This window comes from Sphingobacterium tabacisoli (assembly GCF_017908035.1).
GTDB classification, from domain to species: domain Bacteria; phylum Bacteroidota; class Bacteroidia; order Sphingobacteriales; family Sphingobacteriaceae; genus Sphingobacterium; species Sphingobacterium tabacisoli.
In genome coordinates this window covers 2,364,535-2,479,877 of sequence record NZ_JAEQMU010000001.1, presented here as the reverse complement: position 1 = coordinate 2,479,877, position 115,343 = coordinate 2,364,535, and the positions used below count along the sequence as shown (strand labels likewise).

Here is a 115,343-nt window from a genome sequence, read left to right as displayed (position 1 = left end):
TTTAGTGTTGCCTACGGATGCACAGATTGCGGATGCGTTCTCCAATGATGCCACGACTTATGATGGTCCCAATGATCAGATCCCAGCGGACCTACAGGGATTAGACATCGGTAGCGAGTCGTCACGTCATTTTGCTGAAGTGATATCTGCATCGAATACATTGTTGTGGAATGGGCCTATGGGGGTGTTTGAATTTGATACGTTTGCTACAGGTACAAAAGCTGTTGCTGATGCAATTGTAGCAGCAACCGAACGAGGAGCCTTCTCGCTAATCGGTGGTGGAGACTCTGCGGCTGCGGTGGCTAAGTTTGGAATGACCGAACATGTTAGCTATGTCAGTACTGGTGGAGGAGCGCTATTGGAATATATGGAAGGAAAAGAATTGCCAGGAGTAGCGGCAATTAATTCTTAAGAATAAGCGAAATAGAATGAAAAAGGCTACAGTTATCTGTGGCCTTTTTTATTAAGATCAATTTTTTGGACATAAAAAAAGGACTTGTTTTGCAAGTCCTCTTTTTATATGATGAGATATGAGCTTATTTAGCTTCAGCAACCAATTGGTTTAAGATCTCGTCGTTTTTAGTAATTTGGCTATGCTTAGGCATTTTTGAACGTGAACCTGGTTCAATGTTACGTCCCAAGCTTAGAAACTGAACTTCCATACGTGAAGTAGTTTTGTTTCTTCTATCTTTTCTTTTTAAACGTGTAACTCCCATTTTAATATAATATTTTTTTGTACGTTAGAAAACGAGGTCGGAAGCGGATTCGAACCGCTGTAGGAGGTTTTGCAGACCTCAGCCTAGCCACTCGGCCATCCGACCCTTTACCCTTACCGGGCATGCAAAAGTAAACTTAAAAATTGAAAAAGCAAAATTAATTTCACAAAATGAATTTAGGGAGGAGCTTTCTGCCGAAAAGTCCAGGTGATGGTATTTTACATCAGAGAATTTGACAGTATAAAGCGGTAGGTATGATGCTTCTTTGTAGAAAGATGTTTACATTTTAAATTGATATAACGCCCTTAGGGTCATTGTAAAGTCTTATTATCCAGACTGAGGTTATATTCTGTGATGTCCCATTTGATTTTGGTATCAAATTTGAATAGATAGTAATCGATAGGGTTGTCTGTTCAATCCCGCATATTAAAAAAGAGTATTAAAATAAACGTTATGAAAAAAGTTTTACTAACATTAGGTGTTGCATTATTAACAGCAGTAGGAGCACAGGCTCAGATTGGTTATGGAGTAAAGGCGGGTGTTAACTTTCCTAAATTGAATTATTCAGGTGGAAATTCAAGTTATAGTACTAGTACATCTACTAATTTCTATCTTTCTGGTTATGCAAGCATTCCTGCGGCTTCTAATTTTGCTATACAACCAGGTGTGTCTTTACAAGGTAAAGGAGGTAAAGTTGAGTTGTTAAATACAACGAGTACAACTAATTTGATGTCAATTGAAATTCCGGTTAACGCTGTTTATTATATCCCTACTGGGGCTTCTGGTTCCGTTTTTATTGGAGCGGGACCGTATGTCGGTTTTAATGTATCTGGAAAAACTAAAACAGGTGATGTGAAAACTGATATTAAGTTCGGTTCGGATGCAGATAAGATGAAAGTCGTAGACTACGGTGCTAATTTTCAATTGGGTTACAAAATGGCCAATGGTTTGTTGATTAATGGTGGATATGGTTTAGGTTTGGGTAATCTGTCAAATGTCAGCGATTTGAAAGTTAAAAACAATGTGTTCTCAGTTGGTATTGGATTTGAAATTTAATCTATACACTTAATTGAGTTAAATATAGCCCCTTGGAGTTTTCCAAGGGGTTTTTTATTTAAAACGAATATGATACAAGACAAACAAATCTTGTCTGTTAGATTCGACGAATAATATTTATCTTTGTGCTATGATAGAATTACCTGTTATACCCGTGAATCAGACGCAACGTAAACCAGATTGGTTACGTGTAAAGCTTCCCGTAGGGAAAGAATATAGGCATGTGCGCAGCTTAGTGGATGAGCATAAGCTTCATACGATTTGTGAAAGTGGGAATTGTCCAAATATGGGCGAGTGTTGGGGGGCAGGTACAGCTACCTTTATGATTCTAGGTAATATTTGTACGCGCTCTTGTTCGTTCTGTGCGGTAGCTACAGGAAGACCTCTTCCTGTGGATGTTGATGAGCCGAACCGTGTTGCTACTTCTGTCAAACTGATGGGGGTAAAACACTGTGTGATTACTTCGGTAGACCGGGATGATTTGAAGGACGGTGGTTCTATAATCTGGGCTGAGACTATTGAAGCTATACGTAGAGAAAGTCCAGAAACGACATTGGAGACCTTATTGCCTGATTTCAAAGGACAGTGGGATAATTTGGACCGTGTGATTGCGGTTAGACCAGAAGTGGTGTCACATAACTTGGAGACTGTTCGTCGTCTGACGAGAGAAGTACGTATACAGGCTAAATATGACCGCTCGTTGGAGTGTTTGCGCCGTATTTCGGAAGCAGGATTGCGCACAAAATCCGGCATCATGTTGGGGCTAGGTGAGACTGAAGAAGATGTTATAGAGGCAATGCAGGACTTGTATGATGTAGGTGTACATATTTTGACGCTAGGTCAGTATCTACAGCCTACAAAAGCACATCATCCAGTCGTTGATTGGATTACTCCAGCTCAGTTTGACAAGTATAAGGAGATTGGTCTGAAGATGGGCTTTAAGTATGTGGAGTCGGGACCATTGGTGCGCTCTTCTTACCACGCTGAAAAACATCTATTTGATATGCAATAGAGTATAATTTGAAAGAATATAAAAAGGGGGATAACTACTAGTTATCCCCCTTTTTACTGCTAAAGAAAGCCATTCTAGGTTTATTGAAGTCTAACGTGTTTTCGTGTTGAATACGGTCTCTCCTCCAATCACGGTACGTAATGTTTTCACTTTACGGATATCTTCCATAGGGATCTCCATAATATCCTTTTCTAATAATACAAAGTCTGCATCTTTACCTTTTTCAATCGAACCTCTTTTCTTTTCCTCAAAGCAAGAAAAAGCTGCCCATATGGTCATTCCTCTTAAGGCTTCCTCTCTACTGAGGGCATTTTCAATCTGAAAGCCACCGGAAGGATAACCGGAGTTGTCGACGCGTGCAATCGCTGCATGAAATCCGTATAAAGGATTGAAATGTTCTATAGGGAAGTCAGAACCGATAGCGACTTTGCCGTACTGTTTCAATAATTCTTTATAAGCATAAGCCCCTTTGATACGCTCGTCGCCTAATCGCTCTGGTGCCCAGTACATGTCTGAGGTAGCATGAGTAGGTTGTATGGAGGGGATGATATGGAACTGATTAAATTTAGCAAAGTCGTTGGGTGCAATAATCTGGGCATGCTCGATACGCCATCTTCTGGCTTTATTGTCCGTGAGGTATTTGCCATATACGTCTAATATCAAACGATTAGCTGAATCGCCTATCGCGTGAGTATTCACCTGAAACTTGCTGTTAGCGAGTTTTTTGATCGTTTCATCAAATTGTTCTGGTGTGTGTAATAAGAATCCCTTTGTCGGCGAATCATGGTAGTGCTCTAGGAGGCAAGCTCCGCGAGATCCTAAGGCACCATCTGCTAGCAATTTGATGGACTTTATCGTTAATCTGTCACTTTCAAACAGATCTTCTTTGATATAGCGGTCGATTTGTGAAGGCTCAGCGAGGATCATTGCATAGTCCCTGATTTTGAGCTGTCCCTTCGCATAAAATGTTTTAAGGTAGTCTATCTCTTCGTCATTAAGACCGGCATCAACGATACTGGTCAAACCTACCGCTACAAGGGAGTCCTGTGCCTGTTGCAGAAAGCGTAACGTATTCTGTTCGTCGTGTTTGGGAAGGTACTTGCTGACCAATGGCATGGCATTGTCTATGAGCAGTCCATCCAGTTTACCATTGGCATCCTGAGAAATAATGCCGCCCTGCACATGAAATACGGAATCAAGATGAGCTGTTCGTAGAGCAGCGGAGTTGACCAAAGCCGCATGATAATCGATACGGGAAAGATAAATTGGAATATCTGGGAAGTATTTATCTAAACTATCTTTTGTTGGGAAAGCCTTGCCGGGCCACAGGTTTTGGTCCCAGCCTCCTCCTATGATCCATTTTTTATCTGGATTTTTGTGCCTATACTGTTGTAACCGGTCAATGAGTTCCTCCATGGATTTAGTACCATTGAGGTCTACCTCTTGAAATAGGTTTGCCAGTTCAAAATAGTGTGCATGGGCATCGTAGAATCCTGGGTAAACAGGCGCTTGATGGGCATCGATAGTTTCTTTAGCTTTATAGCGTTTTAAGATGTCTTTTGAGCTGCCGATGTCAATGAATATGCCATTCTTTACGGCAAAAGCTTCGTGCATGCTGAACGAAGAATCGACGCTATATACTTTGGCATTGTGTACAATGAGATCTACTTCTGTATTGCTGGTACAGCGTATAAATAGAAGCGTTGTCAATAAAAATAAAATTGTACTCTTCATAATAGGAGGTTGTTAAACACTTTTTCTTAAAAATACTCATTTTCAGGAAGAAATAAAACTGTAAGATTTTGTCGAACGATATAAAACGTTCCTGATTCCTCTGGATCACCAACAGACATGAACCGAACCCGATTATAACGGGTGAGCTCTTGAATACCTACAATAGAGAACAATTTTATGAAAAAAGTTCTTGATGGCCTCTGAACCGAACGAAGAGAGCTTATTGATCCCTTGGAATATAGAATCGAATCAATAATATATACACTCTAAGAAAAAAGAGCGCTCCATGTCAATTCATGGAGCGCTCTTTTAATATATTGAATCGGTGTTTGCTTACATTGCTTCTGCCACAACCTCTTCCACTTCAGGAACCATACGTTTTAAAAGTCCTTCAATACCCGCTTTAAGCGTGATCGTAGAAGAAGGACAGCCACTACATGAACCTCTTAGCTCTACAGTAACGATACCTTCCTGAAAGGATTTATAGGCTATGGCTCCACCATCTTGTTCTACCGCAGGGCGAACGTAGTCATGAAGAACCTGTTGGATTTTTATCTCGGTCTCAGTTCCTTCAAAAGAAGTATCTTCATCGCTTACTACTTCCTGTACTTTCAGCTCAGATTCTACTGCCCCTTTTACAAAATCTTTCAATATCGCTTCGATATCGTTCCATTCGGCGTCTTCGGATTTTGTAACGGTAACGAAATTACTGGCAAAGAAAACGCCAGTAACAAAGTTAAATTTGAATAGTTCTTTTGCGAAAGGAGACTCTTGTGCTCTTTCTCTATCAGGATAGTCTACACTGCCATTGATAAGTAGCTTGTTGACCAAGAACTTCATCGTAGCTGGATTCGGTGTACTTTCTGTATATACGTTTATTGTTGCCATTGCTTCTAATTTATTGCTTCAAAGATAATCTATATGTGGATGATGCACGTCATTGTTTCGTAAAACCTTACTGTTCAAAAAGCGAATAGGTGTTAGATCTATAGTGAAACACCTGTATAATTAGATGGGCTGATATTTTTTATCTCCTCTTTGACAGTTTCAGATACATTGAGTCCATCAACAAATGATGCAATGGTCTCTTGTGTCACCTGTGTATTTGTACGTGTCAGGTCCTTTAATGCCTCGTAAGGTTTAGGATATCCTTCCCGACGTAAAATCGTCTGTATTGCTTCGGCAACAACAGCCCAATTGTTGGCTAGGTCTTTCTCAAGAGCGGATTCGTTAAGTATTAATTTACCTATACCTCTTAATGAAGATTTGATAGCAATCATGGTATGGGCTATAGGTACGCCAATATTCCGCAATACGGTCGAATCTGTAAGGTCACGCTGTAGCCTAGATATCGGCAACTTGGCGGACAGGTGTTCGAATAGCGCATTGGCAAGACCTAAATTACCTTCTGCATTCTCAAAATCAATCGGGTTTACTTTGTGCGGCATAGCGGAAGAACCGATTTGACCAGCCGTAATCTTTTGTTTGAAATAGTCCATCGAAATGTACGTCCAGATATCTCTGCACAAGTCGATAAGAATATTGTTGATTCGTTTTAAGGCATCACAGCTCGCCGCAAAATTGTCGTAGTGTTCGATTTGTGTCGTTGTCTGCGAGCGATCCAGTCCTAACTGCTCATTGACAAAAGCATTTCCAAAGGCAACCCAGTCCTGTGTAGGGTAGGCCACAAAATGTGCATTGAAATTACCTGTAGCACCACCGAATTTTGCGGAATGAGGTACGGCCTGGAGTAGGTTGACTTGTTTTTCCAGACGCTCTACAAAAACTTTAATCTCCTTGCCCAGTCGGGTAGGGGAAGCTGGCTGACCGTGCGTACGGGCTAACATAGCTACACCGCTCCATTCTTCAGACAGTTTTTTAAGTTCGTTGATTAGGGATTGTATTCCGGGAAGATACACCTGGTTTAACGCCTCTTTCCAAGCGAATGGAATTGCCGTATTATTGATGTCCTGCGAGGTCAATCCAAAATGTATAAACTCTAACGAATCGTGTAAGCCTAGTTTTTCGAATTCATTTTTTAAAAAGTATTCTACAGCTTTAACATCATGGTTCGTCACTTTCTCTGTGTCTTTAATCCATTGTGCATCTTCTAGAGTAAACTCTTCATATATCTTACGCAGTTTTTCATTTAAAGAGCCATCAAAATGCGCTAATTGTGGAATTCCGGATTGTGCCAAAGCAATGAAGTACTCTACTTCGACCAAAACACGGTGTTTGATTAAAGAGAACTCCGAAAAATAAGGGGATAATTCTTGAGTGGCATTGTGGTATCGTCCGTCGATAGGAGTAACAGCCGTTAACGCTGATAATGTCATTTTCTGTGGAATTAATAAGTCAAAAGTAAAAAAGTTGGGCTGTTCTTCTAGTTATAAAGTAGAACAGGTAATCACCATGCCCATCTTAAGTACTGCAAAAGTACAAAAAACAGTTACTTTTTTAGCAATTAAAGGATAATAAAAAAGCCTGTGTCATTAAGAACACAGGCTTTTGTAGGAGTATTTTAACTCTTTTTCGGATTACTGAGCGTTTTTAGTAGAATCGATAACTTGTGCAGTTGAATCGATAGTTTTGTTTGCTGAATCAGCAACTTTGTTGATTGAGTCAGTAAGAGCACCAGCTGTTGAATCAACGATTCCTTTTAAAGAATCAGCAGTTTCTTCAGTTTTTGAAGTGTTGTTACCACATGATGCTACTGTTAAAGCTAATGCTAAAAATCCGAATGCGAATAAATTTTTCATCTTTTAATTTTCTATTTAATTGAAACAAATGTTGTTTTATACTCTTTAATACCGGTAACCTGAAAAGGTAACCCAAGAAATAAAAATTTTTATTTATATATATTAACATTCTGATTTACAGCTGTTAAATAAAATAGATTTTTATTTCGGATGCAAATATAGTATTGTTTTGTTGAAATGCAACAATAAAAAACTATTTTAAGCTAAAAATGTTGTTAGACTATAAAGAACGCATATGTTAGGAAAGATTAAGAGCATAATAAAGCTGGTGAAATCGGTTGATTTTGAGCAGATTGATAAGATTTCTAAAAAAGTAGATCTCGCCCAGGTAATGCAGGCTGTTTCTAAAATGGACGAGAGGCAACTGCAGATGGCGATGAAAATGTTGACGGGTAATAAGAAAAAGAAAGATCCGCCGCCTATCAACGCCGATTTCTATGCTGTTGAAGACAGGCTTTCGGTCGAAGACCGAGCCTTACAACTACGGGTACGTGCATTTTTAGAGGCGGAGGTGAAGCCTATAGTAAATAATTACTGGTTGCATGATGATTTTCCGTTTGAGATTATTCCCAAGCTGGCGGAATTGAACGTCTGCGGTTATGTTTATAAAGGGTATGGCTGTGCTGGAGGGACCTCGCTGATGGATGGGATCATCGCTAGCGAATTTGGGCGTATTGATCCTTCTATAGCTACTTTTCTGGGAGTGCAAAGTGGATTGGCGATGGGGTCTATATATATGTGTGGATCGGATGTACAGAAAGAAGAGTGGCTGCCTAAGATGCAGCAATTAAAAGTTATTGGGGCATTCGGACTGACGGAGCCTGAGGTGGGATCTGCTACGGCAGGAGGATTGACTACAACATGCAAGCGTACGGATAGGGGCTGGATCTTGAATGGACAGAAAAAGTGGATCGGGAATTCGACGTTCTCGGATATTACGATTATCTGGGCGAGGGATGTGGACGACAATCAGGTGAAGGGTTTTATTGTGCGGAAAGAGAATCCGGGATTTTCGGTAGAAAAGATCAAAGGAAAGATGGCTCTACGGATTGTTCAGAATGGTCTCATTACGATGACCGACTGTGTGGTGCCCGAATCCGATAGATTGCCGAATGCGCAGTCCTTCAAAGATACAGCAAAGGTACTACAGATGACCCGTGCAGGAGTCGCTTGGATGGCGGTGGGCTGTGCACGGGGAGCGTATGAGAATGCGTTAGCTTATACCTTGGAGAGAGAACAGTTTGGTAAGCCTATTGCATCTTTTCAATTGATTCAAAATCATCTTGTGGAAATGTTGTCTAATCTGACCGCAATGCAAACGTTGGTGTTCCGTCTGTCGGAGCTGCAGGATGAAGGCAAGCTCAAAGACGAGCATGCTTCTCTGGCAAAGGTGTTCTGTACACTCCGTACGCGTGATATTGTGTCCCGTGCGCGTGAGGTGATGGGAGGTAACGGTATTTTATTGGAATATAATGTAGCCCGTTTTTTAGCTGATGCGGAGGCTATTTATTCTTATGAAGGCACTAAAGAGATTAATTCACTGATTGTTGGACGTAGTATTACAGGACATAGTGCTTTTGTGTAAAATCAGCTGTAGAGCGTCTGTGCCAAACTTTTTCGGATATCCAGTTCCTTTGGTATGTTTATTGTAACGGGAATGTTAAATTCGAAATTTAATATGAAAGTAACTAAAACATTGTTGACCGTAGCACTTATGGGATTGGGGGCTTACGGTGCACAGGCACAAATCAAAATTAACACCAAGTCGATTGGTTCTGCAGCAAAAGCTGTGAAAGCCGCGACGCTATCAAATGATGATGTAATAGCTTACACCAAAGAATATATCAACTGGATGGATGCCAACAATCCAGTGGCACCTGCTGATCATGAGCTAGCGCAGCGATTGGTGAAATTGACTACAGGGTTAAGTAATTACGATGGACAGCAGTTGAACTTTAAGGTTTATCTTGTTCGTGATGTTAATGCTTTTGCCTGTGCAGATGGTAGTGTACGGGTATGTGCGGGATTGATGGAAGCGATGACAGACAACGAAGTGTTAGGCGTTATCGGGCATGAAATCGGTCACGTTAAAAATCAGGATTCAAAAGATGCATTTCGTACCGCATTGTTAACATCAGCATTGAAAGATGGGGTATCTTCTCAAGGAGGTGCAGCGGGTGCGCTTTCTGACTCTCAGTTGGGTGAAGTGGGAGAGCAGGTGGCTAACATGAGTTTTTCCCGCAAGCAAGAGAGTATGGCCGACGAATATGGCTATCAGTTCTTGAAAGCTAATAATGTGAATCCATGGTACATGGCAATGGCTTTTGAGCGTTTGGTAGAGTTATCCGGTGGAGGCAAAGAGAGCTTTACGCAGAAACTATTCTCGTCACACCCAGATACTGAAAAAAGGGTAGCAGAGATGGGGAAGCGCGCTGAGAAAGATGGATTTAAAAAGCCGGAAAAATAGGCGTAAAGTTTAATACATAAAAAGAGAGGCATCTAATTTAGATGCCTCTCTTTTTATGTTATTTTTTCTTGTTGTGCTGAGCAGCTTGTTGCTGTCTCATCATTTCTTCCATTTTCGTCTGGAATGAAGACTTTTTGGCTGCCTTCGGATTTTTTTGGTTCTCTTCAAGCTTAGCTAGAATCTTTTCGTCATCAATTGATTTACGAATTAAGAACTGTGTTAAGAATGTGAATAAGGCCCCTAGGAAATAGTAGTAATTTAATCCAGAAGGGAAACTATTCAACATGAAGAAGAATAACAAAGGCATAATGTAGCCAATATACTTCATTTGGTTACCCATTCCTGAGGTAGCTCCCGAAGTCGCATTGTTATACCAAGTTGTCAATAAAGTAACTGCCGTCATCAACACACACATTAGTGAAATGTGGTTGATACCAAAGATAGGGCTAAACGTAATGAATGTATCGTATGTCGATAGATCTTTCATCCATAGGAAGCTTTGGCCTCTTAATTCAAACAAGTTAGGGAAGAAAAAGAAGAAGGCAAGTGTGAATGGCATTTGCAACAACATCGGTAGACATCCTCCCAATGGGTTGACACCTGCCTGCTTGTAGAGCTTCATTTGCTCTTGTTGCAATAGCATAGGGTTGTCTTCTCCGACTTTCTCTTTAATCTGATCTAACTGTGGTTTGAGCACGCGCATCTTAGCCATAGAAAGGTAAGACTTGCGGGTTAATGGGAACATCGCTCCTTTCAATAATAACGTTAATATCAGAATAACGATACCATAGCTCATATGGTAACCATCTAAAAAGTCAAACAATGGTACTGTGATGAATCTGTTGATCCAGCCCATAGGACCCCAGCCCATATTGATGATCTTTTCGTAGTTATGACCTTCTGCTTTTAATGTCTTATATTGGTTTGGACCAAAGAAGAAGCTAAATTCAAAATGATTGTTGGCTTGTGTGTTAAAAGCTAGTTCTGCTGTAGTCTTGTAGTTTTTAACGACATTCTCGTTGTTTGAGAACGTTACTTTGAGATTCGTGTTCTCAAAAGCTTGTTTAGATGATAAGATTGAAGAGAAGAAGTGTTGTTTGAAAGCAATCCATTCCACTTTTGTTTTCTCAATTTTTTCTTCTGCATCACTTGTTTCTGATAAGTGGTCTATTGTACCTTCTGTATCTTTAAAGAATATAGAAGATTTCTCACGCTCAGATTTTATGTTCTGTTCTTTTCGAAGAAGATTCGCTTCCCAATCTAATACGATTGTTTTTTGCTTTACATCAATTAGGTTCTGGATTCCGACAGCATTGACGTTTAATGCTAAATTGTATCCTTTCTCTAATGCATAGTTGTATTCTAAGTACTGATCATCCGTATATTTCAAACGAAACGAAGCACTATTCGGTGATGATGTATTAACTGCAAAGTGTAGATCATTGGTATTGATATTCTGACCATTTGCATTAAAGATAAAACCGAAATTGTTGTTGTCTCCCTCTAACAGGTAAAGAGGAGCTCCGTCAAAATTCTTTTCACCTTTGAGCTGTACCGATTTTACTTTACCACCTTTAGAAGATAGTTGAATAATAAGCTGTTCGTTTTCTAAAGTGATTAATTGCTCCTGTCCGACTTTGGCCGTACCAAAAGGTTTGCTCAACGCAACTGAATCAAGGACTTCATTCTTTTTCGAAGAAGCTAATGAGTCGCTTAGCATTTGTCCGCTCTTGGCATTGTCTCTATTATCCTGGCGTTGTTGTTCTTCTTTTAATTCTTGCTCAGTAGGTTTTAAAAAATAAAAAGAACCTGCAAAAATTGCAAAAATCAATACTAGCCCTATAATGTTATTTCTATCCATCTATTATAATTTATTCCATTTTATTATTTACATCCACTATTTGTCAATAGAATAAAGAGGTTTACTTAGCAACCACTTTCTTATTTGCCAAAGAAGCGGCTACAAAGCTAACAAAAAGTGGGTGAGGATTCGCAACAGTTGACTTTAATTCTGGATGAAACTGTCCTGCTACGAAGAATGGGTGGTCTTTTAACTCCACAATCTCTACTAGACCAGTTTCTGGATTGAATCCCGAAGCTATCATACCTGCTTTTTCGTAATCTTTCAAATAAGCATTGTTGAATTCGTAGCGGTGACGGTGACGTTCTGAAATTTTTGTTTTTCCGTAAATAGCAAAAGCTTTTGTTCCTTTTTTGATATCACAATCATAAGCTCCTAGACGCATTGTTCCGCCCATGTTAGTGATGTTTTTCTGTTCTTCCATAAGGTTGATAACAGGGTGAGGGGTGTTTTCATCCATCTCAAAACTGTTTGCACCATTCAAGCCCAGTACATTTCGTCCAAATTCAATAACAGCACATTGCATACCCAAACATATACCGAAGAAAGGGATTTTGTTTTCACGGACATATTTAATGGTATTCAATTTGCCTTCTAGACCACGTTCACCAAAACCCGGTGCAACTAAAACGCCATCTAGACCTTTTAGTTTATCAGCAACATTCTCAGGAGAAATACTTTCCGCAGCGATGAAGCTAACTTTTACTTTTGTTTCATTTGCTGATCCAGCGTGGATAAAGCCTTCTACAATCGACTTGTAAGCATCTGGTAGCTCTACATATTTTCCAACCAAACCAATGTTAACTTCTGTCGTAGGGTTCTTGAGACGACCTAGGAAGGTTTTCCAGTTATCTAGATTTGGTTCGTTTTTGGTTGAAAGCTTAAGTTTAGTTAAGACTGTTTTGTCCAACTGCTCTTTCAACATTAATAATGGAACATCGTAAATGGTAGGAGCGTCGATAGACTCCACGACTGCATTGATGTTTACATTACAGAATAAAGCGAGCTTTTTACGGATCTCCTGAGTCAGTTTATGCTCTGTACGACATACTAAAATATCAGGTTGTACCCCATATTCCAATAAGGTCTTAACAGAATGCTGTGTTGGTTTTGTTTTTAGTTCGCCTGCAGCTGCAAGGTAAGGTACCAGTGTCAGGTGTATAACTAGGGAATCATTGTTGCCTAATTCCCAACGTAGTTGACGTACTGCCTCGATAAAAGGAAGGGATTCTATGTCGCCTACTGTTCCTCCAAGCTCGGTGATGATGATATCGTATTCACCCCCTTGTCCCAAAAGTTGCATGCGACGTTTTATCTCGTCAGTAATATGTGGGATGACCTGAACAGTCTTGCCAAGGTAAGCGCCTTCTCTTTCTTTTTCAATGACATGTTTGTAGATACGACCAGTCGTCACATTGTTGGCCTGAGAGGTAGGCACATTTAAAAAACGCTCATAATGACCTAAGTCCAAGTCTGTCTCAGCTCCATCCTCTGTCACATAGCATTCGCCATGTTCGTAGGGATTGAGTGTTCCTGGATCGATGTTGATGTAGGGGTCAAACTTTTGAATAGTAACTTTAAAGCCACGTGCTTGTAAAAGTTTAGCAAGGGAAGCTGCAATAATACCTTTCCCTAACGACGAGGTTACGCCGCCCGTAACAAAGATGTATTTAGTCATAGCAATTAATGGAATTTTCTACTAAAGATGATTGGATTTTATATCCAAATATCTGCCTTATGTACGGGGTACAAAGATACTATATTTTTCGGGATTGATGCGATTAAAAAAATAATGTTGAAATTTATTTCCTGTAGAATGCATCCGAAAGTAGTAGTGCGCCAGCCTTGAGCCGGCGCATAGAAATAGAAAAACAATCTAACGGATAGATTGTAACAATGCAATAGTCTGTTGGTCAAATTCGGTCTCCCCAAAAAGAGAAACGCCCGCAGCCCCATTTGATTTAGCAAGTGAGATTGCTTCTTTTAGTTCATTTAGGTTTTTGAAGTCGGGCAGGTACAGACCTGCGTACAACGGAAATTTGCCATGCAGCCCCTGTACACCTTCTGCAACAGCAGTACCGATCCAATGTATGGGTTCTTTGTAGAAGCCATGATAGATCATTGGAAAGACACCGGAGAGATTCCAGTTGGTCCAGTCTTGACGCACAATACGACGGGCGAGATCTGGGGTCGGAAATACAGCGGCGGTAACAGGTTTTTGATAGTCTTTGGCGGCCTCACAGATTCTGTTGACTATTTTGTTGATTTGACGGTATCGGAAGGAGCGCCAAGACGGGCTTTGGTCGGGACGGTCGACCTGATCTATATGGATACCTGTCTCTTTCAAATAAGCCTCTTTACTGAATTTACTATAGCAAAAATCATAGTCAGCCAATTCTGTTGACTGGTCTAGACTGTAGTTTTGCCAGAGGTTAACAGGAAGTGTTACGTCTGGATAGCGAATATAGTCGAGATGTAAGCCGTCGACATCTTCTTTCTCCAGTTGTTCTCTGGCCTTTTCTTCGAGGTATTTCGGTACATCAGGATGTGAGGGGCAAAGAAATCTGTAATAGTTTACGTAAGGAGGGTTTGTGGCGCAGGATTTGCCCGATCTACTGACGGCATAATATTCAGGATGCTTTTCTAAAAGCTCCTTCTCTCCGCGATTCATGGTCCACATCCATCGGTGTGTCTCGAGACCATATTGTTTTGCCAATTGAAAATGTTTGACACTATAGTTTTCGAAAAATATCCCGCGCACGCCAGCATCTTTATAGCTTTGGTAACGTTTCTTTAGTACCGCTTCCGACTCCGAGTCATTGGGACGGGCCCATAGCCAAAAATCAAATAATAAAGGGGGGGGGAGCGGTTGAGCCTGCAAAATAGTTGGGCTAAGCTGTAGTGCGGCTAAACCTACGCTAGCAGCTTTAATGAAGTTTCTTCTACTGTTCATAAGATATCGTATAATTGCCAAAATTGTCAATAGTGACTTTAAGGTGGTTGGCGGGGTCTAATAATTCAGATTTATAGAATGTTTTGTCTTTATTTGTCGTGATTCTGTGGCGGAGTCCGGATATGTTATGTTTTAGGACTTTTTCAAACCCTGGAAGTGCTTCCAATCTATTGCTGTATCTGTGGCTGTTTTCTGTAAAGTACAACTGTTGAAGATAGAATATGTTCCAGGCAGCTTGCTTAATTGTTTGCGACTTCGGGTAGCTTTCTTTATCTATTTGCTCTACAAATTGGATATATCCCCATCGCTCAGGATAGTGCATGTTAATGACGCCGATTGGTGACCATACCCAGTTGTCTTCTGCGAGTAACTTTCCGTTTTCTTTTTTTCGTTTGTATTCTCCGTTCTCTATAACATGTTGCCATTGCACCCGTGAAAAATTGATTTGCCAAAAATCATTTACCCGTGGAGTAGGGGCTTTTCCAAAGGTGCCCAAGGACGCAAAAGGAATAGCCATCTCTATGCTCCAATAACTGTCTACATCGGTCGGGTTATTGAGAGTGCCCTCTATATGTACTGCTGATTTTAGATTTTTAACATCCCAATGCATAATAGCTTCGCCACCTATTCTGTAGGCTTTTGCCATCATCAGATCCATGATGGTGTTTAGTGCGTTGATTTCGATTTCGTAATATAGTGACTGGCGATCGGAGGGCTTTAGGAAGACTTCAAAATCGTTGTCGTGATATATTATAGCATCATGTTGTGTTAAGGTCCCCCAGATATGAGGCTCGTCCAGTCGGGCGTATAAGTATAGGTAGTTCTCGTCCCATAGCATTTTGACCTTTGTGTCAAAACGGGGAGCGGGTTTTAAGTCACCTTCAATATCTACAAATTTGTCTGACCAAGGTGCTAGATCCCATGAAGCTTCATTTGCTAAGCCGTCGATGACTATGGCTTCCTTTGTTTTAATGACGGCATATGTTTTAGGTAAGGACTGCATGAGTAGTGCTTCAGAAAGGTTCTGTTGTGCATAGGTGTGAAGACTTCCTGTCGTAAATAGGAAGAGGAAAGTGTAAAAAGGTTTTAGCATAATCAATAATCTGTATGAATATACATAATTATGCTGTTTGGGAAGATGGAATTTAGATTTTATTTTCCAGAGCGAGGTTTATGCTACTGAAAGATGGGGTATAGAAAAAGGGTGTAACATTGCTGTTTACACCCTTTTGATTTCTTGTTTGGTATCTTCGTCCGTCTAAACTATTTGATACGTTTAGATCTGATACGAGCAGCTTTACCTGTAAGTCCACGTAAGTAGAATAACTTAGCGCGACGTACTTTACCGTAGCTGTTTACTTCAATTTTGTCAATGTTAGGAGAGTTTACAGGGAAAATACGTTCTACCCCAATACCGTTAGAGATTTTACGAACGGTAAAAGTAGCGTTAGTACCTTCGCTGTTTAATTGAATAACTGCACCTTGGTATACCTGAACACGCTCTTTGTTTCCTTCGCGAATTTTATAGTGTACACTGATGGTGTCTCCTGCTTTGAAAGCGGGAATCTCATTCTTTACTACCGCTTGTTCTTCTACAAATTTTACTAAATCCATGATTTTGAGTAATTATAAACGATTTATATCCTGTAAAAATCGGAATGCAATATTACAGCTTTTATTTCGATTAAAAAAGTTTTTTTATAAAAATATTTAACTCCGATTCCCGAAGCGAGTGCAAAGGTATGAAAAAAAGAATTATATTATATAGGTGTGTTGATAATTTTCTGATATATCTTATTGCTACGGCTGAAATCGTATTTGTTTTAAAAATATCTCGCATTAAATCAGGTCGTTAGTTGTTTGATGTAAAAAAGTACTTGCTTTGATCATAAAACGATGTATCTTTGCATCACTTTAAAGGTGATACCTTTTCGGGGTGTAGCGTAGCCCGGTATCGCGCCACATTTGGGATGTGGAGGTCGTAGGTTCGAATCCTGCCACCCCGACAAAAAAGCTCTAACAAAAGTTAGGGCTTTTTTCGTTTACGGGGGTAAAGGATGAGAACTTGGGTTCGATCCGTTTTTTGTTTTTTAATTTCCTAAGTTTATCTTGTTGTTTAAAGTAACAGAAATTAGAAACTTATGATTTTTAGAAAAGCAAAATTAGAGGATGTGGCAATGATTGTTGCAATGATAGCGGATGATGTATTGGGGGCAGCAAGAGAGCGTTTTGAAAATCCTTTGCCAACAGCTTATACAACTGCTTTTCAGAATATTGACAAAGACCCGAATCAGGAATTGATCGTTGTTGAAAATGAAAATGGGCAAATTATTGGGACATTGCAACTGAGTTTTTTGCAGTATTTGACGTACCAAGGTGGCATTCGTGCGCAGATTGAAGCCGTGCGTATTCATAAAGATTTTCGGGGCAAAGGTTTGGGGGAGCAATTTTTCCAATGGGCAATTGCGCGTGTCAAAGCAAAAGGTGCCCATGTATTGCAATTGACTTCGGACAAAAAGCGTCCTAATGCCATTCGATTTTATGAAAAATTAGGTTTTGTGGCTTCGCATGAAGGCATGAAGTTACATTTGCAAAAAGATTAGTAAATAAGGAAATAAAAAAACTGATTTTAACTAAATAACTCGCTTTACCAATGAAGTTTAGACCTTTTTCCGATACAAAATATTTATGGCTAGTAATAATTCTGCTCTCCATCATAGCCATTCTATTTAAATCTATTTATAGGGAGTATATTTATTCCAATGAAATTAATGATTTTGGGGTTGCGGACTCTTCCCCCAATTTTTTTGCAGGGCTTATTATCGTGCTTTTTTATTATGTTTCGTATCAGAAAGTATCCTTAAAGGTGCATGCTTTATTTGTAGCAATTGGTCTTATTGGGTATGAGCTGATTCAAGGAAGTGTATTTAAAAGCAATGTCTTCGACTATAAAGATATCTTGGCTTCGATAATAGGAGTTACGATAGGATATCTCATTTGTTCCAGACTTAAAATAGGAGTGCTATTTAATAGTCCTATTCGGTAGGCTATGGCTGACAACCAAAAATAGGTACCGCACATCAGAGATGATGGCGATACCTTAACATATATATATAGGGAAATGTTGAACTATATCTTAATCCTACCACTTAAGGTCTGGATTGATTTGTGTTTCCTTGAAAGGAATAGGTAGCCTATAGTTCGGATCTGTAGGCAGGAGCTGTTTTTTGTCTGTCGTTAAGGCTAGGTCCTCTGGGTCACGTTCCAAAGTTCTTCCCAGTCTTTTTAAGTCAAAATAGCGATGTCCTTCGAAGCAGAGTTCTGCAAAGCGCTCCCCTAGTATGTTATCGATACTTGCTACTGTTGTAGGACTATCTATACCACGCGCTTGTTGTAATGCGGCAAGCATATCACTAGATTCTGTAGGCCTGTTTTCAAAGAAATAGGCTTCGGCTAGTATTAGATACAGCTCGGATACTCGGAACGCTTTGACGTCATTCAGATTATCGGCATACGTATTGCCAGGGTATTTGCCTATAGGGGCTTCTTCCTCGTCCTCTTCAAACAATGCATAGCGTTCTCCTTCTTCCTGTTCGAGATAGTTTAGGATTTTATGCGAAGGATGGAATAATGTTTTGCCAGAACCATAATTGCGCCATAAGGTATTGGGACGGATTTCATTATTGTTGTTCCTTTTGAAAGCGAGGATGACTTCTGTATTCCGGATGTCTTGCCAGAGCGTAGCATAATGCGCTCCTTCTGCTAATTTATATTTTGTAATTAATGGCGTCGCATGCTTAATAGCCTCCTTATACTTTTTCTGATAGAGATAAAAGCGAGCGGCATAGGCATGTATGGCGTCATCCGAAAAACGACCTAGATCAGATTGTCCTGTTCCGGAGGCTAGTGCTTCTACGATATCCTGTTCGGCTTGTGTGTAAAATTCCGCAGTCGGTAACTTCGGTGGCTTTTGATGTATATCTACTGTCGTAACGTAAGGAACGGTATAGTTTCCGACCCCCGGATTAAAGTCTCCATAGATCTGGTGCAGTCCAAAGTGAATAAAGCTACGGAGTGCTTTTAGTTCCGCTACGAGATGATTTAATTTAGCTTCTTCTGCGCTACCGGATCTTTGAACCCGTTCGCTGTTGTTCAATAGAAGGTTGATCTTATAGATACTGGCATATGCATTCTTCCAGGCCATTAAAAGAACGTCATCGTCCGATGCGTAATTCCATCGGTGCAGATTGCTCGCGTAGCCATTGACTCCCATGTTGTCGTTGGCGAGTTTGGCCTCATCGGCGAATATACTGCCGATTAGAATGTTATATTCCGTTTGTAGTTCGGCGTATACACCCAGTACAGCCTGTTCGTAGTTTCGTATAGAGGTATAGATCTCTTCGTCCTGTAGTTTGTCCTGAGGGTGCATATCAAGTATCTTATTGCACGAACTACTGGCAAACAAAAGAAGGGTGGCGGTTAAAAAAACTAGTATTTTAGATAAGTTCATTGCTGTTTAAAATTTAACGTGTAAGCCTAAGGTGTAAGTGCGTGGTAATGGATATTCGTATTGGTACCAGTTGTTGTCATCTTCCGGATCCTGTCCTTTCCATTTTGTCCAGGTCACTAGGTTTTGTCCTTGTCCAAATACACTGATCTCACGACAGTATTTCGATAGCTTGTTGCCCATTGGTATACTGTAGTTGACCTGTAGGTTGCGTAGCTTGATGTAGTCGGCGCTATGTAGTTCGCGGTCTGTCATAAAACGCTCGTATTGCGGGGAGGGATTGTTGGATTGATCTCCGGGTTGTTGCCAGAAATCCAACATATCACGGGATTGGTTGTAGATCCTGTAGTTGGCATCAGCGGATGTGCGGTACAGCTCACCTGTATTAAGCCGGTACATTCCCTTGATATAAGTGAATAGCGCACTTACCTGTAATCCTTTATAGCCTACGCGTGCCGTGAATCCTCCTTTTAGAGGCGGATCGAAGGAACCTTTCACCAGTACCGCATTCTCTGGGTCAAAAGTAGAAGTGATCTCACCATCGGCATCGAGGTATTGTGGAGCACCGGTTTGCGGATCTACACCTGCCCATCTCACCATGTAGAAGTGTCCCAATGGTTGTCCGACCCGATGGATGGAGTAGTCTTCCGTAACGATCTCCTCTTCGTCTCCTAGGCTTAAGATACGGTTTCTGTTGTAAGAACCATTTACCCCTAGACGGATGAAAAAATCGTCTTTGCGGATAAGGTCTCCTGATAGACCAAATTCTGCACCTCGATTACGGATTTTTCCCATATTATCAGGGACGGATTCGAAGCCTGATGTCATAGAGAGCGTACGGTCAACAAATAGATTGCTTGTTACGCGGTTGTAGAAGTCAAACTCTGCCGTAATACGATTATTCAGAAAGCCTATTTCTGTACCGATATCGGTGACACGATTCATTTCCCAGTTGTAGTTCGGGTTTCCGGCTGATACAGGAACAAATGCATTTTGACCAGCATAGTGTGATACCGCATATAGTCGACGGTAGCCAAAGTCACTGGCAAAGCCAGCGGCATTTCCTGTCAGACCGTAACTAGCGCGTAAGCGCCATGTACTGATTGCGGGGATTGCTTTTACAAATTCCTCTTCTCCTAGGTTCCAGCTGGCCCCCCCTGCATAAAAATATTTATATCGGTTGGATTCAGGCACGCGGGATGATCCGTCACGACGCAAGCTTCCGGTTATGGTAAAACGGTTGCCATTAGAATAACGGAGCAATCCGATTTGAGAGACCAATGCATTCTCGGATAGGCCGCCGGATAGCTGTGGTATAAGATTGTTTTCTGCCGTGCCGGGAGTGATGCCTCCGGGAGTTTGGGATAATCCAGGGACAAGGCCATAGCCTGTAAAACCTTGGCTACTGATTTTTTGTTTGTTGATTTCTCCTAAACCTATTGCTTCTATAAAATGATTGTCCCAGCGACGCGAATAATTAAAGCCGATATTGCTTACTAGACTAAAATAGTTGTTTGTGTTGGATGTGTATGACCCTTGTCCCCCTTGTTCGACAAGATCTCCAAAATAAGTGTCAGGTTTGATGATATGCTTGCCATTGATCTGCTGAAAGTCTACTCCAGAGGTACTGGTCAGCTTCAGATGTTCGGTCATTGTATATGAGAAGTTACCTGTCACGACACTCTTGTACTGACGTTCGCGACGGTCTACGTCTCGGTACATCGATAGTGCGTTTGTTCCGAAGCGGTTCGGGCCTGGGGTCAGGTTGCCATCTTTGTCATACGGATTCTCGTAAGGCAGGGCAAAATAAAGGGATGCCACAGGATTGGTCTCGCTGACATCAAAGTCCGATTCACTGATTTTACTTTTGGTAGTTGCAAGATTAACGTTTAATGTCAGTGACAGTCGGCCAGATTGATGTGCGATGTTGTTGGTCAGGTTGATCCGTTCCAATCCGGAATTGTATAACACACCTTCTTGATTAAAGTAGGAGAGTGAGGAGAATATCTGTGTGTTCTCCCGCCCGAGTGAATAGCTGACATCATGCGCATTTGTTGTTCCATTGCGCAATAAAAGTTTTCTCCAATCATTATCTATACCTCGTAGGCTGGCAAGTTTTTCATCGCCCTCCTGAAAGTCTTTTTCGGTTTTGGGTATCAGCGTGCCGTTTACCAATTTGTTGGGATTGTTTCTGGAATGAGCCCAGCCGGGAAAGTTATGGTCCTGCAGACGCTCTTCGAATAAAAGGCGCTCCTGTGTATTCATCATGTTCCATTTGCTGTTATTGACTGAGGCATAACCAAATTGTCCTGTATAGGAAATACGTGGTGTTCCATTCTCCCAGGAATTACCTTTCTTGGACGTGATGACGATGACTCCATTGGCACCCCGGGAGCCGTACTGCGCGGTAGCAGCGGCATCCTTGAGTACCGTAATATTTTCAAAACTCTGGGGATTTAAGGTGGAGAATGAGCCTGCCGAGATAGGCACACCATCCAGTATATAAAGAGGAGCCGAGTTTTCATCCTGTATCGATCCGATTCCACGTAATGTAATGCGGCCAGGTGCTCCCGGTTGTCCAGACGGGGAAGCAACATAAAGTCCGGGGATCTGCCCCTGTAAAGATTGATCAAACGAGGCAACGGGGATGCGTGCTATTCCTTCGGCCGGCAAAGAGCTTACAGCGCCCGTGGTATGTATGCGGGACTGTTTGGTGTATCCCGTTACAACGACTTCTGATAGGTCGTTTTCTTGAGATAGTAGTGATATTGTCCACTCCGATTTCCCTTCTTTAAGAATGAGTTGTTCTGTTTGATACCCCAACATGCTGACTACTATCCGAGACAGTGATGAGCTGGCTGGTAGATAGATCCGTCCGGATTGATCGGAGATGTAAGATTGCGAATGCGTGGCATCAGTGACGGTAGCCCCACGGATTAATTCATTCGTCTTTTCATCTTTCACAGTTACTGTGATGTTTTTTTCTTGCCCTATGGTTCTTAGCGGGATTCCCGAAGCAAAGAGAAGGGAGATAGTCAATAAACTTCTAAAATTCATGAAAACGTTAACTTTTGAGTTTCTTCGGATTCCATTTCCGAATTGGTTCAAAGGTATGTTTGCGGTATTAGAAGCTTATTTAATAGTTATTAAAGAGGCATTAGTTTGGCATTAGAATTTTTTAATCTCCTTTTTTGTGTAGGGTAGTTTGATGACCATTCCTGTCCCTTCGCCAATCTGTGAAGTAATGAATAGTGTCCCCTTGTGTAGATGAATGATTTTTTGAGAAAGAGAAAGGCCTAAACCAGAACCGAGATGTCCTATCGCATTTTTGCCACGATAGAAAGGGGTTAAGATCTTTGGTAGGTCTTCCTGACTAATACCTATGCCTTTGTCATCGATTGTTATGAATAGGTTGCCGTCCTTGACATGGATAGCGATGGATATCTCCTGGAAGTCGGAGAACTTAGCCGCATTATGGATGAGATTGGTAATAGCGATTTCTAGGAGTTTGGGATTACCATGTAGTTGGATGTTGTCTAGGTTTTCCTCCACCTGAAGGTGAATAGCGACTTTGATAGTGGGGTTTCGCTGTAAAAGATCGTCCATCATATCCCAGAAGAAATCCTCAAATGCAAATTGTTTTATGTTTGCCATTTGGTAGTCTACCTGTGCCAGTGAAAGGAGGTTGTGGATGAGATTGTCCATTTTCTGGCAGTCTCTTACAATGTTTGTCAATGCTTCCTTATATTCTTCGGTATTGCGTTCTTGGCGTAGTGTTATTTCGGCATTGCCAAGAAGTACAGCTATGGGCGTCTTTAGCTCATGTGAGGCGTTGGAAACAAAAGATTGTTGCATTTCAAAAGCCTGTTGTAGTCTAGAGAAAACTTGATTGATGGTTTCTTTGAGCTGTTCGATTTCGTCATTCCGTATGCCGCGCAGTGGGAGGCGTTCGTGTAGGTTGTTGGCCTCTATTCGCTTCATGTGTACAATGACATCGCGTATAGCAGAAAGTATCCAGTTTGCAAACACACGGCCTAATAGTACGGTTAGCACTATTGCTAACACAAAGCTGATGATCATGGCATAGCGCAGCTCCTGAAGTGATTGCTCGCCGTATAAGTTTTGGGCAGAGGCAATGATCACAAAGTCACCGGAATTGTCTTTGTAGAGTATGCCGATTGAGGGGATGTTGTCGCGTTCAAAAAAAACTGTTTTTTGTGCAATGATACGATCTATGGTTTCTTTGTCCCAACTTATGCCTTTTTCCTCTATAAACATAGAGTTGTAATTGGTGTCGTAAATCCGGATTTGTTCCGTGGGAAGTGTTCTTGGGAATTTATGAAGCACCTCCTGGTACTCTTCTTTTGAAAAGTTGTCTCTTGCCAGGTAGTTGTGTCCTACTATGTAAGCTCTATCCTCGAGTCGCTTGTGAAAGCTACGGTCAATCTCTTTGGATACCAAGAAATATATGGTTACCATTACAGCAAGAAGGAGCGAAGCGAAAAGCAGGCTGAATTGTAAAATCAATCGAGTTTTTGTCTTCATATTTTATCTTTAAGAATATAGCCCATACCTACCACTGTATGTATTAGGGGAGCATCAAACCCTTTGTCCACTTTAGCGCGCAAATAGTTTACGTAGACATCTATCAGATTGGTCCCTCTATTGAAACCGATACCCCAAACAGCTTCGGCGATCTGCGCGCGCGACATGACACGGTTTTTGTTGACCAATAGATATTCTAGGAGGGCGTATTCTTTTACAGTTAATGTGATTTCTTTCCCGCCACGCTGGACAGTTTTTGAAAAGCAATCCATGATTAGATCATCAGCCTGGTATTGTATACTGTTTGTATGGTATGTACCCCGACGGGATAATGCTTTGATCCGAACCAGGAGTTCATCAAAATGAAAAGGCTTGGTTAGATAATCGTCAGCTCCGCAATTGAAACCCTCAATCTTATCTTGGATGGTGCTAAGAGCGGTTAGCATCAAAATAGGAACATCTGTCTTGAGCCTGCGTACATGTTTACAGATTTCAGTTCCGTTCAAATGGGGGAGTATGCCATCCAGAATAAGTAAGTCAAACTCTTGTTCTAAGGCTAATTTTAGGCCGGTAGCTCCGTCATAAGCCACCTGTACATGATGGCCCGCTTCGTGTAGCCCTTTTTTTATAAATTCGGCAACCCGAATTTCGTCTTCAACCAAAAGTATATTCATAGCGATGCGTGTGCTGTTTCCGATTGCGAAATTGCTTTTTATTTGTTAGAAAGCGCTCAACATTAGAAAAATCTAATGCGTATCGATAACCTTTGTTCGTTTTTTTAAGCTTCTTAAGCTATTTTTAATGCTTTAAATTTCATTTTTATGATACAGGATTATTTACATCTTTTTCCCAATTATATTGCAAAAACTGTTCCGACAGTTGGTCTATCGGAGCAATTTTTAAACCGATATCCAAGGGTCCCTGCCGAGTATCTTGATTTTTTAGAGTCCTTTTCGTTGCTGTCTAATAAATCAGATACGACATGGTTTAATAGTATAGAAGATTTTAACGAAGAAGGAAAGGGAGCATTTAGATGGGACGAATTCGAACGGCAATCCATGGAAGCTGTTGAGGGAGATGATTATCTTCAACAGCAAGTGCGTTATTTTTGGGATAGTCATGTTCCCTTTATATTGTCTGTCGAAGATGGGTATAGCCATTTTTCTATTGGTGTTAGTGAAAAGAATTGGGGGAAGATATACTTTGGTGAAGAGCCCGAATATGAAGAGGTAGAGTGGGTTGCGGATAGTTTTTTGATGTTCATGCAAGCACTGGCGGGAGGTGGATTGGCTGAGAAATATAGACGACTCTTCGTTTAAAGCAGTACGATTTGGATAAAACCACTGGTTTCGGGGATTCTTTTCCTTGCGTTGTCTCCTTAGTTTTGCTTTTGTAATCCAACGATGGAAATAATAAAAGTTTAAAACTAAAAATATAGAGAAATGAAAAAACAACTATTGACAATCGCAGTTCTTTCCGCTATGCTTTTTGCCGCTTGTGGGGAAAATAACAAAAAAACAGAGAACAACACACAAACTACAGAAGAGACAGGAAAGAGCGGAGCAGCATCAGGTGATGCGGAGCAAGCAGGAAATTTCTTGACAAATCGCGATGCGTTAAAAAAAGCAGAGGCTGAATTGAAAGATATGCCTAAGTTTAAAGGAAAAGATGTTAAGGTGTTCCAAAATATCCACTTCTATGAGGATGGTCGTATACAATTGGCTGTTCAAGATCCAGAAAAGCCAGAAAATATCGACGATTATTTATTCCAGGGAGGAAAATGGCAGGAGCCCCAGGCTGTTCAGATTTCGGGGGATGGAGATATGTCTGCAAATGTGTTTGCATTAAGTACGCTTAAGTTTGAGACTGTTGCGGATATTTATAAGCAACTAGAGGCGCAGTCGAAGGAAGTTGAAGGCGCTAAAATCGACGGTCACATTTACTACAATTTAAATGTAATGCATCAGAAAGGGCAGTGGATGACAGGTGTGCAAGGTACGCGTGGACAATACTCGGGCTACTTTAATGCCGATGGAAGTTTGATTGAATTCAAGAAAAACTAAGGTTTATTGATTTATACTGTTCTAGTTGTGGGGGAGCTCTTGTGAGCTCCCTCTTTTTTTGTTTAGTCGTTGTGGTCGATAATTTCAAAAATCCGTTCTATAGGACGGCCGATTACGGCTTTGTCTCCCTTGATTATTATGGGACGTTCTAGCAGTATGGGGTGTTTCAGTAGTATATCAAGCCATTCCTCATCGGATAAGGTGAGGTGGGAGTAATTCGCCTGAAATAAAGGCTCTTTTGTACGGATGAGGTCTAGTGGTTTCAACTGGAGCAATTGTAATACCCGATGGAGCTCTTCTTTATTCGGTATTTCTTCCAGATAGTGGATTACTTTTGGAGTGTTCCCGTTTTTTAGGAGGAGTTCTAGTGCGGCGCAACTCTTGCTGCAGTTTGTGTTGTGGTATATTTTAACGGTGCAGTCTGTCTTCATTTGAACTGTCTTATAGGGCTATCTAAAAAGAATAGGCTGTTTCACTTTTGGTTTCCGATAGTACAAAATACGTTTGAACTGTACTGACATGAGGGAGAACGGCCAGTTTATGTCTTAAAAATAAATGGTAGGCATCCATGTCTTTTGTCGCTATGCGGAGCATAAAGTCGTAAGACCCGGCCATTTGATAGCATTCCATAACTTCGGGGAATTTGGCAACTTCGCGTTCAAATTCATTGAGGACCTCATAAGTGTGTGCTTTGAGGAATACTTGAGAGAAGGAAATTAATCCAATTCCTATTTTATGACGATCTAGTATTGCTACTGTTTTGCGAATATAGCCTGCAGCTTTTAGCTTTTTGACGCGTTCGTGAACCGCGGCTATGGATTTGTGCAGTTTTAATGAGAGCTCTTTGTTACTGAGGGTAGCATCCTCTTGTAATAGTTTTAATAGCTTCCTGTCTGTTTGATCCAGTTCCATAACGTATTTTTTTTGGTGACGCCGCTAAATTACTATTTTAATCTGTATTTTTTATTGGTTTTGTTTGGTGGTTCGATAAAAATTATTGAATTATTACCGTTGTGTTGAATATTATTTTGTTTTGTTAGAATTTTGTGCAGTTTAGTATGAAGACCATATTATATTCGAAAAATTTCTAAAAATATAATTTATTAAATAAATAATGATAGAGGAAACTACTTTTAGCAAATGTTTATCTCCAGAGTTGGATAGTCGCTTTCAGCATTTGTGGTGTTTGGTTGGAAATACACCTATGCTAGAATTGCAGTACGTGTACAAAGGTAAACCGGGAAAGATTTATGTAAAATGCGAAAACTACAATCTTACAGGTAGTATCAAAGATCGTATGGCATTGTATATTCTTTATAAAGCATATTCGAATTGTCAGATCAAACCTGAAGATATGATTGTCGAAGCGACTAGTGGAAACACGGGGATTGCTTTCTCAGCTATCGGTAAAGCGTTGGGTCATGAAGTGAAAATCATTATGCCAAATTGGTTGAGTAAAGAGCGTATCGATATTATTAAAAGTATGGGTGCGGAAATTCAATTGATTAGTAAAGAGGAAGGTGGTTTCTTGGGAAGTATCCGTCTTAGTGAAGAGCTTGCTGCACAAGGTGGTGTATTCTTGCCGAGACAATTTGAAAATGAATATAATGCCGAAGCACATGAGCTGACTACAGGTAAGGAAATTGCATTACAATTGGCTAGTAAAGGACTGATTGCTGATGCATTTGTTGCTGGTGTGGGTACTGGTGGTACCGTAATGGGCGTGGGTAAACAATTGAGAAATTATAATCCTGCAGTTCGCATTCATCCGTTAGAGCCTCAGGAAAGTCCTACGCTTACTACGGGTTATAAAGTAGGGGCACACCGTATTCAAGGTATCTCTGATGAGTTCATTCCTGCAATCGTTAAGTTGGAAGAATTGGATTCTGTTGTTTGTGCTTCCGATGGTGATTCTATTATCATGGCTCAGAAATTGGCAGGTCAATTAGGTTTGGCTGTGGGTATCTCTTCTGGTGCTAACGTAATTGGAGCTATTAAATTGAAGGAAGAGTTAGGCGACGATGCTGTTGTAGTAACGCTTCTATGTGACGATAATAAAAAATACTTAAGTACGGATCTTGTTAAAGAGCAACCGGTGAAAGAAGGATATATCTCTACAGATTTAGATTTCACAGGTTTCCAGCCTATAGCGCGCCTGGAAAAATCTTTGTTCGGATCAAGCGTACGATAAAGACTTGTTTCAGCCTAAATTTATTTAGGTGTTGTTTGTGTTTGTGTGGTAAGCCGGGATTTTCGGATCCTGGCGGACCTCACTTAAATTGGTTTAACAAAAACTAATCTCTTTAAACTAAAATTATGAAAGCATTATTATATGTTTTTTCAATCCTGTTACTGATGTTCTCAGGTGTAGCTATTGGCCAAGAGGCTGATAGCCTATCTGATGTATCTGGTCTTACATTTACAGATGGTAGCGTCACAGACAGCACCCAGGGAGGGGAAGTACCTGATGACCTGGTTTTCTCTGATGGACAGGATACCGGTAGTGCACAGGTCGACAGCACTTCGACCGTAGATGCTACGGCAGCTGTAACTACTGATGGTGCCACTGCAGATGATAAGTCGATGTGGGGTATCTTTATCGCCGGTCTTCTGGGTGGTTTTGCGGCATTCTTTATGCCCTGTATCTTTCCAATGGTACCGCTCACGGTGAGTTTCTTTACCAAGAAATCAGGAACGCGCTCCAAAGCGATATCACAGGCCTTTCTATATGGTGTCTTTATCATTGTGATCTATGTCGCATTGGGTATGTTGATTACCATTGCCTTTGGACCTGAAGCGCTGAACGAACTGTCTACAAACGGTATCTTCAACTTCTTCTTCTTCCTACTTTTGGTGGTTTTCGCGGCATCATTCCTTGGTGCATTCGAGATAACCCTTCCGAGTTCATTTGTCAACAAGATCGATGCACAATCGGACAAGGGCGGATTGATCGGTCTGTTCTTTATGTCGGCCAGTCTGGCGGTGGTTTCATTCTCCTGTACAGGACCGATCATCGGTACGTTATTGGTAGAAGCGGCTACAAGAGGTGAGCGTCTTGGACCTGCAATAGGTATGCTGGGCTTTTCCATTGCCCTGGCTGTCCCTTTTGTCCTGTTCGCGATGTTCCCATCGATGTTGAAATCTATGCCTAAATCGGGTGGTTGGTTGAATAGCGTGAAGGTCGTATTGGGATTCCTGGAGCTGGCGCTAGCGCTTAAGTTTCTTTCCAATGTGGATCTGGCTTACAACTGGAACTTCCTGGACCGCGAGGTATACCTGGCCCTATGGATCGTGATATTCGGACTTTTGGGACTGTACCTGATCGGCAAGATCCAGTTCTCCCACGATAGCCCGTTACAGTTCCTTTCTATACCGCGTACGATGATTGCCATTCTGGTATTCTCCTTTGTGGTGTATATGGTACCCGGACTGTGGGGAGCGCCGTTGAAAGCGATATCGGCATTCCTTCCTCCTATAGGAACACAGGACTTTGACCTGAACAACCTGGCTCTGAGCGGAGGTGGTCCGGCGGCACATACTGGAGGCGCAGATGCCAACAGCCGTAAGCACTACACCTATTTCCATAGCAAGTCGACGATCAAAGGATTGGACCCTTACTACGATTACGATGAAGCGTTGGCAGCAGCTAAAGCGCAGAAGAAACCATTATTGGTCGATTTTACGGGCTGGAACTGTGTCAACTGTCGTAAGATGGAAGCGGAGGTATGGAGCAGTCCAAAAATCCGGGCGATGCTGAACAACGAGTTTATCCTTGTAGAGCTTTACGTGGATGATAAGGTCTTGGATCTTCCGGAAAGTGAGCACTATGTTTCGAAACAGACAGGTAAGAAGATCAATACGGTAAGTAAGCGCAATGCGGACTTCCAGATCAGCAAGTTCCAGAGTAACTCGCAGCCGTTATATGCGATCTTGGACAATGAAGGTGAAATGCTGGTTCCGACCAGTGGTGCAATCTATGACATCGAGAAGTATGGCGCATTCCTACAATCTGGAATAGATGCATTCAAGGCAAAATAGTACTTTACTAATTGTTTAATATATGGTCCCTTTTTCATGAAAATGTTAAAGGGACTTTTTTTATGGATCCATCTAGAGCCTTATTCGTTGCGGTCGGGGCATAATGAAAGGAAGAGTAAGATGTCTCAAGGTGAATCTATTATGCTTGTGGAAGCTTGAATGAGTATTGTAATTCAAAGCAAATTTCCCTAAGTTTGTTTATTATAATCCTTAAACCTTATAAATAACTCACTATGATTAAGAAATACGTTGTCTACTCCCTACTTTCTGGGCTTGTCATTACAGGATTTAGCGCTTGTGATGGAGCTGGAAAAAAAGCGGATAAAGAAGAAATTCACAATGCTGCTACACAAACTATCCCTAAAGAAGCAGAAGGGTTGATTGGACGATGGGATATTGCAGTAGAAAAAGAAGGAAAACAAGTGCCTTCGTGGCTTGAGGTCAAGCTTTCCGGTTTTAATGTATTGGTTGGTGCTTTTGTAGCTGATGCGGGAAGTAGCCGCCCGGTATCTCACATTAAATTAAATCAAGGTAAGTTTTCGTTTGAGATACCTCCACAATGGGAGGGAGGTGAAGGCGTCTTCACTATTCAGGGAGAACTTGTAGGTGAAGAAATAAAAGGTACTATCACAACAAATAAAGGGAATGTGTTTAAGTTCTCCGGCGTAAAAGCTCCTTATCTGGCCCGTCAGGGAGAGGCACAATGGGGAGAGCCTATTGATCTGTTCAACGGAAAAGATCTGACTGGATGGAAGACTTCGAGTGAAGATAACCAATGGGTGGTGAAAGATGGTATCTTGATCAATCAAAAAGCCGGTGCTAATTTAATATCAGATCAGAAGTTTGAAGACTTCAAACTAACAGCAGAGTTTAGATATACTGAAGGAGGTAACTCGGGAATTTATCTTCGTGGACGTTATGAAGTGCAGATTGAAGACTCACCAAAAGATAGACATCCGGGAGCGCTATACTATGGCGGTGTCTACGGATTCTTAGCGCCTAGTGAAATGACTACAAAAGGAGCAAATGAGTGGAATACCTACGAGATTACGCTTCGTGGAAGAATGGTGACTATCGTTTCTAATGGTAAGACTATTATAAATAACCAAGAGATTCCAGGTATAACAGGAGGTGCTTTAGATAGTAAAGAAGGTGAACCTGGGCCAATTTATTTGCAAGGAGACCATACTGGTATTGAATTTAGAAAGATCAGTATTACGCCAGCAAAATAAACTGTTTAATCATTTACAATGGTCTGTTAGGAGTATTCTTTATTGCTGGCAGACCATTTTTATTGTATTGCCATGCTACATATAAAACTTGGATTGGGAGTTGTGTTTCTATTCTTATTCGGAAGTTTTTCTGCTTTTGCGACGCAGGATTCTTTGATGATAGCCAAGATCTATGAGCATTCGTTCTATAAAGGCGAAGCTTATGAAAACCTTCGGTATCTGACCAAACATATTGGGCATCGGATTGCGGGATCAGCACAGGTAGCACAGGCTGTTGATTGGTCAAAGGGATTAATGGGGCAATTGCCATTTGATAAAGTGTATTTGCAGGAGGTAAAGGTGCCTTATTGGGATAGAGGAGCTAAAGAGGAAGCTTATATTTTAGGAAGTAATCAAAAATTGAACGTATTGGCTTTAGGAGGTTCGGTCGCTACACCAGGGGAAGGTATAACTGCTGAAGTTATCGAAGTGGAGTTGCTGTCAGATTTACGTAAATACGGTGACAAGGTGCGGGGAAAGATTGTCTTTGTGAACAAACCTTGGGATGAATCTCTCGTGGAGACTGGGGTGGCTTATGGGTTAAATAGTGCACAGCGTAGCCGTGGACCGGCTGAGGCTGCTAAATTAGGAGCTGTAGCTTATTTGTTTCGTTCGCTAGGCTCTGGAATAGATGATTACCCTCATACAGGCGCCACGCGATACGTAAAGGGAATTGATAGTATTCCAGCGATGGCCATATCAGCAGTCGGAGCAAATACGTTACATGCCGCATTAGAGGAAGCTCCTCATCTTAAAGTCTTTTTACGGCAGCATAGTGCTTGGAAAGGGGAGGTGCTTTCGCATAATGTTATTGGCGAATGGAAAGGAACCGATCATCCCGAGCAGATTATCACTATCGGAGGTCACTTAGACTCTTGGGATGTCGGAGAGGGAGCGCATGATAATGGTACTGGAACTATGGGGACACTAGATGCCTTACGTACGTTAATGGCTTTAGGCTACAAGCCCAAGCATACTATACGTTTAGTTTTCTATATGAATGAGGAAAATGGGGTACATGGAGCTTCACAATACGGTTTACAATCTAAACAGAACGGGGAACAGTTGATTGCTGCGATTGAAAGTGATGCTGGAGGATTTGCTCCTCGAGGTTTTGATATCAAAGGCGGGGCTGAAGCTGTAGCTTGGATTCAGCGCAGTTGGAAGCCGTTGTTTGAGGAATCCTATTGGGTTTCCAGATTTTTACCAGGGAGTCCAGGGGTGGACTCTGGAGTGTGGGGTAAGCATTATCCGGGAGCGTTGATGTTTAACTTTAGGCCGGATCCTCATCGTTATTTTGACTTACATCATACCGCCAAGGATGTTTTTGAGGCGGTGGATAAGCGCGAACTACAATCCGGGGTTGCCGCATTGGCATCATTATTATATCTGATAGATACCCATTACGAGGCTTTACCGAATTAAGCAGCTTCGACTATAGTCCGATATGTACTACTACGATGTCTGAGTTACGATAGGAGGGGTGGTAGGATGAAATACTGCCACTTTCCTTATAGTAGCGGAGCTCTTCGTATACCGTCTCTCTAAGTATGCCTTTTCCCCTACCATGAATAAACTCTATCTGCGTATACTCCCAATATATGGCTGCATCTAGATTGTCCCGTAGTTTTTCGAGAGAAAGGCCAAGGAGTTCGTCGATATCATAGTCTTCAAAATTTGCAATAGAATCGGCATGCAGATCTACGACTTTGGGTGGGCGGGGCAACGTACGGGACATGTTGGGTAAGAGATTAGAAAATAATCGATTTGTCTGGATTATTCTGTATATAATCCAGTTTGCTTTGAAACATTACAGCCATTTTCTGAGCTCTCCACTTAGCTTCATTGGCCTTTTCTCCAATGAATAAGCTATCCACTGTGCTGCCGAATAATACCAGCCATTGTGCAAAGTGTTGTTTGCCGATTGGCAGGTGAGCGTGAGGAGGAAATGGGCGTCCATCATAGGTGTATTCACCCAGTAGTAATGTCTGCCAAAATTTATACATCTTGGCAAGATGTTCAGGCCATCTGTCCTGTATGTTTTGGTTGAAAATAATACCGAGCATTTCATCCTCACGGATATGACCGTAAAACGTGTCTACAAGTAGTTTGACGTCGTCCAGGGTTGTGATATCTTTTTTTTCCATTGCACATCTATTTTAGCACAGGATAAAGTTCTTCATTTTTTCTGATATTGTCGTCAGAATAACGTCTGTATTTGCTTCATCCATAACTGCTGTAAAATTATTCATCAAAAAATCAGCGTATTGGCTATTATTTTGACTTTTTGACTTTGAATATTCGAAACCACTCCTTATATTTGCATCACTTTAAAGGTGATACCTTTTCGGGGTGTAGCGTAGCCCGGTATCGCGCCACATTTGGGATGTGGAGGTCGTAGGTTCGAATCCTGCCACCCCGACAAAAAAAGCTCTAACGAAAGTTAGGGCTTTTTTCGTTTACAGGGTTGGCAGATGAGAACCGTGGTTCGATCCGGAGGAAATTCATGGATGTGTTTGGAGCTGTGGGTCTGAAGCAATCCTGCCACCCCGACAAAAAAAGCTCTAACGAAAGTTAGGGCTTTTTTCGTTTACAGGGTTGACAGATGAGAACCGTGGTTCGATCCGGAGGAGATTCTGGTGCCCCCGGAATCTCCTCTGTTTGAAGTTTAATCTTTATTGGTATCCCAGTATTTCAAGCATGTTCTTACTGCTTTGTCGTTCCGAAAAAGTGGAAACAACAATCTCCTTTAAGGCATTTTCGTCTATAATAATATGTTTTGCTGCCGGGATAAGGCAATGATTGATGCCTCCAAAGCCACTCAAAGCCTCTTGGTAAGCCCCTGTGTGGAAAAAGGCTACAAATTGTTCGTCATGTGTGTCTGGAAGCATAATGGCTTTCGTGTCGGCATTGTTTGGGAAAAAGTCCGCGCTATCACAGGTTATTCCGCCCAAAGTATAAGGAATTAAATCATTTTCTAGATTGTTGATAGGAAGAACGGGGTAATTCTGTTTGATAGCCCAGGTGTCAGGAAGATGTGTGATGAAGGAACCGTCTATAATAGCCCAGTCCTGCTCATTTCCTTTTTTTCGCTCCAGTATTTTAAATAGGGTTCCTGTTGATTCGGCAACGGTGTATTTGCCAAATTCAGTTATGATATCCGGTTCGTCCACTTCTTCTAGTGTGCATATATCCTTGATGATAGCTACCATGCGGAATATCAGTTCTGATATATGGAGATTATGGTCCAGATTATCCTTAAAGGGCATGCCTCCTCCAATATCCAATGTCGTTAAATCGGGATTTATCCTTTTTAGATAACAATAAAAACGTACCACCTCAGCTAGCGTAGTCCAGTAGGAATCCGTATTCTCAATACCTTTGTCGTTAAAGAAATGGAGAGTAGTTAGTTTTAAATTGTCATTCCCAACAATACCTGTATTGTAGTGATATAGAATGTCTTCTGGTAAGAGGCCAAACCTTGATTCTCTGGCATAGCTAGAGATGTAACTCATGTTGAGGCGGATTCCTACGCTCATATTGGTCAAGGTCTTGCTGTATTCGATATAACGTTCCAGTTCGCTCTTGCTGTCCACAATAGGAAGGATGGTGCATTGTTTGTCGCGTATTAGTTTGAATATGCCCGTCAGGTACTCTTCTGTCTTGTATCCATTGCAAATAATCTGCGTATCAGGCGGTAAATCACCTGTTTTGACGAGTGAACTGATGAGGTCGGTATCACAGGCTGAAGAAATTTCGATACCTACGTCAGCTGATAGAACTGTTCTTAGTACATGATTGAAATGGGAGCTTTTTGTACAGTAGTAATATTGATACTTACCTTTATAGTTGTTCACGTCAAATGCAAGCTTAAAATAATCTTTCATTATTTTAATTTTATGGGTGATTGAAGGAAGAAAGGTGAATTTTAAAGGCGTTCCGTGTTTCTTTACCAACTCCAGGAGATTTATATTTCTATAGGTAAGGCAAGCATTATCGATAGAAAACTCGTTGGGGAGCCTAATCTCATGGGCACTTATAAGATGTTCTTTCATTTACAAATTGCGTAAAGTTAAAATAACGCAAAGGTAAGGTTGAGAAACTGCTTCGTTAAGGTGTAAAATAGGTAATAAATGGTGCTTTTTATGTTTTTTTGCTTGGATCAAATTAATTCCCTATGTTTGCTGGCAATTCTTGATTTATTAATCTTTTAAAACATCAAGGAACCATGACAGAACAGATCTACATATCGCCCCTTTCGCTTATTGCCTAAAAAGGCAGTCAAACTATTTTTCTTATAATTTAATAGAAGTGCAAGTCGTTTGTACTGTGTTTGCCTGCCTCCAAACTTTTATGGGCTTTTTCTGAGCGCTTTTTTAAAGGGTATATCCTTACTTAGGACGAATAGAAATCAACAATCAAATTCAATACAAATAAATTGAAAGTGTGATGTACACACAAGAATGGTTGTGCCCTATAAAAACGGCACGTCAGAAAAAGCGACTCGTTAGGGCGAATCGCGATAAAAAGCTGATGCGATTGGAAAAGCGACGCTTAGACCTTTGGAAGCAGCGGCGATTGTTGCCGCTAGAGCCTTTAAAGCACCCCTATCAGCGGGGATGGAAGCGCTTTTTTGTGCTCCACGAAGATCTGAGGTATGATGCAAAGGCGTTGTTTTATGAGACTTTGCTTAGCAAGATCAATACGGTTGAGTATCATTACGATAAAACTTTTAAACAAAGAAAGCGGCGTAAAAGACGATACCAGTATACTTCTAAGTCGCAAATACTGCAGGAGATTTCAGCTTACAGTTGGGATATCAATCGCTTGGAGCTTACAGATGAGGAAAAGGCATGTTTTAGTTGTGTCGACACCTATCATGTAGAAACAAAATGTCGGGTTATCAAGTATGTGTTTTCAGAGCCTTGGCGTTATAGATTGAAAATCGCGCCCCATATGATTACCCATGTGCAGGTGCTCGATATAGCTATCGAAAGAGAGTTAGCTTATATAGAGGATCATGTTACTAATCACAATCTGGGGCCACGTATCAATACATTGACGCATGGAGCCGGATACAGTTGGAAGCGGTGGTCAGGCGAGCGCATTAGATATATTAATAAAATTAAAAATATACCTAGATATAGTCCCAAAGAGACCTATCTAGCGTTAGATGCATAAAACCCATATGGGAAATTTAAGAACAAAAGATTTAAGTAAAATAGGATACCTTAATGATCAGCTACGGAGCTTGGTGATTAATACCGTGTCCAAAAATTTCAAACATTACAACAAGCAGCAATTGTTGGAACTGTTGGTAGCTATTAAAAATAATCCTGAGGCTTATCTTGCAAATGAGCAAACAAATAAGATAGCCGAAAGAATAATAGGACGTGTCCAAGGAGCGACCTATACGGTACACAGTTTGGTGGATGATCCTGTAGCTGTTAAGATATATGGAGGTAGGGAAATAGAACAGTCTGCCAAGAGGCAGATGGAACTAGCGAGCCTGCTCCCTATTAGTGTTCAGGGGGCATTGATGCCCGATGCACACATGGGGTACGGTTTACCTATAGGTGGGGTTTTGGCTACGGATAATGCGGTGATCCCTTATGCGGTGGGGATGGATATCGGCTGTCGGATGGCGCTGTCTATTATTGATGAAAGTGAGGGTTTTCTGAAACGGTATGCGTATCAGATTAAGCAGGCATTGAAAAATCATACCCATTTTGGAATGGAAGGGGGACTGGATATTCGGCAGGAGCATGCAGTTTTGGACAGCAGGCTGTTCGATGAGATAGCTTTTCTGAAACCTTTGAAAGGGAAGGCTGTGCGGCAGCTGGGAACATCCGGCAAAGGAAACCATTTTGTGGAGTTTGGAGAGATCGAGTTGTTTAGTGATAACAGCTTAGGTCTGCCAGCCAAGAAGTATGTTGCATTATTGACACATTCAGGGAGCCGCGGGTTAGGAGCGGCTATTGCAATGCATTATACTAAGATTGCAACCGATCGCTGTAAGTTGCCACGGCATGCACAGCAACTCGCTTGGCTTGATATGGATACCGAAGCTGGACAGGAGTATTGGATCAGCATGACCTTGGCAGGCGATTATGCTAAAGCCTGTCATGATCGTATACATTCAAACCTGTTAAAAGCATTGGGATTAAAATCAATCTGTATGGTAGATAATCATCACAACTTTGCGTGGAAAGAGACCTTAGAGGATGGTAAAGAAGTTGTCCTGCATCGTAAGGGGGCGACTCCCGCACACGCTGGAGAGCTTGGTGTTATCCCGGGTAGCATGACCACGCCGGCTTATCTTGTGTCAGGAAAGGGATGTGCAAATGCCTTATTCTCCGCATCGCACGGTGCAGGTCGGGCTATGAGTAGAAAAAAAGCGAAAGACAGTATGACTTCATCGGCGATGAAAAAACTGTTAGGGCAAGCTGGAGTGACCTTGATTGGAGGCACCGTTGAAGAAAGTCCATTGGCGTATAAAGACATTGACCTGGTAATGTCAGGACAAAGGGAACTGGTCGATATACAAGGGAAGTTCTATCCGCGTATTGTAAGGATGAATAAAGATTAGTGATGGAGAGGATGATTATACAGATTACCGCAGGACGAGGCCCATTGGAATGTTGTCGGGTAGTGGCTAAGGTGCAGAGCTTGATGGTTAAGCAGGCCAAGAAGCAGGGTTTGCGGCTAGAGGTGCTTGAAAATAAGCTTGGACAGTTGACCGGGACTTTACTGTCGACTGCAATGATGCTTACAGGGAGTCGTTTGGAGGGTTTCCTGGAAGAATGGGTGGGAACAGTGCAGTGGGTGGCACCAAGTCCTTACCGCAAGTATCACAAACGTAAGAATTGGTTTGTAGGAGTTGCCACTTTTGATGTAAAGGAACTTTTATGTTGGGATGTAAAAGAGGTGAAAATCGATACCTGTCGCTCAGCTGGTCCCGGGGGACAGCATGTCAATAAAGTAGAGACTGCAGTCCGTGCAAAACATCTGCCTTCCGGAATACAGGTGGTCGCGATGGATTCACGGTCGCAGTTGGAAAACAAGAAAGCCTGTCTGGCCAGGTTGGAAGCAAAGGTGTTGGTCTGGCAGACGGAACAACTATTGGAGCAGCAACAGGATCAATGGCAGGCACATAATGAATTGGAACGCGGGAATGCCGTGAAGACCATCAAGCAGGAGTTGTTTTAAAATACGGAGATATGTGTTGGTCTGATATTTGCCATGCTGTGTCGTAGAAAATGTAAACGTATGATGAAGATAAAAATAAGTGTAGTATTAGCCGTACTGATCGCATTTGGCGTTAGTTCTTGTTATGTTAATAAGCACCCTCATGGGCATGTTCCTCCTGGGCAAGCAAAGAAGGTGCATGGTGATAAGTCTGCTAAAGAATATGCGCCTGGGCAACAAAAACACAAGCGCGGAAAAGGTAATAACCGCTAGTGAAGATGCAAAAAAAAGGTTCCGCTATTTCAGCGGAACCTTTTAGTCTTTAAAATTCAAAATAATGTGCTTTATTAGCAATATTCATCAAATGCAGCTACAAGGTTGTCTGCTATCATTTGAGCAGGTCTGCCTTCGATCATATGTCTCTCGATCATGTGGACTAATTTTCCATCTTTAAAAAGTGCCATTGCAGGAGATGACGGTGGAAATGGCAACATATAGTCACGTGCTTTATCTACAGCTTCTTTTTCCATACCAGCGAATACAGTAACTAATTTGGTTGGATGCTTTGCGTTTTTCACTGCAGCTTTAGCCGCAGGACGAGCATTAGCCGCCGCACATCCACAAACAGAATTTACTACAACAAAAACAGTACCTTCTGAAGGTATTGCAGCATCAACCTCTTCTACAGTCTTCAACTCTTGGAATCCCGCATCTACCAATTCCTGGCGCATTGGAGCAACTAAATATTCTGGATACATGTGTATAAAAATTAAATTTAAAATATAAAATAAAGCAAGATAGACACATGCGATAAAAGCATTGTTACCTTAGATACAAAGATAAGTTATTATCTGAGACCTAGCAAGATGTTATCCTCAGTATAATGTCAGATTGTAAAGTTATTTATCCATACACTTTTAATTCGTATCTAATGTTGGGATCATTCCGATTTGTCAATACGAATGTGCGTTTTGCAGTGGTGGTGGATTCTTGCCCGAGTATAAAGTGTTTTTTAAAACTTCGCTTTTGTTTAAAGCTACCTTGCTTTAAGGTTTCTAACATTATTTTTAGTTGGATTGGACAAATGTTATTCGCTGTTTCCAACTGACGCAATATGGCCACTCTCATAAAGTTTGTTGTTTAATTTGCTGCTAATTATTTGACTTACAAACAAAAGTATGCCCTGGTTTTGCATAATCCTATACCCAATTGTGAGTATTTTTCATTTTATTGAAGATCGAAAAGTGCATCAAATCCGCTGTCTTTGTACCATTTTAAGCTTTTATAAAAAGTATGTGTATCTCTACTGTTGTCTTTGTGTGGGATATAACAGGTTAATCCTGAGTTTTTGTGGATCTCAAAACCATTAAATAATGGGGTATTTGCTTTGTAGTGGATCGTTTTTTCTAGAGCGCTCTTTGTGTTTTGGTAGTTATTGCTGTTGTTGTAGTTTTGGTTGATAAAGTCTAAGAAATCAAATGCTATGAGTGGATTGCCGATGCGATCAAAATCCATGCGTTGGATATAGTTGCGGTTAAAATCTGTATGTAGAGGGGACTGTGAATGAAGAGTGGTCTTTGTTTGTGCCGCTAACTTATGTAGTTGACCGGCTTCGATAATAGAGATCGTGGCTGATCGATTTAGTCCTGATAGGCTGTTGTAGTGGTTATAGTATTTTTCAGCAATGATTTTGTAGTCCTGTGGTTCAGGTGAGAATAATTCGTTCGTGATCTTATGATAGGGCATTCCGTTGGAGATCACTTCGCCGGGCGATGCGATGAAATATTTTGACTTATCTTTTATTTCGTAGAGCACTTCTACACTAGCCATGGAGCATGCGTCAAACATAATGAAGTCAAAATTGTTGCTGAGCGCATTGTTGAGGTCCGTGATATCCATGACGTGTCCACCGTCATCACCAAAAGACTTGAGTTTGATTCCCCCTTGGCTTGCAGGTATCCATCCTGTGGCGTGAGACCATAATATCAGTCCATAGCTCTCTGCGGGGTATAGTTCTTGTGTTTCCTTGATTACTGATTTCATGACTAAGGGGTCTGATGAGCTATAGGGAGGATAGTCTTTGATTTTGATTAATCCCCCTTTGTTTCCTGTTTTTTTGCTTACTTCGTAAAGGGCAGGCCGTTGATTTGGAAGTTTTGCATACACAATCAGGTGGCCATCAATATCACCTATAGATTGCTCCATTTGCTGCATGTTTTTGTAAGCTTCTTCTTCCAGGCTGTTATTGGCAGCGAGATATACTAGTACGGTTCTGAATTTTTGTTTAGCTTCCGGTTCAATCTTTGATTTTTCTGAGTTGTCTTTGCAGGAACCGAATAGAACTAATACACAAAACAAGAAATACGATAATGCTTTTGGCATGGCATGATAATTAGATGTGTAATTAGGGTTAATCTCTTTATTACATCAGTTTTTTCTTTTTGAGTTTAGTGTAAAGCCGAGTTGAAAAGTATAGTCCTATACTGCTCGTTAAGAGTAGTATGAGGGTTTCTGTTAGTTCTCTATTCATTGTTTTAGGTTTTATTGTGGATAGCGAGGCATAGGTGAGATATAATTCTTATTTAAAAAAGGGCGGCTATTGCCGCCCTCTAAAAGATATGAACTGTTTACTAAGTTAGTGTGAGATTAGATATTTGGATTAACCCTGATCTTAATTTCTTTAACAACTTCAGCTTCAGTCGCAGGAAGTCCGGCAACGTTGAATTTGTTAGTTACCGTAACTTTGTATACCAAGTAAATTGACTGTTGTAAGTTTGCTCCGGAGTTAGTCCAGACAAGGTTTTGGCCATTTACGCTTGCACTTGCGCCAGAAGGTGCTGAAATTGCAGTACCATTGGCATTTTCGTAACGTACGAATGATACATTGGTTAAATTGTAACTTCCAAACGTAGGGGAGATACCATTGATGCCGTAATCGCTAATTAAGCCAGTGTTCTTCGTGCCTGAGAAGCCTCCATTGAAATTGTAAAGTACGGTGTTGTTGAAGTCTTTGATTGTAATCAATCTTCTTACGTCGATTTCAGAGACATTCGTTCCGGAAACTTCTTTGTCAGTAAACTCTTTGTACGGAGTTTTAGCTTCAATAGCTTTTACTGGATTGATGAACTTAACGTCGAACGAAGTCTGAAGTCCATTGTTGTAAGTAACACCATTTACAGTTCTATTGATGCTTAGTGAAACCATACCGTTGTTGACTTTAGCACGAGCAGTAGCTTGACTTGAGTTTAGTTGTACTTCGTTTCCACTTATGTTGATGCCATTTACAGCAGGAGAAACACCGAAAGCGTAACCCATAACTGGTAGATTGGATCCGGAAACTGTAGTTTCAGTCCAGTAATCCCATAGGTTAGCGTGAAGCTCCCAATTGCCACTAACTAGTTTTCCGTTGATGATTCCAAACGATTGGTTTGCATCCCAGAATGGTAAGTCTTTAGTTAATGTGGTAATGTTATTTCCAGTTACAGTTACAGTGATCGTTACATTTACTGCTGGGTCTGTTGATACAGATGAGGTATATGTTCCATGTAATGTATATGTGCCAGGCATTACTGTGTTTTCGATAGCAACAATACGTGGGGAACCTTGTGGCGCGTTCATACTAGGTACATCAAATGTAAATCCAGCTGGATTTCCTGCCGAAGGTGCAAATGTGTATACATTATGGAAGTCCACTGCTGGTTTTCCTGTAGTAGCATAAGCTGCATCTAGTGTGGTAGGTGTGCTCCAAGTGATGTTTTTGTTAACGGAAGCTGTGTTTACTACATCATGGGAGAATGTACCATTTACAGCAACTGGTGCTACCGCGCTTTGTACAAAGTTAACTTTGATAAAACGGTGAGCAATAACGTTTGTGCTTCCTGTTCCAGGGTAAATGCTTACCCTTACTACAGCATAGTTATTTGTTGCTCCAAAGTTGTATGTGTTTGGAGTAGTCGTAGATATCTTAACTGAAATTTTACCAGTTACTGGATCCAAATCTAGCCATTCTCTTTTTTCTGGATCGGTACTTGAATAGTGATCAATATCATAACGTAAGTTGTAATCGGACAAGCCATGGTCATCCATAGAGACGATGTTATTATTTACTTGTGCACGACCAAAGAAGCCGTTCAATTTATCATCTAATACGATACCGCCTCTATATGATGTGTTGTTATCTAGGTTTGTTGTAGCGTCGTTCTTGAAGTGTAACTCAAAGTTTGCATCTGTTCTAGCGTCAGCCTGTGCTTTCGTATGTGCTAAGGACTGGCTTCCACTACCCCCATCAACGAATGCTGCTGTGTTACCTGATCCCGTGAATACTGGATTAACTCCATTAAGCAGTGTTACTTTATCGCCTGTTGATTGTGCATTTCTAGAAGATTTTTCAATCGTGATTTCATCTTTCTCAACAATTTCTTCTTTAGCAATGTTGAATGGTGAGGCAGCAAATTTTTGACCAGTAGCGGCTTTCGCGTTGTTTACTTGTAGCGCAATGAATAGATCTGTAGTAGCAGATGCTGTAGGGAATGTGGAGTTTGCATTTGATGGACGGTATTTTACCGTAATGTCACCAAATGTTTTTACAGCTGGGCCTACTGCAGTGAAGTTGCTATTGATTGTTCCTCCAGATGAACGGAACTCAACTTTTTCTGAACTTTGAGTTAATAGTCCAGTTGCATCGTAGTTTTCAGTTTTTACACCGAATGGGTTTAAATTGTATTTAATCTCTGCGTATCCCTGTAATAAGGTTGTTCTGTTTGTGTTGCTTTCTACAATACGAGGGAAGAATACGACTGGACTATTGTTGTTTGTAAATGTAGGAACAATAGAGAGACTATTGACTGCAACAGCTTCTGTAGCTAAGAAAACAGAGTCTGATGTAGCACCTTTTGCATCAGTGAATATAACATTGTAACCGCCGTCAACCTCCACTACAGCGATATCTCCAGCGTATGCCTGTACGTTGGTTTGAGTGCCGTCTAGTGCCCAGTACTGTTTGCCGTCATTTCCAGTTACGATAGATACCACTGTTCCGTTTTGGCCTGCAGGCCCTTGAGAACCTGTTTGTCCTGTCTGTCCGGTTTGTCCAGTTTCTCCAGTTTCTCCCTTGTCACCTTTGTCTCCCTTAGGTCCTTGTGCTTTCACGCCTGTGTCTGCAGCAGCACCACCATTGTTGGCAATCCAGAAGTTACCATTTTGACCAATGGTTACGATTGGTGAGCTTCCTGCTGCACCAGCTGCGCCAGTGTCACCTTTAGATCCGGTTGCGCCAGTATCGCCTTTGTCTCCTTTGGCTCCGTCTGCGCCGTTTCTAATTTGGTAAGGTACTTTAGTTCCATCAGGTTTTTTAAAAACAATATCAAAACCACCAGGTACAGAGGTGACAGATTCAACTACCATGTTGGTCGCTAGTGACGCTAATGAAGTTTTTAGGGAAGCGATATCAGAGGTGTTCTGACTGATGTTTTGTTCTAGACGCGATATATCGTCGTCATACTTTTTACAGCCTTCGAGTACTACTGCACTACTTATGGCAATAGCTAAGGCGACTTTGGATAGATTTCTAATTTTCATATTCTACTTTTGAAATTTGAATTCAGTTACGTTAATATTGTTTTGATATCTAATAATGTAATATTTTGTAAAAGTACAACATAATATTGTATAACAAAATTAAATTTGAAAATTTATTTATTTGTACCTTTTTAGTTCGAGATGGAACATGTGGATTTGACCGTCGATGTCGGTTACTTTTACTTCAAAAGAGGTTTTCTCGCTTTTTTGCTCAAATGTTAAGTGCTCTTCTGCGTATTTTTTATCTTTTATTCTTATGTTTTTTAGAGCTAATATGCTCATTATGTCTTTTTTGCTTATTTCTTTTTGCGTTGATTTATCTTTTCCGTCTTTGTATGCTTTAGAATCCATAATCTTAACTGGTTAATGAGTCTGTTTTGGTTTGTTGACTATGTCTCGCTTAGTTTATTATTATTTCTTTGTCTAGTTTTGTAGTTTTTGAACTACACAAACGTACAATATTAAATTGTGTTATGCAATAATCAATTGTTTTTTTGTTATTAAATTTGCTTTCCTTAAATTGGCCTAATATTTGTTTAGTTCACGTGCGTGTTATCTCAATGTGTGCAAGATGATGACGTATAGTGTAGCGTAAGCTAAAGAGCTTTCGTTTTTAATGAGGTTAGTCTTGTGTAAAGACTTGTTATTTTGGTACTTTTTATATAAAATTATAATATGTCTAACTGGGGTCGCTTGGATCAAGTAATACAATATTTGGGTTTGAATGTTAACTCTTTTTCGAGAGAAATAGGGTTGAGTAGAGCAGAGCGTTTGTACCAGATAAAGAAAGGTAATTACGATATCAGTAAAAATCTAGCGGGAATTATCGTAGAGAGATTTTCTGATATTAATGAAGCTTGGTTATTGACGGGAGAAGGTGCTATGCTGAAGGTCGATGAGCCAGCCCCTAAAATTCCGCTTTATAACATGAGCTCGGAAGAATTTAATACTGATTTGTCTCAAATGCCTATTGTGGATGAATTAGAAATATCAATCTTGGCTGGTAGTGACTTTGCTTTTATTAATCAAGGAGACTCTATGAGTCCGGAGATAGAGCATGGAAGTATGGTGTTTGTGAAGAAGGTAGATAAAGATGCAGTTGTGTTTGGTGATATTTATCTCATCGTTTCAGAAAAAATAAATGTTGTTCGTTTTATCCGTGGCTTAAATGAAAAAAGCTGGAGGTTAGTAGCTAAAAATACGGATGACTTTGATGATCTTATACTTGATATCTCGCTTGTAAAAGCTGTTTACAAGGTTAAAGGTGTTCTTTCAATGATGTCGATGTAGAATTGTTTAGAAAAAAATGACAGACATCAAGACCATTCTTTAACCTTTGATCACCTAATCCGGATATTACGTTGTAGTTTGCATTGTTGTTATCCAGTTCCTTTTTCCAGATTTCCATAAAATGTTCCCTTTCTTGGGGAAAATCTCTTAGTGGGTCGTTTTCCCAGGGTAGGTCAATATCCATCAATAAGTATAAATCATACTTACGCTGTTCTATTTCCTCTAGGACAATAGTTGGAGTATGGTTGAATAAATGGTCACACCATATTTTTACGGTCATAATAGTGGTGTCACAGATTAATACATTGCTTTTGACTTGGGAGGAGATAGCTTCTTCTAGGGCTATTTGTCCATAGAACATATTGGTCTCATCTTGCAGACTGTATTGGTTCTGTAGATTCTTGCAGTAGTATCGGGCATACTCTGGTACATAAGAGCTGTCCAGTGCCTTAGCAAGGTATTGAGCCATTGTCGATTTTCCTGTTGATTCAGGGCCAACGACTGCGATTTTCCGTAAATAGTCCTCTATATTGTTCATGGAGGAACAATATTAAGCATTTTTTTGGAGTTACGTAAAGGCTCTAATCCGTTAATCTTTTTTTATTGCACAATTTTATTAGCGCAATTTGTACTGGCAAAAGATTCAGGTTTGGCCTTGAATACAAAGCCCATCCCTAGAATATAGCCCATTGCTTCTTTCAGTGCGACGTTGGATTCGAAAGTAGGATTGGTATTGATGTCGGCATGTACTTCCAGATCGACTTCATACTGATCGAGAATAGGGCAGAGGTGATAAGCGGTTTCGATGGATTTTTGAACCTCTAATAGCATACGTTCCTTGATGCTCATGTTGTGGGCTTTACGGTCTTTGTGGATGAACATAAATCCCCCTTTGTGCTCGCGTAGAAATACGACTACGGTTGCGAATTCGGCTGTTCCGCGTTTTACTTGGGAATCGGTGCCGATGAAAACTTTGAGTTTGTTTCCAAGTAGATTCTCTCTAAGGATTGCAGCTTCAACAGCATCCATAATTGGTAGGCGAAGGTATTCGCCATTGTATTTTTGCCATTCCATAAGTTATAATTTTGTTAATTAAATATAGGGTTATCGTGTTCATTATCTATTAATTGTGTGTTATTTTTAAGTTATGAAGTTGTCTTGTTATCAAGTTATATAGTCATCGTTTCTTAATGCTCCTTTGTGCCATAGGCCAGGTCTCCTGCGTCGCCCAGACCTGGGACGATATAAGATTTGCTGGTCAGCTCATTGTCGACGTCGCCAAGCCAAATCTGAGCTTCGGGAATGAATGCACGGACGTGATCAACGCCTTCCTGGCTGGCGATAATAGATGCTATATGAAGCTCTTTGATATTGTATTCGCTGAGTAGTTCCTTGCAGCAAAGAACAAGGCTTTTGCCGGTTGCTAGCATAGGGTCTGATACGATTACGATACGCTCGTCCAAATTCGGAGTGTTCTGATATTTGCGGTGAATTTCAAATTCCCCGCTTTTCTTGGTGTGTCTATGTGCAGCTATAAAGCCTGATTCAGCGCGGTCGAAGATATTGAGAAAACCCTGGTGAAAAGGAAGGCCTGCCCGGATTAAGGTAATAAGCACTGGCTGTTCCTGTAGAGTGTGCATCTCGGCGACACCTAAGGGAGTTTCTATTTCTTCCGGTGAATAGGTAAATGTCTTACTGATTTCATAAGCCATCACCTCGCCAAGTCTCTCGATATTCCTTCGGAAGCGCATACTATCCTTTTGGATTTCCTTATCCCGGAGCTCCGAAATGAAATGGTTTGCAATGCTGTTTTCTTTTGTCAGTATATGAATCATGGTAATGGTATTTATTGACCAAATTACGAAAAAAAGCCTATTTAGTTTCTTTTCCGTCATAATAATAGGAATGTACTGTGAAAACGGTCCTAAATTTGGTATTTTTACAATAGAAGGAGCACTATGAAATTTCAACTTACGTCAGAATATTATCCTACCGGAGATCAGCCACAAGCGATAAAAGAATTAGTACAGGGAGTAAACCAAGGAGATACGTATCAGACACTTCTGGGGGTGACCGGTTCTGGAAAGACCTTTACGGTAGCTAATGTCATTCAGCAGACCCAAAAGCCAACTTTAATACTAAGTCATAATAAGACGCTGGCTGCGCAGTTATATGGAGAGTTCAAACAGTTCTTTCCTGAGAATTCGGTCAACTATTTTGTGTCCTATTATGATTATTACCAACCGGAAGCGTTTATCGCATCAACCAATACCTATATTGAAAAGGATCTGGCGATCAACGAGGAAATCGAAAAATTGCGGTTGGCGAGTACCTCGGCATTAATGTCTGGGCGAAGGGATGTCATTGTGGTCTCTTCGGTATCCTGTATCTACGGTATGGGGAATCCCGATGATTTCTCGAAGTCAATCTTTCGATTCGGTGTAGGAATGACGGTGTCTAGGAACGCATTTTTACATAAGTTGGTGGAAATATTATATGCACGGACGACTACGGAGTTCAAGCGGGGGACATTTCGGGTCAAGGGCGATACGGTAGATATCTATCCGGCCTATTTGGACAACGCTTATCGTGTTTCTTTCTTTGGGGATGAAATCGACGAACTTAGTGAAATAGATCCTATCAGTGGTAAGACTTTGTTAAAGCATGAAACGTTATCTCTTTTTCCTGCTACACTGTTTGTAACACCTAAGGAGAAGTTTACCCAGTCTATCTGGGCTATACAGGAGGAGCTGGTACAGCGCAAAGCCCAGCTCGAAGAAGAAGGCCGGATGCTGGAAGCTAAGCGCCTAGAGGAGCGTGTTAATTACGATTTGGAAATGATGCGTGAATTGGGATACTGTTCTGGTATAGAAAACTATTCCCGATTTTTTGATGGTCGGGAACCTGGTACACGACCCTTCTGCCTTTTGGATTATTTTCCTGAAGATTACCTATTGGTCATCGATGAAAGCCATGTAACCTTGCCTCAACTGCGTGCGATGTATGGAGGGGACCGCTCGAGAAAGATATCATTGGTCGAGCATGGTTTCCGCCTCCCGGCAGCGTTGGACAATAGGCCATTGAATTTCCCAGAATTTGAGTCGCTAACGAATCAAACAATATATGTATCCGCTACTCCGGGAGACTATGAGTTACAACAGACTGAAGGTCTTATCGTTGAGCAGGTCATTCGTCCTACTGGCCTATTGGATCCTATTATTGAGGTGCGTCCGGCAATGAATCAGGTGGACGACTTTCTGGAACAGGTCGATAAAACGATAAAAGAAGGTGGGCGTGTGTTGGCTACAACATTGACAAAGAGAATGGCCGAGGAGCTGACTAAATACATGAGCCGTCTAAATATAAAGGTACGCTATATCCATTCTGAGGTGAAAACATTGGAACGGGTGGAGATACTACGGGGATTGCGATTGGGAGAGTTTGATGTATTAGTAGGGGTCAATTTATTACGTGAAGGGTTAGATTTACCGGAAGTGACTCTGGTCGCTATTCTCGATGCGGATAAAGAAGGTTTCTTACGCTCCGAGCGTTCACTGATACAGACTATCGGACGTGCAGCTCGTAATGAGAAGGGAAGGGTAATTATGTATGCCGATAAGATGACCGACAGTATGCGGGTTACCATCGACGAAACCAACCGACGCCGGGAAAAGCAGATTGCATATAATGTAGAGCACGGAATTACGCCACGTACAGTCGGTAAAACGCGCGAAGAGATATTGGAACAGACATCTGTTGCGGACTTTAAGGGAGAACAAAAGCCATATGTCGAACCTGAACCAGGCGTCAGTGTAGCTGCAGATCCTTTGATTGCTTATATGAGTGAAAAAGACCTTAAGAAGGCGGTTGATACGGTACGTAAGCGGATGGAAAAGGCAGCGAAAGAAATGGACTTTTTGGAAGCTGCAAAGCTTCGTGATGAAATGTTTGCCTTGGAGAAATCCTATGAAGAGCGATTTGGATAATAAGTTATCCAAATCGTCCCGATTTTTATTTCTTCTCCTGATAAAGGGCTGTTTTGTTTAAGTTTAGCGTCCAGCAGTTTGCTTCCTGAACAAGGGTAAATCTGCCGTTGGTGTAAGTCGTTGCGTTGCGCTGATTTAAGAGGATACTGTTCTGTTCTTCAGGAATGAAAACCTCAGCTTCATTTTTAGCGCTATCCACTAATATATACGCCGATGTCTGATAGGCGGTTGATGTGTTTAGCGCATGTAATGCGATGCCTTCTTCAAATGGGCGAACACATTCACTCCGCAGTTGAGACCAGGTATAACCAGCCGCAACGAGACAGCCATGCCTATCCTTATCCCCTCCCACAGAGGTTAAGGTATCGGTACTTGGTGTAGACGAAGATACTTTTGAAGACTGACAGCTACTCGAGAAGAGGGCAAATAGCAATAATAATAGCATAGGTGTTTTCATAGTAGATTGTTTTTAAGTGTCAATGATTTGGTGCTTAATGGTAAGCGGTGTACTATTTTCTAACTTCTAATCTATCTTGTAGAGCAATTAATGTTCCTAATTTGATTAAAGTATATTCGGAAGCTTATTTTTTCTTAAGGAATAGGTCTGCTGCGGACTAGTCTTCGGTGGATTTTAGGGGGATAGCCCGCCTTTTCATAATTGCTGTGGTTTGTTGTATTTTAAATTAAAAATCTCTAAGTTTATTCTTTTTCAAATGAAATCGATTGTTTTTTGCTAAATTGACAAGGAGTTGTGGCGAGATACTAACCGAACTCCATTGGGTATAGTTAATTCAAGCCAGGGAATTCTCGTAAATAAGGTAACAAAAAGTTAATCTAAAAAAATACGTTAAATAGTCGTTACGATGAAAAAGCCTGTATTGGTTATTAAATTTGGGTCAGCATCCATCACAACAGAAGGAGAGATAGATGAGCGGATTGTATTGGAAATAGCACGGCAGTGTGCTGTGTTACAGGCAACATATAATATTGTATTGGTGTCTTCTGGTGCAGTTGCTGCGGGTAGGCAATTTATTCCGCGGTATACAGGTACATTGGAACAGCGTAAAGCCGCGGCTGCGATAGGCAACCCTTTACTCATGCGGACGTATTCTACCTATTTCAAACCGTTTCGGATAGCATTGGCGCAGAGTCTCTGTGAACGCCATCATTTTTCAAATAGAAGCCAGTTTTTGCAGCTTAAAAGCACCTACGAAACATTATGGAAGAATAATATAATTCCTGTTGCCAATGAGAATGATGTGGTGAGTAACATGGAGCTGAAGTTTTCGGATAATGACGAACTGGCGACCTTGATTGCCGTTGGGTTTGGAGCGGAACAGCTTTTGTTTAGCACATCTGTGCCTGGTGTGCTAGACGATAAAGGAAATGTGATTCCGCTGATCGAGGTAGTGGATAAGGATGCTTTGGCTTTGGCGCGAAAGGAGAAATCAGCAGTAGGGCTTGGAGGGATGACTTCAAAGCTTAATTTTGCTCGATTGGCAACTCAGATGGGAATCAAGGCGGTGATCTTTAGTATGCAGACTCCGGACGGTATCTTGAAAGCAATAGTTGGGGAGACTGGTACTGTTTGCTTGGCCCAAAAGAAAAAAGTGTCCTCTAGGCATAAATGGCTGGCTAGCGGTAGTCTGATAGCGGGGATGGTGAAGCTAGATCAAGGTGCACTGAAAGCGATTCAACAGCGGAAAAGCCTATTGGCGGTAGGGGTAACAGAAGTGGTGGGGGAATTTGAAGTCGGTGAGGTTTTTCAGATTGCAGACAAAGACGGTGTTGTGCAGGCTGTGGCTAAGGCAAAAGTTGACTCCATGGCCTTAATGAAATCGGATACAAAGAAGAATATAGCACTGGCACATGCCGATGATATTGTCCTCTTATAATTAGGGAAGAAGAGTAAGAAAGAAAATAGATGCTGGCTAAGGCTTAATAAATAGAAAGAAAATGAATAGTATACAACAACAGTTGCTGAATAGCCGTGCCGCGAAGCAGGCCGTAAGTGGTTTGCAACTGAAAGATAAGCAACAAATATTGAAGCGTATTGCCACGCTATTACGAACGAATAGTCATGATATTCTGACGCAGAATCAGTTGGATTTAGAACGGATGGACGTTGCTGATCCAAAGTACGATCGCCTAAAACTGACCGTAGATCGGATTGAGAATTTAGCGCAAAGTGTGGAAGATGTTAGTCAATTGGAAGACCCTACGGACAAATTATTGAGTGCAAAACAGCTTGATAATGGGCTTTTGATCGAAAAGAGAACAGTAGCATTGGGGGTTGTTGGTGTAATCTATGAATCAAGACCTAATGTGACTATTGATGTTGCTGCGCTGTGTATACAATCCGGAAACGTATGTCTTTTGCGGGGTGGTAGTGATGCTTGGTATACAAATAGTTATCTGGTTGGAATCCTTCAAAGCGCGTTGGTCGAATATGGAACAGATCCTCATATCGTACAGCTGTTGCCTACAGACCGAAATTTGATTGGTGCACTTTTGGAAGCTGTGGGATATGTTGATATCATTATTCCTCGCGGGTCGCAGGGCTTGATCGATTTTGTCCGTCAACATGCCAAGGTTCCTGTGATAGAGACCGGGGCAGGAGTCTGCCATACCTATATCGAGGCCAGTGCAGATTTGGAGAAAGCAGCTCGTATCGTTGCCAATGCAAAGATTTCACGACCTTCTGTGTGTAATGCGTTAGATACGATTCTAGTGGATGAAAATGTTGATAGGTCGTTTATACAACAACTTATTCCTCATTTTGTAGCGGCGGAGGTCGAAGTTTTCGCGACGGATAAACTGTATGGTATTTTTCAAGAAGCGGGATACCCTTATGTGCAGCGTGCTGAGGAAGATGATTTTGGCCGTGAGTTTTTAGATTTAAAGTGTTCGATAAAAGAGGTGAGTGGTTTAGACGAGGCACTTTCCCATATTGCATATTATTCTTCCAAACATTCGGAGTGTATTGTGTCGCAGGATTCAGCTAAAATTACGAAATTTATGCGCTCGGTAGATGCAGCGGCAGTTTATTCTAATGCTTCAACCCGTTTTACGGATGGGGGAGAGTTCGGATTAGGGGCAGAAATCGGTATTTCTACGCAGAAGCTGCACGCGCGTGGGCCTTTCGCGCTGGAAAAATTAGTAACAGAGAAGTGGTTTGTCACAGGAGACGGACAGGTAAGATAAATAATTATGGGAATTCGATACGAAAAAGACACGATACTAAATTGGATAAATGAGATGGGCAAGTTTCTCCGCCTTTTGGTCGGGAAGTGGGAAGGCCTTCAGGAAACGGCGGAAGCTGTCAATATTGATACCGGTTATCTGGATTTTTTCAACGAAGAGCGTGCTTTTTTCCTAAATCTTAGTGATGCAGAGGTTATTGATTATAGCAAAAGCCTAGAACAGGAGCAGATTCGGCCCCTGGCACAGCTTCTGATGTATGATGGATTGATCAATCAGGATAATGGTTTGCTTCTGAAAGCAAAAGCCCTGTTTGAACATCATATGCAACAAACAGGAAGCTTTTCTTTTGAAGATTACGGCTTTCTCCAGCAGATTGATAAAAACGTACGATAGACTGATTTGCTTATCGCAGTACCTCGCGCGCGATAACCAACCGCTGTATCTCTGAGGTGCCCTCGTAGATTTGCGTGATTTTTGCATCCCGCATCAATCGTTCGACATGATATTCTTTTACGTAACCGTAGCCTCCGTGTATTTGGATGGCTTCTACAGTATGCTTCATTGCGACTTCTGAAGCATGTAGCTTGGCCATAGCGGCTTCTTTACCATAAGGAAGACCCTGGTCTTTGGTCCAAGCTGCTTTATAGGTTAATAACCGTGCTGCTTCGATTTCCACTTCCATATCCGCGAGTTTGAACTGTATAGCCTGATGAGCTGAAATCGGTTGGCCAAAAGTTTTACGCTCCTTGGCATACGCTAGGGCTAGATCGTAGGCTCCTGCAGCTATCCCTAATGCCTGTGCCGCTATACCAATACGGCCACCATCAAGTGTTTTCATGGCGAACTTAAACCCAAATCCATCGTCACCGATGCGATTGGACTTTGGTACGACGACATCTGTAAATAATAAGGAGTGTGTGTCCGAACTGCGTATTCCCAGTTTATTTTCTTTTGGTCCGATCGTGAACCCCGCCATTCCTTTTTCGACTATTAGCACATTGATTCCTTTATGTCCTAATTCGGGATGCGTTTGCGCAACAACTAAATAGATGTCGGCATTCCCTCCGTTGGTAATCCAGTTTTTTGTGCCGTTCAGTAGATAGTGATCTCCTTGGTCAGTTGCGGTAGTGTGCTGAGAAGAAGCATCAGACCCAGCTTCAGGTTCGGATAGGGCAAAAGCTCCAAGTTTTTCGCCCTTGGCAAGCGGAACCAGGTACTGTTGCTTTTGTTCTTCCGTCCCATAGGTTTCTAGTCCCCATAACACGAGCGAATTATGGGCAGACATGATTACAGCCGTAGAAGCATCGATTTTTGCAATTTCTTCTAGCGCAAGGACGTAAGCTTGGGCATCCATACCCGCGCCGCCATATTTCTCTGCGGTCATGATTCCCATAAAACCGAGATCTCCCATTTTCTTTATGAACTCGGTAGGGAATTCTGCTTTCTCATCACGTTGTATAACTTCTTTTTTCAGCTCCTGGGCAAACTCTTTTGCCGCATCACGGATCATTTTATGTTCTTCTGATAGCTCGAAATTCATGGTGTATCGTCTATTTGGTTCTATCAAATATACTTATTTTTATTATGCATGCATAATAAAAACATAAAATTTATAGCTAATTATTTGGTGATTATGTAAAAGACTACTATATTAGTAGAATATATAGATTATTAAAATTTACAAATATGGGTTTAAGACTAGGAGATGACGCGCCAAATTTCAAAGCGCAGACAACGATAGGTGATATCGATTTCTATGATTACATAAAAGATAGTTGGGCTGTGTTGTATTCACATCCATCCGACTTTACACCGGTATGTACAACCGAACTCGGGCGTACTGCTCAGTTAAAGTCAGAGTTTGAAAAACGTAATGTTAAGGTACTGGCATTGAGTGTGGATGGTGTTGAGGATCATCTGAAGTGGGTGCAAGATATTAACGAGACACAGAATACAACGGTGGATTTTCCAATTATTGCGGACGAAGACCGTCATGTCGCTGAACTGTACGATATGATTCACCCTAATGCTTCAGCAACGTTTACCGTTCGCTCGGTATTTGTTATTGGGCCAGACAAGAAGGTTAAATTAACGCTTACTTACCCAGCTTCTACAGGACGTAATTTCTATGAGATCTTACGTGTTATAGACTCTCTTCAGCTTACAGCTGAATATTCTGTCGCAACGCCTGCAGACTGGAAAGACGGTGAAGATGTAATTGTAGTTCCTGCAATCAAAACGGAGGATATCCCTGCTAAGTTTCCAAAAGGGTTTACGGAAATCAAACCTTATTTACGCGTTACACCTCAACCGAATAAATAAGCAAGAGATTTTCTCTTATAAATAAGGAGCGCCTTTTCTAGTTGTAGAAAAGGCGCTCCTTATTTTATGGGGACACTATGATAGGTTCGGGTTGATTGGAAATGACTAATATCCCGGATTTTGTGTTAGGCTATTTCCTAATCCAATCTCGGCAGCAGGGATAGGGTAGAGGAAGTGTTTTTCGTCTTTAAGACTACTGTATTTTGTCAGAGCAAGTTTTGTCCGGCAGTAGTCAAACCAAGTTTCCCCTTCAAATAGCAATTCTCGTTCCTTTTCTTCCTGTACAGCTTTAATAAAGACTTCAAGACTACTGTAGTCATTTATTGGCGTAGTGTAGCCAGCTCTTTCCTGAACCTTTTTGAGCGCCTCATAGGCGGTCTGACTGACTCCATTCTCTACTCTTGCTTTTGCCTCGGCGTGTATAAGATAAACTTCTGCAAGACGTATCGCTGTTACATTTTGACTGGCAGGTGAGAAGTTGGGAAATTTACCCATGAAATAGTTGTTCTTACTTCCCTTTTTGACTGTAAAGGCCTTGCGTTTATCTCCTTCTCGGTATAGATTCAATAATGTAGAATCCTTTGCCAGGAAAAGAACCGTGGCATTGTCATTAGATACAGCTGCCAAAGGGTTGGTTGCCTGATCATCAAATTGTATTTCGAAAATAGCTTCACTACTATTTTGGGTAGTCCAAATGCTGGAATACTCTGTTACCAGATTGTATTTCCCAGAAGATAGAACTTCTTCCGACAGGCTGGCCGCATTTTTATAATCATTGGTGAATGCCGCTTGGTAGAGATATACTTTGGCTAGCAAGGCTTTTGCTGCCCAATGTGAAGCGCGTCCACGGCTAGCGTCTCCAGTGTAAGTGTTTTCGGTAGGAAGTAGACTGATTGCTTCATTCAAATCATTGATGATTTGCGTATATACTTCTTCTTTCTCGGCCTGCTTCGTATTCAACTCACTATTCTCTCGGGTATAGGTTACTTTTAGTGGGATGCGTCCAAAAGCCCGTATCAGAAAGAAATAATTAAATGCACGGATGAATTTTGCCTCTCCGATAAAGATGTTCTTCTTTTGGTCCGTAATCATTGCAGGAGTCATCTTTGGCACTTCTTCTATGATTTGATTAGCGGCATTTATGGTGGTGTACAATGCTTTCCACATATTGGCAGTCCAGGGATTGATGGTCTGTACTTGATGGTTAGCAAAATTCTCATACTCTGGATATTCTGCAGCATGTCTAACGTGACGGGCCGAAAACTCAGGTACGATAATGGTAGACTGTCCGTAAGAAAAAGAGTTCATCATGCTGCGGTACATTCCCATCAGCGCTGAATTGGCATTGGTCTCCGAATTGAAGTATTCATCCTGACCGATCTGCCCAAGTGGATCGCGATCCAAGAACTTGTTGCAGGATGTCACGGTAAAAGCAAATGAAGCGAGGAGTAGCAAGTATATAATATTCTGTCTCATAATAATATCTAAAATGTTAAGTTGAAGCCTGTGGTGAAGATGCGTGGTTGCGGATAGCTACCATAGTCGTAACCATAGATTAAGCCTGTATTTGCCCCTCCATGACTAGAGCTCACCTCGGGGTCATATCCTCTATACTTGGTAAATACATAGGCATTTTGCACGGTAGCATACCAACGTAGTTTTTTCACTTTCAACTTGTCCGATAATGCGGTCGGCACAGTGTAACCCAAGGTTATGTTGCGTATACGGAAGAAAGAGCCATCTTCTACAAAGCGAGAAGATACGGCACCGTTATTTAGGTCTCCTGGAGCAGGACGTGGCACATCTGTTATATCTCCTGGTTGTTTCCATCGGTCTACCATGTCCACAAACTGATTGGAGCTCGGGTTGAACCCTTCAAGCCCCGAAGCCAGATTATAATTGAAAATATCATTGCCATAGGTGAATTGTCCCAAGATGCTTAGATCGAAGTTTTTATAAGCGAAATTGTTGGATATACCTCCAAAGAAGTCCGGATTAGGATCTCCAATCATAACATGGTCTGCATAGTCTTTAGGGAGTACCATAGAGCCATCAGCACCTAGGTAGTCAATCATACCTGTCTGTGAATTAACGCCCATTGCCTTCCAGCCATAGAATACGCCCAGAGGCTGGCCAGGTCTTGCTCGGTTGAGGTCGCCCACACCGCCACGCATCTCATTTAACCCGTTGGGCAATGCCAGTACCTTGTTTCGGTTGAAGGTCATATTGAGTGAGGTAGACCATTTAAAGTCACCAATGAGGTTTTTGGTCGTTAGCTCAAATTCAAAACCTTTATTCTCGATATCTCCAGAGTTGGTGAATCGAGTGCTATAGCCGGAACTGCTCAAAATAGGTAGACCAATCAATAGATCTGAAGTCTTTTTGTGATAGTAGTCAGCCAATAAGGAGATCCGGTCATTTAGGAAACCGGCATCTATACCAATATTCCACTGTTGTGTGGTCTCCCATTTTAGCCCGCGGTCTCCCAAGACATTGGGTAAGAAACCCGGGGTACCCATATAGTTGTTGCCTCCGGTATACATCGAGCGGCTAGCGTAGTTGCCGATGTTTTGGTTGCCTGTTATCCCCCAGCTTGCGCGTAGTTTTAAATCGCTGATAAAGTTGACATCCTGCATAAAATTCTCCTGTTTAATGCGCCATGCACCAGCGAGAGAAGGAAATACTGCCCAACGATTGTCTCTTCCGAAACGGGAAGAGCCATCGGACCGTACATTTGCGTTTAAGATATATTTATCATTGTAAATGTAAGTTGCGCGCGCAAACCCCGAAGCTATGGCCCACTCCTCAGGATAGGAGTTTGCACCATTAATGACACCTCCAGCGGTGATGTAAGGAATGTCGTTGGTCGGGAAATTAGATCGTTGTGCATGTACGAAATCGATACGGGACTCCTGGAAAGAAAAACCTCCGAGAACATTTAGGCTATGGGCCCCGAAAGTCTTATCGTATGTCAGTGTTGTTTCATTGATCCAGAGCTGGTTCCTGGTGTTACGACGTGCACCTATTCCTCCTTGGCTTACGTACGAACGTAGCCCATTAGGAGGCATAAAGAAGGTCTCATCAATAAAACTGATATCGGTACCAAAGCTTGTTTTTAGCAATAACTCGGGCATGATATTATATTCGGCACTGGCGTTGGCCAGAATCCGGAATGTTTGGGCTTCATTGGTCGGTAATTCAAGCATAGCAACAGGGTTTTCCCGTGTCACGCGCACTTGGTCATAGACATAATTGCCACGCTCGTCAAATACAGTTAGATTTGGGGGAGAGAATATCCCGCTTTTGGTAGCTCCCTCTTTGGAGTTTTCTTCCTGTACCCGTTGGTTGACGGCTCGGGTCAGGTTGATTGCGGTAGAAAATCTTAGTTTGTCGCTATGGGCATGATCTAGATTGATACGGCCACTTAATCTATTGAAATCGGAACCTAATAATACACCACCTTGTCTCATATAGCCCAGTGAAGTATAGTATCTTGTTTTGTCATTACCTCCATTGGCAGAAAGTTCGTAATTCCGCATGGGGGCAGTTCTGAATACGGCATCCTGCCAATTGGTATTTACTCCAGGGTTTGCAAATATCTGATCGGGAGCTTTGTTGGTATCGATACCTAGTTCTAATCTGATTTTGTAATAATCACGCATGTAGTCCTGGTACTGCTCCGTATTCATCATATCGTAATAGCGCTCGCGGGGTACTTGGGAGAAGCCTTCATACATGTTGAAGTTGAATTGACTATGTCCTGCTGTACCTTTTTTGGTGGTAATTAGGACGACACCATTGGCCGCTCGGGAACCATAGATAGAAGATGAGGCTGCATCTTTTAAGATTTCGATGGACTGTACGTCGGAGGGATTGATCGATGCGAGTACATTGATCCCCTGCGTGCCTCCTCCAAAATCGAACGTGGATCCACCAGTGAAATTGGTCGTACTGTTGACTGGGATTCCGTCTACAACATACAGCGGGTCAGAACTCGCATTGATTGAGGTGGTACCCCGCACACGTATACTTATCCCACCGCCTGGTGAACCTGACTTTTGAGTGACTTGTACACCGCCCGCTTTTCCTTGTATGGCCTGTGTAATGCTAGGGAGAACTTCGTCTTCAATGTCTTTAGCTCCTATGCTGGACACAGCAGTAGGTAGCGTTGCACGTTTCATTGTGCCATAGCCGACGGAAACGACTTTTACGGATTCAATGGTATTGGTCTCTGTAGCCAGTAGCACTTGTACGTCGTTTCTTTTGCCTATGGCTTGACTGAACGGTTTGTATCCTACCGAACTAAACCGAAGGGTGTTTTTTGCATTGGCCGCTATTTTGAACCGCCCATTTTCATCGGTTAGTACCGTCGTGTTCGTACCCTCTACCGAAACAGAAGCACCCGCTATGGGACCTTCAGGGCCGCTTACAAGGCCAGTTACGGTATTTTTAGGGGGAGCAGTCGTATTATCCATTTTAGCGGTGTCTGTCGTCGCTACGGGCGTAGGGATGCTCTTAGTCGAGTCCACTGATGTTTTGATACTATCGGTAGTGGTATCCTGCTCTTCGACGGTCAGTACGGCATCGATATGGCGTTGATTGTTGATGTGCAGTTCGGAGCGGACAAAGCCTGATTTTAATAGGACCAGGATACCGTTTGGACTCGCCGCTATTTTGAATGCGCCTTCAGTATTAGAAACAACGGTATTTGTTGTGCCTTTTTCTGAGATAACAACTCCTTCCAGAGCGTTTCCTTTAGAATCTTTTACCTGACCGGATACAGAAAGAGAATCTGTGTTTAGGGGCGAAGGAGGTTTAGGTTGCTTAGCAACTGCTGTATTGACGTGTGGTGTTGCTTGTGTTGTCGTGTAAAGAATAATTAATGTACATGTAAAAAATAATACGCGATAAATATGGAGCATCATAAATAAAAAAATTATATAAGGATTCTGATAGAAATATAAAACTTCGAGCAACTAATGAGGAACGATGTGGATTGTAGTACCTTTTGATAATCATGTGATTAATTATATCATTCTTGTTACATGATTGTGTCATGTACAACAATAAACGTTGATAAACTGTATTTGTTGTTTAGCAATGCGTCTTTTTTTCAAAAAGGGAAGTTCAGGGAGGTACGCTGTAGACTGTGCCTGGGGGCAATCTGCCTGCGTAGGGGAAGAAAAAAAGCAGATATCCTGTTGTGGATATCTGCTTTATCGATTATTTGATTTATTGAAACAAAATTGACTAAAAGACCTTCACGATATAGATGTAGTCTTGCAGTTTCTTTATCTGCTCCGTTCTTGGGAGCGTAGACAGTGTGTTTTTATTGTTAAGGAAAATATTTCCTTTCAGAGAGTCAGCTGGTATTTTATTTAGTGTCTCGACTAGCTCTTTAGTCTTAATAGCAAATGCTGCACCATCGATTCCCTTTTGCTTGCCAGAGATGATTCCAATGATATTACCTTGATTGTCCAATACTGGGCCACCACTATTACCTGGGTTTACCGGGATCGAAATCTGATAAGCTATCGTATCACCAGCATAACCTGTATTAGAACTCAAATAACCTTGACCATAGACGGCCTCATCCCTCGGGAATCCTAAGGTGAAAATATCTTCCCCAAGTTCTGAACTTTGTTTTTTGAACGTATAGGGGATATTTTTTAAATTTTTAAAACTCGTATCGTCAATGTGTAAGATAGCTATGTCTTTTTGAGCATCGGTATACACAATTTGGGCCCTGTATGCTTGTCCTTTCACGTTTTGAAGGTGTATAGAGTCAGCACCATTAATAACATGATAATTGGTGACTACATATCCATCACGAGTCAACATAAAGCCCGTCGCACCAAAATGAATGGCCGCATTGTTTTTGTTCTTATCGTTGTTGATGTTTTGTATCGCTTTATTTTGCTCGGTTACATTCTTCTTCACCGAATTCATTTCCCTGCGTAATGCGCTATAGTCTGTATTGGCTTTTTTAATGTTCGTGAAATACCCTGTGATCCATAGCGTAGAAAAAACAGATACGAGAGCTACAGCAGCAGCGACGCCCGCATTGATCTGTAGTTTGCTCCATAGTGAAGCCACCTTAGTTGTTGCAGTATTCTTACGCTCAGACTGAAATGCATTACCTTCAGCAATCAGCGATTGTTGGAATGCATTACGGAGTTCCGTCTTTTGCAGGTTTTGTACAAAAGAACGGTGCTGTTCGAATAATTCAGCATAGGTAGGCTCTGTTTTACAGAAGTTCTCGAAGGCCACAGCATCTTCTGTTGAAAGTTCGCCTCGTAAATACTGATCGGCCCAATTTATAAAATCATGTCTCTGCATACCACTCATTTTTCAAGAGATGAATTAAAAAATATCTTTTTGAGTCGCTGTAGGCATTTGTACTTTTGTGTCTTTGCATTGTCCGTATTGGTATAGCCAAATTTGTCACGTATATCCTGCATAGACATGTTGGCGATATAAAAATCTTTTAACAGTGTCTGGCAAGGTTCTCCTAATTGTGACAGGGCAATATTCATATGGTCAAATCTTTGCTCTATTTCGTCGTGTCGCTCCAAGTCATCTTCTACTCGTAAGAGATCCTCAAAGTCCGAAATATCAGCAGTGCTAGCCACGCTCCCTTTTCGCGTCAGTTGTTTTAGCCACAGTCTTCTTGATACTGCGTACAAAAACGTCCCGAGTTTACTACTTAACTCAAATTTTTGTTGAGTAATCTTGTCATACAAAACCATCACCGCTTCTTGAAAGATATCTTTCGCTTCGTCTTCAGAACCATTATTGTTGACAATCATACGTGATATCGAAGGAAAGTAGGATTTGTAGATCCTATTGATAGCTTTACTATCGCCTTTTGATACCCCATCGACAATCTCCTGGTCCGAAATCTCTGTGGGAAGTATTTGTTTTATCTTACTCACTTATTAATACCTTAAAATCCAAATAGTAACCCTTGTAATCATGAAATTAATGAAGAAAAGCAGTTTCATAGCTTCTTTACCGTGTTTAACCTCAGGTAGGGGTGTTTTCTGACCTTGAATATACGCACTTTTATAAAAATACTTAATCAAACGTAATAGTATTTTTGATGAAATACTAATGTTGCTTCTAAAAAAATGCTATAAACTTGCTAACGAATAACTTGTTTTTTATGGGGCACTGATGTATTAAAATAGTGAGGTTGACCTAAGTGGGAAAGTGAAAAAGTAGGATGTGCAAAAAAGCCGTAAACAATAAAGGCATCCTTTGTGGATACCTTTATTGTTTCTTAGCGGTCTGGACGGGACTCGAACCCGCGACCCCATGCGTGACAGGCATGTATTCTAACCAGCTGAACTACCAGACCTAAGAATTTGATTGTTGTAAAAGATATTTAGCGGTCTGGACGGGACTCGAACCCGCGACCCCATGCGTGACAGGCATGTATTCTAACCAGCTGAACTACCAGACCTAAAATCTTTACTTTTACTATTTTTAAAGAACGATGAAAAGACTCTTCTTTTCTTTGTTTTTTTTGCGGTCTGGACGGGACTCGAACCCGCGACCCCATGCGTGACAGGCATGTATTCTAACCAGCTGAACTACCAGACCTCAACCCTTCTTGTGAGAAGGTGTGCAAATATAGCGCTTATTTATATAAATCCTAATTTTTTTTGAAAAAAACTTAGTCTGTAGCGCCCTCCTTCATCTTTTCAGCGTTTTCAGCAAACTGTAACGCGTCTATAATAGGCTGTATATCACCGTCTAGAATTGTCGATAAATTATATGTTGTCAAGTTAATTCTATGTTCCGTAAATCTTCCTTGAGGGTAGTTATAAGTACGGATTTTTGCAGAACGGTCACCCGAAGAAACTAAAGTTTTTCTTTTTGCAGCGATATCACCGTTCTTTTTGTTCAATTCTATCTCGTAAAGTTTGGTACGAAGCATCTCCATTGCCAATTCACGGTTGGCTAATTGAGAGCGCTCCACCTGACAGACGACAACAATTCCTGTAGGTTTATGTGTTAATTGTACTTTTGTCTCTACTTTATTTACGTTCTGTCCTCCAGCACCACCGGATCTTGATGTGTGCATTTCAATATCACCTGGGTTCAATTCTACGTCGACCTCTTCAGCTTCCGGGAGTACAGCGACAGAGGCTGCCGAAGTGTGCACACGACCTTGAGTTTCGGTATCAGGGACACGTTGTACCCGATGTACACCAGATTCGTATTTCAACTGACCATATACATCATCGCCAATTACTTTTAGAATTACCTCTTTATAACCACCAGAAGTACCCTCGGTAACATCCATTACCTCATTGCGCCAGCCTTTGGTCTCGAAATAACGGGTATACATACGGTAGAGGTCACCTGCAAATAATGCAGCCTCGTCTCCTCCAGTACCACCACGTATCTCGATAATCGCGTTTTTAGAGTCTTCAGGGTCCTTAGGGATAAGCATCAGACGAATCTCTTCCTCTTTCTCCTCTCTCTGTACCAACAAGATGTCTTGCTCTTCTTTGGCCATTTCCCTTAATTCCTGATCCTTCTCATTGACCAATATATCTTTATTGGTATCTATATTGCTGATTATATTTTTGTAAATATGATATTGCTCTACAATTTTTGATAGGTCTTTGTATTCCTTGTTCAATTTTGCAAAACGTTTCATGTCATTGATGGTTTCGGGCTTGCTTAGTTCAGCTTCCACTTCTTGCCACCGTTCTTTAATCGCTTGTAGTTTTTCTAACATAGTTCCGTTTGATAAGTATTAATCCCCAAAGTCAAAATAAGGGCAGCTAATAGCCCTTATGTATCCATTTTATAGGATACACCTTCGCGGATTTTGCTCTAAAAAGGTATTATTCCCTTTTAGAGAGTGCAAAAATACTGAAAAATATGGTTTAAAAAGAAGGAATTGTTAATGACTTGATACAACCTTTAGACCTATTATTGAAGCAATTAAGGTGAATATGAAGAATATCCTCCAAAATTCTGCGGGCTCCTTAAAGAAAATTATACCCATCAGTACTGTTCCTACGGCTCCTATGCCTGTCCAAACAGCGTAGGCGGTGCCTAGAGGTAATGTCTGGGTGGCTTTGATCAGTAATCCCATGCTAAGAAATAGACAGACTACAAAACCTCCATACCACAAAAGAGAAGAGGTGCCGGCGGCTTCTTTTGCTTTACCTAGACAAGTGGTGAATCCGACCTCGAACAACCCACCTAATATTAAAAATATCCAGTTCATTTTTTTGTGCAAAGGTGCGTGTTTATCGACTTATTTTTTTTAACATTTGTTAAAAAAGGAATGTTTTTTATCATTTTATCTCAGCACGGATGCGGGAAAGTGTTACCTGTGTGACGCCTAGATAGGAAGCAATATAGCCCAGTTTGATGCGTTGTAGGACATTGGCCTCTTTCGTCAATAGATCACCGTAACGTTCTGTAGCTGTTTTGAATAGTGTTTGCATCAGACGCTGTTCTATTTTTAGGGTTTCCAGTTCCGCGAGTTTACGGCCCCAATTTGAGATAGGCAAAGAGCTGTTGTAAAGATCCTGTAGTTTTGAAACGGGAATACGGTATAGAACACAGTTTTCTAGCGTGTCTACGATTTCATAACCAGGAGTATTGTGAACATAGCTTTTAAGTGATAGGATGGAGTCGCCAGGGAAACAAAAGTCAAGGACAGCTTCCTTTTGCTCTTTCGGGTAGTAAATGCGGCAGATGCCCTCGGTTAAGAAATAGATATATTTAGAAGTTCTGTCCTTATCTATTAGTATACTGTTCTTTTCTACTTCAATCCGCTCTGTTATGAACAGCAACTTCTCTAACTCCGCATTAGGGAGTATCGCTATTTGTTGAATAGCATCTATGAGTTCCATCGTTGTAGATTAAGCGTTTGTCCATCCCATACCGCATAGGTGTAATAGTTTATCCATTCTCCAAGGTTAATAATCTTGGAATCCTTTCTAAGCTCGATTTCATAAGGAAAATGACGGTGGCCAAATATAAAATAGTCGTAGTGCTGGGTATGGAGTATATCATTGGCATATTGGATAAGCCACTCCTTATCTTCTCCCAAAAATTTTTCGTCGCTATTGTTGGAGATACGGCTATGTTTAGACCATCGTTGCGCTATTCCGATACCTAGATTGGGGTGCAAACGGGCGAAAAGCCATTGGCAGAACGAACTTCGGAATACTTTTTTTAATACTTTATACTTTTTGTCACCAGGGCCTAATCCATCACCATGGTGGATGTAACATGATTTTCCGTTGAGGTTTAGAATTAGCTCATTGTCGATAATAGTTGCTCCAATTTCTTTTTTTAAATAACCAAACATCCACATATCATGGTTACCTTTGAATAAGGTTATTTTTATACCCAAGTCGGCCAGTTCGGCGAGTTTCCCTAAAAATCGGATATAACCTTTAGGAACTACCGTACTGTATTCAAACCAAAAGTCGAAAATATCACCCACCAGATAGAGCTCAGAAGCATCCTGTTTGATATGGTCCAGCCACTTCACGATTTCTCGTTCCCGGATTTCGGATTGCTCCTTAGGATAAGACCCTAAATGGAAGTCGGAAGCAAAATATATCTTTTTAGCAATTTGCATGTTGGTGTAAAACTACCAAAATGTGCTGATTTTACAAATAGAGGATTCTTTGTCGCTATCCTATTATTTATAGGTTATCCTATTCATAGGTCAGATGCGTAGAAGTTATTGATTGGCTCATGAAAGTTTTAAAGGAAGAATTATTTCCTTAGTTTTGTTAGAAAGAATAATCAATTATGAAGAAAAATATTGGTTTTATAATGCTGTCAATGGCATTGGTAGCATGTCAACAAAATAAACAAATTGACTCGGTGAAAGATATTACATTACAGCCTTATCCTAAGACAGAGAAAGTAGATCAAAAGGATGATTTTTTTGGAGTTTCTGTAGAGGACCCTTATAGATGGTTGGAGGATGATATGTCCGATAAGACTAAAGCCTGGGTTGCGGCAGAAAATGAAGTGACACAGAGCTATCTGAAGCAGATTCCCTTTCGAAATGCAATTGCTCAGCGACTAGAGAAGTTATGGAATTATGAGAAATATTCCGCTCCGTTTGTTGAGGGAGATTATACTTATTTTTATAAAAATGACGGTTTACAGAATCAGGCTGTGCTCTATCGCAAAAAAGGGGATCAGGGAGCTGAAGAGGTATTTTTGGATCCTAATAAGTTTTCAGCAGATGGTACTACGTCATTAGCTGGAATTAATTTCAGCAAGGATGGTTCATTGGTTGCGTACCAGATTTCGGAGGGAGGCTCCGATTGGCGTAAAGTAATTGTGCTGCGTACAGCAGACAAGACCGTATTAGGCGATACGTTGATTGATATCAAATTCAGTGAGCTGGCCTGGCGTGGGAATGAAGGGTTTTATTACAGCTCCTACGATAAACCAAAATCAGGATCGGCACTGTCGGCGATGACAGATCAGCATAAGTTATATTTCCATACCTTAAATACCGCACAGTCTACAGATGAGCTAATCTTTGGTGGAGAAAAGCTGCCTCGAAGATATATCGGCGCAGGACTAACCGAAGATCAGCGTTTCTTGGTGGTTACAGCGGCGAATACCACATCCGGAAATGAGTTGTATGTGCGGGATTTGACAAATCCCACAGCAGGCTTCATAACAATTGTCGATAACTTTGATAAAAACCACGCTATTTTAGATAATGATGGCGATCGGTTCCTTATCTATACCGAGCTGGGCGCACCTAATGGTAAGATTGTAGAGACTGTACTCGCCAATCCGAAACCTTCGGAGTGGAAGGATCTGATTGCAGAAACTGAAAATGTGTTAAGTCCTTCCATAGGAGGAGGGAAGATATTTGCATCTTATCTAAAAGATGCAACTTCTTTGGTGCAGCAGTACGACCGTGAGGGAAAACTAGAACGAGAAATTACGTTGCCTGGTGTGGGGACAGCAAGTGGATTTGGGGCAAAGAAAGAAGATAAGTCTCTCTATTATACTTTTACTTCTTATGTTAATCCTGGGACAATCTATAGCTACGATATTGCTTCAGGTAAGTCCGATGTGTATAAGAAAGCTGCTATTCAATTCGACCCGACGCAGTACGAATCTAAACAGGTCTTCTACACGTCAAAAGACGGCACAAAAGTGCCTATGATTATTACTCATAAAAAAGGGGTAAAGCTGGATGGCACGAACCCTACCATGTTGTATGGATATGGCGGTTTCAACATCAGTTTAACGCCTTCGTTTAGTACTGCTAATATTATTCTTTTGGAGCAAGGTGGTGTATATGCTGTTGCAAACCTGAGAGGCGGCGGCGAATATGGTGAGAACTGGCACGTCGCAGGGACTAAGATGAATAAGCAGAATGTTTTCGATGATTTCATCGCCGCGGGAGAATATCTGATTAAAGAGAAGTACACTTCGTCCGAGCGATTGGCGATTGCTGGAGGTTCCAATGGAGGCTTGCTGGTAGGTGCCTGTATGACGCAAAGACCAGAATTGTTTAAAGTTGCTTTCCCTGCGGTTGGGGTATTGGATATGTTGCGCTACCATAAGTTTACTGCAGGTGCAGGTTGGGCATTTGATTATGGAACTGCAGATGATAGTAAGGAAATGTTTGAGTATTTGTATAAATATTCTCCTTACCATGCTTTGAAACCTAATACATCCTACCCCGCAACGATGGTTATGACTGCAGATCACGATGATCGTGTGGTGCCAGCGCACTCTTTTAAGTTTGCCGCGCGCTTGCAGGAATATAACGTAGGGAACAATCCCATGTTAATTCGTATAGATACCAATGCTGGACATGGTGCAGGAAAGTCTACAGCTATGCAGATTGCAGAGCATGCTGATAAATGGGCTTTTATGTTCCAGAATATGGGAATGAGTTATAACGAAATCAAGTAAAACAAATGGTTCAAAACCTTATAGAGCACATCAATAGTATTACCCCATTGACAGAAGAAGAAGAGGGAATTGTTGCCGAGCTGGTTCGGGAGAAGACGTTGGCCCGTAAGCAATTTTTGCATAGGGCAAGAGAAGTAGCTCAGTATTCTGCTTTTGTGGTTGAAGGTTGTCTACGGTCTTACGCGGTAGATCGGAACGGCTTCGAGCATATTTTGCAGTTTGCCCCAGCCAACTGGTGGATTTCGGATATGTACTCTTTCGTTAAAAACAAACCCAGTGAGTTGAATATTGACGCACTGTTAGAAACGAAAGTGCTATTGTTGAGCCGGTCCTGTCAGGTAAGTATTTTTGACCGTATTCCAAAGCTGGAACGTTACTTTAGAATATTGACAGAAAATGCACTGGCGGCAAGTAATCACCGTACTATAAACTATCTCAGCCTTCCTGCAAAAGTAAGGTATGAAAAGTTCTGTACGATGTATCCTACGCTGATAAATACGATTCCACAAAAATCAGTGGCATCCTATATTGGTATTACACCAGAGTTTCTAAGTAAACTTCGGGCCGAGTTCTAAGTTAAAAATGGGCTATCATACGATATGATAGCCCATTTTTTTTTAATCTAGATTAAGAATTGAACACACCATTAGGGTGTATCTTTGTTTTATACAATAAAAGGAGGAAAAAATGGCACACACAATTTTGTACAGATCCGATAGTAGGGGACATGCAGATCATGGTTGGTTAAAAAGCGCACATACATTTAGTTTTGCAGGCTACCATGACCCTGAACGGATGCACTTTGGAGCGCTACGTGTCTTTAATGATGATTACGTGACCGGTGGTAATGGGTTTGGTAGGCATCCGCATGATAATATGGAGATTATCTCTATCCCATTAAAAGGAACCTTGGCACATCAGGATAGTATGGGTAATAGTGGTACGATTGAACCTGGAGAAATCCAAGTGATGAGCGCAGGGACTGGGATACAGCATAGTGAGTTTAATGCTAATGAGACAGAAGCCGTCCAATTTTTGCAGATATGGTTGTTCCCCAATAAGCAGAATGTTGAGCCCCGTTATGATCAGATTCGTTTAGATCCTGCAGATTGGAGAAATAAACTTCAGCAGATTGTCTCGCCCAACAAGGACGATGAAGGAACCTGGATCCATCAGGATGCTTGGTTTCATAGAACAGACCTCGATGAAGGTAAGACTATAGAGTATGTGTTGAAAGGAGAAGGCAATGGTGTATTCGTGTTTGTTCTGGAAGGTGAGGTGCAGGTAGATGAAACAACATTGTACCGCAGAGACGCAGCCGGGATTACCGATACGGACCGTATTAGTCTAAAGGCTGCAAAAGAGAGCTCTTTATTGCTAATAGAAGTTCCTATGTTCTAGAAAACGGAAATCGTTTAATATATCTGAAAGGAGGCTGTGTGATAGTAGCCTCTTTTTTTATACCGTTTTTATAGCGGGGGCTACAAACTATTTTTATAATTTTATCGATCTTCACAAACAATGTTTTTGTGGGCGCGTTTTGTGTTATAGTGAGACTTAAAGTCTCGGTCCTGTGGAAATTTATAAATAGAAACAATTGTATTGTCAGAATGGTGAAGAGTTAAGGATAAATAGGGTATGCTAATAAAAACGAATGTATTGTCGGTATTATTAATATTGCTGTATGTCAGCTTTACACAGTTGGCTATGGGACAATCTGCCACAGATTCATTGGTACAGCAACCAGCCGATTCGGTCCTGTTTTCCAGGCCGATGTGGAAACCTATACGACTCGACAAGTCAGATTCAGAACAACAGGTTCTGAATCCTCAACGACCTAAACATTTTTGGCGGGCTGGTACCGAATGGTTTCTTGCTCAGGCTTTTCCGGCGACTTTCAATCGGTTTATAACCAAGGATCCGTATTCCTATATCACTTTCAAAAACTTTATTAATCACCAGCGTTTGAGCGCTTGGGATTGGGATGACAATCAGTTTACCACGAACCAGATCGATCATCCATATCATGGACAGATTTATTTCAACGCCTTCAGAAGTAACGGCTATAATTTCTATCAGTCCAGTTTAGCTACATTTGTGGGCTCGTATATTTGGGAAACAGCAGGTGAAACACAACATCCTGCAATCAATGATCTTGTTAATACTACTTTTGGCGGTATAATTCTTGGTGAGATGACACACCGGGTGTCCCGTAATATCTTGGCTAGAAGTAGGAATGGGCATAATGTAGTCGGCAATGAGATTGTTGCCCTGATTGTAAATCCGGTCAATAGCTTGAATCGATTGCTGGATGGAAAGTGGGGGAAACGTGTAGATAACTATTACTTAGCAGATTCTTCCGTTATCAGTGCCGAAATAGATGCGGGATTTAGACGATTCGATGCCAAAGAAGGAGACTTTTTATCTAAAGGTAAAGACTCTTTTTACACTCGGCTGAGGTTTAAATACAGTAATGGAGACCATAATTACAAAAGGCCGTTTGACCAGTTTTCTGTCAATCTAGAAGCGGGAAGCGGGGATAGTACTTTTATAAATGCCGTCAATGTTCATGCACTTTTGTACGGTGCGAGATTCTTTAAATCACAGAAGGGAGAGCATTACGGTACATTGAATGCACATTATGATTTTTATAATAATGATGCCTTCTTCTATGGTGCCCAAAGTTTAAATTACAATTGGTTGTCGGAGTTTTCTTATAAAAAAGAAAATAAGCTTAATCTAAGCTTAGGGGTAGGTGCGGTACTTCTGGCGGCAGTTCCCGATCCGTATCTGTTGTATGGCGCTAGTCGCAATTACAACTATGGATCAGGGGCGTCTTACCGATTTAAGGGAGACCTTAGTTTGTTGAATAGACTATTGTTTACAGCAGATTATAACGGAGGTGTTTTCTATACCATCAGTGGCACCCCATCCTATTACATTTTACATGCCGCTACGGTAGAAGGTAGCCTACGTGTTTTTAAAAGATGGTCTATCAACCTGCGGTCCGGATACTTTGCCCTACAGGGAGAGTTTAGAGATGAAAAATATCCCGATTTTTATCGGGAATTTCCATTTGGATCGGTGTCTATTGGGTACAATATACAGTTTTAAGCTTTATACTGCATATGTTCCATTTTCTTTCCGAAGATAGATAGTTCTTTCTTTACAACGAATCCCAATTTTTCATAGAGACGTTTAGCATCAGGATTATCAAAATCTACTAATAGTCCAACTACTTCTTTATTTTTATGTACATACTCCTCAATCACGTGGTTAAGGAGTAGCTTTCCGATACCTTTTCCTTGTGCTGTGGCACTCACAGCGATCGTGTCTACGTATATTTCTCCAGCTTGTGTTTCGTTGGCGACCTCATAGTCTATCGCGTATTGCGTTTTGATATAGTCTAGAACAGGTTGACGTAGTTGTTCTAGTTGCGCTCCAGGGTACAAACATATCTGTCCTAAGATACCGTCCTGATTCTCGACCACGAATATACATTCATAAGAATATTGGTTTTTCTCTTGTTCTATCAGTGTCTTAAGGAACTTCTTACCTTCTTCAAAGTCTTCCTTGCCTATAAACTGATACACTATTTCCGTCATCGCTAATATCATTAGCTCCGCGATTTGAATAGCGTCTTCTTTTTTTGCTTTACGGATTTGCATTTTTTTTGTTTTGATCCTAAGATTGGGCCGATGCCAGTAGATTGGCCCCTTATATCTTATTTGGAATATGAAATATAACGAAAAAGGGGTTAACATATTACTGTTAACCCCTTTTTTATCCTTGAAGATTACTTATTTGTTATCTAGTTTTTCAAACTTATCGTAATCTATTTTTTTAGATTTTGTCTTAACAGTAGTTTTTAAGTGATCAAAAACCTTAAGGGCTTTTACCTCTTCAAACAAACGGTTTGCTTGCTCTCTATCAGATAGAAGTTGCATTGCAAATTGACCTAGTTGCTCATCTGTAGGCTCTTCATTGATGTTGTACATCTTGATTTGACCATAGATACGTTCTTTTGCTAAATCTACAACCTCATCGTATTTCACTTCTAGGTTATTAGCTGTAACGATTCTGTTCTCGATGATTGTCCATTTCAGATTGTTCAGGAAATCAGCAAATCCTTCTTCAATTTCTTCTGCTGAAAGGTTCGGATTTGTAGCCTGTAACCATCTTTTTAAGAAATCTTCAGGGAATTTAGCTTCTACTTTTTCCATACCAAAAGTGTACATGTCGTTACGTAACTTCTGTGCAGAATTTTGTTTGAATAAGTTCTCTACCTCTTCCTTAACTTTTTCGTTAAATTGCTCTTCTGTAGTAACTTCTCCTTCAGGGAACAATTTGTCGAAAAATTCTTGATTCAAATCAGCTTCTTCAAGACGGTTGATATTCTGAACTGAAAGTTCAAATTTAGTAACGTCAAGATTTTCAGCTTCCTCTTCTGTAATGCCTAAGATGCGAGCGATGTCAGCAACTTTGAATGCTTTTTTAATATCGATTTTAACAGTATCATCCTTTTTAAGACCTACCAACGATTTTTTAATCTTAGCATCCTCGATTACGTCTGTACGTACAGATGTAGTTTTTTCTATACCGTCCTCTTTCTCTTGTTTCAAAGTAGCGTATAATACGTCACCTTCTTCAGAGACTTCAGGATTAGTCATCTTTCCGTAGCTACGGCGTAAATTTTTAGTACGTTCTACCAAAGTAGCTTCGTCAGCTTTGATGTCATACTCTGTGAATTCTGTTTCTGCAGAGAAAGGAACATCAAAAATAGGAGCTAGTCCGATTTCGTAGTTAAAATTAAATGTATCTTTAAAATCCCAATTGTATTTGTTGTCTTCTTCGTTATCAACAGGAAGAGGTTGACCTAAAACTTCAAGTTTCTCTTCTGTGATATATGCAGAGATTTTTTCATTTACAACGCGATTGATTTCATCCAACAAAATAGCCTTACCGTATGTACGTCTAATATGGCCCGTAGGTACCAATCCAGGACGAAAACCAGGTAGTTTTGCTTTTTTTGCTTGATCTTTAATCGCTTTGTCAACTGCAGGATTATAATCTTCTGGGGTTAAATCAACGGTAATTTTAGCGCTGATATCGTCGATTTTCTGATGTGAAATGTTCATACTTTTCTTAAGCGTTCGTTATTTTCGCATTATAAAAAAAATCCTCCCGATTTCTGTTGGTCGGGAGGATATCAAGTGCGGAAGAAGGGACTCGAACCCCCACGCCTTGCGGCGCCAGATCCTAAGTCTGGTGCGGCTACCAATTACGCCACTTCCGCAGTTATTAGGATTTCTTTTGTGATACAAAGATAGAACTCAAAACGATATTTGTCAAGCCTTTTCTATAAAAAAAAGATGAATTAGAGGTGTTTTTTGTCTAACAGCCTATAATTCAAGTTGATTTTTTTTAAAAAAAGTTTGTCGAAATGTGAAGTAGAGCGCTAATGAGGGCTTTTACGGAGGATTTATACTTATATATAGGGGAGATTTGTGAGATATTCGCCTATCGTTTCTTGTTATAGGCGGTTATTTTTTTGAAAAAATAGTTGTGAGTATGGATTTTTGTATGTTACTTTGAATATCAAAGTACTTTTATGAGTCAACAAGATTTAATTAAGGAAATAGGACAGATACGCTCGTTGATGGAGCGCTCTTCTAAATTTATGTCTATAAGTGGTCTTTCGGGGATCCTTATAGGGAGTTACGCTTTAATAGGCGCTTTCTTTGGTTATATTACCGTATACGGCTATCGTAGTAATTTTAGATATAGGGATAACTATATTACAGATTCTGGTATTATCGCTAAGCTTGTCCTTATAGCCGGATTGGTATTGCTATTGTCTGTCCTTACTGGTTTTTTGATGGCGAAGTATAAAGCAAAGAAGAATAATCAAACGATCTGGAATGCGACCAGTAAAGGATTGTTGACTGCAACAGCGATACCGCTATTGACAGGAGGATTGTTCTCTATGGTACTTATATATAAAGGAGAGTACGGTTTAGTTGCTTCTTCGCTATTGATTTTTTATGGATTAGCGCTATGTGCGGCCAGTACATTTACCTTTAAGGAAGCAAGGTGGTTAGGTCTAATGGATATTGTATTGGGGCTATTGGCGTTATGTTTTCCCGGATACGGACTTTGGTTTTGGGCTATCGGTTTTGGCCTATTGCATATTATTTACGGAATTATAGTTCATCAACGTTACGAGAAGTGAGTTTAGACCTATCCCTATATGATAAAGTGTTGGAGAATCGTGTCCGTTTGCAGATCATGAGTGTGTTGGTTGCAAATGAGTATTATGATTTTAACTCGCTGAAGGAACTTTTGCAGGTGACAGATGGTAATTTAGCATCTAACCTTAAGAGTTTGGAGAAGGAGGGCTATCTTATTGTAGAAAAAAGTTTTGTGGATAGAAAACCTAATACTAAGTATATCCGTACGGATAAAGGGCAGAAAGCATTCGAAAATCATTTAAGCGCACTCGAAAATTTAATAAAACAACAGTATACATAGTTTTTTTTGCCTATTAACTTTGAAAAACAAAGTACTTTCTTTTATAGATGTGCTCTTTGATAAATACATTTTAGAAAAATATAGTTAATCACATTTAAAATAATAACAATCATGGAAAATGAAGTAAAAACTCCTCCACAACTCCCCAGCCCGAATATGACGGTTTTCGAAAGGCTTAGTAACTCCGTCATTTTAAAACTGTTTGTCATCTTCGTCCTGCTATTGATCATGATGATTCCAATGTCGCTGGTTGATGATTTGGTCAGTGAGCGAAAAAACCGCGAGCAACAGGTTTCGTCCGAGATTGCCGCTAAATGGGGGAGAGATCAAGTAATTGTCAGTCCGGTATTGGCAGTTCCTTACGACTATGTGAGTGAAGTAGTCGAAAAAGACAGCAAGGGTAAAGAGTTCGTCGTGCAGCGTATTGACCAGGATTGGATGTTTTTGTTGCCTAGTCAGACACAGGTGCAGACAGATATTAAGCCAGAGAGCCTGAAGAGAGGGATTTATGAATCAGTCGTGTACAATTCAAGTTTTACTATAAAAGGAAATTTCGCTGGATTGGATATGAAACTGCTTCCTGTTGCCGCAGACAAGATGAGGTGGAGTGAGGCACGCCTGGTGTTTGGTGTACAAGATGTGAAGGGATTGTCTGCCGATCCTGAATTGGAATGGGCAGGACAAAAATTACCATTAACTATGGATGTCAGAAATTTCCAGCTGTTTAACAATAACATGGTGGCTAGCCTTCCATTAGCTAAAGGAGAGGATACCAAGTTTGATTTTAAGATTCAGGTCAAATTAAGAGGTTCCAAATCCATTAATTTCTTGCCCCTAGCCAACCATACCTTGGTCGAAGCAAAGGGAAATTGGGGGAATCCTAGTTTCAATGGGGCTTATCTTCCAGAGGTTCGTGAGGTGTCGGATAGGGATTTTAATGCATCATGGAACATTCCTAGTTTTGGTAGAAAACTACCACAGCAATGGTCTGGAGGAAATGATCGTTTGTACCGCTTTTCCGGAATGTCGCTTGCTGAAGCTGATTTCGACAATTATATAGAGACCACCGATGGCATAGCTGTAGCTAGTGCCAATATTGAAGCGGCCACAGACATGGATATGGTCCAGATTAACTTTCTTCCGGAAGTGAATAACTATCAAAAGACAACGCGGGTTGCCAAATATGGAATACTTGTTATCGTGTTGACGTTTGCATCCTTGTTTTTTACCGAGATCATTAAAAAACAACGTATTCACCTTATCCAATATATTCTGATAGGGGCAGCAATGATTTTGTTCTATTCTCTATTGTTGGCGATATCCGAACATCTAGGATTCAATATAGCTTATTTATTGGCGGCAGTAGCGACTATTGTTTTGATTGCTTCTTTTATCCGGATGATTACCAAGGACAATAAAACAGCGTTATTGTTTACTGGGATTTTAGGATTGTTCTACGGTTTTATATTCGTATTGATGCAACTACGGGATTACTCACTGATTGTAGGTACAGTCGGCGTATTTGTTATCCTTGCTATTCTTATGCGGATATCAACTAAGGTAAATTGGTATCAGTTTGACAAACAATGAGATTAGGTCCTGAAGGTATCAAGATGTATGTTACATACATCTTGATACTACTTAAACGTTTTTAACAAAGGCTTGCTAGACGCAACCTGCATAAACAGAATCTGACATTTCTCCCGTAAAAATGTTTAGTACTCCAAAATAGATGTGCAATTGTTCTATTTTATGGTATTGATTGGGCAGTTGCCATTCCAATTGGCCATCGTTCATCGTAGCTGCACCTTCATAAAGGCTAGCCTCGTTTTCGATGTCATACGCCAAAAGCAGTAACTTGTAGTGTCCATCGTATTGGTGCTGATGTCTCTCCCATGTTATCGTTAGTTTACATTGTTCACGGTGTAATGAAGTAACAATTGGCAGATCAAGATCTCCTCTAAAGATTAATGCCTTTTCTGGGTTGATATAGGGGACCGTATCTTCATCATAATCAATTGCATTTTTAAAGAAATAAGACTGTGCAGCCTGGAAAGCACCGATTCGACTACCCGGAGGAGCTATATTTTTGTAACCTAGCTTGATGATTTCTCCGATAGGCGATAAAAACTTAGATACCGCTTTCATACGGTTACGGTTGATAATTGTTAATTCAGTAGGTTTACGTTTGACATAGCGTGGAAGCGATCGGATTATTGCTTGACCATTTAGTTCATAGCCTACAACACTCCCGACTTTTCCTGAGAATGGGCCATTGATACCACCTTTTAGTATTGCCATAATTGTGTGTTTTAGGATAGTTGTCTTCGACGTAGATTCGGGACCTATCCGGTATTAGTTTATAATTAACTTATACTAAATATACATATTCTTCTGGTTATAAAGAATTATAGTAGTGAGTATATAGAGGAATTATAGTGTTTTACCTCTATGAACCCTCTATAAAACCTCTATTTATACCCTATGAAATCCCTATAAAAATAATCTTTGTAACGACAGTGGGAATACTTTGACATTAATCTTTAAGAAATATGGTTTATCGAGGTATTGATAGTGCTCTTACTGAATATGTTGTTCTCTTGTGGGGCTTTGAATTGCTTTTTCGTTAAAAAATTTTGTGTAAATGGGATATAGCCGAAAAATTTATCGAAAATAAATGTCAGAGGTGAACTAATTGATATTAAACCTAAATTTGATTGTAACCCAAGCAGTCTTCAATTAAGATAGACTGTACATATGTAAACTCAGCGAAGTACAAAGTATGAAAAAAGCTAAAGTCTTTTATGTTTTCGCGTTTTTGTTTGTTTCAGTAGGGAGCAGTAATGCTCAGCAGACAAATTACGAATGGAAGCAAGCGACAGAAGGAGGATATTCCTATAAGTATGTCTCCAACGATCCCACTCACTCCAGATTTTATACCTTACAGAATGGATTGACAGTTGTCTTGAGCCCAAGTAAAAAGGAACCTCGGATTCAGACTTATATTGCCACGAAGGCAGGAAGTAAAACCGATCCTAAAGACCATACTGGTCTAGCACATTATCTAGAGCATCTACTGTTTAAAGGAACAGAGCAATTTGGTTCTTTGGATTGGGCTAAAGAAAAACCACTTCTAGACAAGATTGACGGCTTATACGAGGACTATAACTCAACGAAGGACGAGGCAAAGCGTAAGGCTATCTATAAAGAGATCGATGCGGTTTCCGGTGAAGCAGCAAAGTATGCTATTGCAAATGAGTATGACAAGCTGATGAGCAATATGGGAGCAGAGGGAACTAACGCGTTTACTTCATTCGAGCAGACCGTTTATATCGAGGATATCCCTAATAATGTTGTGGATAAATACCTTGCGGTACAAGCGGAACGATTCAAGAGCCCAGTATTCCGTTTATTTCATACGGAGCTAGAGGCTGTTTATGAAGAGAAGAACATTGGTTTAGATACTGATAATCGCAAAGCTATTGAAGCGATGTTTGAAGGTCTATTTCCGACGAATAACTATGGACAACAAACGGTGTTAGGTACAGTAGAGCATCTTAAGAACCCTTCGCTAAAAGCTATCCGTACCTATTTTGAGACCTATTATGTGCCCAATAATATGGGGGTTATCATGTCTGGAGATTTCGATCCGAGTACTATGATTAAAAAGGTGGACGCTGCATTCTCTTATATGAAGACTAAAGCGGTACCCCCTTATACTTTTGCGCCAGAAAAGCCGATTACTAAGCCCATTATAAGAGAGGTAAAAGGACCTAACGCAGAGTTCTTATTCCTAGGGTTTAGATTTCCAGGTGCAGCCACGAAAGATGCACAGATGCTGAACCTTCTAGGAAGCATTCTTACTAATGGATCAGCAGGTTTGATCGACTTGGATCTGGTGAAATCACAAAAGCTGTTGGGAGCGGGAGCATTTCCTTATGTATTGAAAGATTATTCCATGTTGATTCTTCAGGGAAATCCTTCTCAAGGTCAATCTTTGGATCAGGTAAGAGAGTTGTTACTTGCCGAACTTGATAAACTACGTAAAGGTGATTTTTCGGAAGATTTGATTACCTCTATCGTCAATAATGAACGCAAAGCGCAGATTGCTAGAAATGATAGCTACCAAAGTAGAGCGGAGGAATTAATGAGTGCTTTTACTTCAGAATTGGATTGGGCCAACGAACTCCGTAATACGGATTGGTTAGCTACAGTGACGAAAAAGGATATTGTTGATTTTGCCAATAAATACTTGAATGATCAAAATTATGTAGCAATCTATAAAAAACAAGGGGTAGATGAAAATGTGGTTAAGGTCGTCAAGCCAGAGATCACACCTGTCACGGTAAACCGTGAAGCACAATCTGAGTTTTTGACTAAGGTTAATGCGATGCCTGAAGAGGAGATCAAGCCGGTTTGGTTAGATTACAGTAAAGATATTCAAAAATCTACATCTCATGGCGCAGAAGTGTTGGCTGTAGAAAATAAGGATAATGAGTTGTTTAGTTTAGTCTATCGTTTCCCTCTAGGAGGATGGAATAACAGATTGCTAGGATTAGCGGCAGGTTATTTGGAATTCTTAGGAACAAAAGCGAAGAGCAGCGAGCAATTCAGTAAAGACTTTTATAAGTTGGCAACCGATTTTTCGGTGTCTGCCGGCAATGAAGAGACTACCGTTTCTATTGCAGGACTTGATCGTAATTTTGGGGCCTCTGTTGAGTTGATTCAAGACCTTTTAAGAAACTGTGTGGTGGATCAATCTGCTTTTGAAGCCTATATTGGACGTGTCAAAAAATCACGTATCAATTCAAAGGAGAATAAAGATGCCATTATGAATGGGCTTAAGGCCTATGCGAAATATGGTGCTAAAAATCCATTCAACTATACATTTACGGATGCTGAGCTAGATCAACTAAAGGCAGAGGATTTAGTTAAGGTATTGCACGACTTGTCTAAAACAAAGCATACGGTGCTTTATTTCGGACCAAAGAAAGTTGCACAGCTAACAGCAAGCTTACCAGCGCTGAAGTTAGGCACTGGGGCATTTGTGGCTATCCCTCAGGGTACATCATTTAAAGAACTGTCTACTACAGAGAATCAAGTGCTTGTTTCCAACTACAACATGAAACAGGCGGATATTTTTTGGTTCAGAAATTCTGACGTCTATAATGCAGCATTGACACCTACGGTTTCTTTGTTTAACAGTTATTTTGGTGGAGGAATGGGAAGTATTGTTTTCCAGACTATCCGCGAATCCAAAGCATTGGCTTACTCCACTTATGCGTTTTACGGTGCTCCTTCCAAGAAGGAAAATCATTATACAGTAGGAGCTTATGTCGGTACGCAGTCGGATAAATTTATGGATGCAATCACTGGAATGAATGAACTTATCAATGTGCTGCCAGAGTCTTCAAAATCTTTTGAGACGGCAAAAATAAGTTTGTTGAAGTCAATCGCTAGTGAAAGGGTGACGAATACAGCTATTTTAAACAGCTATATGGCAGCAGAGCGTTTGGGCAATCAAACAGATATCCGTAAGTCTGTTTATGAAAAGATTCCGGCGTTGACATTTGCCGATGTTAAAGCTTTCCATGCAAAAGAATTCAGTAAAAAACCTTATATCTACTGTGTCGTAGCTGATGAGTCTAAACTTAAGGCTGACGATTTAAATGGGTTGGGGAAAGTCAAAAAATTGACCCTGGAAGAAATATTCGGTTACTAAAATATTGTAAACAACTACCTGATCATATACCTCAATTAATGGATGATAACGGGTCGCTCTTCTCAGGAGTGGCCCGTTCTTTTTTGGTATTGACACCAAAATTTTACAACATTTTCTCCAAATGATATAAAGGAAAGTCTATCTTCGCTACATAACTTTGTGGCTGTTGCTATGAGAAAACTATTCGTCATCTTTTTATCGCTCCTGTACTTGGTACTGTCTTCTGGCTTTACCCAGTTTTCGCATGAGTGTGTAGGATCGGCGATTAGATCTGTGAGCCTTACGGCTTCGACAACGATTGGTGACCAACCTTGCCCAATCTGTCTGGCGAAAGAGAAAGATTTAAAGAAATCAAAAAAGGATTGCTGCAAGCACGAAAGTAAAACATTGAAAGTAGACGTTTCTACTCAAGGAAATGGATATTTCGATTATGCTTTTAAAATATTTGCACATGTGTTTCCAGAGCGTATGCTCGGAGCGCTATTTGATCTGGCTATAGAAGGCGATATTATAGCCAATACCAATCACTATTCTACCAAAACAGTCCCTTGGAGTAACCCACTCTATATTTTCTATTGCGTTTATAGAATCTAGTACCTCATCTATTTTCATTTAAGTATTATTCCGGTTTCCTTTGTTGGAATCCGTGCAAATCTCTTTTTTTTTCTGAAAGAGTCCGTATTTAATGGACATCAAGAACTTTCATCTCTGTTGGTGATTCCATGGAATCATGAAAGTTTTATTTTAAATGTATCATATAGATGAATATAAAGCACATTGCGTCTATATCTCTCGTCATGGGTATTTCCGTCAGTGGATTTGCGCAGACGTTAGATCTCAAAGACGCCTTAAAGCACGCGGTTGAAAACTACGATAAAATCAAGTCGAAACAGGTGTTGGTGGAAGCTTCCGTACAAAACACCCTTTATCAACAGAAACAATATCTGCCTGATGTAACAGTAGCTGCTCAGCAGAGTTATGGAACCATCAACGCTCAGAATGGACCATTATATGCTTATGGAGGACTTGCCTCAGCCGCGACATCCATGCCATTGGCCGACCAGAATTGGAACGCAGCCTTTGGTTCGCTGTATTTTGCCAATGTAAACTGGAACATATTTACTTTTGGTCGCCTGAAGAAGCAGGTTGATCTCGCTGTGTCGAAAGAAAAGACAGCGACGGCAGATGTGGATCAGGAGATTTTTCAACATCAAGTCAAGGTCAGTGCCGCTTATCTGAACCTTTTGGCTACACAGCGTATCAAGTATGTGCAGCGTAAGAATTTTGAGCGTGCGGAGGTTTTTTACGATATGACCAATACGCGGGCAAAAAGCGGTTTGATTCCCGAGGTGGATGCTTCGCTGGCAAAAGCAGAGGTGTCAAACGCGAGATCGATGGAGATTAAGTCTTTCGATAAAGAGCTGGAGTTCTCCAAGCAGTTGGCTGTATTAATGGGAGAGGATTTTAAACTGTATGTACTGGATAGCATATATAGTACAGCAACCCCGACAGCAGTAATTGGACGAATCGCTGATAACAACTTTGAAAATCATCCTTTTTTAGTGTGGCAACAATCTAAAATAGATGAAAGTAAAGAAGTAGAACAGCTTATCCAGGCAAAAAGAAAGCCTAATCTATCGGGATTTGGAGTAATACAAGGCCGAGGGTCTGGCTTTGACTGGAATTATGTTCAGGACAATTCGGCTTATTCTTCGTCCTATCTTAAAGGTGTTGGTATTAATCGTGGTAACTTCTTATTGGGCGTTTCGTTGAGCTGGAACATCACCAATTTGTTCCGTTACGATAGTAAGGTTAACGAACAACGTTTGCTGACAAAATCTTTGGAGTACGATTATGATCGTATGAAAAAAGATCTGGACGCACAATCTATGTTGGCAAAAAAGCAAATTACCAACTCTTTCGAAAATTTTGAAGAGACGAAAGTACAGCTGGCTGCCGCGCAGCTGGCTTACAAACAACATACAGCACTTTATGAAAATGGCTTGACGACTTTGGTGGATTTCACACAGGCCCTATACAGTCTGCATCGTGCCGAAATCGATTTTGAAATTGCTCAAAATAACGTATGGCAAAGTTTACTGCTACTGGCAGCTGCAGATGGAGATCTTACGATGCTCTTGGATGCTAGTGTAAAATAACAATTGAGGTATTAATGAGTTCGCGCCCATAAAAATGCTTTGATGGAGCGTATAGAAGAAATTGGCCCGCTAGGTCGCGGTCGTGAAGTAATTATTGACATATGGAATTAATAAGATTTGCACTCCGGAAGCCCATAGCGATTATCGTGATGGTGCTCGGACTACTGTTCTTTGGGATTAAGGCAGCCCAGGATGTTAAAGTAGATATTCTGCCTGAAATGGACCTCCCTGTTGTATATGTAGCTCATTCATTCAATGGCTATACACCACAACAGATGGAGGGGTATTTTACCAAGATGTATGTAAACATGCTTTTGTTTACAAACGGTATCAAGAGTATTGAATCTAAAAATACGCAAGGCCTTACTTTAATGAAGGTGGTTTTCTACGAAGGGACGAATATGGGAGAGGCTCTTGCGCAGATTAATGCGCTGTCGACGCGTTCGCAGGTGTTCTTGCCTCCAGGAGCACCACCCCCATTTATTATCCGCTTTGACTCTTCATCGCAGCCTGTAGGGCAACTGGTGTTTCGAAGCAATACGAAGAATAATAATCAACTGCAGGATATTGCCAACTTTAACGCACGTCCGTTTTTGATTGCTATTCCAGGACTGACTACAGCACCTCCATTTGGTGGTAGTCCGCGGACAATTGAGATTAATATTGATCCTGTTAAACTGAGGTCACATAATCTCTCTCCAGAGCAGGTTGTAGAGGCTATTAGTAGAAATAATATTACATCGCCCTCAGGTAACGTCTATATCGGTGATACAAACTATCTGACACCAACGAATAATACGGTCAAAACTGTAGAGGAATTGGGAGATGTACCACTATTTAAAGGCACTGTAGATAATGTATATATAAGGGATGTGGCTACAGTCAAAGATGGAGCAGATATCGCGACAGGCTATGCCCTGATTGATGGCAAGCGCTCGGTGTATGTTAATATCGCTAAGGCAAGTAATGCTTCGACACTGGATGTCGTCAATACGTTGAAAGAGTCGCTTCCTATGATACAACGGAATATGCCGGATGATGTCACGATTTCATATGAGTTTGATCAATCGGTATATATCTCTAATGCCTTGAAAAGTTTGATTATTGAAGGTGTGCTTGGAGCTTTATTGACTGGTTTGATGGTGATGTTGTTCTTGAACGATAGACGTGGAGCGCTGATTGTAATTATGACAATTCCGATTTCCATTATATCAGGTGTTCTGTTTCTGAAGCTCTTCGGGCATACTATCAATATCATGTCGCTATCCGGTCTGGCCTTGGCGATAGGGATATTAGTGGATGAGAGTACGGTGACTATTGAAAATATACACCAGCATTTCGCCATGGGCAAGACCCGGGCGCAAGCCATATGGGATGCCTGTAAGGAAATCGCGTTTCCTAAGTTATTAATCATGCTTTGTATTTTGGCGGTTTTCGCACCAGCATTTATGATGACGGGAATTCCTGGAGCGTTATTTATGCCTTTGGCCTTGGCTATTGGTTTCTCTATGGTGGTTTCGTTCTTGTTGTCACAGACCTTTGTCCCGATTATGGGCAATTGGATGATGAAGCATAATCCAGAGACCTGCGCAAACCCTTCGCATAAAGGAGATTGGTTTTCGAAGTTTAGGGACCGGTTCGTAAATGTGCTCACTGGAATGATGAAATTTAGAAAACCTATTGTTATTATCAGTCTTGTATCTATTCTATTTACGGTTTTTGCGCTGTACCAAATTACAGGAAAAGACGTGCTTCCAACAGTAAACTCGAGGCAGTTTCAAGTGCGTATCAAAGCTGCTGAAGGAACACGTATTGAAGTGACGGAAGCAAAAGTAAAAGGTTTTCTAGACCAGCTTGGAAATGTCGTGGGTAAGGATAATGTCGCTATTTCTTCCGTATTTATCGGTCAACACCCCTCTACTTTTGCGGTGAGTCCTATCTATCTTTATAATGCAGGTCCCCACGAGGCACTGATGCAGGTGGCTTTGAAAGAATTTAAGGGTAATTCTGACGAGCTCAAGGATAAGCTACGGGCATATTACAAAGAGAAAATGCCGGACTTGCATATTTCTTTTGAACCTATTGAACTTACCGAGAAAATTTTGAGCCAAGGTGCTAATAATCCGATCGAGATCCGGGTGTCAGGGATGATGAAAAAGATGAACCGTATGTATGCCAACAAACTTCTGGCAAAGCTTAAAGAGTTAGCGTACATGCGTGATCAGCAGGTCCCTCAATCAATGGATTATCCCGCTTTGCAGATTAATATAGATCGTACCCGTGCAGCTCAATTGGGGCTGGATGCGCAAGATATCGCTAAATCTTTGGTGGCAGCTACAGCATCTACACGTTATACCAATAAAAACTTCTGGGTAGGTGGTATGATGGGAATTGCCTATGATGTGCAGGTGCAGACGCCACAACATATACTGAATAGCAAGGAAGAGTTGGCTAACTTACCGTTGTCCAAAAATGCCGAGCGACCTGTATTAAGTGATGTAGCAACGATCACGCCATCGAAGGAATTAGGAGAAAGTTACAACCTGGGTACTATGGGGTATACAACGGTGACTGCTAATATCCATAAGACGGATTTAGAGCGTGCATCAAAGGATGTAGAAGCAGCTATTGCTTCTTTGGGCGAACTGCCCAAAGGGGTGAATATAAACGTCGCTGGTTTAGCTCCGGTATTGGATGAGACGATGAAGAGTCTGGCGACTGGGCTATTGATTGCTGTTGTTGTTATCTTTCTGATGCTTTCAGCTACTTTCCAGTCTTTTAGGGCTTCCTTAGTGATTTTGACCACAGTTCCTTTTGTAATGGTTGGCTCTTTGGTACTATTGAATCTATCGGGCTCTACACTGAACTTACAATCGTATATGGGGTTGATTATGTCTGTAGGTGTATCTATCGCGAATGCGGTTCTGTTAATCAGTAATGCGGAGAGTGTGCGTAAACAAGGAGTTGACGCGATGGCCGCAGGTTTGGAAGCTGCTAAGCTACGGATAAGACCTATTATCATGACGACACTGGCAATGGCAGCGGGAATGCTTCCGATTGCTATTGGATTTGGCGAAGGTGCCGATCAGATATCGCCGTTGGGTAGAGCAGTGATTGGAGGATTGATTTTCTCTACTTTCTCCGTTTTGGTTATACTCCCTCTAGTGTATGGATGGGTGATGAGAAATGTGAGTATCCTGAGTCCGTCATTGGATCCAGAAGACGAAGAAAGTGTCCACTTTAATCAGTCCGTAAATTAATTATTCGTATGGATCTGTGAAGTCCCAACGAATGTTCATTATGTTTTTAAAAAATCAAATTATACAGGTATGAAGTTATTAGTATATACAGCTATTGCATCCATTTTTGTTTTTACAGCATGCAATAGCGAGAAGGCAGAAGTAAAAGAAGAAAAAAAGACCGAAAGCAAGGGCATGGGTGGTATGGGTATGATGATGAATCCGTTTGAGACGGTAGTGGTGGCGAAGAGTAATCCCTTGGTGAAACTGCAACTAGCAGGAGAGTTGATGCCTGATCAATATACTGAACTGTTTGCTAAGGTGAACAGTTATGTGAAAAGTATCCGAGTGGATATTGGAGACAAGGTCTCGCAAGGTCAGGTTCTGATGGTATTGGAAGCGCCGGAGATTCAGTCGCAAGTGGCTAGTGCTAAAGCAAAGTATGAGGCCCAAAATGCGATTTACCTTTCTACGAAGTCAACCTACGATCGTATGTTGAATGCGGATAAAACAGAAGGGGCAATAGCAAAGGATGCTATCGATCAGATTACAGCACGCAAGCTGTCGGATGAAGCGCAATTGAATGCGGCTAAATCTGCCTACGAAGAGATAAGAGATATTGATAACTATCTTGTAATCCGTTCCCCATTTGCAGGTACCATTACCGATCGGAATGTTGATTTGGGCGCCTATGTGGGACCAATGGGAAAAATACCATTATTGGTGGTTCAGGATAATAGGAAGCTGCGCCTTAATCTTTCTATTCCGGAAGCAAGTACGCCATATATCAAACAGGGAGATACAATTCGATTCCATGTAAGGTCGCAACCTCAAACTACACATGTGGCATTGGTCACACGTAAGTCTGGTAGTCTGGATGCTAAGTTTCGAGCAGAAAAGATCGAAGCGGATTTTGCGAATGGCGGTAATGTCCTGAAGCCATTTATGGTTGCTGAGACTGTGATCCCTTTACAGAATACGGTAGCTACATTCTTTGTGCCTAAAATGGCTGTTGTAGAAAGTGGTATGGGAGTTTATGTGATCCGTGTTGAAAATGGAAAAACAAAGAATGTACCTGTCAGTAAAGGACGTATGATGCCGGATAAAGTAGAAGTATTTGGTGAACTGAATGAGGGAGATGTTATCCTTAAGATGGGTACAGAAGAAATCTTGGAGGGAACGGAGATTCCTGCCAAAACGGAAATGAAGAAATCATAATAGTAAGAAGTTTTTAAACTGTTTTATATGTACAGATTATTTAAAACATGGGGTATCGCAACAATAGTTGCGGTATCCCTGATAGCCTGCAATAATAGTGAAGAAAAAGTGCAGGATTCGGTGGTAACATCAGAGGAAGGAAATAAAATAAATACAAGTATAAATCCACTGAAAGGGAAGCAGGTACCTCAGAATCTGGTGTGCATGGTGAATGATGCTTATATGGGTAAAGAACAAATTCTAGTCGAGCATGAGGGGAAAAAGTACTATGGATGCTGTAATATGTGCAAGGAGAAGATTCCTAAGGATGAGAAGTCCCGTATTGCGACAGATCCTTACTCTTTAGAGAAAGTGGATAAAGCGAATGCATTTATCGTTGTGGTTGGGGATAATGGAGAGGTTGCCTATTTTCAGAAGGAAGAAAATTATCACAAGTTTCTCAGTGAAAGTTAGCGTGTAAGTTTTTTAGTTGTTTATAGTTTTTTTTATTTAGATGCCTTTTTAATCGCCTATGGCGAGATTAAGACCTTTGAAGTTTTACACCGTTCCGCGCTTTCAATCTCTAGGTAGTTTGTCAAAGCCTATCTTCCGGGTTTTAATTTTAAAGGCATCTTTATGACCTAAATTTTAAGAATGGTGTTGATGCTCGTTAACATTACTCTTCGGATATTTTCTTATCTTGCACTTTATACTCCTATCACCGAAGATAGGGTCAATTGTCTTTGATAGTTGATAAATGATAATGAAGTAATTGTATGTATATGAATAAGTTGTCTGTATTGGCTGCAGCTCTGCTGATTAGCGTGACTACTGTCGCGCAGAGAAAGCCGGAAGTTAAAATTGATAAATCATTAATCACGACAAAAGTGCAGGAATCTTTTGGAAAGAAAAACATGACCGCAATGGATCTCTGGGAGTTGGGACGTGTATCGGCAGAGGGCTTGAGTCCGGACGGGAAAACGTTGTTATACGGGGTCTCTTATTATTCGCTAAAAGATAATAAATCGGAGAAGGATTTATACGCTCTAGCAATGGATAATAAATCCGTGAAACAGTTTACAGCGGAAGCAGGAGGGGAATCTGTCCTAAAAATTGAAGCCAATGGGGATGTTATCTATAGTGCTAAAGGGCAATTGTGGCGTAAAAATCTGAATGGTGGTACTGCGGTACAGCTGACCGATGTAGAAGGGGGATTGGAAAATGTTAAGTTCTCGCCAGATGGTAAACATATTCTCTTTAGTAAGTCAGTGCTACTTAAGAAATACCATAGTGTAGACAAATATGGAGATCTTCCAAAATCGAATATCTATATTTATGATGACCTGGACTACAGGCATTGGGATAGTTTTAATGATGGTCGTTTTAATCACCCATTTATCGCGAGCTATACGGATGGCAAGATTGGCGAAGCGTTAGATATCTTAAAGGACGAACCTTACTATAGCCCTACGGCTCCTTTTGGAGGAGCAGAGGATTTCGCATGGAGCCCCGATGGACAGTCGGTGCTATATGTCTGTAAGAAGAAATTCGGTAAGGAGTATGCCACAAGTACGAACACGGATATCTATCAGTATGATATAGCGACAGGACAAACATCAAATCTTTCGGAGGGAATGTTGGGATATGATACAAATCCGGTATTCAGTCCCGATGGAAAGCGATTATCCTGGTTGAGTATGAAAACGGATGGTTACGAAGCAGACAAAAATGATATTATCCTTGTCGATCCGGCTACTTCTCAAAAAGTAAACTTAACGGCGCATTGGGATGGTACAGTCAATTCATTTGCTTGGAGTAAGGATAATAAAAAGATTTATTTTGTAGCACCTACAAGAGGTACGGTGCAGCTTTTTGCGATTCAAGTTCCTGTTAATCTAAATGTAAGATCTTTGCCTGTTATTGAGCAGATCAGCGAAGGACAGTTTGATATCACAGGGATTGTTGGGGAGTTGAAGGATGGTTTGGTTGTGACTTCTACTAAGATGACCCAAGCGACAGAAATCTATCACTATAGCTTTAAATCTAAGAAGCTCGCTCCATTGACCAGTGTCAACGACGCACATTATGCGAAATTGAATGAGACTAAGGTGGAAGGCCGGTTTACGAAGGCTTCGGATGGACAAGATTTGTTCTCTTGGGTGATCTATCCGCCTAATTTTGATCCAACCAAAAAATACCCTACGCTATTGTTCTGTCAAGGTGGACCACAGTCTGCAACGACACAAGGTTATTCATTCCGTTGGAGTTTTCAGTTGATGGCTTCGCAGGGGTATATTGTTATTCTTCCTAACCGTCGCGGCATGCCCGGATGGGGTGTGAAATGGAATGAAGATATTTCCAAGGATTGGGGTGGTCAGGCTATTCGTGATTACCTGTCTGCTATAGATGGTTTTTCTAAAGAAAGCTATGTTGACAAGTCCCGTATCGGTGCTATAGGTGCTAGTTATGGTGGTTATTCGGTGTTTATGTTGGCAGGTGTGCATGAGGGACGTTTTAAATCGTTTATCTCTCATTGCGGTTTGTTCGATATGACATCGTGGTATGGTACAACAGAGGAGTTGTTTTTTGCGAATCATGATCTAGGGGGAGCGTACTGGGACAAGAAAAATGAAAAAACATATACGGATTTTAACCCGATCAAGCATGTAGACAAATGGAATACACCAATATTGATATTTCAGGGAGGTAAAGATTATCGTGTGCCTATTGGACAAGGATTGGAAGCTTTCCAGGCAGCGCAGCTAAAAGGTGTGAAAAGTCGATTAGTATATATGCCGGATGAAAATCACTGGGTGCTATCGGGACATAATGCACAGGTATGGCAACGTGAGTTTTTTGATTGGCTCAAAGAAACACTTTAAGTTATAAAAAAAGGGATCCGAATTCGGATCCCTTTTTTTTATAGTGTACTGAACCATTTTTGGAATAAAGGCCCCACAACTGGTAATTCTTTTTGGCTACCGTTGAAGGCTGAGATTAGTCCCATGATCCAGAGTATCAATAAGGCTATACCTACCACCATGCCGATTATTGCTCCCGCAACAGGTATAACCCGAAGTACGCCGGATACTATCCCGATAACCAATAGTCCTAGGTTTTGACGGATGTGGAATTTGGCAAAACTGTTGTTTTTGTCTTTGTTCATTACAAAAGCGGCAATTAATCCGATTAAAGTGATGTAGGATATAATCGCTATGCTTTTTCCTTCTTCAACGTTGTTTTTTACTGGTGAGTTGTCCATTGTTATTATGTTGTAATTGTTTTAACAAAGGTAATAACAAAACACGTGCCTATTCGTCCCCGAAAACCGTGATATTACAGAATACAAAGAAGCTCAGGCAATAAAAAAAGCCTTTCGATAATTTGTATCGAAAGGCTTTTTTAGGGGTATAATTTAATTACTTGGTGTCTTTCTTACCAAAAATTGAAATTTTCAAATATTTACCTGGATTTGTTTTCAGATCATGAACGAGTTCATTCAGATTGGCTGAAGCCTTATTCAGGTTGTCATAGAGTTGGTCATCGTTCAACAATAGACCAATTGAACCTTCTCCTTTATTTATTTTCCCGGTTATCGCCTGCACGTCTTTCATTGCCTGATGCGCATTGTCAATGGTTGCTTTGATTTCTGTTTTAGCTAGGTCATCCGAAAGATTGTCCAGATTGGTTAGGATAGAGTTGATCTTTTCGTTATTATTTTGAAAGTTGCTGGTTATAGATTCTAGGTTCTGCATAATCTTTGCCAAGCGAACCCGTTCTGATCCCATTAAGTTTTCGACATCAGAGGTTATATTTTCCATATTATTCAAAGAAACCGATATGCTACGCAAGCTCTTTTTAAAGTCACGTTGAAACTCGTCATCCAAAGCTGTGTTGACGGCGCTTAATACGGAGTCCAATTTGACAACGAGATTTTCAATTTTCTTTTGCAGAGGTTCCACTTTCTCCATAAGATTTGCCTGTACATCGGATTGTAAAGGATCCCCATTTCTGGCCATTGTACTGCTGTTTCCGATGTCGAAAACAATCACTTTACTGCCTAGTATACTTTCACTAACGATACGTGCGATGGTATTGGAAGGAATGTCATAGTCGCTTTTGATTTTGAACTCTGTCCGGATCTTGCCATTGTCCATTAGAGACATTTTGGATACACGGCCAATTTGGTAACCATTTACCATCACCGGTTTTGATGTTGCCAGACCATCCACGTTGTCATAATCCGTGTAAAACATGTTGTCTGAACTAAATACATCATTTCCTCTCAAAAAACTATAACCGATAAATAATAGGGCAATTGCTATTGCCGTTAATGCGCCTACTTTAGTTTCGTTCGATATTTTCAAAATACAATCATTTAAGGGTTGAGCTTACACGTATATTAACATTTAAACTTACATAAATTCATTTTTATTTGCAATAAATAGCGATGCCTATAAAAAGGAGTCTATTGTTTGTTAAACAATGAAAATGTAATAAATGTTTACTTTTCAGTGGATGCTTTGTATTTTTTTATAGCCTGGAAGATGTTTTCTACAATCTCTGCCTGCCCTTCGTCTGATAGCATGTAGTCCTCTTCTTCACTGTTATTAATGAAGCCGATTTCTGTTAATACGGCAGGCATAGATGCGCGGGCTAATACTGCCAGACCTTGTTCTTTGACTCCCCGGTCGAATCGTTTTGAATTTGTGTATTCGGCCTGGATATAAGAGGCGAAGCGTATGCTACGGTCTCTATATTGTCTACGCATCAGTTTAAAAACAATATAACTGGATGGGTCTTTGGGGTCGAAGGTTCCTAAATCGCTATTGTCATCGTCATGTAGCAACATATCCGCGTTTTCTCGAATAGCAACATCTTGTTCAGACATGCGGTGGAATCCAAGTACAAAGGTTTCTGTTCCATATGCTTTAGATGTGCGCTGGCTTGTTGAGTTGGCGTGAATAGATAGGAAGAGATCTGCATTGTTTTTATTCGCCATTTCTGAACGTGTACGGAAGGGAATGTCAACGTCTGTAGTACGTGTCATGATGACGTTGATATTTAACTTTGTCTCTAGAGCAATTTTTAGTTTTTTGGAGACGTCCAATACTAAGTTTTTTTCCAAAGAACGTCTACCAGCAGCTCCGGTAGCAGGACCTCCATGACCAGGGTCGATGACTATAGTAAAGGTCTTTTTGTTTTTTGAAACGGGAGGGTCGTTGGTTATCGATGCAAATGAAACCGTGGTTACTAAGAGCGAAGAAGTAAGTAATGTGAGTCTTATTTTTTTAACAATATTTAAAAATTTCATCGGTATTTTTTTTACATTTTTGTCCTAGCTGATTTATAAGGAACTGACAAAGATAGTTGTTTAATTGTATATGATAAAAATAACAGCCTTTTATTAATGATTTTGACTACTTTTGCCAGTAATAGTTTATTTTTACGACTAAAATAATATTTCGTATTTCAACTTTGGAAACGCCGACTCGTATTTTATTTTTATTAGTGTCCCTATTGTTAGGGCTGCATACAGCGTTAGCTCAAGTTGAAACTACAAAATCTACCAGTATCAACGCTCAAGATACGGCATTAATTGCCAATGATACAACAAAAAATCACCTAAAAGTAAAAAGTGGAAAGGATACTGTCGTTATGAAAGGCGATAGCGGACTGGAGACTGTAGTTAGCATTGTAGCAAATGACTCCTCGTGGAATGAAGTCAGCAAGAATATCATTCACCTGTATAAAGGAGCCAAAGTTAAGTATCAAGATTTTGAGTTATCTGCAGATTATATTCGATTAGATCGGAATACGAATGTGCTCTTTGCTAGTGGGATAATCGATCATAACGGAAAGTATGTGGGAAGGCCTGTGGTGTTATTTCCGAATGATACCCCCAAAGCGGTGGATTCGTTGCGCTATAACTATAAGTCGCAAGAAGGTAAAACCTTTGGAATCATGACCGAGGTGGATGGTGGGTTTATCCAGGCTAAAATCTTAAGAAAGAATCTTTATGATGAGATGTCTATTTTTAAAGGGCTCTATAGTACCTGTGATCTTCCAGAACCCCATACGCATTTTGGTATACATATTACCAAGGGCTTAGTAACGGATAAACAGATTATAGCGGGGCCATCTTATTTGGTCGTACAGAATATACCCCTCAAATTTATTGCATTGCCTTTCGCCTTTTTTCCAAAACAGGATAAAAAGTCTTCTGGGTTTCTATTCCCATCCTTTGGTGATGATGTGGCTCGTGGATTTGGTCTGAGAGACATGGGCTGGTACTTGACGTTTAACGATTATTGGGATTCGGAAATTCGGGGTAGTTTTTACTCGAAAGGATCCTGGGATGCTTCGGTACGAACAAATTATTTGGTGAACTATAAGTATAGTGGAGGTTTTAATATCCGGTACGCATCGACGAAAGTGGGGACCGAGGGAGCAAGTAATTATGGTAGTAACAAAGATTTTAATGTTACGTGGAACCATACCCAGCGTCAGGAAGCTAATCCAGGGACATCTTTCTCTGCTTCTGTGAATTTTGGTACGGCTTCTTATTTTCAGAATACAGGTGCGGGAAGTACCTATGATTATAATCAGTTGACCCGAAATAATATGTCCTCGTCGATTAGTTATGGGAAGGTTTTTGCTGACGGTAAAGTTAATTTTACTTCCAGCTTGAGTCATCGACAAGATATGGCTAGCGGTAAAGTGGATTTAGAATTACCTACTTTTGCGCTAAACGTATCAACATTCAATCCTTTTGATTCTAAAGATCGCGTTGGTGAACAGAAGTGGTACCAACGCATTACAGTAGGGTATAGTTTACAAGGAAGAAACTCTATCTCAACTGGAGATTCCGTGCTTTTTAAGAAGGAAGCCCTTAAGCAGTTTACTAATGGTTTTCAACATAATATCCCTGTGAGTTTAAGCTTGAATGCTTTTAAGTATTTCCAGTTTAATACGTCGATGAATTATACGGAACGTTGGTATCTACAAACTATCCGTAAGGGGGTTGATAATGAGCTTAATGGGTATGTGGATGTAAGGGATACGGTATCCGGTTTTAGAAGAGCATATGATTATTCCTTCTCCAGTGGATTGTCTACCAAAGTATATGGTATGTACCCTAAAATGGGTAAGATAGAAGGTATACGACATGTGGTAACACCATCGATAAACTTTAACTATAGACCGGATTTTTCTGATCCTAAATTTGGTTTTTATAAGTCTTATATAGATCAAAATGGACGCTTGTCTGAGTATTCAATTTTTGATGGTGCTATTTTCGGTGGGCCTTCTTCAGGTCGCTCGATGGGAATCGGATTTTCAGTAGATAATAATATTGAGGCTAAAATCCGAACCGAAAACGATAGTACGGGAAAAGGGTTTAAGAAAATCCCTATCCTACAGGGCTTGACTTTTAGTGGTAATTATAACTTTGCAGCGGACTCGTTAAAACTTTCAACAATCAGTTTTTCAGGAAGAACGACTATTTTTAATGAGAAGATTAATCTGAATTTCAATGGTAGTTTTGACCCTTACCAACTGGATTATACTGGTAGACGTATTGATAAATTCACTATAGAAGATGGTAAATTGGCGCGTTTGACAAACTTTGGTCTATCCTTTGATTACAGTTTTAACCCAGATGCCTCAAAGAGCCGAAATGGAAATATTGACTCGATGCGTAATAGTATGCCGAATATGACGAAAGAGCAATCGGAAGCTTTATCACGTATCAGTCGCGACCCGAATGCCTTTGTGGATTTTAATATTCCTTGGAATCTAGCAGGATCTTTTAGTTTTCAGTACTTTAAACGATTTGATACAGTCGTACGACGTGAGCGTGCTGATTATTCGGCTACGATTAATGTGCATGGCGACGTGAATGTGACGCCAAAATGGAAGATTCAATTTAATTCGGGTTACGATTTTAAGCAGAAGGAAGTGTCTCTGACACGTTTCTCTATTTATCGGGACCTGCATTGCTGGGATATGTCTGTGGGCTGGGTGCCATTTGGCCGTTACCAGAGTTATAATATTACAATTAGAGCCAAGGCTTCAGTTTTGCAGGATCTTAAGCTGACAAAACGAAATAGCCATTATAGTTATTAAAAAAAAGTTATAGTGATGATAAAGGTAATGTACGCTATAAAACAGGCCTTCATAACGTGCATCACTTCCTATAACTTCATAATATTATTGTAACCATGAACGCTGAAATTATAACCATAGGCGATGAAATATTGCTCGGTCAGGTGGTCGATACGAATTCGGCATGGCTGGGACAACTCTTGGATGCGCAGAATATAGCAGTCCGGCAGATTACTTCAATTTCAGATAATAGAGAAGCTATTACCCATGCCTTGGATGAGGCCGCTAAACGGTCAGATCTTATTATAGTCACTGGAGGGCTCGGTCCCACCAAAGATGATGTGACTAAAGAAACTATCGCTTCTTATTTTCAAACAACATTGATTCGGGATGAACAGGTATTGAGTCATGTGATGTCTATTTTTGAGAAATTCGGGAATGGACGGCCTATGCCTGCCATGAACTACGGACAAGCTGACGTGTTGGCCTGTAGTGAGGTACTCTTTAACGATGTCGGAACTGCACCTGGAATGTGGGTGGAACATGAAGGACGGTGCTTTGCATTTTTACCGGGGGTGCCTTTTGAAATGAAGTTTCTCCTAGAAAAAAGAGTGCTACCTAAGTTGTCTGCTTTTCGAGCCAATGTGAATATCTATCATGCACATGTTATAACGATGGGGATTGGAGAGTCCTATTTGGCAGAACTAATTGCCGATATAGAAGCGGAATTACCATCTTATATCCGCTTGGCTTATTTGCCAAAATTAGGTACAGTGCGGCTCCGCCTGTCTGCTGTAGGTGTAGATGCAGGAGGACTCAAAGAAGAGACGGACAGTTTTGCACAACGTATTGCTACCCGTACAGAGCCGTATCTGGTTGCTGAAAAGGATGTGACTATTGAGGAGGCTATAGTTGAAGAGTTCGCTAAAGATGGTATTCGCTTGGCTATAGCGGAAAGTTGTACCGGGGGGCTGTTGGCAGGTTCGATCACTGCTGTGTCAGGAGCAAGCGCTATGTTCGACTGTGGTATTGTAGCTTATCATAATCGTATTAAGCAACAATTGTTAGGCGTTGATGAAGAAATCTTAAAGGCTTTTGGTGCAGTAAGTGAACAAACTGTTATTCAAATGGCTGAAGGTGTAAAGCGGGTGGGCGGTGCAACATACGGTATTGCGACGAGTGGAATCGCTGGACCTACAGGCGGAACTCCTGAAAAACCGGTTGGAACAGTCTGGATTGCCGTAGCCGGCCCATTTGAAACCGTAACCCAGTTGTTTCACTTTCGTAATGATAGGCAGGTTAATATTGAAAGAAGTATAGCGCAGGCTTTGAATATGTTGTGGAAACTGTATAAGAAGGATAAGGGTAAATAGTGGAATATAATTTCAGGATAACTTTGTTTTCAAATATTATATTTTGTTTTTAGGGATTTCATTCGTAATTCTTTAACTTAGTGCGATAAAACACAAAATAATTATGGGAATATTCAAATTGGTACTTCCAAAGATGGGGGAGAGTGTTTCTGAAGCGACTTTGACGAAATGGGTGAAAGCTGTGGGAGAGCGTATTGATGAGGACGAAACCGTAGTCGAAGTGGCAACCGACAAGGTGGATTCAGAAGTTCCCTCACCTGTTCAAGGTATACTGAAAGAAATTCTATTTGAAGAAGGACAAGTTGCACAGGTGGGTGATGTAATTGCTCTGTTGGAGGTAGAAGGGGCCGGTGATGTGGAAGAACCAGTTGCAACGACTGCTGTAGAAGCTACTACTTACGAAGAGAAAAAGCATGAAACGTCTATTCCTGGATTGGATGTTTTGGAACGTCAGTCTACCGTATCTCCAACTCGGGAGAGAAGTGCCACTAATGAAGAACGGTTTTATTCTCCATTGGTGAAAAGTATAGCACAACAGGAGGGTTTGTCTACAGAAGAGTTGGGCGAGATTAGTGGATCTGGTTCGGATGGTAGAGTGACGAAACAGGACGTGTTAAATTATATCAGTCAGCGGTCTAATTCGGGGTCTGTTAGTAGGCTGGCTGTTAATGCTGGACCTGTTGAAGTCAAGCCCGAAAAGCAAGTTCCTGCAACTCCAGCACAGGTGGTAAAGGCTAATAATGGCGACGAAATTATTGAAATGGACCGTATGCGCCGATTGATTGCTGATCATATGGTTAATAGCATCCGTACTTCACCCCATGTGTTTTCAGTGGTTGAGGCAGATGTCACCAATCTTGTCAATTGGCGTAATAAGGTAAAAGATAGTTTTAAGAAAAGAGAAGGCGAAAATATTACATTCACACCTTTAATTATAGAGGCCATCACAAAAGCACTGAAGGATTTTCCTATGATTAATGTGTCTGTTGATGGGCATAATATCATTAAAAGAAAACATATCAATATCGGTATGGCTGCGGCATTGCCTTCTGGTAATCTAATTGTTCCGGTTATTAAGGATGCAGATCAATTGAGTTTGGTAGGTCTTAGTAAAGCGGTCAATGATTTAGCTGTTCGTGCGCGGGGTAACCAACTGAAGCCTGATGATACTCAAGGCGGAACGTTTACGTTTACCAATATTGGTGCCTTTGGTAATATATTTGGTATGCCTATTATCAATCAGCCTCAGGCAGCTATACTAGCTGTAGGTACTATTACCAAAAAACCAGCAGTCTTGGAGACAGAAGCTGGAGATGTAATCGCTATCCGTCATATGATGTATTTGACGATGTCGTATGATCATCGGGTTATTGATGGAGCTTTAGGTGGTACGTTCCTGAAAAGAGTGGGAGACTACCTGGAAAATTGGGATAAGGATCGAGAGATTTAATCTATACAAACAAAAAGCCTATGCCTCGCATAGGCTTTTTGCTTGTATAGCCTTTTTATAATTGGTATATTTCGGTTGTGAAATAAATATCCATCCTATGGAGACGATAAGACCTTTTGTTGATTTTGCTTTAAGTTGGTATTGGGTTCCATTGGCAATCCTATATATTGGGGTTATCAGTGCGATTTTGATTGAAAATCGGAACCCTACAAAAACCATTGCTTGGATCCTGGTGATTATATTTATCCCTTTTATTGGACTTATCTTATATTATTTCTTTGGGCAGAAGTTTGTTAAGGTTCAGAAGATAAAGAAGATCAATAAGCAGCAGGCGCTACGCTTGGAAAAGCAATGGGAGTTGTTGGATCCGCTGATGGAGTCTTTTATCCAGGATATACATGCCGAGATCGGGGATCTGTCTAAAGTATTCCGCTTGATGAAAAGAGAACGGTTGTCTTCACCTACATTGGATAATGATGTTCGGCTTTTGATAAATGGTGAAGAGAAATTTGAAGCATTGAAAAATGATCTGCGGGCAGCGAAGCATTCTATCCATATGGAGTATTATATTTTTCAGCCCGATCATGTAGGATTGGATATCTTGAATATCTTGGAAGAGAAAGCCGCTGAAGGGGTCGTAGTCCGACTGATCGTGGATAGTTTCGGGTCTCCGGATCTAGTCAAATATATGCGCCGTGCTAAAGAATCACGGATTGATTTTCATGCGTTCCTTCCTGTTACATTCACGTCTTTAGCCAATTCAAACTATCGAAACCATCGCAAGATTGTAGTGATAGATGGTAAGATAGGATATGTAGGTGGAATTAATATTTCAGATAGGTACAGTAATACTTCTGCGAATAGAAAGGCTGCTTACTGGCGTGATATTTCACTACGTATGGAAGGGTTGGCGATTAATATGTTGCAGATTAATTTTTGGAGTTCCTGGAATCAGACAGATGGTGCACCCTTTCTGTTGGAGGATGGCTACTTGCATATGATAAGAATGCATAAAGAATCTACTGGAGATGCAGGCGTTGGGTTTGTATCCAGTGATCCAGCATCGGTAGGTCCTTATAATATGGAAGCCATGTTGATTGCTATCGGTGAAGCTAATCAGCATGTGCGCCTGTGTACTCCCTATTATATCCCAAGTGAGGAACTTGAACGTGCATTGATTGTTGCAGCGGCCTCTGGGGTGAAGGTCGAGTTGATGATACCTTCTACTTCAGACTCTTACTTTGTGCAACATGCTTCATTTTCTTTTTTGAAACCTCTACTGGAAAGAGGAGTCGAGGTCTTATTGTATAAGAAGGGATTTCTACATGCAAAAACGATGACAGTAGATGGTAAATTGACTTTTATCGGAACGGTTAACTTAGACATCAGAAGCTTTTATATCAACTACGAAATTGCTGCAGTGGTCTCGGATACGTCGTTATGTCTGCAAGCAGAGCAACTTTTTGATTTAGATAAATTAGACTGCGATATTTTGACTTTGGCCGACTGGATGAACCGACCTCGGTGGAAGCGTGGGGTAGATTCGGTCTGTAGGCTAATGGCTCCATTGTTATAAATGTGTCCTCAGAAAAGTATAGACTCTGTGTTCGCTTAGGTATATCTGAAAATGTGTTAAATTACCTGCTTAATTTTAGGAATTCAGGCGGATAAAAGGTAAAAATATTTATCTTTAGCTAAATACGCTTTGATGTAACCGACATAGGCGGTTTAAGACAATTTATTAGATGAAAAAGATATATCCTATTTATTCCTTATTTCTATTACTTCTATTTTTTCAGACGGTACGGGCACAAGAAGTCCCTCGAATTCCTATTAATACGGTTGTAGACCGTGTACAGAAATACTTCGGGGTATACCCACTGGAGAAGGTGCACGTACATTTTGATAAACCTTATTATGCGGTAGGGGATACGCTTTGGTTTAAAACTTATCTGTATCATAACCCCGTGGCTTATGATCCGAGTAAGATTGCTTATGTTGATATTATAAATGGACGGGACTCATTAATTCAGACATTACGTATTCCTTTAAAGAACAATGCCGGAGCAGGTTATTTTGTGTTAGACCCTCAAGTCATGAAGCAGGATAATTACCGTTTTAGGGCCTATACGAAATGGATGATGAACTTTGATGTAGGTTATTTCTTCAATAAGATTGTGACGGTTGGTGATGCAATCAATAAAAAGCTAGCATCGGAGATTGTTTATTCACCAGAAGGGAATAAGACAAAAGCAACCATTCAGTTTCGAGATTCCAAAGGTGCTTTATTAGCTAAGAAGAAAGTTACCTGGGAGGCGATCGATGGTTGGGATCCTTTTGATAAGGGGAAATCCGAAACGGATGATATGGGGAGAGTGACGGTCTCTTTCTCATCGAAGGATAAGGAAATGCTGAAAAAAGGTCGTCTGATTGTAAAGGTCGATGGGGAGTCCTCCATGATAGGCGATTTTCCGTTGAAGAACGCTTTAGCGGAGACTTTGGATGTGCAGTTTTTCCCTGAAGGAGGTGATTTATTGGCTGGTGTAGCGAAGAATGTCGCTTTTAAGGCTGTGAACACAGAGGGAAAAGGTGTAAAGGTGAAAGGTAAGATTATTGATAGTAAGAAAAAGGTTGTTGTTGAGTTTGCTGATTTGGGACTAGGGATGGGGTATTTTAACCTATTGCCTGTTGCAGGAGAGCACTATAAAGCGACTGTATCTGTGGATGGAGGAGCTGAAAGTACGTTTGATCTTCCTCAAGTGCAGTCCGAAGGGATTAATGTGGTGGTTACTAAAGTGGATGAGGAAGCAATACAGGTGGGGCTGGTAGCCAGTGATAGTTATTTTCCAAAGATTGAAAATCAGCCTTTTTACATTTTTGGACAAATGAATGGGCAACTGATCTATGGTGCGCAGGCCACTATGAAAAATGCTAGCCTAGCACTATCGGTATCGGTGATAGATGAAACAAAGGTTCCTTATGATGACCATCAGGAGAATGGTATCCTGAGCAGTCTTTTATTGATATCTGATCTGCGCGGTTTTATCGAGAAACCGGGTTATTATTTTGACAAGGAAGTCGCTAATAGAAAACAGGCTATGGACGCCCTATTGATGACGCAAGGTTTCCGCCGTTTCAATTATGATGAATTGGTGGCTGAGAAGTATCCACAGGTTAATTTTATGCCCGAACAAGGGATAGCAATCTCAGGAACATTACGTCTGAATACAGGAAGGCCATATCCAAATGGAGGATTACTGTTGTCTATACCTGCACGTGCATTGCGAAAAGATGCGTATACGGATAAAGATGGTCGATTTGTTTTTCAGGATTTGAATTTTCCTGACTCGGTGAAGGTAACTGTAAATGCAAGAAGTAACGATAATTACAGAAATCTTGTTATTAATTTAGATCAATCTTATTACCCGGAAGTAGATAATAATAATCCGTATAAAGCGAACGATATCTTAAATATCGATAAGCAAATGGTAGATTATCTAGCGAATAGTAAGAATGAATTCAGAACATCTAACCTTATCGATGAAGTTACAGTAACCGCTTCCCGAAAGGAAGTACGGACAAGTAAAGAGTTCTCAGCACTATCTGGTCTCTCTATGGCGGATCATCGCATTGAAGGGGATCGTCTCAGTGGATGTAATATGCTGACCATGTGTTTGAATACGCTACTGACCGGAGTGACCTATGATAGTCAGACCCTGAAATACTATCTGACCCGTAGCTATAATCAAGGTAGCCGGGTTCCGGTACAGTTTTTCTTGAATGGAATGCCTATTGACGAGAACACACTTAATTCTATTGTCCCTATGGAAATCGAAGCGATTGAGATTTTTAATCGAGATGACTTGGGGACGGTGAGCCGTCTGTATCAAAATGACGGTGTGGTTTCTATTATCACAAAGAAGGAAAAACCGAAAGGTCCTCGTATGACATTGGCACAGATAGAGGCCTTGCTTCCGAAGTCAAATGTCGTGGATTTATATCCATTGGGTTATATTAAAGAACGTAAGTTTTATATGCCTAAATACGATACAGACCAAAGTAAATCGACTAATGATTATAGAACGACAGTGTATTGGAATCCGGATATTATGATCGATGAAACAGGAACGATAGCTCTTGATTATTTCAATGCGGATGGTAACGGTAAATATAAAGTCGTAGTTGAAGGTATAGATAATGCCGGCAGAATCGGACGAACAGTTTACTATTATAATGTAAAATAGAATTCTCGCGTTTGCGGGTATCGGAGCCGGGCTGTCCGAAAAGCTTAAATTTCTCGTCTTTGCGAGGAAGTATGACGAAGCAATCTGTGTTTTAAGTAAGTTAGATTGCCGCACCATCGTTCCTCAGGTTCACAATGACGACCATTTGTTGCTTTTTAGATTAGCCCGTTTTTTTAAATTTTCCGAATATCTTTTGGTCAAACAAGTTGAGAAACACGCCGATCAGTATAATGCCAATGGCAACGAAACTCATGGTATTAAAGCTTTCGTCGAAAATAAAGTAACCAAAACCCAAAGCGTATATTACGCCTAGGTAATTCAGACTGGCTACTTTTGCGAGATTGGCCGTCTGATAGGAAAGGGTCATATAGTATTGGGCCAATTGCGTGAATACACCAATCAATAGGAGATAGAACCAATCTATACCAATCGGTGTTACCCAGTCGTAAAGACAATACACGGCAGCGACAGGTATCGTAAGCAGGGGAAAGTAAAATATAATAACTAAAGGATGCTCGTCATTTTTGGCTTTGGCAATCATGTTGTAAGCTACTCCTGCGAAAAAAGCGGCCCCTAGACCAATAATGAGATCTAAGGTGCTTATCCTAAAATCAAAACCTTTTAGAAGAATAACCCCTGTTATTGAAATGGCGAAGTAAAGGAATTGAATGGCTCTTACCTTTTGTTTGACGATGAATATTCCCAATATAGCGGTGAAGAACGGGGAAAGGTAATTGATGGTAACAGCAGAGGCTAGTGGGATATGCTGTAGGGTGTAAAAGGAACCGATGAGCCCCAAGCATCCAGCTATACCACGTAATGTCAAGGTACCGATGTTTTTTCCTAACGGTGGGATGTTATTTTTTCGCAGCAGATAATAGGTGACGATGAGGCTAAAAACCGAACGAAATAGAACTACTTCAAGTGTGGGTAGGTGGGTTACATACTTGACACACACATTCATAATGGCAAAGAAAAATCCTGCCAACAACATATGCTGAACACTTTTATCTTGAACTGTCAAATTAGATGGAATCGTTATGCTTTTTTATTTTCTTCGCCTTTGTGTGACTGGGATCTATTTCGAGCTCGGTTTGTTTTATTAAGACTGCAAAAGAGGCCGGTTTGACACCACTACCGTAGCGTAAGGCATATTCTTTTGTGAATTCGGCTCCGTAATATAATATGGCTGCTGAGTAGTAAACCCAGGCGAGAAGGATAATAATTGATCCGGCTGCACCGTAAGCTGTAGCAGTGGCATTGACGGATAGATAGAGGGAGATCCCATATTTACCAATCATAAATAATATGGTAGTAAAGATAGAGCCCCCGAGTATATCACGAAAACGTACCTTGGCATCGGGTAAAACGGCAAAGATAAAGCCGAATAGTAAAGCAATGATGACGAAGGTTATCCCAGAGTTGATCCATCCCCAGAATTGAATATTCCAGTCGCCTAAAAGATTCTGTAGATGCCGGGTGATGATTCCTATGACGCTACTGATCAAAAGAGAGGCCATGAGGAGAAAGCTTAATCCGACTATCATGGAGAACGAAATCAGGCGATTTATAATAAGTTTCAACCAGCCTTTTTTGGGCTTCACTTTAATTTTCCAAATGGTGTTTATCGAGTTTTGGATGTCTACGAATATAGTGGTGGCTGTAACAATAAGGGTAGAGATACCAACGATTAGACCAATGCTGGATTTGTTCTCAAAGGAAATTTGCTGCACAGCACTTTCCAGTAGCTTGGATATCTCGGGCCCAAAGAGCTCAGTCAGCTCGGTCATAACCGTATTCTGTGCTCCGTTAGGGCCATCAAGATGATTGCCATAGAGAAAACCTAGAGCCCATACCAGTATAATCAATAAAGGGCCGATAGAGAAAACGGTATAATAAGCTAGCGATGCGCTCATTTTCATGCAATTATCGTCGATGAAGCCGTTCCCTGCATCAAGCAATAGCTGACCAAAACCTTTAGCTTTTTTTAGTAATGTGCTTTTTTCTCTAATTCCCTCCGTATTATTCTGCATATATCCCTTTGATCGTCGTGTCAAATTTTTGTAGTATTACCTTTCTTTTGAGTGATAGTTTTGGAGTCAGTTCACCACTATCTATCGTCCACTCAGTAGGCAGTAGAACAAATTTTTTAATCTGTTCCCAGTGCCCAAAGTTAGCATTTGCTTTGTTAACTTCCTGCTGGTACTTTTCTAGAATCTGTGGAGTTTCAATTATTTTCTCTTTGGATTCATACGGAATTCCTTTGAATTTGCAGTATTTTTCAAGTTCTTCGAAGGCAGGAACAATTAATGCTGAAGGGAAACGTTGGTTTTCTCCGATGACCATTACCTGTGCAATTAATGTTGATTCCATAAGCTTGTTTTCGAGTACTTGAGGGGCAACATATTTACCACCTGCAGTTTTAAACATTTCTTTTTTTCGATCGGTAATACGTAGGAAGCCGTCTGGAGTGAGCTCACCGATATCACCAGTGTGAAAATAGTTCTGTTCGTCTATAGATTCTTTGGTGGCTTCTTCATTTTTGTAGTAGCCTGTAGATATGGAAGGTCCTTTCACCAGTATTTCTCCATCCTCCGCTATTTTGACGTCGAGATTTTTTAAAACACGGCCTACGGAACCAAATTTCACATCTTTGGGATCCCAGGAGTTAACGGCAATTACGGGTGAAGTTTCTGTAAGACCGTATCCTTCTAACACTTTAATACCTGCTGCCCAGAATACCCGAGCTAACCGTTCTTGTAATGCAGCTCCTCCTGATATTATAAATTTGATATGCCCTCCCAGTGCTTCTTGCCATTTTGAAAAGATTAATTTGCGGGCGATGCTTAGTTTGAAGTTGTAAAATGCGGAATTGGAAAGAGGTTCTTTATATTCGTGTCCAAGGTTGACTGCCCAAAAGAAAAGCGCTTTTTTGATTCCTGTCAATGCTTTCCCTTTTTCGACTACTTTATCGTAAACTTTTTCCAATACACGTGGAACAGTCGTGAAGACCTGTGGCTGTACTTCATTGATATCTACGACAATGTTGTCCAGATTTTCGGCATAATAGATATGTACTCCTTTTGAGATGTAGAGGTAAACGACCATACGCTCGAATATATGACAAAGCGGAAGAAAGCTTAGTGCTTTGGTGATATCGTCCGTCAATAGATGGTTACAGGCTTCTACGTTACTGATGATGTTGTTGTGTGTAAGACAGACTCCCTTAGGTTTGCCGGTAGTACCGGATGTATAAATAAGGGTGAGTAAATCTTCGGATGTGACTGCGTCATTATAAGGAGTAAGGTCTAGAGGCTGTGCTTTGCCCTCTTCGACTAATTCATTATAATTTTTGTGGTTTTCAATGTCGTCGAAGGTGTATACTTCGATGGCTAATTGATTTTCACGGAGGACATTGTCCACTTTCTCTGTAAGATCTTGATTGCTCACAAAAATCAGCTTAACATCAGCATCATTGATGATATAGGAAAGATCTTGCGCAGCGAGGGTGGGGTATAAAGGAACTAAGGCAATCCCAATCTGATTACAGGCGAAGTCAATGATATTCCACTCCGGTCTATTGCCTGACATAAGGGCAACACGATCTCCTTTTTGTAGACCTTTAGATAGAATTCCTTTGCTGAGGTTGTCGACAAGCTCTATTATCTCGCTTTTGTTATATTCCTTCCAGCCATTGGCACTTCTTTTTGCGAGCAGAAGCTCGCGTCCTGCTGTAGGCTGGTCTTTTTTTATATAATCAAATAGTCTGGTTACGTTGCTCATGATCTTGTCGTTTTTGATGTTTACAAATGGGGTCTGAGTCCTAAACTGTGGCTTGTATAAATATAGTGAATCATGCTGAACAATTGAAATCAAAAATGGTGAAAAAGGTGAGGACGATATACCTATTTAAATTTTTATGCGTTATATGTATTATGAAACTTAAACCAGAGTGTCTATTTAACCTAGGCTGTGTCTACTAGGGAGATGTCGCTTTGGTGGTAATGATTTTTTTTACAGTGGAAATGTTTTAATTTTGAAATTTATTGGAATATAGTATTTAAGTATGAATCAAACTTTACGTAGTCTTCTATTTGTAGCAATTTTGCTTTTTGTAGGTAAGGACAGTTTTGCACAGTTGGATAGCCAACATGCTATTGGAGCACGATTTGGCTCGGCAACCGGTTTTAATTATCGATATACGCTATCTCCGGACCGTGCTGTGGAAGCAATAATGAGTATACAGAGTAACTCAAGAACTAATCGTTTTCGGTTTGTCGGCTTGTATGAATTTCATAAGCCAATTAGTGATGACTTTTCGTGGTATTATGGTTTTGGAGGAAGTATCGGGAGCTATACGCAAAAGGCTTATCGTGATTATGAAAATGGACGAGATTATCCTAAAGATTCTGAGATAGCTTTGAGTATTGATGGGATAATCGGTGTAGAGTACAAAATACCAACCACTCCGGTATCAATTTCATTGGATCTAAAGCCTTACTTGGACTTTATCCAGGAGTCTAGTATCCGATTGATCGATCCGTTTGGATTTTCGGTGAGGTATAAGTTCTAAGAAATATGGTTGTCTCTATAGAGACAACCATATTTTTCCTAATTCAAGTGTTGCAGTATCCGCATCAGGGATAGCTTCTATACTAAATGCTTTCTTGTCCGAAGGAAGTACTGGGATTTCCAAAGTGCTCACTAAACCGTCCCGGGATATAAGTATACTTACGGTGCCGCCAATTTTTGCCTGGGATAAGATGTAGTCGAACGCTTTGCTCTGCGGGTCTATCCGATAACCATTTATAGCGATCAACTCGTCTTCGACATTCAATCCTCCATTCCACGCGCCAGAATTACGATCTACCTGTTTTACGATGGTTTTGCTTTCGCTGTGTAGGATTTTTATGCCTAACGTAGGGGTGTTCTGATTGGCATTATGATCAATCAATTGATAGCCTACCGCATTAAAATATCTGTTGTAATCTAGCTCTTCCAGGCTATGTGCTGCCTGGAATATTTCATGTAAATCTACGCCTGCGATTTGTTCTGCTAAAAGGAGAAATTCATCTTCTTCGAACCCTCTGTTTTCAATCAGGTAGAACTGCTGGTAAGCGGCTTTAATCACATCGTCTAATCGGCGCTGTCCTTTTGTCTCTGCTATGATTTTAAGGTCTAAAGCAACCGCAAGCATGGCTCCTTTGTTATAGTAGGAGATACTTGTGTTATGGGAGTTCTCATCGGGTCTATATTGTTTGATCCACGTATCAAAACTGGAACTGGCAGCGCTTTGTAATTCGTAACCTGGCCTATTGTAGACTGTGTTGAAGTCTATGGCTAATTGTTGTAAGTACTCGCGTTCGTCATAAAAGCCACATCTGCGTACAATCAAATTGTCGTAATAGGATGTAAAACCTTCCATAATCCACAATCCTGTGGTATAGTTTTCTTGCTCGTAGTCAAAAGGCCCTAAGGCTTTTGGACGTAGACGTTTTACATTCCACAGGTGAAAGTATTCATGAGCGACAAGACTGAGGTAACCTTTATAGGTGCTCGGCTGGCCATAGGTATATCTTGAAGCAGCGAGTACGGTTGAGTTAAGGTGCTCGAGGCCTCCGTGTGCGTTCTGATAATTGTGCGTGATAAAGGTGTAATGTTGATTGGGGTTGGAACCCCATATCCTGTTTTCTTCAGCTATTATCTTTGAAACATCGCTGGTGATTTGTTCACGATTATAATCGGCTACCCCTACCATGGCAAATTCATGTGGCACACCTTGTACTTCGAAGGACCAGATATCTTGATTCCCTATTTCTAAGGGGCTATCATAAAGGATATCGAAGTTGTCCGCATGATAGGTATTTGCGTCTTTACCGGGCTCTAAGCCTGTTGATATTTTGTTCCAGTGCGTGGGCATGCTGACGGTAATCTCACAGGGAAGGTGCAGGTGCTCATGAACAAACATAAAAATACCTACTGGACTGAGAAAGGCATGGGAGTGGTCGATATGACTGGTACGTACCGAGTTCTCAAACGCATAAACAGCATATTTAACAACAATGTCTTTTTTATCATGAGCTACTCTCCATGTATTCTTGCTTGTTTTGTAGGCTTTAAGTTCTTGGCCATCGACCGATGAGGCTGAAAAGCGTTCTACATTTTTTGGATACTCGCGAATCAGGTAGGAGCCTGGGGCCCATACCGGCATTTTTAAATCGAGATATTCTAAAGAAGTGAAGGATTTGATGTGCATTTCCACTTCTACATAATGTGCCTGTGGTTCGCTGAATGAGAGTGTAAAATGAATAGAGGGGTTCATATATAAATAAGTTGTTCTTTAATGAAATAACATATCCCGATTTTTCTCTCCCGTGTGTATCGGTATCATATCATTACACTTAATGCACTGGGTTTTTAAACAGGGATATTTCATGAATATATTTATGGGATGCTTATTTTGACAACCTGACTCAAAGGTAGCGGTAATGGGGGGGAGTTCAAAATTATATCTGATATATAAAAGGCAGTTGTCAACGGTAATTTTTCACTTCGGAATTGGTGAATGCAAAGCATTTTATCTAAGTTTGACATACAAAAGTATTGTTGTTTGTAAAGTAAGAAAGAATGATTTTAGTTGCGGATAGCGGTTCGTCTAGTTCGGATTGGATGTTGAATGTACCAGATAGTAAGCCCTTGTTTTTTAAGACACAGGGACTGAATCCTTTTTTCGTAAATGAAAAGGAAATAGAGAAGGTTCTGAAAGATGTGCCTGAGATTATACCTTATATTGATGAAATAAGAGAAGTCTATTTTTTTGGAGCAGGCTGCATTACTCCTGACCGAAGAGAGATTGTGTCGAATGCATTAACTGTATTGTTCCCGAAAGCATTTATTGCTGTGGAGTCCGATTTGCTGGGGGCAGCGTATGCGACCTGTGGATCAACAAATGGTCTGGTGGCTACACTGGGTACAGGTTCCGATATCAGTTACTATGAAGGAGAGAATCTACGAACCAGTCTCCATGGTAATGGTTATGTTTTAGGCGATGAAGGGTCGGGGGCTTGGTTTGGAAAAAGATTGATAACAAGCTTTCTCTATGGTACTATGCCACGGGATTTAGCTAAACTCTTCGAGACTAAGTATCACGTTACCAAAGATATTGTCATCAAGAACGTGTATCAACGGGACCGTCCTAATTCTTATTTGGCATCGTTTATGCCATTTATGTCGGAACATAGAGCCCACCCTTATGTTGATAAGCTTTTGACAGATGGGTTTGATGAGTTCGTACGTACAAATATTATGACGTACCCCAATTTTTGGGAGTATAAATGCAACTTTGTGGGCAGTATTGCGTATGTCTTTGATATGCATCTGCAAGCGGTTTGCAATCTCCATGGGGTGGAAGTTGGAAAAATATTGCGCTCGCCGATAGAAGAGATATTTCATTTTATCATACAGCGGGAGGCAAGTAATGTGGATTTTTAAGTAATTTAAAACAAAAAGCGTTAATTATGTTTACAGTTGCATTGATTATGGTGCTTAATATGATTGCACCACCACCTAGTGTGTATGATTTTTCTTTCACATCTATAGATGGAAAGAAGATTGAGCTTTCGGAGTTTAAGGGTAAAAAAATATTGATTGTGAATACTGCATCAAAATGTGGTTTTACGAAACAATATAAGGATTTGCAGGAGTTGCATACATTATATGGAGACAATCTGGTCATCATAGGATTTCCTGCCAATAATTTTGGTAATCAAGAACCTGGTGCCAATGGAGAGATTAAAGAATTTTGCCAAGAAAACTATGGTGTAAGCTTTCTTATGGCGGAAAAGGTTGAGGTGAAGGGGGATAAGATTGACCCCTTATTCAAATTTTTGATCGAACAGCCTAACCCAGACTTTACAGGGGCTATTAAATGGAATTTTGAGAAGTTTTTGGTTGATGAAAACGGGAAGTTGATCCATCGTTATCGGTCGCAAGTCAACCCGATGGATATGGTGCTGACTGGACAATTATAAAAAAAACACTCTTGATGGGCAAGAGTGTTTTTAACTAACCAATTTTTAACCTAAATTTTGATGAAACTCATCTTTATGAAGTACACTACAAAAGTAGGGGCTTACTTGCATATTTAAGGTTACTTAAAATTAAGTTTGTGTTAAATATCGTTTGCTGTGTGGTAGCAGTATCTACATAGTGGTTCATAGCTTTCTTTCTCTCCCAATAATACGATGTTTTCATGTGCTGTAGTCCGGTGGGAATAGTTGGCTGGTGATCCACATCGTACACAGACGGCATGTACTTTTGTGATGTGCTCAGCAACGGCAAGAAGGGCAGGGATGGGACCAAATGGTTTACCTTGAAAATCCATGTCCAGACCTGCTACGATCACACGTACACCTTTGTTGGCGAGTTGGACACAGACATTAGGTAGTTCGTCATCGAAAAACTGTGCCTCATCTATGCCTACTACTTTGGTCTCGCTACTCAAAAGTAGTATAGCGGAGGAATGACTGACAGGAGTTGATGGAATGCTGTTGCTGTCATGTGATACAACCTCCTTTTCTGCATACCTTACATCAATGGAAGGTTTGAATATTTCAACTGGAAGTTTGGCGAATTGAGCCCGCTTCATTCTGCGGATAAGCTCTTCGGTCTTTCCCGAAAACATAGATCCACAAATCACCTCGATGCTCCCCGTCTGCCCATCTCTTCTATTGAAATACTGTTCGGAAAATAACATATTTTTTATTTATTAATAGTGCTTTGGGAACTGTTAATATATCACAAATCCGTACTTACAACAGCACGAATATCGAAATTATATCTTATTTTTGGTATACCTAAGATGTAGGATACTAGTGTTCATTATAAAAAAAAATACAATACCCATGGCTAAGTCTAAAGATCAATTGTTTGCGAAGATAGGTTACCTTCTTTCTGATATTAACGCTAAATATGAATTGTTAAAGTCTAATGAGGAACTCGATGCGGTGGAACTGACTCTTTTAGAGGGAGATATTGATTACCTGTCGAATCATATCAAAGCGCTGGGATACTTTGTCGAGTTTGAAGAGGTAGAGTTTGTGCAGGATGTTGTATTGGAGTCTGTGCCCCCTGTTCCTGTATTTACGCCGGAATCGGAGATTACGAAAGAAGTAGACTCGCAGGCTGTATTTGAGGAAATCCCTGTGGCTCCAGTGACGCCGGTACGGGAGGAAGTGCCAGCCAGTTTTGTAGATCAGTCTCCGGCAGTGGAGACGAAAGTTTCTTTTGAAGCAGAACAACAGAGGGAAGAACCTGTGGCTCCGGTCAAGAAGGAGGAGGAACCTGTGGTGCGTGAAGTGATTGAAGAAAAGAAAGTGCTGGTTGTGGAGCAGGTCGAGGTCAAAGTGGAGACAGTCGTACAGGAAGAGTCTACAAGACCATTGACTATAAATGAGTTAATTCAACAACAACGTCTTGCAGGGGTGAATATGACACAGCAGTTCCAAACATCTAATGCCCAGGAGCGCGTGACAGATTTGAAATCGGCGGTAAGTTTGAATGATAAGTTGTTGTTTATTAAAGACTTGTTTAATGGCTATAGCTTAGCTTATAGTGAGGCACTAGAGTTGTTAAATAGATTCAACAATTTTGCAGAAGCAGATGCCTTTTTACAATCTAACTATGCCTTGAAAAATGGATGGACGGAGAAACCGCAAACGGTTGATAAGTTTTACATTCTGTTGAGAAAGAAATTCTCGAATTAATAGCTAGATAAAGAAGAAGGGCATCTTGAAAAAGGATGCCCTTCTTGTTGGATTGTATTAGCTGAGGTCAAATTTGATCCAGTCTGAGCCGTTCCGTCCAAAAATAAAGTATTTGGGTTGGATGATTTCCGCCAGTATTTCGACATCCTGTAGATAGTTCTCTTCGCTTTCGTTGAACTGATGCGTTTGGATGATATATATATTGTTGTTTGCTACAGCTTTGCTGTCCGCCTGTAAATTGATAAAAGTGGGTATTACGCTGTATAAGCTTTCATCGCGCTGGATTATAATGAGAACAGCAACGTCAGCATGAAGATTGTTTGCTAAAGTACCTCCGGCTACTTTTGCTTTTTCCTGAAGTTCCTCTGAATAGATCGCCTGAAAGTTATTTTGATCTACGATGCAGACGGAAGGAATGGCATCGGGTGTAAGAAATTTTAATTTGTGGATGATGGTGTCGATTTCCTCCTCCCAATGTTCGGCCAATATATCGTCTTGCTGCTTTAGCGTAGCTATTATCTCCTTATATTTTGTCATGTTACAAATTTAAGCAGGGCCGGGATATAAACCTAATTATGTTCGTTATTTTGAGCTACAATCTTGATTTCGTATTTTGGTCGAAGAAAAGTATAGGAGATGTTTCTGAGGGAGTGTTCTAAGAAATGTTGGCTATATGGAATTGGAGAATATTTAAAATAAACAAAATACTATGTTCGATAAGTTATTTCAAGCGCAACAGAAGGCGCAGGAGATTAAGTCTAGGTTAGATAATATATCTGTTTCTGCGGAGGCTGAAGGAGGAAAGGTCCGTGTTGTAGCTACAGCAAATAAGGAGATAAAAGAGATTGTTATCAGTGAGGAATTGTTTGCAGAGGGGGATAAAGAGCAGATCGAGGATCTTTTGTTGGTTGCGCTTAATAAGGCATTGGCTCAGGCTGAAAATGTAAGTCAGACGGAGATGCAGGCTGCTACACAGGATATGTTTGGGGGATTGGGTGGTTTAGGTAATCTCTTTAATAAATAGTAACGGGCGGTTTTATATGAATAGTAATAATATAAGTGCCCGATATCTGGGGCAGTCTTGTGTAGAGTTTGACTTTAATGGCAGTAAGGTGCTTTTGGATCCTTTTGTGTCTTTTAATCCCTTGGCCAAAGGTGTTGATGTGCAGTCATTACAACCTTCGTATATTTTCCTAAGCCATGGCCATCAAGATCATGTGGCGGATATGTTGGAAATCCAGAAGAATAGTGATGCAACTGTCGCGGCAATCGTTGAGACTGCTGCATGGGTAAGAAGGGAAGGTGTGTCGGAGGATAAGGTTATTGAGTTTAATTTTGGCGGGACATTAAATCTTCCTTTTGGTAAGGTTAAAATGGTGTATGCGTTGCACACTAACTCTACACCAGATGGTGCTTTTGGTGGAATGCCTTGTGGTTTTATTTTCTTTATAGGTGATAAGAAGATTTATTTTGCAGGGGATACTGCATTGACTTTGGAAATGAAATTATTGGAGGACCTGGCATTGGATTGGGCTTTCTTACCTATCGGAGGACATTATACCATGGATATGTATGATGCGGTCAAAGCTTCTAAGTTTGTCAACTGCAAGCAAGTTGTAGGTATTCATTATGATACTTTTCCGCCGATTTCTATTGATAAGGAAGAGGCTAAGAAAGTGTTCGCTGCGGAGGGGGCTACCTTGCATCTTCCGGATGTAGGTGAAATATTATCCTTATAGAGCAAAAAAAGAGGAACATCTAAAAATGTTCCTCTTTTTTTGTTGATAGGGTTAACGTCGGATTAGTTCCCCATTGATCTATCAATATGGAATTTTACGAGGTCGTCAATCGGCGAACGTAATATTTTTCCTACTTTCATTCCGTACTGGTTGGCTTTTTCTTCCAATACATTTCTGAAATTATAGCCTACTGAGCCAATACAGTTGAAGGTATAGCTTTGGTAATCTGGATATTTACTTACTAGGTTTGCAAAGAATGCCTCAAACGAGTCGTCAACAATCTTGCGTGTATATTCGATATTTACGTTGTTGTCATAAACAAACTTGCTAAAACTAGCACAAAAACGGTTTGCAAGAGGTTTTGTATAGACATTGTCCATTATCTCGTCTGGCGTCAGTTTGTAAGTCTCAAAAAATACCTCTGCGATATCGCTTGGCATTAAACCACGAACAAATTCAGTCAATAGTTTCTTTCCTATGTAAGAGCCAGAGCCTTCATCTCCTAGAATATAGGCGGCAGAGTTGATGTTGTGTGTGATTTCGTTACCATCGTAGATACAGCTGTTTGTACCTGTGCCTAATATTGCCGCAAAACCAGCTTCTTTACCTAATAAGGCTCTTGCTGCAGCGAGTAGGTCGTGGCCGATTTCAATTTTTGCATTTGGAAATAATACACGGAAAGCCTCTTCGACAATCTTTGCTTTTTCTTCATTATGTACGCCTGCTCCGTAGTAGTTAACCTCTTTTATTTTGTCTAAAGGAAGGTCTTGCGGTAATCCCTTTTTTAGAGAGTTTACAATATAGTCACTTCCTACGAAATAGGGATTATAGCCCTCGGTATTGAAATAGATTTTTTTTTGATTATCGTCTAATAGGCACCAATTGGTTTTGGTTGAACCTCCATCTGCAATAATGATCATTCTAGTTTGTTTTAGTCCAGTAATTCAAATGTTTATATGCACCTCGAAGATACATTTTTATTAACAAATATCCATGATAAACTAACGTAATATTTTGAAAAGAAAAGCTGATAAATAAAAAAAACGCCCTCAGGCTATCGCTAAGGACGTTTTTTTTATTTAAAACTTAGTGTAGAAAGTACAATTAGCTTTCTGTTTAATGACTCGCGGAGCCTTCAACTTGGTCAATGTCGATATTTTGTTTCTTGAGGAAGCGCTTAGCTAGGATCGCAAAAGTTATAATATACATAAAACCAAGCAACGGAATGATGTAAGAGTTATGTATTCCAATGATATCTGCCAACTTACCTTGTATAGGAGGGATGATACCGCCACCAAGAATCATCATTACTAAAAATGCGGAGCCTTGTTCAGTGTACTTGCCAATACCTACGATAGAAAGGGAGAAAATAGATCCCCACATAATGGAACAGGCTAAACCTCCAGTAAGGAAAGCGTAGATTGCAACTGTACCGGAAGATACTAATCCGATAAACATAGCGAGGACACCTAAAGATCCAAAAATGACTAATGTACGAACTGGTTTTTCCTTGCTGATGAAAAATGCGATGACCTGCACTGCGATACAGATCGCAAAGAAAAATAAATGAGACATATCAAAGCCGGCTATAGCATTTACAGCTAAGATAATTCCAAAGGCTACAAATGGTACGGTGGCAACAAGAACTTGTTTTGTTGCTTTAGCAAAGTTAAATGCGGCAACAGCTCCTGCCCAACGTCCAATCATCATACCTCCCCAGTACATCGAGATATAGGGGGTAATCTCGGAAGATTGCAGACTGCCAAATTCTTCTAATGTTAATAATTCTCCTAGATTACTGCCGATTGCAACTTCTACACCAACATAGATGAAAAGGGCTAACATACCTAATACAAGCTGTGGGTATTTCATCGCACCCCAGCCTTCTGCTGCTTTGGTCGCTCGGCTATAGGAAAATAACAGTGACCCTACGACAACAATGAAAGCACCAAATAAAAGCGCCATCCGTTTTAACTCCAGTGGGTGACCGATTTCTTTGATCTGACTTTTTAGCTGTTGGATTAACCCGCTATCGGCGGTTGATTTGATCTGCTCTTGTAGACCAACAATCTGTAAGGCAATATCGCTTTTGTAGCTTAAGAAAACCGGGATAAACATACAGGCTAATAGAACAGTCATGGTAATGAGGGTGTTTTTAGCTTTGTTGGCTGATTCCATAGGTTCATCGTTAATACCTGCTGGTACTTTTTTTGAAAAATGAAATAGTCCTGCCGCAAGGATAAATAACAAACCAACTCCTATATAAAGGTAGATCACCTTGTTGAGCGGTAGGTTTGATATTTCGGTATCTGAAATTGTTTCAAA

Annotated in this window: 97 protein-coding genes and 7 tRNA genes (2 of these 104 only partly in view); 50 read left to right on the top strand and 54 right to left on the bottom strand. The window is 40.8% G+C overall.

What is annotated here, in order from left to right:
* Window positions 1-412, top strand: the final stretch of a protein-coding gene (locus JKG64_RS10515; protein WP_210354215.1) for a phosphoglycerate kinase. It extends 779 nt beyond the left edge of the window; 412 of the gene's 1,191 nt are visible here — the last part of the coding sequence; the start codon falls outside the window, past its left edge; the stop codon is at window positions 410-412.
* A gap of 338 nt (window positions 413-750) precedes the next feature.
* On the opposite strand, the gene JKG64_RS10510 is transcribed toward JKG64_RS10515, so the two are convergent.
* Window positions 751-821 (bottom strand) — tRNA-Cys (locus JKG64_RS10510).
* Window positions 822-1,169: 348 nt separating this feature from the next.
* On the opposite strand from JKG64_RS10510, the gene JKG64_RS10505 reads away from it, so the two are divergent.
* Window positions 1,170-1,772: an outer membrane beta-barrel protein gene (locus JKG64_RS10505; RefSeq protein ID WP_210354214.1), complete on the top strand. Its 603-nt coding sequence runs from the start codon at window positions 1,170-1,172 to the stop codon at window positions 1,770-1,772.
* Window positions 1,773-1,902: 130 nt separating this feature from the next.
* Window positions 1,903-2,784 carry a lipoyl synthase gene (gene lipA / locus JKG64_RS10500; protein WP_210354213.1) on the top strand — a complete coding sequence of 294 codons (882 nt, stop codon included), beginning with the start codon at window positions 1,903-1,905 and terminating at the stop codon, window positions 2,782-2,784.
* Between the two features lie 90 nt (window positions 2,785-2,874).
* On the opposite strand, the gene JKG64_RS10495 is transcribed toward lipA, so the two are convergent.
* From JKG64_RS10495 to JKG64_RS10480, 4 genes are all read right to left on the bottom strand, one after another.
* Entirely contained in the window at window positions 2,875-4,518 is a 1,644-nt protein-coding gene (locus JKG64_RS10495; protein WP_210354212.1) for an amidohydrolase, read from the bottom strand.
* 333 nt (window positions 4,519-4,851) lie between these two features.
* Window positions 4,852-5,406, bottom strand: coding sequence for a NifU family protein (locus JKG64_RS10490; RefSeq protein ID WP_210354211.1), 555 nt, complete (start codon window positions 5,404-5,406; stop codon window positions 4,852-4,854).
* A gap of 98 nt (window positions 5,407-5,504) precedes the next feature.
* Window positions 5,505-6,854, bottom strand: coding sequence for an adenylosuccinate lyase (gene purB / locus JKG64_RS10485; RefSeq protein ID WP_210354210.1), 1,350 nt, complete (start codon window positions 6,852-6,854; stop codon window positions 5,505-5,507).
* Between the two features lie 201 nt (window positions 6,855-7,055).
* The gene (locus JKG64_RS10480) at window positions 7,056-7,277 is read right to left on the bottom strand and encodes a hypothetical protein (protein WP_133582822.1); all 222 of its coding nucleotides are present in this window, start codon (window positions 7,275-7,277) and stop codon (window positions 7,056-7,058) included.
* Window positions 7,278-7,512: 235 nt separating this feature from the next.
* Between JKG64_RS10480 and JKG64_RS10475 the strand changes: the two genes are divergently transcribed.
* Complete coding sequence (locus tag JKG64_RS10475) at window positions 7,513-8,862, top strand: acyl-CoA dehydrogenase family protein (protein ID WP_210354209.1); 1,350 nt, start codon at window positions 7,513-7,515, stop codon at window positions 8,860-8,862.
* A 93-nt stretch (window positions 8,863-8,955) separates the two neighbouring features.
* Window positions 8,956-9,744 carry a M48 family metallopeptidase gene (locus JKG64_RS10470; protein ID WP_246512528.1) on the top strand — a complete coding sequence of 263 codons (789 nt, stop codon included), beginning with the start codon at window positions 8,956-8,958 and terminating at the stop codon, window positions 9,742-9,744.
* Window positions 9,745-9,802: 58 nt separating this feature from the next.
* On the opposite strand, the gene yidC is transcribed toward JKG64_RS10470, so the two are convergent.
* The 5 genes from yidC to rplS all read right to left on the bottom strand — a co-directional run bounded on the left by yidC (window position 9,803) and on the right by rplS (window position 16,172).
* A complete protein-coding gene (yidC, locus tag JKG64_RS10465) occupies window positions 9,803-11,605 on the bottom strand; it encodes a membrane protein insertase YidC (RefSeq protein WP_210354207.1) in 1,803 nt (600 codons plus the stop codon).
* Window positions 11,606-11,666: 61 nt separating this feature from the next.
* On the bottom strand, window positions 11,667-13,283 hold the full coding sequence (locus tag JKG64_RS10460; protein ID WP_210354206.1) for a CTP synthase: 1,617 nt from the start codon (window positions 13,281-13,283) through the stop codon (window positions 11,667-11,669).
* A 198-nt stretch (window positions 13,284-13,481) separates the two neighbouring features.
* Entirely contained in the window at window positions 13,482-14,558 is a 1,077-nt protein-coding gene (locus JKG64_RS10455) for a family 10 glycosylhydrolase (RefSeq protein WP_210354205.1), read from the bottom strand.
* Window positions 14,548-15,651 (bottom strand): carbohydrate-binding family 9-like protein, encoded by a 1,104-nt coding sequence (locus JKG64_RS10450; RefSeq protein ID WP_210354204.1) that lies wholly within the window; start codon window positions 15,649-15,651, stop codon window positions 14,548-14,550. Before JKG64_RS10450 ends, JKG64_RS10455 begins: the two co-directional genes overlap by 11 nt.
* Before the next feature lie 170 nt (window positions 15,652-15,821).
* The gene (gene rplS / locus JKG64_RS10445) at window positions 15,822-16,172 is read right to left on the bottom strand and encodes a 50S ribosomal protein L19 (RefSeq protein WP_210354203.1); all 351 of its coding nucleotides are present in this window, start codon (window positions 16,170-16,172) and stop codon (window positions 15,822-15,824) included.
* A 318-nt stretch (window positions 16,173-16,490) separates the two neighbouring features.
* On the opposite strand from rplS, the gene JKG64_RS10440 reads away from it, so the two are divergent.
* From JKG64_RS10440 to JKG64_RS10430, 3 genes are all read left to right on the top strand, one after another.
* Window positions 16,491-16,564, top strand: a tRNA-Pro gene (locus JKG64_RS10440).
* Window positions 16,565-16,699: 135 nt separating this feature from the next.
* Window positions 16,700-17,161: a GNAT family N-acetyltransferase gene (locus JKG64_RS10435; protein WP_210354202.1), complete on the top strand. Its 462-nt coding sequence runs from the start codon at window positions 16,700-16,702 to the stop codon at window positions 17,159-17,161.
* Between the two features lie 50 nt (window positions 17,162-17,211).
* Complete coding sequence (locus JKG64_RS10430) at window positions 17,212-17,604, top strand: hypothetical protein (protein WP_210354201.1); 393 nt, start codon at window positions 17,212-17,214, stop codon at window positions 17,602-17,604.
* 96 nt (window positions 17,605-17,700) lie between these two features.
* On the opposite strand, the gene JKG64_RS10425 is transcribed toward JKG64_RS10430, so the two are convergent.
* The 4 genes from JKG64_RS10425 to JKG64_RS10410 all read right to left on the bottom strand — a co-directional run bounded on the left by JKG64_RS10425 (window position 17,701) and on the right by JKG64_RS10410 (window position 24,284).
* Window positions 17,701-19,068, bottom strand: coding sequence for a RagB/SusD family nutrient uptake outer membrane protein (locus JKG64_RS10425; RefSeq protein WP_210354200.1), 1,368 nt, complete (start codon window positions 19,066-19,068; stop codon window positions 17,701-17,703).
* Window positions 19,069-19,074: 6 nt separating this feature from the next.
* Window positions 19,075-22,122 (bottom strand): SusC/RagA family TonB-linked outer membrane protein, encoded by a 3,048-nt coding sequence (locus JKG64_RS10420; protein WP_210354199.1) that lies wholly within the window; start codon window positions 22,120-22,122, stop codon window positions 19,075-19,077.
* A 111-nt stretch (window positions 22,123-22,233) separates the two neighbouring features.
* Window positions 22,234-23,610: a sensor histidine kinase gene (locus JKG64_RS10415; RefSeq protein ID WP_210354198.1), complete on the bottom strand. Its 1,377-nt coding sequence runs from the start codon at window positions 23,608-23,610 to the stop codon at window positions 22,234-22,236.
* Window positions 23,607-24,284 (bottom strand): response regulator transcription factor, encoded by a 678-nt coding sequence (locus JKG64_RS10410; RefSeq protein WP_210354197.1) that lies wholly within the window; start codon window positions 24,282-24,284, stop codon window positions 23,607-23,609. The genes JKG64_RS10415 and JKG64_RS10410 overlap by 4 nt, the downstream gene beginning before the upstream one ends.
* Before the next feature lie 147 nt (window positions 24,285-24,431).
* Here JKG64_RS10410 and JKG64_RS10405 point away from each other — a divergent pair, with 147 nt between their 5' ends.
* Together JKG64_RS10405 and JKG64_RS10400 are read left to right on the top strand one after the other, a co-directional pair.
* A complete protein-coding gene (locus JKG64_RS10405; RefSeq protein WP_210354196.1) occupies window positions 24,432-24,929 on the top strand; it encodes a hypothetical protein in 498 nt (165 codons plus the stop codon).
* 123 nt (window positions 24,930-25,052) lie between these two features.
* Complete coding sequence (locus tag JKG64_RS10400; RefSeq protein ID WP_210354195.1) at window positions 25,053-25,673, top strand: hypothetical protein; 621 nt, start codon at window positions 25,053-25,055, stop codon at window positions 25,671-25,673.
* Window positions 25,674-25,735: 62 nt separating this feature from the next.
* Here JKG64_RS10400 and arsC read toward each other — a convergent pair whose 3' ends face one another.
* A complete protein-coding gene (arsC, locus tag JKG64_RS10395) occupies window positions 25,736-26,104 on the bottom strand; it encodes an arsenate reductase (glutaredoxin) (RefSeq protein ID WP_210354194.1) in 369 nt (122 codons plus the stop codon).
* Between the two features lie 22 nt (window positions 26,105-26,126).
* The gene (locus JKG64_RS10390; protein ID WP_133582838.1) at window positions 26,127-26,585 is read right to left on the bottom strand and encodes an Lrp/AsnC family transcriptional regulator; all 459 of its coding nucleotides are present in this window, start codon (window positions 26,583-26,585) and stop codon (window positions 26,127-26,129) included.
* A 202-nt stretch (window positions 26,586-26,787) separates the two neighbouring features.
* Between JKG64_RS10390 and JKG64_RS10385 the strand changes: the two genes are divergently transcribed.
* From JKG64_RS10385 to JKG64_RS10370, 4 genes are all read left to right on the top strand, one after another.
* The gene (locus JKG64_RS10385; protein ID WP_210354193.1) at window positions 26,788-27,864 is read left to right on the top strand and encodes a PLP-dependent cysteine synthase family protein; all 1,077 of its coding nucleotides are present in this window, start codon (window positions 26,788-26,790) and stop codon (window positions 27,862-27,864) included.
* A 125-nt stretch (window positions 27,865-27,989) separates the two neighbouring features.
* Window positions 27,990-29,711 (top strand): protein-disulfide reductase DsbD family protein, encoded by a 1,722-nt coding sequence (locus tag JKG64_RS10380; RefSeq protein ID WP_210354192.1) that lies wholly within the window; start codon window positions 27,990-27,992, stop codon window positions 29,709-29,711.
* 233 nt (window positions 29,712-29,944) lie between these two features.
* Window positions 29,945-30,943 carry a 3-keto-disaccharide hydrolase gene (locus JKG64_RS10375; RefSeq protein WP_210354191.1) on the top strand — a complete coding sequence of 333 codons (999 nt, stop codon included), beginning with the start codon at window positions 29,945-29,947 and terminating at the stop codon, window positions 30,941-30,943.
* Between the two features lie 72 nt (window positions 30,944-31,015).
* Window positions 31,016-32,407, top strand: coding sequence for a M20/M25/M40 family metallo-hydrolase (locus tag JKG64_RS10370; RefSeq protein WP_210354190.1), 1,392 nt, complete (start codon window positions 31,016-31,018; stop codon window positions 32,405-32,407).
* Window positions 32,408-32,417: 10 nt separating this feature from the next.
* Here JKG64_RS10370 and JKG64_RS10365 read toward each other — a convergent pair whose 3' ends face one another.
* On the bottom strand, window positions 32,418-32,720 hold the full coding sequence (locus tag JKG64_RS10365) for a Smr/MutS family protein (protein ID WP_210354189.1): 303 nt from the start codon (window positions 32,718-32,720) through the stop codon (window positions 32,418-32,420).
* A gap of 13 nt (window positions 32,721-32,733) precedes the next feature.
* Window positions 32,734-33,129, bottom strand: a complete 396-nt coding sequence (locus JKG64_RS10360) for a group III truncated hemoglobin (RefSeq protein ID WP_210354188.1) — start codon at window positions 33,127-33,129, stop codon at window positions 32,734-32,736.
* 201 nt (window positions 33,130-33,330) lie between these two features.
* Here JKG64_RS10360 and JKG64_RS10355 point away from each other — a divergent pair.
* Window positions 33,331-33,404: transfer RNA gene (locus JKG64_RS10355), tRNA-Pro, on the top strand.
* A gap of 253 nt (window positions 33,405-33,657) precedes the next feature.
* Here the strand turns inward: JKG64_RS10355 and JKG64_RS10350 are convergent.
* Window positions 33,658-35,037, bottom strand: a complete 1,380-nt coding sequence (locus JKG64_RS10350; RefSeq protein WP_210354187.1) for a type III PLP-dependent enzyme domain-containing protein — start codon at window positions 35,035-35,037, stop codon at window positions 33,658-33,660.
* A gap of 394 nt (window positions 35,038-35,431) precedes the next feature.
* On the opposite strand from JKG64_RS10350, the gene JKG64_RS10345 reads away from it, so the two are divergent.
* Genes JKG64_RS10345 through JKG64_RS10330 form a run of 4 tightly spaced genes read left to right on the top strand, consistent with a single transcriptional unit; the run spans window position 35,432 to window position 38,443 of the window.
* Window positions 35,432-36,163: a hypothetical protein gene (locus JKG64_RS10345; RefSeq protein WP_210354186.1), complete on the top strand. Its 732-nt coding sequence runs from the start codon at window positions 35,432-35,434 to the stop codon at window positions 36,161-36,163.
* Between the two features lie 7 nt (window positions 36,164-36,170).
* Window positions 36,171-37,571, top strand: coding sequence for an RtcB family protein (locus JKG64_RS10340; RefSeq protein WP_210354185.1), 1,401 nt, complete (start codon window positions 36,171-36,173; stop codon window positions 37,569-37,571).
* Window positions 37,572-37,573: 2 nt separating this feature from the next.
* Complete coding sequence (gene prfH, locus JKG64_RS10335; RefSeq protein WP_210354184.1) at window positions 37,574-38,191, top strand: peptide chain release factor H; 618 nt, start codon at window positions 37,574-37,576, stop codon at window positions 38,189-38,191.
* 60 nt (window positions 38,192-38,251) lie between these two features.
* Complete coding sequence (locus tag JKG64_RS10330) at window positions 38,252-38,443, top strand: quinol oxidase subunit 4 (protein ID WP_246512527.1); 192 nt, start codon at window positions 38,252-38,254, stop codon at window positions 38,441-38,443.
* Between the two features lie 74 nt (window positions 38,444-38,517).
* Here the strand turns inward: JKG64_RS10330 and JKG64_RS10325 are convergent, their stop codons facing one another.
* The 4 genes from JKG64_RS10325 to JKG64_RS10310 all read right to left on the bottom strand — a co-directional run bounded on the left by JKG64_RS10325 (window position 38,518) and on the right by JKG64_RS10310 (window position 44,098).
* A complete protein-coding gene (locus tag JKG64_RS10325; protein ID WP_210354183.1) occupies window positions 38,518-38,928 on the bottom strand; it encodes a BrxA/BrxB family bacilliredoxin in 411 nt (136 codons plus the stop codon).
* A gap of 469 nt (window positions 38,929-39,397) precedes the next feature.
* Window positions 39,398-40,552 carry a clostripain-related cysteine peptidase gene (locus tag JKG64_RS10320; protein ID WP_210354182.1) on the bottom strand — a complete coding sequence of 385 codons (1,155 nt, stop codon included), beginning with the start codon at window positions 40,550-40,552 and terminating at the stop codon, window positions 39,398-39,400.
* Between the two features lie 264 nt (window positions 40,553-40,816).
* A complete protein-coding gene (locus JKG64_RS10315) occupies window positions 40,817-43,747 on the bottom strand; it encodes a hypothetical protein (protein ID WP_210354181.1) in 2,931 nt (976 codons plus the stop codon).
* A 117-nt stretch (window positions 43,748-43,864) separates the two neighbouring features.
* Complete coding sequence (locus JKG64_RS10310) at window positions 43,865-44,098, bottom strand: hypothetical protein (RefSeq protein ID WP_210354180.1); 234 nt, start codon at window positions 44,096-44,098, stop codon at window positions 43,865-43,867.
* 324 nt (window positions 44,099-44,422) lie between these two features.
* On the opposite strand from JKG64_RS10310, the gene JKG64_RS10305 reads away from it, so the two are divergent.
* A complete protein-coding gene (locus tag JKG64_RS10305) occupies window positions 44,423-45,037 on the top strand; it encodes a S24 family peptidase (protein ID WP_210354179.1) in 615 nt (204 codons plus the stop codon).
* Here JKG64_RS10305 and JKG64_RS10300 read toward each other — a convergent pair.
* The 3 genes from JKG64_RS10300 to upp form a co-directional block, all read right to left on the bottom strand.
* Window positions 45,006-45,575, bottom strand: a complete 570-nt coding sequence (locus JKG64_RS10300) for an AAA family ATPase (RefSeq protein WP_210354178.1) — start codon at window positions 45,573-45,575, stop codon at window positions 45,006-45,008. The two genes, JKG64_RS10305 and JKG64_RS10300, sit on opposite strands and share 32 nt — an antisense overlap.
* 62 nt (window positions 45,576-45,637) lie before the next feature.
* Window positions 45,638-46,111: a ribonuclease H-like YkuK family protein gene (locus JKG64_RS10295; protein WP_210354177.1), complete on the bottom strand. Its 474-nt coding sequence runs from the start codon at window positions 46,109-46,111 to the stop codon at window positions 45,638-45,640.
* Between the two features lie 113 nt (window positions 46,112-46,224).
* A complete protein-coding gene (gene upp, locus JKG64_RS10290) occupies window positions 46,225-46,872 on the bottom strand; it encodes a uracil phosphoribosyltransferase (protein WP_210354176.1) in 648 nt (215 codons plus the stop codon).
* Window positions 46,873-46,995: 123 nt separating this feature from the next.
* Between upp and uvrB the strand changes: the two genes are divergently transcribed.
* The gene (gene uvrB, locus JKG64_RS10285; protein WP_210354175.1) at window positions 46,996-49,023 is read left to right on the top strand and encodes an excinuclease ABC subunit UvrB; all 2,028 of its coding nucleotides are present in this window, start codon (window positions 46,996-46,998) and stop codon (window positions 49,021-49,023) included.
* A 25-nt stretch (window positions 49,024-49,048) separates the two neighbouring features.
* On the opposite strand, the gene JKG64_RS10280 is transcribed toward uvrB, so the two are convergent.
* Window positions 49,049-49,480, bottom strand: a complete 432-nt coding sequence (locus JKG64_RS10280; protein ID WP_210354174.1) for a hypothetical protein — start codon at window positions 49,478-49,480, stop codon at window positions 49,049-49,051.
* Window positions 49,481-49,886: 406 nt separating this feature from the next.
* Between JKG64_RS10280 and proB the strand changes: the two genes are divergently transcribed.
* From proB to JKG64_RS10265, 3 genes are all read left to right on the top strand, one after another.
* Window positions 49,887-50,918 (top strand): glutamate 5-kinase, encoded by a 1,032-nt coding sequence (gene proB / locus JKG64_RS10275; RefSeq protein WP_210354173.1) that lies wholly within the window; start codon window positions 49,887-49,889, stop codon window positions 50,916-50,918.
* Between the two features lie 61 nt (window positions 50,919-50,979).
* Window positions 50,980-52,227, top strand: coding sequence for a glutamate-5-semialdehyde dehydrogenase (locus tag JKG64_RS10270; RefSeq protein ID WP_210354172.1), 1,248 nt, complete (start codon window positions 50,980-50,982; stop codon window positions 52,225-52,227).
* A gap of 6 nt (window positions 52,228-52,233) precedes the next feature.
* Window positions 52,234-52,620, top strand: a complete 387-nt coding sequence (locus JKG64_RS10265; RefSeq protein WP_210354171.1) for a hypothetical protein — start codon at window positions 52,234-52,236, stop codon at window positions 52,618-52,620.
* 10 nt (window positions 52,621-52,630) lie between these two features.
* Here JKG64_RS10265 and JKG64_RS10260 read toward each other — a convergent pair whose 3' ends face one another.
* Window positions 52,631-53,767, bottom strand: a complete 1,137-nt coding sequence (locus JKG64_RS10260; RefSeq protein WP_210354170.1) for an acyl-CoA dehydrogenase — start codon at window positions 53,765-53,767, stop codon at window positions 52,631-52,633.
* Between the two features lie 146 nt (window positions 53,768-53,913).
* Here JKG64_RS10260 and JKG64_RS10255 point away from each other — a divergent pair, with 146 nt between their 5' ends.
* The gene (locus tag JKG64_RS10255; RefSeq protein WP_210354169.1) at window positions 53,914-54,549 is read left to right on the top strand and encodes a peroxiredoxin; all 636 of its coding nucleotides are present in this window, start codon (window positions 53,914-53,916) and stop codon (window positions 54,547-54,549) included.
* Window positions 54,550-54,654: 105 nt separating this feature from the next.
* Here the strand turns inward: JKG64_RS10255 and JKG64_RS10250 are convergent, their stop codons facing one another.
* The 11 genes from JKG64_RS10250 to JKG64_RS10200 form a co-directional block, all read right to left on the bottom strand.
* Window positions 54,655-56,025, bottom strand: coding sequence for a RagB/SusD family nutrient uptake outer membrane protein (locus JKG64_RS10250; RefSeq protein WP_210354168.1), 1,371 nt, complete (start codon window positions 56,023-56,025; stop codon window positions 54,655-54,657).
* Between the two features lie 8 nt (window positions 56,026-56,033).
* On the bottom strand, window positions 56,034-59,474 hold the full coding sequence (locus JKG64_RS10245) for a SusC/RagA family TonB-linked outer membrane protein (RefSeq protein ID WP_210354167.1): 3,441 nt from the start codon (window positions 59,472-59,474) through the stop codon (window positions 56,034-56,036).
* Between the two features lie 325 nt (window positions 59,475-59,799).
* On the bottom strand, window positions 59,800-60,888 hold the full coding sequence (locus tag JKG64_RS10240) for a S1C family serine protease (protein ID WP_246512526.1): 1,089 nt from the start codon (window positions 60,886-60,888) through the stop codon (window positions 59,800-59,802).
* 5 nt (window positions 60,889-60,893) lie between these two features.
* On the bottom strand, window positions 60,894-61,484 hold the full coding sequence (locus tag JKG64_RS10235; RefSeq protein ID WP_210354165.1) for an RNA polymerase sigma factor: 591 nt from the start codon (window positions 61,482-61,484) through the stop codon (window positions 60,894-60,896).
* A gap of 351 nt (window positions 61,485-61,835) precedes the next feature.
* Window positions 61,836-61,909, bottom strand: a tRNA-Asp gene (locus JKG64_RS10230).
* Between the two features lie 31 nt (window positions 61,910-61,940).
* Window positions 61,941-62,014: transfer RNA gene (locus JKG64_RS10225), tRNA-Asp, on the bottom strand.
* 66 nt (window positions 62,015-62,080) lie between these two features.
* Window positions 62,081-62,154 (bottom strand) — tRNA-Asp (locus JKG64_RS10220).
* A 73-nt stretch (window positions 62,155-62,227) separates the two neighbouring features.
* On the bottom strand, window positions 62,228-63,301 hold the full coding sequence (prfA, locus tag JKG64_RS10215) for a peptide chain release factor 1 (protein WP_133584631.1): 1,074 nt from the start codon (window positions 63,299-63,301) through the stop codon (window positions 62,228-62,230).
* 168 nt (window positions 63,302-63,469) lie between these two features.
* Entirely contained in the window at window positions 63,470-63,799 is a 330-nt protein-coding gene (locus JKG64_RS10210; RefSeq protein WP_164112637.1) for a DMT family transporter, read from the bottom strand.
* Window positions 63,800-63,869: 70 nt separating this feature from the next.
* Window positions 63,870-64,433: a Crp/Fnr family transcriptional regulator gene (locus tag JKG64_RS10205; RefSeq protein ID WP_210354164.1), complete on the bottom strand. Its 564-nt coding sequence runs from the start codon at window positions 64,431-64,433 to the stop codon at window positions 63,870-63,872.
* A complete protein-coding gene (locus JKG64_RS10200; protein ID WP_210354163.1) occupies window positions 64,421-65,170 on the bottom strand; it encodes a UDP-2,3-diacylglucosamine diphosphatase in 750 nt (249 codons plus the stop codon). Before JKG64_RS10200 ends, JKG64_RS10205 begins: the two co-directional genes overlap by 13 nt.
* 176 nt (window positions 65,171-65,346) lie before the next feature.
* On the opposite strand from JKG64_RS10200, the gene JKG64_RS10195 reads away from it, so the two are divergent.
* The 4 genes from JKG64_RS10195 (at window position 65,347) to JKG64_RS10180 (ending at window position 70,608) form a co-directional block, all read left to right on the top strand.
* Window positions 65,347-67,494, top strand: a complete 2,148-nt coding sequence (locus tag JKG64_RS10195) for a prolyl oligopeptidase family serine peptidase (protein ID WP_210354162.1) — start codon at window positions 65,347-65,349, stop codon at window positions 67,492-67,494.
* A 5-nt stretch (window positions 67,495-67,499) separates the two neighbouring features.
* Window positions 67,500-68,069, top strand: a complete 570-nt coding sequence (locus JKG64_RS10190) for a Crp/Fnr family transcriptional regulator (RefSeq protein ID WP_210354161.1) — start codon at window positions 67,500-67,502, stop codon at window positions 68,067-68,069.
* Between the two features lie 112 nt (window positions 68,070-68,181).
* Window positions 68,182-68,895 (top strand): pirin family protein, encoded by a 714-nt coding sequence (locus tag JKG64_RS10185; RefSeq protein ID WP_210354160.1) that lies wholly within the window; start codon window positions 68,182-68,184, stop codon window positions 68,893-68,895.
* A 237-nt stretch (window positions 68,896-69,132) separates the two neighbouring features.
* Window positions 69,133-70,608, top strand: a complete 1,476-nt coding sequence (locus JKG64_RS10180; protein ID WP_210354159.1) for a DUF3943 domain-containing protein — start codon at window positions 69,133-69,135, stop codon at window positions 70,606-70,608.
* Here the strand turns inward: JKG64_RS10180 and JKG64_RS10175 are convergent.
* The 3 genes from JKG64_RS10175 to JKG64_RS10165 all read right to left on the bottom strand — a co-directional run bounded on the left by JKG64_RS10175 (window position 70,605) and on the right by JKG64_RS10165 (window position 72,790).
* Window positions 70,605-71,162: a GNAT family N-acetyltransferase gene (locus tag JKG64_RS10175; protein WP_210354158.1), complete on the bottom strand. Its 558-nt coding sequence runs from the start codon at window positions 71,160-71,162 to the stop codon at window positions 70,605-70,607. The genes JKG64_RS10180 and JKG64_RS10175 overlap by 4 nt on opposite strands.
* A gap of 132 nt (window positions 71,163-71,294) precedes the next feature.
* Window positions 71,295-72,632, bottom strand: coding sequence for a trigger factor (locus tag JKG64_RS10170; RefSeq protein WP_210354157.1), 1,338 nt, complete (start codon window positions 72,630-72,632; stop codon window positions 71,295-71,297).
* A 76-nt stretch (window positions 72,633-72,708) separates the two neighbouring features.
* Window positions 72,709-72,790, bottom strand: a tRNA-Leu gene (locus tag JKG64_RS10165).
* 315 nt (window positions 72,791-73,105) lie between these two features.
* Here JKG64_RS10165 and JKG64_RS10160 point away from each other — a divergent pair.
* The 3 genes from JKG64_RS10160 to creD all read left to right on the top strand — a co-directional run bounded on the left by JKG64_RS10160 (window position 73,106) and on the right by creD (window position 75,615).
* A complete protein-coding gene (locus tag JKG64_RS10160; protein ID WP_210354156.1) occupies window positions 73,106-73,726 on the top strand; it encodes a hypothetical protein in 621 nt (206 codons plus the stop codon).
* A complete protein-coding gene (locus tag JKG64_RS23035) occupies window positions 73,723-74,025 on the top strand; it encodes a winged helix-turn-helix domain-containing protein (protein WP_317195840.1) in 303 nt (100 codons plus the stop codon). Before JKG64_RS10160 ends, JKG64_RS23035 begins: the two co-directional genes overlap by 4 nt.
* Window positions 74,026-74,136: 111 nt before the next feature.
* Window positions 74,137-75,615 carry a cell envelope integrity protein CreD gene (creD, locus tag JKG64_RS10150; protein WP_210354154.1) on the top strand — a complete coding sequence of 493 codons (1,479 nt, stop codon included), beginning with the start codon at window positions 74,137-74,139 and terminating at the stop codon, window positions 75,613-75,615.
* A gap of 75 nt (window positions 75,616-75,690) precedes the next feature.
* Here the strand turns inward: creD and JKG64_RS10145 are convergent, their stop codons facing one another.
* Window positions 75,691-76,326 carry a DUF6266 family protein gene (locus JKG64_RS10145; RefSeq protein WP_210354153.1) on the bottom strand — a complete coding sequence of 212 codons (636 nt, stop codon included), beginning with the start codon at window positions 76,324-76,326 and terminating at the stop codon, window positions 75,691-75,693.
* Window positions 76,327-76,807: 481 nt separating this feature from the next.
* On the opposite strand from JKG64_RS10145, the gene JKG64_RS10140 reads away from it, so the two are divergent.
* From JKG64_RS10140 to JKG64_RS10110, 7 genes are all read left to right on the top strand, one after another.
* Window positions 76,808-79,747, top strand: a complete 2,940-nt coding sequence (locus JKG64_RS10140; RefSeq protein ID WP_210354152.1) for a M16 family metallopeptidase — start codon at window positions 76,808-76,810, stop codon at window positions 79,745-79,747.
* 171 nt (window positions 79,748-79,918) lie between these two features.
* On the top strand, window positions 79,919-80,341 hold the full coding sequence (locus tag JKG64_RS10135; RefSeq protein WP_210354151.1) for an HYC_CC_PP family protein: 423 nt from the start codon (window positions 79,919-79,921) through the stop codon (window positions 80,339-80,341).
* A gap of 167 nt (window positions 80,342-80,508) precedes the next feature.
* Window positions 80,509-81,906 carry a TolC family protein gene (locus JKG64_RS10130; protein ID WP_210354150.1) on the top strand — a complete coding sequence of 466 codons (1,398 nt, stop codon included), beginning with the start codon at window positions 80,509-80,511 and terminating at the stop codon, window positions 81,904-81,906.
* A gap of 101 nt (window positions 81,907-82,007) precedes the next feature.
* The gene (locus JKG64_RS10125; RefSeq protein ID WP_210354149.1) at window positions 82,008-85,166 is read left to right on the top strand and encodes an efflux RND transporter permease subunit; all 3,159 of its coding nucleotides are present in this window, start codon (window positions 82,008-82,010) and stop codon (window positions 85,164-85,166) included.
* A gap of 69 nt (window positions 85,167-85,235) precedes the next feature.
* Window positions 85,236-86,363, top strand: coding sequence for an efflux RND transporter periplasmic adaptor subunit (locus tag JKG64_RS10120; protein WP_210354148.1), 1,128 nt, complete (start codon window positions 85,236-85,238; stop codon window positions 86,361-86,363).
* Between the two features lie 27 nt (window positions 86,364-86,390).
* Window positions 86,391-86,816 (top strand): TRASH domain-containing protein, encoded by a 426-nt coding sequence (locus JKG64_RS10115; RefSeq protein WP_210354147.1) that lies wholly within the window; start codon window positions 86,391-86,393, stop codon window positions 86,814-86,816.
* A gap of 308 nt (window positions 86,817-87,124) precedes the next feature.
* On the top strand, window positions 87,125-89,224 hold the full coding sequence (locus JKG64_RS10110) for a S9 family peptidase (protein ID WP_210354146.1): 2,100 nt from the start codon (window positions 87,125-87,127) through the stop codon (window positions 89,222-89,224).
* A gap of 38 nt (window positions 89,225-89,262) precedes the next feature.
* On the opposite strand, the gene JKG64_RS10105 is transcribed toward JKG64_RS10110, so the two are convergent.
* From JKG64_RS10105 to JKG64_RS10095, 3 genes are all read right to left on the bottom strand, one after another.
* Window positions 89,263-89,604, bottom strand: coding sequence for a DUF4870 domain-containing protein (locus JKG64_RS10105; RefSeq protein WP_210354145.1), 342 nt, complete (start codon window positions 89,602-89,604; stop codon window positions 89,263-89,265).
* Window positions 89,605-89,761: 157 nt separating this feature from the next.
* Entirely contained in the window at window positions 89,762-90,709 is a 948-nt protein-coding gene (locus JKG64_RS10100; protein WP_210354144.1) for an MlaD family protein, read from the bottom strand.
* A gap of 137 nt (window positions 90,710-90,846) precedes the next feature.
* Window positions 90,847-91,656 (bottom strand): N-acetylmuramoyl-L-alanine amidase family protein, encoded by an 810-nt coding sequence (locus JKG64_RS10095; protein ID WP_210354143.1) that lies wholly within the window; start codon window positions 91,654-91,656, stop codon window positions 90,847-90,849.
* A 197-nt stretch (window positions 91,657-91,853) separates the two neighbouring features.
* Here JKG64_RS10095 and JKG64_RS10090 point away from each other — a divergent pair, with 197 nt between their 5' ends.
* From JKG64_RS10090 to JKG64_RS10070, 5 genes are all read left to right on the top strand, one after another.
* Window positions 91,854-94,469, top strand: coding sequence for a putative LPS assembly protein LptD (locus JKG64_RS10090; RefSeq protein ID WP_317195839.1), 2,616 nt, complete (start codon window positions 91,854-91,856; stop codon window positions 94,467-94,469).
* 95 nt (window positions 94,470-94,564) lie between these two features.
* On the top strand, window positions 94,565-95,821 hold the full coding sequence (locus JKG64_RS10085) for a competence/damage-inducible protein A (protein WP_210354142.1): 1,257 nt from the start codon (window positions 94,565-94,567) through the stop codon (window positions 95,819-95,821).
* A gap of 103 nt (window positions 95,822-95,924) precedes the next feature.
* Entirely contained in the window at window positions 95,925-97,271 is a 1,347-nt protein-coding gene (locus JKG64_RS10080; RefSeq protein WP_210354141.1) for a dihydrolipoamide acetyltransferase family protein, read from the top strand.
* Window positions 97,272-97,368: 97 nt separating this feature from the next.
* Complete coding sequence (gene cls / locus JKG64_RS10075) at window positions 97,369-98,847, top strand: cardiolipin synthase (RefSeq protein ID WP_210354140.1); 1,479 nt, start codon at window positions 97,369-97,371, stop codon at window positions 98,845-98,847.
* A gap of 169 nt (window positions 98,848-99,016) precedes the next feature.
* Window positions 99,017-101,515: a carboxypeptidase-like regulatory domain-containing protein gene (locus JKG64_RS10070; protein ID WP_210354139.1), complete on the top strand. Its 2,499-nt coding sequence runs from the start codon at window positions 99,017-99,019 to the stop codon at window positions 101,513-101,515.
* A gap of 160 nt (window positions 101,516-101,675) precedes the next feature.
* On the opposite strand, the gene JKG64_RS10065 is transcribed toward JKG64_RS10070, so the two are convergent.
* The 3 genes from JKG64_RS10065 to JKG64_RS10055 are packed head-to-tail and all read right to left on the bottom strand — an operon-like array spanning window position 101,676 to window position 105,298.
* Window positions 101,676-102,539 carry a DMT family transporter gene (locus JKG64_RS10065; RefSeq protein WP_210354138.1) on the bottom strand — a complete coding sequence of 288 codons (864 nt, stop codon included), beginning with the start codon at window positions 102,537-102,539 and terminating at the stop codon, window positions 101,676-101,678.
* Window position 102,540: 1 nt separating this feature from the next.
* A complete protein-coding gene (locus tag JKG64_RS10060) occupies window positions 102,541-103,548 on the bottom strand; it encodes a YihY/virulence factor BrkB family protein (protein WP_210354137.1) in 1,008 nt (335 codons plus the stop codon).
* Window positions 103,538-105,298: an AMP-dependent synthetase/ligase gene (locus JKG64_RS10055; RefSeq protein ID WP_210354136.1), complete on the bottom strand. Its 1,761-nt coding sequence runs from the start codon at window positions 105,296-105,298 to the stop codon at window positions 103,538-103,540. The genes JKG64_RS10060 and JKG64_RS10055 overlap by 11 nt, the downstream gene beginning before the upstream one ends.
* A gap of 283 nt (window positions 105,299-105,581) precedes the next feature.
* Here JKG64_RS10055 and JKG64_RS10050 point away from each other — a divergent pair, with 283 nt between their 5' ends.
* Complete coding sequence (locus JKG64_RS10050; RefSeq protein ID WP_210354135.1) at window positions 105,582-106,088, top strand: hypothetical protein; 507 nt, start codon at window positions 105,582-105,584, stop codon at window positions 106,086-106,088.
* 15 nt (window positions 106,089-106,103) lie between these two features.
* Here the strand turns inward: JKG64_RS10050 and JKG64_RS10045 are convergent, their stop codons facing one another.
* Window positions 106,104-107,837, bottom strand: a complete 1,734-nt coding sequence (locus tag JKG64_RS10045; protein ID WP_210354134.1) for a M61 family metallopeptidase — start codon at window positions 107,835-107,837, stop codon at window positions 106,104-106,106.
* A 305-nt stretch (window positions 107,838-108,142) separates the two neighbouring features.
* On the opposite strand from JKG64_RS10045, the gene JKG64_RS10040 reads away from it, so the two are divergent.
* Both JKG64_RS10040 and JKG64_RS10035 read left to right on the top strand, forming a co-directional pair.
* Window positions 108,143-109,006 carry an N-acetylglucosamine kinase gene (locus tag JKG64_RS10040; RefSeq protein ID WP_210354133.1) on the top strand — a complete coding sequence of 288 codons (864 nt, stop codon included), beginning with the start codon at window positions 108,143-108,145 and terminating at the stop codon, window positions 109,004-109,006.
* Between the two features lie 26 nt (window positions 109,007-109,032).
* Window positions 109,033-109,545 carry a glutathione peroxidase gene (locus JKG64_RS10035; RefSeq protein ID WP_210354132.1) on the top strand — a complete coding sequence of 171 codons (513 nt, stop codon included), beginning with the start codon at window positions 109,033-109,035 and terminating at the stop codon, window positions 109,543-109,545.
* A 140-nt stretch (window positions 109,546-109,685) separates the two neighbouring features.
* Here the strand turns inward: JKG64_RS10035 and JKG64_RS10030 are convergent, their stop codons facing one another.
* Entirely contained in the window at window positions 109,686-110,270 is a 585-nt protein-coding gene (locus tag JKG64_RS10030) for a thymidine kinase (RefSeq protein WP_210354131.1), read from the bottom strand.
* A 148-nt stretch (window positions 110,271-110,418) separates the two neighbouring features.
* On the opposite strand from JKG64_RS10030, the gene JKG64_RS10025 reads away from it, so the two are divergent.
* A complete protein-coding gene (locus JKG64_RS10025; RefSeq protein WP_210354130.1) occupies window positions 110,419-111,279 on the top strand; it encodes a hypothetical protein in 861 nt (286 codons plus the stop codon).
* A 57-nt stretch (window positions 111,280-111,336) separates the two neighbouring features.
* Here JKG64_RS10025 and JKG64_RS10020 read toward each other — a convergent pair whose 3' ends face one another.
* Window positions 111,337-111,816, bottom strand: coding sequence for a hypothetical protein (locus tag JKG64_RS10020; RefSeq protein WP_210354129.1), 480 nt, complete (start codon window positions 111,814-111,816; stop codon window positions 111,337-111,339).
* 172 nt (window positions 111,817-111,988) lie between these two features.
* On the opposite strand from JKG64_RS10020, the gene JKG64_RS10015 reads away from it, so the two are divergent.
* Entirely contained in the window at window positions 111,989-112,303 is a 315-nt protein-coding gene (locus JKG64_RS10015) for a YbaB/EbfC family nucleoid-associated protein (RefSeq protein ID WP_210354128.1), read from the top strand.
* A gap of 16 nt (window positions 112,304-112,319) precedes the next feature.
* Complete coding sequence (locus JKG64_RS10010; RefSeq protein ID WP_246512525.1) at window positions 112,320-113,018, top strand: metal-dependent hydrolase; 699 nt, start codon at window positions 112,320-112,322, stop codon at window positions 113,016-113,018.
* A 62-nt stretch (window positions 113,019-113,080) separates the two neighbouring features.
* On the opposite strand, the gene JKG64_RS10005 is transcribed toward JKG64_RS10010, so the two are convergent.
* A complete protein-coding gene (locus JKG64_RS10005; protein WP_210354127.1) occupies window positions 113,081-113,938 on the bottom strand; it encodes an N-acetylglucosamine kinase in 858 nt (285 codons plus the stop codon).
* A gap of 196 nt (window positions 113,939-114,134) precedes the next feature.
* Window positions 114,135-115,343, bottom strand: partial view of an MFS transporter gene (locus JKG64_RS10000; protein ID WP_210354126.1) — the 3' portion only. It continues 516 nt past the right edge of the window; the window shows 1,209 of its 1,725 coding nt (coding positions 517-1,725); its start codon lies beyond the right edge, outside the window — the gene reads right to left on this strand; the stop codon is at window positions 114,135-114,137.

What these genes read in the sequence shown, in the direction of transcription:
- JKG64_RS10025 (WP_210354130.1), top strand. Translation starts at nt 110,419, where the DNA reads ATGGCTAAGTCTAAAGATCAATTGTTTGCGAAGATAGGTTACCTTCTT.
- prfA (WP_133584631.1), bottom strand. Translation starts at nt 63,301, where the DNA reads ATGTTAGAAAAACTACAAGCGATTAAAGAACGGTGGCAAGAAGTGGAA.
- JKG64_RS10295 (WP_210354177.1), bottom strand. Translation starts at nt 46,111, where the DNA reads ATGGAATGGCAAAAATACAATGGCGAATACCTTCGCCTACCAATTATG.
- JKG64_RS10270 (WP_210354172.1), top strand. Translation starts at nt 50,980, where the DNA reads ATGAATAGTATACAACAACAGTTGCTGAATAGCCGTGCCGCGAAGCAG.
- JKG64_RS10305 (WP_210354179.1), top strand. Translation starts at nt 44,423, where the DNA reads ATGTCTAACTGGGGTCGCTTGGATCAAGTAATACAATATTTGGGTTTG.
- JKG64_RS10080 (WP_210354141.1), top strand. Translation starts at nt 95,925, where the DNA reads ATGGGAATATTCAAATTGGTACTTCCAAAGATGGGGGAGAGTGTTTCT.
- JKG64_RS10420 (WP_210354199.1), bottom strand. Translation starts at nt 22,122, where the DNA reads ATGAATTTTAGAAGTTTATTGACTATCTCCCTTCTCTTTGCTTCGGGA.
- JKG64_RS10020 (WP_210354129.1), bottom strand. Translation starts at nt 111,816, where the DNA reads ATGACAAAATATAAGGAGATAATAGCTACGCTAAAGCAGCAAGACGAT.
- JKG64_RS10505 (WP_210354214.1), top strand. Translation starts at nt 1,170, where the DNA reads ATGAAAAAAGTTTTACTAACATTAGGTGTTGCATTATTAACAGCAGTA.
- JKG64_RS10140 (WP_210354152.1), top strand. Translation starts at nt 76,808, where the DNA reads ATGAAAAAAGCTAAAGTCTTTTATGTTTTCGCGTTTTTGTTTGTTTCA.
- JKG64_RS10245 (WP_210354167.1), bottom strand. Translation starts at nt 59,474, where the DNA reads ATGATGCTCCATATTTATCGCGTATTATTTTTTACATGTACATTAATT.
- JKG64_RS10200 (WP_210354163.1), bottom strand. Translation starts at nt 65,170, where the DNA reads ATGCAAATTGCTAAAAAGATATATTTTGCTTCCGACTTCCATTTAGGG.
- JKG64_RS10280 (WP_210354174.1), bottom strand. Translation starts at nt 49,480, where the DNA reads ATGAAAACACCTATGCTATTATTATTGCTATTTGCCCTCTTCTCGAGT.
- proB (WP_210354173.1), top strand. Translation starts at nt 49,887, where the DNA reads ATGAAAAAGCCTGTATTGGTTATTAAATTTGGGTCAGCATCCATCACA.
- JKG64_RS10360 (WP_210354188.1), bottom strand. Translation starts at nt 33,129, where the DNA reads ATGGAAAAAAAAGATATCACAACCCTGGACGACGTCAAACTACTTGTA.
- JKG64_RS10070 (WP_210354139.1), top strand. Translation starts at nt 99,017, where the DNA reads ATGAAAAAGATATATCCTATTTATTCCTTATTTCTATTACTTCTATTT.
- JKG64_RS10170 (WP_210354157.1), bottom strand. Translation starts at nt 72,632, where the DNA reads ATGAACATTTCACATCAGAAAATCGACGATATCAGCGCTAAAATTACC.
- JKG64_RS10425 (WP_210354200.1), bottom strand. Translation starts at nt 19,068, where the DNA reads ATGAACTTATCTAAAATACTAGTTTTTTTAACCGCCACCCTTCTTTTG.
- JKG64_RS10185 (WP_210354160.1), top strand. Translation starts at nt 68,182, where the DNA reads ATGGCACACACAATTTTGTACAGATCCGATAGTAGGGGACATGCAGAT.
- JKG64_RS10340 (WP_210354185.1), top strand. Translation starts at nt 36,171, where the DNA reads ATGGGAAATTTAAGAACAAAAGATTTAAGTAAAATAGGATACCTTAAT.
- JKG64_RS10380 (WP_210354192.1), top strand. Translation starts at nt 27,990, where the DNA reads ATGAAAGCATTATTATATGTTTTTTCAATCCTGTTACTGATGTTCTCA.
- JKG64_RS10240 (WP_246512526.1), bottom strand. Translation starts at nt 60,888, where the DNA reads ATGCAGAGACATGATTTTATAAATTGGGCCGATCAGTATTTACGAGGC.
- JKG64_RS10160 (WP_210354156.1), top strand. Translation starts at nt 73,106, where the DNA reads ATGAGTCAACAAGATTTAATTAAGGAAATAGGACAGATACGCTCGTTG.
- JKG64_RS10035 (WP_210354132.1), top strand. Translation starts at nt 109,033, where the DNA reads ATGTTTACAGTTGCATTGATTATGGTGCTTAATATGATTGCACCACCA.
- JKG64_RS10060 (WP_210354137.1), bottom strand. Translation starts at nt 103,548, where the DNA reads ATGCAGAATAATACGGAGGGAATTAGAGAAAAAAGCACATTACTAAAA.
- JKG64_RS10370 (WP_210354190.1), top strand. Translation starts at nt 31,016, where the DNA reads ATGCTACATATAAAACTTGGATTGGGAGTTGTGTTTCTATTCTTATTC.
- JKG64_RS10450 (WP_210354204.1), bottom strand. Translation starts at nt 15,651, where the DNA reads ATGCTAAAACCTTTTTACACTTTCCTCTTCCTATTTACGACAGGAAGT.
- JKG64_RS10110 (WP_210354146.1), top strand. Translation starts at nt 87,125, where the DNA reads ATGAATAAGTTGTCTGTATTGGCTGCAGCTCTGCTGATTAGCGTGACT.
- JKG64_RS10365 (WP_210354189.1), bottom strand. Translation starts at nt 32,720, where the DNA reads ATGTCCCGTACGTTGCCCCGCCCACCCAAAGTCGTAGATCTGCATGCC.
- JKG64_RS10015 (WP_210354128.1), top strand. Translation starts at nt 111,989, where the DNA reads ATGTTCGATAAGTTATTTCAAGCGCAACAGAAGGCGCAGGAGATTAAG.
- JKG64_RS10195 (WP_210354162.1), top strand. Translation starts at nt 65,347, where the DNA reads ATGAAGAAAAATATTGGTTTTATAATGCTGTCAATGGCATTGGTAGCA.
- JKG64_RS10190 (WP_210354161.1), top strand. Translation starts at nt 67,500, where the DNA reads ATGGTTCAAAACCTTATAGAGCACATCAATAGTATTACCCCATTGACA.
- JKG64_RS10325 (WP_210354183.1), bottom strand. Translation starts at nt 38,928, where the DNA reads ATGTATCCAGAATATTTAGTTGCTCCAATGCGCCAGGAATTGGTAGAT.
- JKG64_RS10125 (WP_210354149.1), top strand. Translation starts at nt 82,008, where the DNA reads ATGGAATTAATAAGATTTGCACTCCGGAAGCCCATAGCGATTATCGTG.
- JKG64_RS10250 (WP_210354168.1), bottom strand. Translation starts at nt 56,025, where the DNA reads ATGAGACAGAATATTATATACTTGCTACTCCTCGCTTCATTTGCTTTT.
- creD (WP_210354154.1), top strand. Translation starts at nt 74,137, where the DNA reads ATGGAAAATGAAGTAAAAACTCCTCCACAACTCCCCAGCCCGAATATG.
- JKG64_RS10415 (WP_210354198.1), bottom strand. Translation starts at nt 23,610, where the DNA reads ATGAAGACAAAAACTCGATTGATTTTACAATTCAGCCTGCTTTTCGCT.
- JKG64_RS10315 (WP_210354181.1), bottom strand. Translation starts at nt 43,747, where the DNA reads ATGAAAATTAGAAATCTATCCAAAGTCGCCTTAGCTATTGCCATAAGT.
- JKG64_RS10345 (WP_210354186.1), top strand. Translation starts at nt 35,432, where the DNA reads ATGTACACACAAGAATGGTTGTGCCCTATAAAAACGGCACGTCAGAAA.
- JKG64_RS10050 (WP_210354135.1), top strand. Translation starts at nt 105,582, where the DNA reads ATGAATCAAACTTTACGTAGTCTTCTATTTGTAGCAATTTTGCTTTTT.
- JKG64_RS10375 (WP_210354191.1), top strand. Translation starts at nt 29,945, where the DNA reads ATGATTAAGAAATACGTTGTCTACTCCCTACTTTCTGGGCTTGTCATT.
- upp (WP_210354176.1), bottom strand. Translation starts at nt 46,872, where the DNA reads ATGATTCATATACTGACAAAAGAAAACAGCATTGCAAACCATTTCATT.
- cls (WP_210354140.1), top strand. Translation starts at nt 97,369, where the DNA reads ATGGAGACGATAAGACCTTTTGTTGATTTTGCTTTAAGTTGGTATTGG.
- JKG64_RS10085 (WP_210354142.1), top strand. Translation starts at nt 94,565, where the DNA reads ATGAACGCTGAAATTATAACCATAGGCGATGAAATATTGCTCGGTCAG.
- JKG64_RS10455 (WP_210354205.1), bottom strand. Translation starts at nt 14,558, where the DNA reads ATGAACAGTAGAAGAAACTTCATTAAAGCTGCTAGCGTAGGTTTAGCC.
- JKG64_RS10385 (WP_210354193.1), top strand. Translation starts at nt 26,788, where the DNA reads ATGATAGAGGAAACTACTTTTAGCAAATGTTTATCTCCAGAGTTGGAT.
- JKG64_RS10030 (WP_210354131.1), bottom strand. Translation starts at nt 110,270, where the DNA reads ATGTTATTTTCCGAACAGTATTTCAATAGAAGAGATGGGCAGACGGGG.
- JKG64_RS10330 (WP_246512527.1), top strand. Translation starts at nt 38,252, where the DNA reads ATGATGAAGATAAAAATAAGTGTAGTATTAGCCGTACTGATCGCATTT.
- JKG64_RS10490 (WP_210354211.1), bottom strand. Translation starts at nt 5,406, where the DNA reads ATGGCAACAATAAACGTATATACAGAAAGTACACCGAATCCAGCTACG.
- JKG64_RS10120 (WP_210354148.1), top strand. Translation starts at nt 85,236, where the DNA reads ATGAAGTTATTAGTATATACAGCTATTGCATCCATTTTTGTTTTTACA.
- JKG64_RS10300 (WP_210354178.1), bottom strand. Translation starts at nt 45,575, where the DNA reads ATGAACAATATAGAGGACTATTTACGGAAAATCGCAGTCGTTGGCCCT.
- JKG64_RS10435 (WP_210354202.1), top strand. Translation starts at nt 16,700, where the DNA reads ATGATTTTTAGAAAAGCAAAATTAGAGGATGTGGCAATGATTGTTGCA.
- JKG64_RS10180 (WP_210354159.1), top strand. Translation starts at nt 69,133, where the DNA reads ATGCTAATAAAAACGAATGTATTGTCGGTATTATTAATATTGCTGTAT.
- arsC (WP_210354194.1), bottom strand. Translation starts at nt 26,104, where the DNA reads ATGAAGACAGACTGCACCGTTAAAATATACCACAACACAAACTGCAGC.
- JKG64_RS10390 (WP_133582838.1), bottom strand. Translation starts at nt 26,585, where the DNA reads ATGGAACTGGATCAAACAGACAGGAAGCTATTAAAACTATTACAAGAG.
- JKG64_RS10010 (WP_246512525.1), top strand. Translation starts at nt 112,320, where the DNA reads ATGAATAGTAATAATATAAGTGCCCGATATCTGGGGCAGTCTTGTGTA.
- JKG64_RS10495 (WP_210354212.1), bottom strand. Translation starts at nt 4,518, where the DNA reads ATGAAGAGTACAATTTTATTTTTATTGACAACGCTTCTATTTATACGC.
- JKG64_RS10130 (WP_210354150.1), top strand. Translation starts at nt 80,509, where the DNA reads ATGAATATAAAGCACATTGCGTCTATATCTCTCGTCATGGGTATTTCC.
- JKG64_RS10045 (WP_210354134.1), bottom strand. Translation starts at nt 107,837, where the DNA reads ATGAACCCCTCTATTCATTTTACACTCTCATTCAGCGAACCACAGGCA.
- JKG64_RS10105 (WP_210354145.1), bottom strand. Translation starts at nt 89,604, where the DNA reads ATGGACAACTCACCAGTAAAAAACAACGTTGAAGAAGGAAAAAGCATA.
- JKG64_RS10410 (WP_210354197.1), bottom strand. Translation starts at nt 24,284, where the DNA reads ATGAATATACTTTTGGTTGAAGACGAAATTCGGGTTGCCGAATTTATA.
- rplS (WP_210354203.1), bottom strand. Translation starts at nt 16,172, where the DNA reads ATGGATTTAGTAAAATTTGTAGAAGAACAAGCGGTAGTAAAGAATGAG.
- JKG64_RS10040 (WP_210354133.1), top strand. Translation starts at nt 108,143, where the DNA reads ATGATTTTAGTTGCGGATAGCGGTTCGTCTAGTTCGGATTGGATGTTG.
- JKG64_RS10400 (WP_210354195.1), top strand. Translation starts at nt 25,053, where the DNA reads ATGAAAAAACAACTATTGACAATCGCAGTTCTTTCCGCTATGCTTTTT.
- JKG64_RS10115 (WP_210354147.1), top strand. Translation starts at nt 86,391, where the DNA reads ATGTACAGATTATTTAAAACATGGGGTATCGCAACAATAGTTGCGGTA.
- uvrB (WP_210354175.1), top strand. Translation starts at nt 46,996, where the DNA reads ATGAAATTTCAACTTACGTCAGAATATTATCCTACCGGAGATCAGCCA.
- JKG64_RS10320 (WP_210354182.1), bottom strand. Translation starts at nt 40,552, where the DNA reads ATGCCAAAAGCATTATCGTATTTCTTGTTTTGTGTATTAGTTCTATTC.
- JKG64_RS10350 (WP_210354187.1), bottom strand. Translation starts at nt 35,037, where the DNA reads ATGAAAGAACATCTTATAAGTGCCCATGAGATTAGGCTCCCCAACGAG.
- JKG64_RS10475 (WP_210354209.1), top strand. Translation starts at nt 7,513, where the DNA reads ATGTTAGGAAAGATTAAGAGCATAATAAAGCTGGTGAAATCGGTTGAT.
- JKG64_RS10260 (WP_210354170.1), bottom strand. Translation starts at nt 53,767, where the DNA reads ATGAATTTCGAGCTATCAGAAGAACATAAAATGATCCGTGATGCGGCA.
- JKG64_RS10135 (WP_210354151.1), top strand. Translation starts at nt 79,919, where the DNA reads ATGAGAAAACTATTCGTCATCTTTTTATCGCTCCTGTACTTGGTACTG.
- JKG64_RS10175 (WP_210354158.1), bottom strand. Translation starts at nt 71,162, where the DNA reads ATGCAAATCCGTAAAGCAAAAAAAGAAGACGCTATTCAAATCGCGGAG.
- JKG64_RS10210 (WP_164112637.1), bottom strand. Translation starts at nt 63,799, where the DNA reads ATGAACTGGATATTTTTAATATTAGGTGGGTTGTTCGAGGTCGGATTC.
- JKG64_RS10095 (WP_210354143.1), bottom strand. Translation starts at nt 91,656, where the DNA reads ATGAAATTTTTAAATATTGTTAAAAAAATAAGACTCACATTACTTACT.
- prfH (WP_210354184.1), top strand. Translation starts at nt 37,574, where the DNA reads ATGGAGAGGATGATTATACAGATTACCGCAGGACGAGGCCCATTGGAA.
- JKG64_RS10460 (WP_210354206.1), bottom strand. Translation starts at nt 13,283, where the DNA reads ATGACTAAATACATCTTTGTTACGGGCGGCGTAACCTCGTCGTTAGGG.
- lipA (WP_210354213.1), top strand. Translation starts at nt 1,903, where the DNA reads ATGATAGAATTACCTGTTATACCCGTGAATCAGACGCAACGTAAACCA.
- yidC (WP_210354207.1), bottom strand. Translation starts at nt 11,605, where the DNA reads ATGGATAGAAATAACATTATAGGGCTAGTATTGATTTTTGCAATTTTT.
- JKG64_RS10480 (WP_133582822.1), bottom strand. Translation starts at nt 7,277, where the DNA reads ATGAAAAATTTATTCGCATTCGGATTTTTAGCATTAGCTTTAACAGTA.
- JKG64_RS10205 (WP_210354164.1), bottom strand. Translation starts at nt 64,433, where the DNA reads ATGGAACTCATAGATGCTATTCAACAAATAGCGATACTCCCTAATGCG.
- JKG64_RS10310 (WP_210354180.1), bottom strand. Translation starts at nt 44,098, where the DNA reads ATGGATTCTAAAGCATACAAAGACGGAAAAGATAAATCAACGCAAAAA.
- JKG64_RS10265 (WP_210354171.1), top strand. Translation starts at nt 52,234, where the DNA reads ATGGGAATTCGATACGAAAAAGACACGATACTAAATTGGATAAATGAG.
- JKG64_RS10055 (WP_210354136.1), bottom strand. Translation starts at nt 105,298, where the DNA reads ATGAGCAACGTAACCAGACTATTTGATTATATAAAAAAAGACCAGCCT.
- purB (WP_210354210.1), bottom strand. Translation starts at nt 6,854, where the DNA reads ATGACATTATCAGCGTTAACGGCTGTTACTCCTATCGACGGACGATAC.
- JKG64_RS10255 (WP_210354169.1), top strand. Translation starts at nt 53,914, where the DNA reads ATGGGTTTAAGACTAGGAGATGACGCGCCAAATTTCAAAGCGCAGACA.
- JKG64_RS10405 (WP_210354196.1), top strand. Translation starts at nt 24,432, where the DNA reads ATGATACAGGATTATTTACATCTTTTTCCCAATTATATTGCAAAAACT.
- JKG64_RS10145 (WP_210354153.1), bottom strand. Translation starts at nt 76,326, where the DNA reads ATGGCAATACTAAAAGGTGGTATCAATGGCCCATTCTCAGGAAAAGTC.
- JKG64_RS10430 (WP_210354201.1), top strand. Translation starts at nt 17,212, where the DNA reads ATGAAGTTTAGACCTTTTTCCGATACAAAATATTTATGGCTAGTAATA.
- JKG64_RS10470 (WP_246512528.1), top strand. Translation starts at nt 8,956, where the DNA reads ATGAAAGTAACTAAAACATTGTTGACCGTAGCACTTATGGGATTGGGG.
- JKG64_RS10005 (WP_210354127.1), bottom strand. Translation starts at nt 113,938, where the DNA reads ATGATCATTATTGCAGATGGAGGTTCAACCAAAACCAATTGGTGCCTA.